This is a genomic window from Streptomyces sp. S.PB5, assembly GCF_030403745.1.
GTDB lineage: Bacteria > Actinomycetota > Actinomycetes > Streptomycetales > Streptomycetaceae > Streptomyces.
Window position 1 is genome coordinate 1 of record NZ_JAQMWP010000001.1, and the last position, 113,067, is coordinate 113,067.

The 113,067-nt window shown below is 71.0% G+C and carries 109 protein-coding genes and 1 pseudogene (1 of these 110 only partly in view); 64 read left to right on the forward strand and 46 right to left on the reverse strand.

Annotation, left to right across the window (positions count from 1 at the left end; translation table 11 throughout):
• Positions 1-1,581 (forward strand): SdrD B-like domain-containing protein (locus tag PH203_RS00005; protein WP_289914591.1); only part of this gene is annotated, 1,581 nt, incomplete at its 5' end.
• A gap of 90 nt (positions 1,582-1,671) precedes the next feature.
• Positions 1,672-2,547 carry a hypothetical protein gene (locus PH203_RS00010; protein ID WP_289914592.1) on the forward strand — a complete coding sequence of 292 codons (876 nt, stop codon included), beginning with the start codon at positions 1,672-1,674 and terminating at the stop codon, positions 2,545-2,547.
• Positions 2,548-2,627: 80 nt separating this feature from the next.
• Here the strand turns inward: PH203_RS00010 and PH203_RS00015 are convergent, their stop codons facing one another.
• A complete protein-coding gene (locus tag PH203_RS00015) occupies positions 2,628-3,983 on the reverse strand; it encodes a right-handed parallel beta-helix repeat-containing protein (protein ID WP_289914594.1) in 1,356 nt (451 codons plus the stop codon).
• Positions 3,984-4,006: 23 nt separating this feature from the next.
• On the opposite strand from PH203_RS00015, the gene PH203_RS00020 reads away from it, so the two are divergent.
• The 4 genes from PH203_RS00020 (at position 4,007) to PH203_RS00035 (ending at position 7,670) form a co-directional block, all read left to right on the forward strand.
• Entirely contained in the window at positions 4,007-5,047 is a 1,041-nt protein-coding gene (locus PH203_RS00020; protein ID WP_289914597.1) for a Dyp-type peroxidase, read from the forward strand.
• 175 nt (positions 5,048-5,222) lie between these two features.
• The gene (locus PH203_RS00025; RefSeq protein WP_289914599.1) at positions 5,223-5,543 is read left to right on the forward strand and encodes a hypothetical protein; all 321 of its coding nucleotides are present in this window, start codon (positions 5,223-5,225) and stop codon (positions 5,541-5,543) included.
• A 216-nt stretch (positions 5,544-5,759) separates the two neighbouring features.
• Positions 5,760-6,992: a radical SAM family heme chaperone HemW gene (hemW, locus tag PH203_RS00030; RefSeq protein ID WP_289914601.1), complete on the forward strand. Its 1,233-nt coding sequence runs from the start codon at positions 5,760-5,762 to the stop codon at positions 6,990-6,992.
• Between the two features lie 99 nt (positions 6,993-7,091).
• On the forward strand, positions 7,092-7,670 hold the full coding sequence (locus tag PH203_RS00035; protein WP_289914604.1) for a Uma2 family endonuclease: 579 nt from the start codon (positions 7,092-7,094) through the stop codon (positions 7,668-7,670).
• Here PH203_RS00035 and PH203_RS00040 read toward each other — a convergent pair.
• Together PH203_RS00040 and PH203_RS00045 are read right to left on the reverse strand one after the other, a co-directional pair.
• Positions 7,648-8,460, reverse strand: coding sequence for a DUF3097 domain-containing protein (locus tag PH203_RS00040; RefSeq protein ID WP_289914606.1), 813 nt, complete (start codon positions 8,458-8,460; stop codon positions 7,648-7,650). The genes PH203_RS00035 and PH203_RS00040 overlap by 23 nt on opposite strands.
• A 31-nt stretch (positions 8,461-8,491) precedes the next feature.
• A complete protein-coding gene (locus tag PH203_RS00045) occupies positions 8,492-9,223 on the reverse strand; it encodes an MBL fold metallo-hydrolase (RefSeq protein ID WP_289914608.1) in 732 nt (243 codons plus the stop codon).
• A 151-nt stretch (positions 9,224-9,374) separates the two neighbouring features.
• Between PH203_RS00045 and hrcA the strand changes: the two genes are divergently transcribed.
• The 10 genes from hrcA (at position 9,375) to PH203_RS00095 (ending at position 20,308) form a co-directional block, all read left to right on the forward strand.
• Positions 9,375-10,391 (forward strand): heat-inducible transcriptional repressor HrcA, encoded by a 1,017-nt coding sequence (gene hrcA, locus PH203_RS00050; protein WP_289914611.1) that lies wholly within the window; start codon positions 9,375-9,377, stop codon positions 10,389-10,391.
• A complete protein-coding gene (gene dnaJ, locus PH203_RS00055) occupies positions 10,392-11,528 on the forward strand; it encodes a molecular chaperone DnaJ (RefSeq protein ID WP_289914616.1) in 1,137 nt (378 codons plus the stop codon).
• Positions 11,529-11,842: 314 nt separating this feature from the next.
• Positions 11,843-12,928: a nitronate monooxygenase gene (locus tag PH203_RS00060; RefSeq protein ID WP_289914618.1), complete on the forward strand. Its 1,086-nt coding sequence runs from the start codon at positions 11,843-11,845 to the stop codon at positions 12,926-12,928.
• On the forward strand, positions 12,925-13,671 hold the full coding sequence (locus PH203_RS00065; protein WP_289914620.1) for a 16S rRNA (uracil(1498)-N(3))-methyltransferase: 747 nt from the start codon (positions 12,925-12,927) through the stop codon (positions 13,669-13,671). The genes PH203_RS00060 and PH203_RS00065 overlap by 4 nt, the downstream gene beginning before the upstream one ends.
• Positions 13,672-13,687: 16 nt before the next feature.
• Entirely contained in the window at positions 13,688-14,080 is a 393-nt protein-coding gene (locus PH203_RS00070) for a VOC family protein (protein WP_289914623.1), read from the forward strand.
• A 249-nt stretch (positions 14,081-14,329) separates the two neighbouring features.
• The gene (locus PH203_RS00075; protein ID WP_354671228.1) at positions 14,330-14,728 is read left to right on the forward strand and encodes a hypothetical protein; all 399 of its coding nucleotides are present in this window, start codon (positions 14,330-14,332) and stop codon (positions 14,726-14,728) included.
• A 46-nt stretch (positions 14,729-14,774) separates the two neighbouring features.
• A complete protein-coding gene (locus PH203_RS00080) occupies positions 14,775-17,990 on the forward strand; it encodes a S41 family peptidase (RefSeq protein ID WP_289914626.1) in 3,216 nt (1,071 codons plus the stop codon).
• 39 nt (positions 17,991-18,029) lie between these two features.
• Positions 18,030-18,383: a histidine triad nucleotide-binding protein gene (locus PH203_RS00085; RefSeq protein WP_289914627.1), complete on the forward strand. Its 354-nt coding sequence runs from the start codon at positions 18,030-18,032 to the stop codon at positions 18,381-18,383.
• Positions 18,384-18,389: 6 nt separating this feature from the next.
• On the forward strand, positions 18,390-19,295 hold the full coding sequence (locus PH203_RS00090) for a ribonuclease Z (RefSeq protein ID WP_289914630.1): 906 nt from the start codon (positions 18,390-18,392) through the stop codon (positions 19,293-19,295).
• Positions 19,296-19,315: 20 nt separating this feature from the next.
• The gene (locus PH203_RS00095; RefSeq protein WP_289914632.1) at positions 19,316-20,308 is read left to right on the forward strand and encodes an adenosine deaminase; all 993 of its coding nucleotides are present in this window, start codon (positions 19,316-19,318) and stop codon (positions 20,306-20,308) included.
• A 55-nt stretch (positions 20,309-20,363) separates the two neighbouring features.
• Here PH203_RS00095 and PH203_RS00100 read toward each other — a convergent pair whose 3' ends face one another.
• Entirely contained in the window at positions 20,364-21,575 is a 1,212-nt protein-coding gene (locus PH203_RS00100; protein WP_289914634.1) for an MFS transporter, read from the reverse strand.
• 177 nt (positions 21,576-21,752) lie between these two features.
• Positions 21,753-22,538: an IclR family transcriptional regulator gene (locus PH203_RS00105; RefSeq protein WP_289914636.1), complete on the reverse strand. Its 786-nt coding sequence runs from the start codon at positions 22,536-22,538 to the stop codon at positions 21,753-21,755.
• 150 nt (positions 22,539-22,688) lie between these two features.
• Between PH203_RS00105 and PH203_RS00110 the strand changes: the two genes are divergently transcribed.
• The 3 genes from PH203_RS00110 to PH203_RS00120 all read left to right on the forward strand — a co-directional run bounded on the left by PH203_RS00110 (position 22,689) and on the right by PH203_RS00120 (position 26,379).
• The gene (locus tag PH203_RS00110) at positions 22,689-23,594 is read left to right on the forward strand and encodes a 5-dehydro-4-deoxyglucarate dehydratase (RefSeq protein ID WP_289916568.1); all 906 of its coding nucleotides are present in this window, start codon (positions 22,689-22,691) and stop codon (positions 23,592-23,594) included.
• Complete coding sequence (locus tag PH203_RS00115) at positions 23,591-24,880, forward strand: glucarate dehydratase family protein (protein ID WP_289914638.1); 1,290 nt, start codon at positions 23,591-23,593, stop codon at positions 24,878-24,880. Before PH203_RS00110 ends, PH203_RS00115 begins: the two co-directional genes overlap by 4 nt.
• Positions 24,881-25,272: 392 nt before the next feature.
• Positions 25,273-26,379, forward strand: coding sequence for a PfkB family carbohydrate kinase (locus PH203_RS00120; RefSeq protein ID WP_289916571.1), 1,107 nt, complete (start codon positions 25,273-25,275; stop codon positions 26,377-26,379).
• A 441-nt stretch (positions 26,380-26,820) separates the two neighbouring features.
• Here PH203_RS00120 and PH203_RS00125 read toward each other — a convergent pair whose 3' ends face one another.
• Positions 26,821-27,534, reverse strand: a complete 714-nt coding sequence (locus PH203_RS00125) for an FAD binding domain-containing protein (protein ID WP_289914639.1) — start codon at positions 27,532-27,534, stop codon at positions 26,821-26,823.
• A 302-nt stretch (positions 27,535-27,836) separates the two neighbouring features.
• On the opposite strand from PH203_RS00125, the gene PH203_RS00130 reads away from it, so the two are divergent.
• The 6 genes from PH203_RS00130 to PH203_RS00155 all read left to right on the forward strand — a co-directional run bounded on the left by PH203_RS00130 (position 27,837) and on the right by PH203_RS00155 (position 32,190).
• Positions 27,837-28,913 (forward strand): PhoH family protein, encoded by a 1,077-nt coding sequence (locus tag PH203_RS00130; RefSeq protein WP_289914642.1) that lies wholly within the window; start codon positions 27,837-27,839, stop codon positions 28,911-28,913.
• 13 nt (positions 28,914-28,926) lie between these two features.
• Positions 28,927-29,424: an rRNA maturation RNase YbeY gene (gene ybeY, locus PH203_RS00135; protein WP_289914643.1), complete on the forward strand. Its 498-nt coding sequence runs from the start codon at positions 28,927-28,929 to the stop codon at positions 29,422-29,424.
• A complete protein-coding gene (locus PH203_RS00140) occupies positions 29,421-30,728 on the forward strand; it encodes a hemolysin family protein (RefSeq protein WP_289914646.1) in 1,308 nt (435 codons plus the stop codon). Before ybeY ends, PH203_RS00140 begins: the two co-directional genes overlap by 4 nt.
• A complete protein-coding gene (locus PH203_RS00145; RefSeq protein WP_289914648.1) occupies positions 30,725-31,084 on the forward strand; it encodes an MmcQ/YjbR family DNA-binding protein in 360 nt (119 codons plus the stop codon). Before PH203_RS00140 ends, PH203_RS00145 begins: the two co-directional genes overlap by 4 nt.
• A 23-nt stretch (positions 31,085-31,107) precedes the next feature.
• A complete protein-coding gene (locus tag PH203_RS00150; RefSeq protein ID WP_289914653.1) occupies positions 31,108-31,458 on the forward strand; it encodes a cytidine deaminase in 351 nt (116 codons plus the stop codon).
• A 258-nt stretch (positions 31,459-31,716) separates the two neighbouring features.
• The gene (locus tag PH203_RS00155; protein ID WP_289914655.1) at positions 31,717-32,190 is read left to right on the forward strand and encodes a hypothetical protein; all 474 of its coding nucleotides are present in this window, start codon (positions 31,717-31,719) and stop codon (positions 32,188-32,190) included.
• A 90-nt stretch (positions 32,191-32,280) separates the two neighbouring features.
• On the opposite strand, the gene PH203_RS00160 is transcribed toward PH203_RS00155, so the two are convergent.
• Positions 32,281-32,619 (reverse strand): P-II family nitrogen regulator, encoded by a 339-nt coding sequence (locus PH203_RS00160; RefSeq protein ID WP_289914657.1) that lies wholly within the window; start codon positions 32,617-32,619, stop codon positions 32,281-32,283.
• A gap of 319 nt (positions 32,620-32,938) precedes the next feature.
• Between PH203_RS00160 and era the strand changes: the two genes are divergently transcribed.
• Positions 32,939-33,901 carry a GTPase Era gene (gene era / locus PH203_RS00165; protein ID WP_289914658.1) on the forward strand — a complete coding sequence of 321 codons (963 nt, stop codon included), beginning with the start codon at positions 32,939-32,941 and terminating at the stop codon, positions 33,899-33,901.
• Positions 33,902-33,940: 39 nt separating this feature from the next.
• On the opposite strand, the gene PH203_RS00170 is transcribed toward era, so the two are convergent.
• Positions 33,941-34,876: a helix-turn-helix transcriptional regulator gene (locus tag PH203_RS00170; RefSeq protein WP_289914659.1), complete on the reverse strand. Its 936-nt coding sequence runs from the start codon at positions 34,874-34,876 to the stop codon at positions 33,941-33,943.
• Between the two features lie 120 nt (positions 34,877-34,996).
• Here PH203_RS00170 and PH203_RS00175 point away from each other — a divergent pair, with 120 nt between their 5' ends.
• Positions 34,997-35,851 carry an NAD(P)-dependent oxidoreductase gene (locus PH203_RS00175; RefSeq protein WP_289914661.1) on the forward strand — a complete coding sequence of 285 codons (855 nt, stop codon included), beginning with the start codon at positions 34,997-34,999 and terminating at the stop codon, positions 35,849-35,851.
• Positions 35,852-35,922: 71 nt separating this feature from the next.
• Here PH203_RS00175 and PH203_RS00180 read toward each other — a convergent pair whose 3' ends face one another.
• Genes PH203_RS00180 through PH203_RS00195 form a run of 4 tightly spaced genes read right to left on the reverse strand, consistent with a single transcriptional unit; the run spans position 35,923 to position 39,933 of the window.
• The gene (locus PH203_RS00180; protein ID WP_289914662.1) at positions 35,923-37,164 is read right to left on the reverse strand and encodes an MFS transporter; all 1,242 of its coding nucleotides are present in this window, start codon (positions 37,162-37,164) and stop codon (positions 35,923-35,925) included.
• Complete coding sequence (locus PH203_RS00185; protein ID WP_289914664.1) at positions 37,161-38,516, reverse strand: GH1 family beta-glucosidase; 1,356 nt, start codon at positions 38,514-38,516, stop codon at positions 37,161-37,163. Before PH203_RS00185 ends, PH203_RS00180 begins: the two co-directional genes overlap by 4 nt.
• 58 nt (positions 38,517-38,574) lie before the next feature.
• A complete protein-coding gene (locus PH203_RS00190) occupies positions 38,575-38,841 on the reverse strand; it encodes a protealysin inhibitor emfourin (RefSeq protein WP_289914666.1) in 267 nt (88 codons plus the stop codon).
• Between the two features lie 21 nt (positions 38,842-38,862).
• Entirely contained in the window at positions 38,863-39,933 is a 1,071-nt protein-coding gene (locus tag PH203_RS00195) for a M4 family metallopeptidase (protein WP_289914668.1), read from the reverse strand.
• Positions 39,934-40,252: 319 nt separating this feature from the next.
• Between PH203_RS00195 and leuA the strand changes: the two genes are divergently transcribed.
• The 5 genes from leuA (at position 40,253) to PH203_RS00220 (ending at position 47,235) form a co-directional block, all read left to right on the forward strand.
• Positions 40,253-41,974, forward strand: a complete 1,722-nt coding sequence (gene leuA, locus PH203_RS00200) for a 2-isopropylmalate synthase (protein ID WP_289914671.1) — start codon at positions 40,253-40,255, stop codon at positions 41,972-41,974.
• A 263-nt stretch (positions 41,975-42,237) separates the two neighbouring features.
• On the forward strand, positions 42,238-42,933 hold the full coding sequence (locus PH203_RS00205; RefSeq protein WP_289914673.1) for a TerB family tellurite resistance protein: 696 nt from the start codon (positions 42,238-42,240) through the stop codon (positions 42,931-42,933).
• A gap of 215 nt (positions 42,934-43,148) precedes the next feature.
• On the forward strand, positions 43,149-45,239 hold the full coding sequence (locus PH203_RS00210; protein WP_289914675.1) for an MMPL family transporter: 2,091 nt from the start codon (positions 43,149-43,151) through the stop codon (positions 45,237-45,239).
• 110 nt (positions 45,240-45,349) lie between these two features.
• A complete protein-coding gene (locus tag PH203_RS00215) occupies positions 45,350-46,558 on the forward strand; it encodes a histidine kinase (RefSeq protein ID WP_289914677.1) in 1,209 nt (402 codons plus the stop codon).
• A complete protein-coding gene (locus tag PH203_RS00220; RefSeq protein WP_289914679.1) occupies positions 46,555-47,235 on the forward strand; it encodes a response regulator transcription factor in 681 nt (226 codons plus the stop codon). Before PH203_RS00215 ends, PH203_RS00220 begins: the two co-directional genes overlap by 4 nt.
• Before the next feature lie 89 nt (positions 47,236-47,324).
• Here the strand turns inward: PH203_RS00220 and PH203_RS00225 are convergent, their stop codons facing one another.
• The 3 genes and pseudogenes from PH203_RS00225 to PH203_RS00235 all read right to left on the reverse strand — a co-directional run bounded on the left by PH203_RS00225 (position 47,325) and on the right by PH203_RS00235 (position 49,197).
• A complete protein-coding gene (locus PH203_RS00225; protein WP_289914681.1) occupies positions 47,325-48,260 on the reverse strand; it encodes a dihydrodipicolinate synthase family protein in 936 nt (311 codons plus the stop codon).
• Positions 48,257-48,602 (reverse strand): annotated as a pseudogene (locus PH203_RS00230) (peptide ABC transporter ATP-binding protein); the annotation flags it as partial. The pseudogene PH203_RS00230 and the gene PH203_RS00225, both read right to left, overlap by 4 nt.
• Before the next feature lie 178 nt (positions 48,603-48,780).
• The gene (locus tag PH203_RS00235) at positions 48,781-49,197 is read right to left on the reverse strand and encodes an ester cyclase (protein ID WP_289914683.1); all 417 of its coding nucleotides are present in this window, start codon (positions 49,195-49,197) and stop codon (positions 48,781-48,783) included.
• Positions 49,198-49,315: 118 nt separating this feature from the next.
• Between PH203_RS00235 and PH203_RS00240 the strand changes: the two genes are divergently transcribed.
• Positions 49,316-49,984, forward strand: coding sequence for a TetR/AcrR family transcriptional regulator (locus PH203_RS00240; protein ID WP_289914684.1), 669 nt, complete (start codon positions 49,316-49,318; stop codon positions 49,982-49,984).
• A 33-nt stretch (positions 49,985-50,017) separates the two neighbouring features.
• Positions 50,018-50,512: a protein-tyrosine phosphatase family protein gene (locus PH203_RS00245; protein WP_289914686.1), complete on the forward strand. Its 495-nt coding sequence runs from the start codon at positions 50,018-50,020 to the stop codon at positions 50,510-50,512.
• Here the strand turns inward: PH203_RS00245 and PH203_RS00250 are convergent.
• Positions 50,486-51,058: a class I SAM-dependent methyltransferase gene (locus PH203_RS00250; RefSeq protein ID WP_289914688.1), complete on the reverse strand. Its 573-nt coding sequence runs from the start codon at positions 51,056-51,058 to the stop codon at positions 50,486-50,488. The genes PH203_RS00245 and PH203_RS00250 overlap by 27 nt on opposite strands.
• A gap of 55 nt (positions 51,059-51,113) precedes the next feature.
• Between PH203_RS00250 and PH203_RS00255 the strand changes: the two genes are divergently transcribed.
• Positions 51,114-51,881 carry a helix-turn-helix transcriptional regulator gene (locus PH203_RS00255; protein ID WP_289914689.1) on the forward strand — a complete coding sequence of 256 codons (768 nt, stop codon included), beginning with the start codon at positions 51,114-51,116 and terminating at the stop codon, positions 51,879-51,881.
• 6 nt (positions 51,882-51,887) lie between these two features.
• Here PH203_RS00255 and bla read toward each other — a convergent pair whose 3' ends face one another.
• Positions 51,888-52,763 carry a class A beta-lactamase gene (bla, locus tag PH203_RS00260; RefSeq protein WP_289916572.1) on the reverse strand — a complete coding sequence of 292 codons (876 nt, stop codon included), beginning with the start codon at positions 52,761-52,763 and terminating at the stop codon, positions 51,888-51,890.
• Between the two features lie 154 nt (positions 52,764-52,917).
• On the opposite strand from bla, the gene PH203_RS00265 reads away from it, so the two are divergent.
• Positions 52,918-54,093, forward strand: a complete 1,176-nt coding sequence (locus PH203_RS00265) for an abortive phage infection protein (protein ID WP_289914690.1) — start codon at positions 52,918-52,920, stop codon at positions 54,091-54,093.
• A 37-nt stretch (positions 54,094-54,130) separates the two neighbouring features.
• Here PH203_RS00265 and PH203_RS00270 read toward each other — a convergent pair whose 3' ends face one another.
• The 3 genes from PH203_RS00270 to PH203_RS00280 all read right to left on the reverse strand — a co-directional run bounded on the left by PH203_RS00270 (position 54,131) and on the right by PH203_RS00280 (position 56,932).
• A complete protein-coding gene (locus tag PH203_RS00270) occupies positions 54,131-55,606 on the reverse strand; it encodes an alpha/beta hydrolase (protein WP_289914692.1) in 1,476 nt (491 codons plus the stop codon).
• A gap of 235 nt (positions 55,607-55,841) precedes the next feature.
• Complete coding sequence (locus PH203_RS00275; RefSeq protein WP_289914693.1) at positions 55,842-56,117, reverse strand: DUF397 domain-containing protein; 276 nt, start codon at positions 56,115-56,117, stop codon at positions 55,842-55,844.
• On the reverse strand, positions 56,099-56,932 hold the full coding sequence (locus PH203_RS00280; protein WP_289914696.1) for a helix-turn-helix transcriptional regulator: 834 nt from the start codon (positions 56,930-56,932) through the stop codon (positions 56,099-56,101). The genes PH203_RS00275 and PH203_RS00280 overlap by 19 nt, the downstream gene beginning before the upstream one ends.
• Before the next feature lie 114 nt (positions 56,933-57,046).
• On the opposite strand from PH203_RS00280, the gene PH203_RS00285 reads away from it, so the two are divergent.
• The 8 genes from PH203_RS00285 to PH203_RS00320 all read left to right on the forward strand — a co-directional run bounded on the left by PH203_RS00285 (position 57,047) and on the right by PH203_RS00320 (position 61,056).
• Positions 57,047-57,253: a hypothetical protein gene (locus PH203_RS00285; protein WP_289914698.1), complete on the forward strand. Its 207-nt coding sequence runs from the start codon at positions 57,047-57,049 to the stop codon at positions 57,251-57,253.
• Complete coding sequence (locus PH203_RS00290; protein ID WP_289914700.1) at positions 57,250-57,465, forward strand: hypothetical protein; 216 nt, start codon at positions 57,250-57,252, stop codon at positions 57,463-57,465. Before PH203_RS00285 ends, PH203_RS00290 begins: the two co-directional genes overlap by 4 nt.
• A 130-nt stretch (positions 57,466-57,595) precedes the next feature.
• On the forward strand, positions 57,596-58,129 hold the full coding sequence (locus PH203_RS00295) for a DUF1266 domain-containing protein (protein WP_289914702.1): 534 nt from the start codon (positions 57,596-57,598) through the stop codon (positions 58,127-58,129).
• 27 nt (positions 58,130-58,156) lie between these two features.
• Positions 58,157-58,306 carry a hypothetical protein gene (locus PH203_RS00300; protein ID WP_289914704.1) on the forward strand — a complete coding sequence of 50 codons (150 nt, stop codon included), beginning with the start codon at positions 58,157-58,159 and terminating at the stop codon, positions 58,304-58,306.
• The gene (recO, locus tag PH203_RS00305; protein WP_289914705.1) at positions 58,303-59,052 is read left to right on the forward strand and encodes a DNA repair protein RecO; all 750 of its coding nucleotides are present in this window, start codon (positions 58,303-58,305) and stop codon (positions 59,050-59,052) included. Before PH203_RS00300 ends, recO begins: the two co-directional genes overlap by 4 nt.
• A 30-nt stretch (positions 59,053-59,082) precedes the next feature.
• Complete coding sequence (locus tag PH203_RS00310; protein ID WP_289914707.1) at positions 59,083-59,934, forward strand: isoprenyl transferase; 852 nt, start codon at positions 59,083-59,085, stop codon at positions 59,932-59,934.
• 74 nt (positions 59,935-60,008) lie between these two features.
• A complete protein-coding gene (locus PH203_RS00315) occupies positions 60,009-60,218 on the forward strand; it encodes a hypothetical protein (RefSeq protein WP_289914709.1) in 210 nt (69 codons plus the stop codon).
• Positions 60,219-60,237: 19 nt separating this feature from the next.
• Positions 60,238-61,056, forward strand: a complete 819-nt coding sequence (locus PH203_RS00320) for a glycosyltransferase (RefSeq protein ID WP_289914711.1) — start codon at positions 60,238-60,240, stop codon at positions 61,054-61,056.
• A 95-nt stretch (positions 61,057-61,151) separates the two neighbouring features.
• Here PH203_RS00320 and PH203_RS00325 read toward each other — a convergent pair whose 3' ends face one another.
• From PH203_RS00325 to PH203_RS00340, 4 genes are all read right to left on the reverse strand, one after another.
• Positions 61,152-61,595, reverse strand: coding sequence for a transcriptional repressor (locus tag PH203_RS00325; protein ID WP_289914713.1), 444 nt, complete (start codon positions 61,593-61,595; stop codon positions 61,152-61,154).
• 61 nt (positions 61,596-61,656) lie between these two features.
• A complete protein-coding gene (locus tag PH203_RS00330) occupies positions 61,657-62,559 on the reverse strand; it encodes a metal ABC transporter permease (RefSeq protein WP_289914715.1) in 903 nt (300 codons plus the stop codon).
• Entirely contained in the window at positions 62,559-63,305 is a 747-nt protein-coding gene (locus tag PH203_RS00335) for a metal ABC transporter ATP-binding protein (RefSeq protein ID WP_289916574.1), read from the reverse strand. Before PH203_RS00335 ends, PH203_RS00330 begins: the two co-directional genes overlap by 1 nt.
• Before the next feature lie 38 nt (positions 63,306-63,343).
• A complete protein-coding gene (locus PH203_RS00340; RefSeq protein WP_289914716.1) occupies positions 63,344-64,324 on the reverse strand; it encodes a zinc ABC transporter substrate-binding protein in 981 nt (326 codons plus the stop codon).
• 154 nt (positions 64,325-64,478) lie between these two features.
• Between PH203_RS00340 and PH203_RS00345 the strand changes: the two genes are divergently transcribed.
• From PH203_RS00345 to PH203_RS00365, 5 genes are all read left to right on the forward strand, one after another.
• Positions 64,479-65,861 carry a glycine--tRNA ligase gene (locus tag PH203_RS00345; protein WP_289914718.1) on the forward strand — a complete coding sequence of 461 codons (1,383 nt, stop codon included), beginning with the start codon at positions 64,479-64,481 and terminating at the stop codon, positions 65,859-65,861.
• Positions 65,862-66,030: 169 nt separating this feature from the next.
• A complete protein-coding gene (locus PH203_RS00350) occupies positions 66,031-66,942 on the forward strand; it encodes a DUF4394 domain-containing protein (RefSeq protein WP_289914721.1) in 912 nt (303 codons plus the stop codon).
• A gap of 139 nt (positions 66,943-67,081) precedes the next feature.
• A complete protein-coding gene (locus PH203_RS00355) occupies positions 67,082-67,693 on the forward strand; it encodes a LysE family translocator (RefSeq protein ID WP_289914723.1) in 612 nt (203 codons plus the stop codon).
• A gap of 62 nt (positions 67,694-67,755) precedes the next feature.
• The gene (locus PH203_RS00360) at positions 67,756-68,769 is read left to right on the forward strand and encodes an aldo/keto reductase (protein ID WP_289914726.1); all 1,014 of its coding nucleotides are present in this window, start codon (positions 67,756-67,758) and stop codon (positions 68,767-68,769) included.
• 25 nt (positions 68,770-68,794) lie between these two features.
• A complete protein-coding gene (locus PH203_RS00365; protein ID WP_289914728.1) occupies positions 68,795-69,382 on the forward strand; it encodes a TetR family transcriptional regulator in 588 nt (195 codons plus the stop codon).
• Between the two features lie 30 nt (positions 69,383-69,412).
• Here the strand turns inward: PH203_RS00365 and PH203_RS00370 are convergent, their stop codons facing one another.
• The 3 genes from PH203_RS00370 to PH203_RS00380 all read right to left on the reverse strand — a co-directional run bounded on the left by PH203_RS00370 (position 69,413) and on the right by PH203_RS00380 (position 71,457).
• Positions 69,413-69,718: a barstar family protein gene (locus PH203_RS00370; protein ID WP_289914730.1), complete on the reverse strand. Its 306-nt coding sequence runs from the start codon at positions 69,716-69,718 to the stop codon at positions 69,413-69,415.
• Between the two features lie 10 nt (positions 69,719-69,728).
• Positions 69,729-69,935: a hypothetical protein gene (locus tag PH203_RS00375; RefSeq protein WP_289916576.1), complete on the reverse strand. Its 207-nt coding sequence runs from the start codon at positions 69,933-69,935 to the stop codon at positions 69,729-69,731.
• A gap of 91 nt (positions 69,936-70,026) precedes the next feature.
• Positions 70,027-71,457, reverse strand: coding sequence for an MFS transporter (locus PH203_RS00380; RefSeq protein WP_289914733.1), 1,431 nt, complete (start codon positions 71,455-71,457; stop codon positions 70,027-70,029).
• A gap of 101 nt (positions 71,458-71,558) precedes the next feature.
• Between PH203_RS00380 and PH203_RS00385 the strand changes: the two genes are divergently transcribed.
• The gene (locus tag PH203_RS00385; RefSeq protein WP_289914735.1) at positions 71,559-72,440 is read left to right on the forward strand and encodes a helix-turn-helix transcriptional regulator; all 882 of its coding nucleotides are present in this window, start codon (positions 71,559-71,561) and stop codon (positions 72,438-72,440) included.
• Positions 72,441-72,485: 45 nt separating this feature from the next.
• Here PH203_RS00385 and PH203_RS00390 read toward each other — a convergent pair whose 3' ends face one another.
• Entirely contained in the window at positions 72,486-73,931 is a 1,446-nt protein-coding gene (locus PH203_RS00390; protein ID WP_289914737.1) for an MFS transporter, read from the reverse strand.
• Between the two features lie 97 nt (positions 73,932-74,028).
• On the opposite strand from PH203_RS00390, the gene dusB reads away from it, so the two are divergent.
• Positions 74,029-75,171 carry a tRNA dihydrouridine synthase DusB gene (dusB, locus tag PH203_RS00395; RefSeq protein WP_289914739.1) on the forward strand — a complete coding sequence of 381 codons (1,143 nt, stop codon included), beginning with the start codon at positions 74,029-74,031 and terminating at the stop codon, positions 75,169-75,171.
• A gap of 58 nt (positions 75,172-75,229) precedes the next feature.
• Here the strand turns inward: dusB and PH203_RS00400 are convergent, their stop codons facing one another.
• From PH203_RS00400 to PH203_RS00420, 5 genes are all read right to left on the reverse strand, one after another.
• Positions 75,230-76,321: a serine hydrolase domain-containing protein gene (locus PH203_RS00400; protein WP_289914740.1), complete on the reverse strand. Its 1,092-nt coding sequence runs from the start codon at positions 76,319-76,321 to the stop codon at positions 75,230-75,232.
• Positions 76,322-76,355: 34 nt separating this feature from the next.
• Positions 76,356-77,030 (reverse strand): DUF4097 family beta strand repeat-containing protein, encoded by a 675-nt coding sequence (locus PH203_RS00405; RefSeq protein ID WP_289914742.1) that lies wholly within the window; start codon positions 77,028-77,030, stop codon positions 76,356-76,358.
• Positions 77,031-77,244: 214 nt separating this feature from the next.
• The gene (locus tag PH203_RS00410; RefSeq protein WP_289914746.1) at positions 77,245-78,861 is read right to left on the reverse strand and encodes a CDP-alcohol phosphatidyltransferase; all 1,617 of its coding nucleotides are present in this window, start codon (positions 78,859-78,861) and stop codon (positions 77,245-77,247) included.
• 239 nt (positions 78,862-79,100) lie between these two features.
• Complete coding sequence (locus PH203_RS00415) at positions 79,101-81,044, reverse strand: glycogen debranching N-terminal domain-containing protein (RefSeq protein WP_289914747.1); 1,944 nt, start codon at positions 81,042-81,044, stop codon at positions 79,101-79,103.
• A complete protein-coding gene (locus PH203_RS00420) occupies positions 81,041-82,426 on the reverse strand; it encodes a trehalase family glycosidase (RefSeq protein WP_289914748.1) in 1,386 nt (461 codons plus the stop codon). The genes PH203_RS00415 and PH203_RS00420 overlap by 4 nt, the downstream gene beginning before the upstream one ends.
• 121 nt (positions 82,427-82,547) lie before the next feature.
• On the opposite strand from PH203_RS00420, the gene PH203_RS00425 reads away from it, so the two are divergent.
• Complete coding sequence (locus tag PH203_RS00425; protein WP_289914749.1) at positions 82,548-83,744, forward strand: ROK family protein; 1,197 nt, start codon at positions 82,548-82,550, stop codon at positions 83,742-83,744.
• Between the two features lie 407 nt (positions 83,745-84,151).
• Positions 84,152-86,872 carry a pyruvate, phosphate dikinase gene (ppdK, locus tag PH203_RS00430; RefSeq protein WP_289914751.1) on the forward strand — a complete coding sequence of 907 codons (2,721 nt, stop codon included), beginning with the start codon at positions 84,152-84,154 and terminating at the stop codon, positions 86,870-86,872.
• A gap of 124 nt (positions 86,873-86,996) precedes the next feature.
• On the opposite strand, the gene PH203_RS00435 is transcribed toward ppdK, so the two are convergent.
• Both PH203_RS00435 and PH203_RS00440 read right to left on the reverse strand, forming a co-directional pair.
• A complete protein-coding gene (locus tag PH203_RS00435) occupies positions 86,997-87,386 on the reverse strand; it encodes an excalibur calcium-binding domain-containing protein (protein ID WP_289914752.1) in 390 nt (129 codons plus the stop codon).
• A 232-nt stretch (positions 87,387-87,618) separates the two neighbouring features.
• On the reverse strand, positions 87,619-88,785 hold the full coding sequence (locus PH203_RS00440) for an alkaline phosphatase PhoX (RefSeq protein ID WP_289914754.1): 1,167 nt from the start codon (positions 88,783-88,785) through the stop codon (positions 87,619-87,621).
• Between the two features lie 253 nt (positions 88,786-89,038).
• Between PH203_RS00440 and PH203_RS00445 the strand changes: the two genes are divergently transcribed.
• Complete coding sequence (locus PH203_RS00445) at positions 89,039-89,968, forward strand: oxidoreductase (RefSeq protein WP_289914756.1); 930 nt, start codon at positions 89,039-89,041, stop codon at positions 89,966-89,968.
• A 44-nt stretch (positions 89,969-90,012) separates the two neighbouring features.
• Here PH203_RS00445 and PH203_RS00450 read toward each other — a convergent pair whose 3' ends face one another.
• The 5 genes from PH203_RS00450 to PH203_RS00470 form a co-directional block, all read right to left on the reverse strand.
• Complete coding sequence (locus tag PH203_RS00450) at positions 90,013-90,780, reverse strand: glucose 1-dehydrogenase (RefSeq protein ID WP_289914758.1); 768 nt, start codon at positions 90,778-90,780, stop codon at positions 90,013-90,015.
• Positions 90,781-90,847: 67 nt separating this feature from the next.
• Positions 90,848-91,429 carry a TetR/AcrR family transcriptional regulator gene (locus tag PH203_RS00455; protein WP_289914759.1) on the reverse strand — a complete coding sequence of 194 codons (582 nt, stop codon included), beginning with the start codon at positions 91,427-91,429 and terminating at the stop codon, positions 90,848-90,850.
• A gap of 100 nt (positions 91,430-91,529) precedes the next feature.
• The gene (gene nirD / locus PH203_RS00460) at positions 91,530-91,880 is read right to left on the reverse strand and encodes a nitrite reductase small subunit NirD (RefSeq protein WP_289914761.1); all 351 of its coding nucleotides are present in this window, start codon (positions 91,878-91,880) and stop codon (positions 91,530-91,532) included.
• On the reverse strand, positions 91,877-94,501 hold the full coding sequence (gene nirB, locus PH203_RS00465; protein WP_289914763.1) for a nitrite reductase large subunit NirB: 2,625 nt from the start codon (positions 94,499-94,501) through the stop codon (positions 91,877-91,879). Before nirB ends, nirD begins: the two co-directional genes overlap by 4 nt.
• Positions 94,501-95,712, reverse strand: a complete 1,212-nt coding sequence (locus PH203_RS00470) for an FAD-dependent oxidoreductase (protein ID WP_289914764.1) — start codon at positions 95,710-95,712, stop codon at positions 94,501-94,503. The genes nirB and PH203_RS00470 overlap by 1 nt, the downstream gene beginning before the upstream one ends.
• A 184-nt stretch (positions 95,713-95,896) precedes the next feature.
• Between PH203_RS00470 and PH203_RS00475 the strand changes: the two genes are divergently transcribed.
• Entirely contained in the window at positions 95,897-96,679 is a 783-nt protein-coding gene (locus PH203_RS00475) for a TSUP family transporter (RefSeq protein ID WP_289914766.1), read from the forward strand.
• A 14-nt stretch (positions 96,680-96,693) separates the two neighbouring features.
• Positions 96,694-97,227, forward strand: coding sequence for a chloramphenicol phosphotransferase CPT (cpt, locus tag PH203_RS00480; protein WP_289914769.1), 534 nt, complete (start codon positions 96,694-96,696; stop codon positions 97,225-97,227).
• On the opposite strand, the gene PH203_RS00485 is transcribed toward cpt, so the two are convergent.
• Together PH203_RS00485 and PH203_RS00490 are read right to left on the reverse strand one after the other, a co-directional pair.
• Positions 97,211-97,909: a class F sortase gene (locus tag PH203_RS00485; protein WP_289914770.1), complete on the reverse strand. Its 699-nt coding sequence runs from the start codon at positions 97,907-97,909 to the stop codon at positions 97,211-97,213. The genes cpt and PH203_RS00485 overlap by 17 nt on opposite strands.
• A 108-nt stretch (positions 97,910-98,017) precedes the next feature.
• Positions 98,018-98,539, reverse strand: a complete 522-nt coding sequence (locus tag PH203_RS00490; RefSeq protein WP_289914772.1) for a hypothetical protein — start codon at positions 98,537-98,539, stop codon at positions 98,018-98,020.
• Positions 98,540-98,818: 279 nt separating this feature from the next.
• On the opposite strand from PH203_RS00490, the gene PH203_RS00495 reads away from it, so the two are divergent.
• Together PH203_RS00495 and PH203_RS00500 are read left to right on the forward strand one after the other, a co-directional pair.
• Positions 98,819-99,403, forward strand: a complete 585-nt coding sequence (locus tag PH203_RS00495; protein WP_289914775.1) for an NAD(P)H-dependent oxidoreductase — start codon at positions 98,819-98,821, stop codon at positions 99,401-99,403.
• Between the two features lie 88 nt (positions 99,404-99,491).
• Positions 99,492-100,208 carry a hypothetical protein gene (locus PH203_RS00500; protein WP_289914777.1) on the forward strand — a complete coding sequence of 239 codons (717 nt, stop codon included), beginning with the start codon at positions 99,492-99,494 and terminating at the stop codon, positions 100,206-100,208.
• A gap of 24 nt (positions 100,209-100,232) precedes the next feature.
• Here the strand turns inward: PH203_RS00500 and PH203_RS00505 are convergent, their stop codons facing one another.
• A complete protein-coding gene (locus PH203_RS00505; RefSeq protein ID WP_289914780.1) occupies positions 100,233-101,894 on the reverse strand; it encodes a M4 family metallopeptidase in 1,662 nt (553 codons plus the stop codon).
• 188 nt (positions 101,895-102,082) lie between these two features.
• Here PH203_RS00505 and PH203_RS00510 point away from each other — a divergent pair, with 188 nt between their 5' ends.
• On the forward strand, positions 102,083-102,517 hold the full coding sequence (locus PH203_RS00510) for a gamma-glutamylcyclotransferase family protein (RefSeq protein ID WP_289914781.1): 435 nt from the start codon (positions 102,083-102,085) through the stop codon (positions 102,515-102,517).
• On the opposite strand, the gene PH203_RS00515 is transcribed toward PH203_RS00510, so the two are convergent.
• Complete coding sequence (locus tag PH203_RS00515; protein ID WP_289914783.1) at positions 102,510-104,567, reverse strand: glycoside hydrolase family 36 protein; 2,058 nt, start codon at positions 104,565-104,567, stop codon at positions 102,510-102,512. The two genes, PH203_RS00510 and PH203_RS00515, sit on opposite strands and share 8 nt — an antisense overlap.
• Before the next feature lie 49 nt (positions 104,568-104,616).
• Entirely contained in the window at positions 104,617-106,707 is a 2,091-nt protein-coding gene (locus tag PH203_RS00520) for a molybdopterin oxidoreductase family protein (RefSeq protein WP_289914785.1), read from the reverse strand.
• A 303-nt stretch (positions 106,708-107,010) separates the two neighbouring features.
• On the opposite strand from PH203_RS00520, the gene PH203_RS00525 reads away from it, so the two are divergent.
• Genes PH203_RS00525 through PH203_RS00535 form a run of 3 tightly spaced genes read left to right on the forward strand, consistent with a single transcriptional unit; the run spans position 107,011 to position 110,588 of the window.
• Positions 107,011-108,555, forward strand: coding sequence for an amino acid adenylation domain-containing protein (locus tag PH203_RS00525; protein WP_289914787.1), 1,545 nt, complete (start codon positions 107,011-107,013; stop codon positions 108,553-108,555).
• Complete coding sequence (locus PH203_RS00530) at positions 108,552-109,799, forward strand: hypothetical protein (protein WP_289914788.1); 1,248 nt, start codon at positions 108,552-108,554, stop codon at positions 109,797-109,799. Before PH203_RS00525 ends, PH203_RS00530 begins: the two co-directional genes overlap by 4 nt.
• A gap of 21 nt (positions 109,800-109,820) precedes the next feature.
• A complete protein-coding gene (locus PH203_RS00535; protein ID WP_289914791.1) occupies positions 109,821-110,588 on the forward strand; it encodes an enoyl-CoA hydratase-related protein in 768 nt (255 codons plus the stop codon).
• Here PH203_RS00535 and PH203_RS00540 read toward each other — a convergent pair.
• The gene (locus PH203_RS00540; protein WP_289916578.1) at positions 110,575-111,255 is read right to left on the reverse strand and encodes an ElyC/SanA/YdcF family protein; all 681 of its coding nucleotides are present in this window, start codon (positions 111,253-111,255) and stop codon (positions 110,575-110,577) included. The two genes, PH203_RS00535 and PH203_RS00540, sit on opposite strands and share 14 nt — an antisense overlap.
• 217 nt (positions 111,256-111,472) lie before the next feature.
• Here PH203_RS00540 and PH203_RS00545 point away from each other — a divergent pair, with 217 nt between their 5' ends.
• Positions 111,473-112,345, forward strand: a complete 873-nt coding sequence (locus PH203_RS00545; RefSeq protein ID WP_289914793.1) for a sirohydrochlorin chelatase — start codon at positions 111,473-111,475, stop codon at positions 112,343-112,345.
• A 42-nt stretch (positions 112,346-112,387) separates the two neighbouring features.
• Positions 112,388-113,067, forward strand: the 5' portion of a protein-coding gene (locus PH203_RS00550) for a deoxyguanosinetriphosphate triphosphohydrolase (protein ID WP_289914798.1). It continues 574 nt past the right edge of the window; the window shows 680 of its 1,254 coding nt (coding positions 1-680); its start codon is at positions 112,388-112,390; the stop codon falls past the right edge of the window.

The following is a 113,067-nucleotide window of genomic DNA, read 5'->3' on the forward strand; positions in this document are numbered from 1 at the left end:
CCTGATGGTTCGTACAAGGTCTGTTTCGTGAAGCCTGAGGGCTATGACTGGACGAAGCAGAACGCTGGTGCCGAGGGCGATGACTCTGTTGTCGACCCGGCGACTGGTTGCACGGACCCGGTGACGCTGGGCCCGGACAAGCGTGAGGATCTCACGCTGGATGCGGGTCTGGTTCCGGTGACGAACCGGCTGGGCGACTTCGTCTGGTACGACACGAACGGCAACGGCATTCAGGACGCGGACGAGAAGCCCGTGTCTGGTGTGACGGTGAACCTGGTCGACCCGGCCACCGGTGATGTCATCAAGTCGACGACCACCGATGACCAGGGCAAGTACCTGTTCGATCAGCTGCCTGATGGTTCGTACAAGGTCTGTTTCGTGAAGCCTGAGGGCTATGACTGGACGAAGCAGAACGCTGGTGCCGAGGGCGATGACTCCGTCGTCGACCCGACGACCGGTTGCACGGACCCGGTGACCCTGGGCCCGGACAAGCGCGAGGACCTCACCTTGGACGCCGGTCTGGTTCCGGTGAACAAGTTGGGTGACTTCGTCTGGTACGACACCAATGGCAATGGCATCCAGGATGCGGACGAGAAGCCCGCTCCCGGCGTCAAGGCCGACCTCGTCGACCCGGCCACCGGTGATGTCATCAAGTCGACGACCACCGATGACCAGGGCAAGTACCTGTTCGACCAGCTGCCTGACGGTTCGTACAAGGTGTGCTTCACGGCGCCCGACGGTTACGGCTGGACGAAGCAGAACGCCGGTGCCGAGGGTGACGACTCCGTCGTCGACCCGACGACCGGTTGCACGGACCCGGTGACCCTGGGCCCGGACAAGCGCGAGGACCTCACCTTGGACGCCGGTCTCGTGCCGGCCAACAAGCTGGGTGACTTCGTCTGGTACGACACCAATGGCAATGGCATCCAGGACCCGGGCGAGAAGGGTGCGGAGGGCGTCAAGGTCAAGCTGATCGACCCGGAGACGGGCGAGGTCATCAAGACCGTGAAGACCGACGCGGACGGCAAGTACCTGTTCACGGACCTGCCGGACGGCAAGTACCGGGTCTGCTTCACCGCGCCGGCCGACTACCAGTGGACCAAGCAGAACGCGGGCGGGAACGGCGACGACTCCGTCGTGAAGCCCTCCTCCGGCTGCTCCCCGGTGGTCACGCTCGGCCCGGGCAAGCGTGAGAACCTCACGCTGGACGCCGGCCTGATCAAGAACCTCGGGCTGACGGTCGTCAAGACCGACAAGAAGACCGGGAAGCCGCTCGCCGGCGCTGTCTTCCAGCTCTGGCACGACAGCAACGGCACGCCCGGGCTGCAGCGCAAGGGTGTGAAGAAGGACGCCCTGGTGGGTGACTGCGTCACCGCGGCCAAGACCGGCCGCTGCTCCTTCGACCGACTGCCGATCGGCACGTACTACCTGGTCGAGACGGACGTTCCCGAAGGGTACGTACTGCCTGCGAAGCCCGTCTTCGGGCCGTACGCGGTCACCCTGCGGAACGCCTCGTCGGACGACGGTCTCATCGTGAAGATCGCCAACAAGCGAGGGGAGCCGTGCAAGGGCAAGTGCTGACCGTGGCCACTCGGCCACGGGGGTGAACCTCGGGCGGGCCGCTCACCGGTGCAGACCGGTGGGCGGCCCGCCCGCCTGTAGAGACGTGGCATGCACAGCAAGACGAAACGACTCCTCACCGCGGGAGCGGTGGTGGCGGCGGGCGGCCTCACCGCCGTGGCCGCGATGTCCGTGACCGGTGGCGGCTCCGCCGACGGCCCGCGCCCCGTCTCCGCCGACGAGGCCCAGCGCATGGCGCAGGCCCGCTTCCGCGTCTACCGGGCCAGCCCGTCGGCGGTCACGCTGCGGGTGACGACGACAGCGGGGGACACCACGATCCGGGCGGTGGTCGACCACCGACGGCACCGCGCGGTGGGGATGTACGACGCCGAGGCCGACGGCGGACGAGGGCTGCTGGCGTGGGACTCCTCGGGGGTGGCGGTCGCGCGCGGCACGGAGAAGGGTGCCGCGGGGAAGAAGCCCGGAGCCGCCGGGGACGGCGCCGCGAAGCCCGAGGAGAGCGGCCGCAAGGGGGCGGAGGCCGCCCGGCCCGGGGCGTCGGGGACGGCGGTGGCCGAGACGCCCGCGCGGGAGGTGCTGCGGGCGGCCCGCGGTGTGGAGAAGAAGAAGTGGGCGCGGCGGGGGTTCGTCGGAGGGCCGCTCGACGTCGGGCTGCGGCTGGTGCTGGGCATGGCCTCCGACCGGCCGGAGAACGCCCAGCTGCTGGCCCAGTCGGGACCGCTGTGGTTGCGGGACGACCGGATCGAGGGGCGTTCCCTGGACGTCTTCTCCGGCCCCCGGCCCCGCCCGCAGGGCTCGGCCGCGCCGTCCGGCAGCTCCCCGCTGGCGTACTGGATCGACGACGACGGCGACCTCCGGCGGCTCACCGCAACGCTGGGGCAGAGCCGCACGGTCACCGTCGACGTGACCGAGCACCAGGTGGCGGGGAAGCTGCCGGCCGGGCCCTGGAAGAAGCCGGACGACTGAGACGACTGAGGCGACCGAGCGGCCCGCGCCGGAGCAGGGGTGGCGCCTCGACCCAGGTCGAGGGGCCACCCCTGGCTTGTTCAGTCCCGTGCCGGGACCGCCTCGGCCGACTTCGGCAGCGGGAAGTCCGAGGGCTGCACGCGGCCCGGCAGGGCGACCGCCGGGCGGGGGGCCGCCGTGGGGGAGCCGGGGAGGTTCGGCTGGGCCGGGGGCGCCGGGACGTCCTGGAAGGAGATGCCCGGCGGCGCCTGGACGGGGTGCGCGCGGCCCAGCGGGGGGTGGCCGGTGCCGGGCTCGGCCGAGACCGGGGTCTCAGTACCGGTGGCGCGGCTGCAGCGGGCCAGTCCGGACAGGTCCGCCGGGCTCGTGACCGACTCCCCGTTGTCCGTGAAGCAGTTGCCCGCCGGGGCTCCCGTGGCCAGGACCAGGTCGGTGCCGTTGCCGGTGACCCGGTTGCCGCGGACCCGGTTGCCGTGGGCGGGGTAGCCCTGGACGTCGGTCAGCAGGACGCCGGCCGCGCGGTTGCCCGAGACGAGGTTGCGCTCGATCAGGTTGCCGTGTCCGCCGCCTGCCCCGATCCCGATGCCGAAGCCGCCGTCGGCCTGCTCCGGGCTCTGGTCGTCGTTGTTGTCGGTGAGGGCGTTGCCCGCGACGACCGCGCCGTGCTGCGGGCCGAGCGCCTCCAGGTCGTTGGAGTTGAGGGTGAGGCCCACCCGGTTGTGGGCGGCGCGGTTGCCCAGCAGGTACAGCTGCTCGGAGGCGTTGGTGACCTCCAGGCCCACCGCGTTGTGCTCGACGGTGTTGTGCCGGACCACGGTGGCGCAGGGCCGGCACTGGCCGACGTAGATCCCGGAGTCGGCGTGCCCGGAGGCGTAGGAGTGCTCGATGACGCCGGAGCGGGCGTCGAAGGCGTAGATGCCGTACAGGGCGTTGTCGTAGGCCGTCACATAGGAGGCCCGGAAACCCTTCAGCGGGGGGAACTTGACCGTGTCCAGCGGGTCGTAGCCCGCGCCGCCCGCGCCGCCCGCCTGGAGCCGCTCGTCCGTCACGCCGGTGAACAGCACCCCGTTGGCGAGGTGGTTGCGCACGGTGAGGTTCTCCACGACCGCGCCCGCGCCGGTGACCGTGATTCCGTTGGACCGCTCGAACTCGCCGTCCACCACGACCGTCGACCGCTCGGTGCCCCGCAGCACCACGCGCGGCTTGGACACGGTGACGCTCTCCCGGTAGACCCCGGGCGACACCAGCACCAGCCCGCCGGGCCGCACCCGGTCCAGGGCCTCCTGGAGGGAGCCGGTGTCCTGCGGGACGCGGACGACGGCCGCGCCCGCCGTGCCGCCCGAACGGCCCGACGAGCCGCCGGGCGAGCACGCGACGAGGATGACGAGAAGGGTGGCGGCCCACAGGACAGGGCGCGGGAAACGGTTCGATCGCACGCCGCAGATGTATCGTCCCGTTCGTGCTCAAGGCAACGAATGCCGGATTCGACACGCTTGATACCTCATCAGGGCCCGGAATCGACCGCCGCACCGTGCTCGCCGCCGGCGCCGGACTCACGGTGGCCGGCTGCGCGAAGGACCCCGGCGACGGCCACCGGGGCCCGGCCCACGGCGGCGTACGACAGCCCGGCGTGACCACTCCCCAGCAGCGCGCCGCACTCGTCCTGGCGTACGACCTCGACGCGGGAACCCGGCAGCTGCGCGCCGTACTGCGCACCTGGGGCCGCGCCCTCAAGGAGGACCGCACCCCCACTCTCACCGCCACCGTCGGGCTCGGACCCCGGCTCGCCGCCCCCGCCCTGCGTGAACTGCCCCCCTTCCCCGGCGACCGGCTCGACCCCGCCCGCTGCGGCGGCGACCTGCTGCTCCAGCTCCGCGCCGACGACCCGCGCGCCCTCACCCGCGCCGCACCCCGGTTCGCCCACCCCGCGCTGCGCCCGCGCTGGCGGCAGCGGGGCTTCCTGCCGCCCGCGCCGCCCGGCTCGGCGCCCCGCAACCTGCTCGGCTTCAAGGACGGCTCCGCGAACCCGACCCCCGAGGAGTGCGAGCGCTGGGTGTGGACGCCGGACGGGGGGACCTTTCTCGTCGTACGCCGGGTCCACCTGCGCGTCACGGAGTTCACCCGGCTCACCACCCGCCGCCAGGAGGAGATCGTCGGCCGCCGGCGCGCCGACGGCGCCCCGCTGGACGGCGGCCGCGAGACCGACGACGTGGACGTCTTCGCCAAGACCCCGCAGGGCCGCTACATCACCCCGCTCGGCGCCCACGTCCGCGCCGCCAGCCCCCGCCTCGACGCCGGCGCCCGCATGCTGCGCCGCGGCTACTCCTACGACGACGGCCCCGACGACCGCGGCCTGCTCTTCCTCGCCTACATGCGCGACCCGGGGCTCTTCGTACGGGTCCAGCGGCGGATGGCGGCGCAGGACGAGCTGAGCCGGTTCAGCGAGCACCGGGGGTCGGCGGTGGCGTACGTACCGCCGATGGCGGAGCTGTGGGACTGAGGGAGCGTTCCGTGCCCGGCTTGCTGCCCACACGTACACCGAGTCGTCCTCGGCCAGGGCGTTCCACAGCCGCCGCGCGTCGTCGAGCCGCAGGTTGACGCAGCCGTGCGAGCGGGGGGCGTCGTACAGGTCGGAGTAGTGGTCGCGTTCCCGCCAGTGGACCGAGTGCCATCCGGTGCGGGTCTCGTACCCGTCCCGGCCCGACCGGACCGGCACCGGCGCGAAGGTCACCCGCCGCCCGTGCTGCACCCACATCAGCCGCCGGTCCAGGTCCATGCAGGCCACCCGGTACGCGCCCACGGGACAGCGGCCGGCCGCGTTCGGGTTCCGGCGGGCCTCGACGACCAGCATGATCCGGTACGTCACGAGGCCCGCGCAGCCGTCGGCGGGCCGGATCCCGTTGCGGGACTGGAACGCGCGGATCGCCTCGCCGTCGGCCACGAACTGCCGCCCGTCCGCCCGCAGCCGCAGATGCCTCTCCAGCTCCCGCTGGTAGGGCCCGGTGCCGGTGTGTGCGGGGTGACCGTATTCGAGCTGACTGAATTCGAGCTGACTGAATTCGGGCAGACCGGATTCGGGGCGGCCCGGACGCGCCCATGAAGGCCCCCTGCCCAGGTGTGCCAGGGGTTCCAGCAATACGGCAGGCCGCCGTGGGCCGCGGTCTGGGCTGGGCCGTCCGGGGCCGCCGCGGACGTACGGGACAATGGAGGGCATGCCTTCCGCACTCCCCGACGGCGAGCCCGTCCCCGACGACGGCACGCTCCCCGCGTCCGCGCTCGCCGGGGCCGCCGACCGCCCCCTCGGGTTCTATCTGCACGTTCCGTACTGCGCGACCCGCTGCGGGTACTGCGACTTCAACACCTACACGGCGACCGAGCTGCGCGGCACGGGCGGCGTGCTGGCGTCCCGTGACAACTACGCGGACACCCTCATCGACGAGATCCGCCTGGCGCGGAAGGTCCTGGGCGACGACCCGCGTCCCGTCCGCACGGTGTTCGTCGGCGGCGGCACGCCCACGCTGCTGGCCGCGGGCGATCTCGTACGGATGCTCGCGGCGATCCGCGACGAGTTCGGGCTCGCGCCGGACGCGGAGGTGACGACGGAGGCGAACCCCGAGTCGGTGGACCCCGCGTATCTGGCGACCCTGCGGCAGGGCGGCTTCAACCGGATCTCCTTCGGCATGCAGAGCGCGAAGCAGCATGTGCTGAAGATCCTGGACCGCACCCACACGCCCGGGCGTCCGGAGGCGTGCGTGGCGGAGGCGCGGGCGGCGGGCTTCGAGCACGTCAACCTGGATCTGATCTACGGCACCCCGGGCGAGTCGGACGACGACTGGCGGGCCTCGCTGGAGGCGGCGATCGGGGCGGGTCCGGATCACGTCAGCGCGTACGCGCTGATCGTCGAGGAGGGGACGCAACTGGCTCGCCGTATCCGCCGGGGCGAGGTCCCGATGACCGACGACGACGTCCACGCGGACCGGTACCTCATCGCGGAGGACACGTTCTCGGCCGCGGGCTTCGAGTGGTACGAGGTGTCGAACTGGGCGACGTCCGAAGCGGGCCGGTGCCTGCACAACGAGCTGTACTGGCGGGGCGCCGACTGGTGGGGCGCGGGGCCGGGAGCGCACTCGCATCTGGGCGGGGTGCGGTGGTGGAACGTGAAGCATCCCGGGGCGTATGCGGCGGCGCTGGCGGCGGGGAAGTCGCCGGGGGCGGGGCGTGAGCTGCTGTCGGAGGAGGACCGGCGGGTCGAGCGGATTCTGCTGGAGCTGCGGTTGCGGGAGGGGGTGCCGTTGTCGCTGCTGCGGGAGGAGGGGCTGGCGGCTTCTCGGCGGGCGCTGGGGGAGGGGCTGCTGGAGAGCGGACCGTACGAGGAAGGGCGGGCGGTGCTGACGCTGCGGGGGCGGTTGCTGGCGGACGCGGTAGTGCGGGATCTGGTGGACTGATCACTCCCACGAGTGAATCCCCCCGGAACGCCGGTTCGGTGCCTAACCTGGTTCGTAGGCTGCCGCCGACAGGACGCGGCGGATGTGGAGGCCACGGAGATGACCGCTGTGGACGAGCGTGGGATTGCCAAGTTCTTCGAGGAGTTCGAGCCTCCCGAGGGCATCAAGGCCGAGCTTCTCCGGGGGGAAATCGTGATGATGGCCACTCCCGATCTGGTGCACAACCGGATCGTGGCGGACGTGGTGGACCAGATCCCGCGTAAGCGCTGGGAACGGCTTCAGGTGACGGACGTGGACATCATCGATGAGACCAGCGAGCCCATTCCGGACTTGGTGGTGGTGGAACGCGGTGTCGCCCCGGACTCAGGCCGTCTGCTGCCGTCCCAGTTGGTCACGATGGTGGTCGAGGTTGTTTCCAAGACCAGCGTCCAGCGGGACTACGAAATCAAGCGGTCGATCTACGCCGCCGGCGAGGTGTCTGCCTACCTCATCGTGGATCCGATCATGGCGCAGTGCGTCTTGCTGACGAGGCCCGTCGGGAAGGGGGAGAACGCCGATTACCAGAGGCAGCAGGTCACCAAGTTCGGGGCGCCACTGCCGCTGGAGGATCTGGAGCTCGAATTGGACACCAGCGAGTTCGGCACGTATCCCAACGTCAGGCCCCACCGCTACCCGTGACGAAGTCGATCAACTCCTCCACCCTGCCCAGCAGCTCCGGTTCAAGGTCCTTGTAAGACTCCACCCGCTTCAGAATCGCCTGCCACACCGCCCCCGTGTTCTCCGACGGCCACCCCAGCGCCCGGCACACCCCCGTCTTCCAGTCCTGCCCGTGCGGCACCCGCGGCCAGCCGGCGATCCCCAGGGACGACGGCTTCACCGCCTCCCAGATGTCGATGTACGGGTGGCCCACCACCAACGCGTGTTCGCTCGTCACCGCCTGCGCGATGCGCCACTCCTTCGTGCCCGGGACCAAGTGGTCCACCAGGATGCCCAGGCGGGCGTCCGGTCCCGGTGCGAACTCCTCGACGATCCTCGGGAGGTCGTCCACGCCCTCCAGGTACTCCACGACCACGCCCTCGATGCGCAGGTCGTCGCCCCAGACCTTCTCCACCAGTTCCGCGTCGTGGCGGCCCTCGACGTAGATGCGGCCGGCGCGGGCCACACGGGCGCGGGCGCCCGGAACGGCCACCGAGCCGGACGCGGTGCGGGACGGTCGTACGGGAACGCCTGAGGGCTTCACCAACGTCACCACGCGGCCCTCCAGCAGGAAGCCGCGCGGCTCCAGCGGGAACACGCGGTGCTTGCCGAAGCGGTCCTCCAGGGTCACCGTGCCCGCCTCGCAGCGGATCACCGCGCCGCAGAAGCCGGTCGCGGGCTCCTCGACCACCAGGCCGGGCTCCGCCGGGACCTCGGGGACGGGCTTCGGCTTCTTCCAGGGCGGGGTCAGGTCGGCGGAGTACTGGCGCATTCGGATGACGATAGGAGAACCGGCCGCAGGGTCACTGCGACACGCCGAAACGGCGGGCCAGAGCGTCGCGCTGACCTCGTACGAACCCCGCGTCCACCACCGCTCCGTGACCGGGTATGTACAGCGCGTCCTCGCCGCCCAGCTCCAGCAGGCGGTCCAGGGCCGCCGGCCAGTGCGACGGTACGGCGTCGGGGCCCGCCTGCGGTTCGCCGGACTCCTCGACCAGGTCGCCGCAGAAGACCACCTCGGGGTCGCCGGGGACGAGGATCGCCAGGTCGTGGGCCGTGTGGCCGGGGCCGACGTTCGCCAGCAGGACCTGGCGGCCGGTGCCGAGGTCGAGGGTCCACTCGCCGGAGACGTGGTGGCGGGGGTGGGCCAGGGACTCCAGCGCCTCGTCGGCGAGCGCCGCCTCCAGGCCGTTGCGGATCGCGTCCGTGCGGAGTTCCTCGCGGGCCTGGTGCTGCTCGAAGAGCGCGGCCATGCCCACCGGGCCGTACACCTCCGCGTCCGCGAACGCCCCCGCCCCGAGGACATGGTCGAAGTGGGGGTGGGTCAGCGCGAGATGGGTCACACGCCGGCCCGTGAGGGTCTCCGCCTGCCTGCGCAGGAGCGTGCCTTCGGCCAGGCTCGACCCGGCGTCGATCAGCAGGGCGGTACCCTCGCCGACGACCAGCCCCACCGTGCAGTCCCAGCCAGGGAGCCGGCACCGGCCGACCCCGGCCGCCACCCGTTCCCACCCCAGCTCTTCCCAAGTCACCGTCATACGGCGACGCTAGCCGTATGGGCGGTCGCGGCAGGACCGACCTTGCCGGGGCGGTACCCCACCGCCGTACACTGGGCCGGGGAACGCTGGCACTCGGATGTGAAGAGTGCCAGGAGGGGCGCCGCGGGAACGACTTCTGGAGGTGTGCGCGATGCTGAGTGAACGCAGGCTTCAGGTGCTGCGCGCCATCGTCCAGGACTACGTGGGCACCGAGGAGCCGGTCGGCTCCAAGGCCCTCACCGAGCGGCACAGCCTCGGTGTCTCGCCGGCGACGATCCGCAACGACATGGCGGCCCTGGAGGACGAGGGGTTCATCGCCCAGCCGCACACCAGCGCCGGGCGGATCCCCACCGACAAGGGCTACCGGCTGTTCGTCGACAAGCTCGCCGGCGTCAAGCCGATGACCGCGCCCGAGCGGCGGGCCATCCAGAACTTCCTCGACGGCGCCGTCGATCTCGACGACGTGGTCGCGCGGACGGTACGGCTGCTCGCCCAGCTCACACGGCAGGTCGCCGTCGTGCAGTATCCGTCGCTGACCCGGTCCACCGTCCGGCATGTGGAGCTGCTCTCGCTCGCCCCCGCGCGCGTGATGCTCGTACTGATCACCGACACGGGCCGGGTCGAGCAGCGGATGATCGACTGCCCCGCCCCCTTCGGGGAGGCGTCCCTCGCCGACCTGCGGGCCCGGCTCAACAGCAGGGTCGCGGGGCGGCGCTTCACCGATGTGCCCAGGCTCGTCGAGGACCTCCCCGAGGGCTTCGACCACGAGGACCGCGGCACCGTCTCGACCGTGCTCTCCACCCTTCTGGAGACACTCGTCGAGGAGAACGAGGAGCGGTTGATGATCGGCGGAACCGCCAATCTGACCCGCTTCGGACATGACTTCCCCCTCACTATCCGACCGGTCCTGGAGGCCCTTGAGGAGCAGGTCGTGCTCCTCAAGTTGCTTGGCGAGGCCGGGGATTCGGGCATGACCGTACGCATCGGTCATGAGAACGCCTATGAGGGACTCAACTCCACGTCCGTCGTGTCGGTCGGCTACGGTTCGGGCGGCGAGGCAGTCGCCAAGCTCGGCGTGGTCGGACCGACCCGCATGGATTACCCGGGAACGATGGGAGCGGTACGCGCAGTGGCACGGTACGTCGGACAGATCCTGGCGGAGTCGTAAGTGGCCACGGACTACTACGCCGTTCTCGGCGTGCGCCGCGACGCGTCGCAGGAAGAGATCAAGAAGGCCTTCCGTCGGCTCGCCCGCGAGCTGCACCCGGACGTCAACCCGGATCCGAAGACCCAGGAGCGGTTCAAGGAGATCAACGCCGCTTACGAGGTGCTGTCGGACCCGCAGAAGAAGCAGGTCTACGACCTCGGCGGCGACCCCCTGTCCCAGGCGGGCGGCGGTGGCGCGGGCGGCTTCGGGGCCGGCGGGTTCGGGAACTTCTCGGACATCATGGACGCGTTCTTCGGTACGGCGTCGCAGCGGGGACCGCGGTCGCGGACCCGCCGGGGCCAGGACGCGATGATCCGGCTGGAGATCGAGCTCGACGAGGCGGCCTTCGGCACCACGAAGGACATCCAGGTCGACACCGCGATCGTCTGTTCCACCTGCAGTGGTGAGGGCGCCGCTCCCGGTACCTCCGCCCAGACGTGTGACATGTGCCGTGGTCGCGGTGAGGTGTCGCAGGTGACGCGGTCGTTCCTGGGCCAGGTCATGACCTCGCGGCCGTGTCCGCAGTGCCAGGGGTTCGGGACGGTCGTTCCGACGCCGTGCCCCGAGTGCGCGGGCGACGGCCGGGTGCGGTCGCGCCGGACGCTGACCGTGAAGATTCCCGCCGGCGTCGACAACGGCACGCGGATCCAGCTGGCCGGCGAGGGTGAGGTAGGGCCCGGTGGCGGTCCCGCCGGTGACCTCTACGTCGAGATCCACGAGCTGCCGCATTCGACGTTCCAGCGGCGGGGCGACGATCTGCACTGCACGGTGACGATCCCGATGACCGCGGCGTCGCTCGGTACGAAGGTGCCGCTGGAGACGCTGGACGGTCTCGAGGAGGTCGACATCCGGCCCGGTACCCAGTCCGGGCAGTCGATTCCGCTGCACGGTCGTGGAGTCACGCATCTGCGTGGCGGCGGCCGCGGTGACCTCGTCGTCCACGTCGAGGTGCAGACGCCGAACAAGCTGGATCCGGAGCAGGAGCGGCTGCTGCGCGAACTGGCGAAGCTGCGTGGCGAGGAGCGGCCTCAGGGGCAGTTCCAGCCGGGGCAGCAAGGGCTGTTCTCGCGGTTGAAGGATGCGTTCAACGGTCGCTGACGGGAGCTGAGCGAAACTGCTGGGGGTCCGGGGGTCGGCCCCCGGGGGACGCAGTCAGCCGGGGCAGCAGGGGCTGTTCTCGCGGTTGAAGGATGCGTTCAACGGTCGCTGAGCGGGAGGCGCGCGGGGCCCGCGGCGGAGCCGCTGATGGATGCTGCTTCGCCCCCGCCGCCCCTGCCCGTCCCCTCCTTCTGGGGCTCCGCCCCAGACCTCGCTCCTCAAACGCGGGAGGGGCTGGATTCAGCTCAGGCACTGTCCTGTGCCAGTGGAAGGCCGGATTCGGACTTGTTCGGGGGACGTGACAACATGCGGGCATGTCCACCGCGCTGACCGATCTTTTTCCGCATCCGATCGTGCAGGCCCCCATGGCGGGGGGCGTTTCCGTGCCGCAGCTCGCCGCCGCCGTGGCCGAGGCCGGAGGGCTCGGATTCCTCGCCGCCGGGTACAAGACGGCCGACGGGATGTACCAGGAGATCAAGCAGCTGCGGGGGCTGACCGGGCGCCCTTTCGGGGTGAATCTGTTCATGCCGCAGCCCGAGTACGCCGACCCCTCAGCCGTCGAGGTGTACGCGCATCAGCTGGCCGGTGAGGCCGTCTGGTACGAGACCGAGCTGGGCGATCCCGACAGCGGACGGGACGACGGGTACGACGCCAAGCTGGCCGTGCTGCTCGACAATCCCGTGCCGGTGGTCTCGTTCCACTTCGGCATCCCGAGCCGTGACGTGCTCGACTCCCTCCGGCGTGCGGGCACCTTCACCCTCGTCACCGCGACCACCGTCGAGGAGGCCCTCGCCGTGCAGCGGGCCGGGGCCGACGCGGTCATCGCGCAGGGTGTGGAGGCGGGCGGGCACCAGGGGACCCACCGGGACAGTCCCGAGAACGACGGCGCCGGGATCGGGCTGCTGTCGCTCATCGCCCAGGTGCGGGAGACCGTCGGCATCCCGATCGTCGCCGCCGGCGGCATCATGCGCGGCGGCCAGATCGCCGCCGCCCTCGCCGCGGGCGCCAGCGCCGCCCAGCTCGGCACCGCCTTCCTCGCCACCCCCGAGTCCGGCGCCGCCGCCGTCCACAAGCAGGCGCTGACCAACCCCCTGTTCGCCCGGACCGAACTGACCCGCGCCTTCTCCGGCCGCCCCGCCCGCGGTCTCGTCAACCGCTTCCTGCGCGAGCACGGCCGGTACGCCCCCGCCGCGTACCCCGAGGTCCACCACCTCACCTCCCCCCTGCGCAAGGCCGCCGCCAAGGCCGGGGACGCGCAGGGCATGGCGCTGTGGGCCGGACAGGGGCACCGCATGGCACGTGAACTGCCCGCGGGGCAGCTGGTGGAAGTGCTGGCCGGTGAACTCGCCGCCGCGAAGACAGCGTTGTCGGTCTACCCGGAGGGCGGTGACGTCCGATGACGGCTCCCGTGTTCGTCGTCGGCCAACTGGACGGCATCGGCGGGCAGTTCGTGCTCGACGGCCCCGAGGGACGGCACGCGGTCTCCGTGAAGCGGCTCGCGCCCGGCGAGGACGTCATCCTCACCGACGGGGCCGGGCACTGGGCCGACTGCGTGGTGCTCGCCGCCGAGGGCAAGGACCGGCTGATCGTCCGGGTGGACTCGGTCGCCGAGGAGCCGCAGGAACAGCCGCGCATCACCGTCGTACAGGCGCTGCCCAAGGGCGACCGCGGTGAGCTCGCCGTGGAGACCATGACCGAGACCGGCGTCGATGCCGTCGTGCCCTGGCAGGCGGCCCGTTGCATCACCCAGTGGAAGGGCGACCGGGGGCTCAAGGCGCTAGCCAAGTGGCGGGCCACCGCCCGCGAGGCGGGCAAGCAGTCCCGGCGGGTGCGCTTCCCGGAGGTCGCGGACCTCGCCACGACCAAGCAGGTCGCCGCACTGCTCGCCGAGGCCGACTTCGCCGCCGTCCTCCACTCCGACTTCGAGCACGGCAGCGAACCGCTCGCCACCGCCGAACTCCCCGACCGGGGCGAGATCGTGCTCGTCGTCGGGCCCGAAGGCGGCGTGTCCAAGGACGAGTTGGCGCTCTTCCAGGAAGCGGGGGCGAAGGCGTACGTCCTCGGGCGTAGCGTGCTGCGTACGTCGACCGCCGGGACCGCGGCGGCCGCCGTGCTCCTCGCCCGCACCGGCCGCTGGTCCTGACACCCCGGGGAATCTCTTGGAACTCGCTCAAGTCCGGCTGCTCGTCACCGACTTCCCCCTCTGCTACCGCTTCTACGCCGATGTCCTCGGCCTCAAGGCGCAGTCGGGGGCGGCGCAGGGCCCGTACGAGAAGTTCGGGTTCGCCGTCGGCTCGGCCGGTATCGCGCTTCAGGACCGGGCCATGATGGCCGGGGTCCTGGGGGAGTTGGCCGAGGCGGCGAGCGGGCACCGGTCGCTGGTCGTGCTGCGCGTCGACGACCTCGACGGGTACTGCGCGCAGATCAGCGAGCGGGGAGCCGCCCTGCTGCACGGACCCGCCCCCATGACCGACCGGATGCGGGTCGCCCACCTCAAGGACCCCGAGGGGAACCTGGTGGAGCTGCAGGAGTGGCTGCTTCTGCGCGGCTGAGGTCCCACCCGGCCCCACCCGGCCGACGGCCCTTCGGACGAGTGATCGAGCGTCACTCGATTGTGGGGTGAGTGTCCGTATGCGCTCTACCGCGTCGTCCGTGACAGTGGGAAGCTGCCCTCCATGGGGGCAATGCGGAGGATTTGGGACCGGCCACGTGGACAGCGAGCGGCCGCCGTGGCCGCGCTCGCCGTGGTTACCGTAGGCGGGGCCGTCGCCTGTGATCCCGCGGGGCTGAGCTCCGCGTCCGTGGCGTACACGACCGACCAGACGGTGACGCGGGAGCTGAATCGGCAGAAGGCCGGTGTGCAGTGGCTGACCTGCAACGCCACCTACGGGAACCGGCCCACCCCCACGGCCACCGAGAACGCCGTCGCCGAGGTGACGTGCACGGGCGAGACCAACGACGGCAAGGACATCGACGTCAACGGGAAGATCACCCGGGTCGTCAACGGGCAGTGTGTGCGCGGTGAGTTGACCGCCAAGATCGACGGCAAGCAGTGGTTCCAGGTCAACGGGCTGGGCAACTGCAACGCCTCGCCCGAGCCCGGCGGCAACGGGCGGCCGGGGGCCACCGTCACCGTGACCGTCACGGAGACCGTCTGGTGTGACAAGTACCCGGATTGCCGCCCGGTCCAGGGCAAGTGATCCAAAGCCCTGTCGGCGGAGCGCCAGCCCTGCATAGGGTGACCGGGTGACACAGCCCGCGACGTCCTCGTATCTCCGATTCCCGCACCTCCACGGCGACTTGGCGGCTTTCACCGCCGAGGACGACGTCTGGATCGCCCCCCTCGACGGCGGCCGGGCCTGGCGGGTCAGCGCCGACAATGTGCCGGTCTCCGTGCCGCGCATCTCGCCCGACGGTACGACGGTCGCCTGGACCTCCACCCGGGACGGCGCCCCCGAGGTGCACATCGCCCCGGTCGACGGCGGGTCGGCCAAGCGGCTGACCCACTGGGGGAGTTGGCGCACCCAGGTCCGCGGCTGGACCCCGGACGGCAAGGTCCTCGCCATCAGCACCTACGGGCAGGCCAGCCTGCGCCGCTCCTGGGCGCACGCGATCCCGCTCGACGGCGGCCCCTCGACCGTCCTGCCGTACGGGCCGGTCGGCGCCGTCGCCCTCGGGCCGAGCACCGTGCTGCTGTCCGCGCCGATGGGCCGGGAAGCGGCTTGGTGGAAGCGGTATCGCGGGGGCACCGCGGGCAAGTTGTGGATCGACCGCGAGGGGGACGGGGAGTTCGTACGGCTGCACGAGGACCTGGACGGGAACATCGAGTTCCCCGTGTGGGCGGGGGAGCGGATCGCCTTTCTCTCCGACCACGAGGGGGTCGGTGCCGTCTACTCCTCCCTCGGTGACGGGTCCGATCTGCGTCGCCACACACCTCTCGACTGCTTCTACGCCCGGCACGCCTCCGGTGACGGCACCCGGATCATCTACTCCTCCGCCGGTGAGCTCTGGGTTCTCGACGACCTGGACGGGGCCGAGCCGCGCCGGCTCGACGTACGGCTGGGCGGGCAGCGCACCGACCGGCAGCCCTTCCCGGTGAACGCCTCCCGCTGGTTCGGCTCGGCCGCTCCCGACCACACCGCGCGCGGCAGCGCCGTCGGGGTCCGGGGCGCCGTGCACTGGGTCACCCACCGGTCGGGACCGGCCCGGGTGCTCGCCGCCGAACCCGGCGTACGGGCCCGGCTGCCCCGCACCTTCCGCACGGAGGGCGAGGAGTGGGTGGTGTGGGTGACGGACGCGGAGGGCGACGACGCCCTGGAGTTCGCGCCCGCCACCGGACTCGCCCCCGGCGCCACCCCGCGCCGGCTCGCCGCCGGACAGCTCGGCCGGGTCCTCGGCCTCGCGATGGCCCCCGACGGGAGCCGGGCCGCGGTCGCCGCGCACGACGGACGCGTGCTGCTCGTCGAGCGGGAGACCGGCGAGGTGCGGGAGGTGGACCGCAGCGAGGAGGGGGACGTCTCCGGGCTGGTCTTCTCGCCGGACTCGGCGTGGCTCGCCTGGTCGCACCCCGGCCCGCGGCCCCTGCGGCAGCTGCGGCTCGCCAACACCACCGACCTGTCGGTCACCGAGGCGACGCCCCTGCGCTTCCAGGACTACGCGCCCGCCTTCACCCTCGACGGCAAGCACCTCGCGTTCCTCTCCAACCGCTCCTTCGACCCGGTCTACGACGAGCACGTCTTCGACCTCGCCTTCGTCGTCGGCGACCGGCCGCACCTGATCACGCTGGCCGCGACCACGCCCTCGCCGTTCGGGCCGCAGCGGCACGGGCGTTCCTTCGAGGCGCCCGACAAGGACGAGACGCCCGAGAGCGAGGGCACCCCCGCCACCCGGATCGACCTCGACGGACTCGCCGACCGGATCGTGCCGTTCCCCGTCGAGGCCGCCCGCTACTCCAACCTGCGCGCGGCCAAGGACGGTGTGCTCTGGCTGCGCCACCCCGTCCAGGGCGTCCTCGGCTCCTCCCGGGCCACCCCGGACGACCCCGACCCCAAGACCGAGCTGGAGCGCTACGACCTCGCCCAGCAGCGACTTGAGCATCTCGCCGACGACGCCGACCACTTCGCCGTCAGCGGGGACGGCAAGCGGGTCCTGCTGTGGACCGACGGGCGGCTGAAGGTCGTACCCAGCGACCGGCGCGCCGCGAAGGACGACGACAACGACACCAACATCACCGTCGACCTCGGACGGATCCGGCAGACCGTCGACCCGTCGGCCGAGTGGCGGCAGATGTACGAGGAGACCGGCCGCATCATGCGGGACCACTTCTGGCGCCCCGACATGAGCGGCGTCGACTGGTCCGGGGTCCTCGACCGCTACCGCCCGGTCGTCGACCGCGTCGCCACCCACGACGACCTCGTCGACCTCCTCTGGGAGGTGCACGGCGAGCTCGGCACCTCGCACGCCTACGTCACGCCCCGCGGAGGCTTCGGCGGCGGCGCCCGCCAGGGCCTGCTCGGCGCCGACATCTCCCGCCACGAGGACGGCCCGCACGGTGCGGCGCAGTGGCGCATCGACCGCATCCTGCCGACCGAGACCTCCGACCCCGAGGCCCGCTCCCCGCTGGCCGCACCCGGCGTCGCGGTGCGCGCGGGCGACGCGATCGTCGCCGTCGGCGGACACCCGGTCGACCAGGTCACCGGTCCCGGCCCGCTGCTGGTCGGCACGGCGGGCAAGGCGGTCGAGCTGACGATCTCCCCGTCCGGCGGCGGCGATCTGCGGCACGCCGTCGTCGTACCCGTCGCGGACGAGGAACCCCTGCGCTACCACGCCTGGGTCGCCGACCGCCGGGCCTACGTCCACGAGAAGTCCGGCGGCCGGCTCGGCTACCTCCACGTCCCCGACATGCAGGCCCCCGGCTGGGCCCAGATCCACCGCGACCTGCGCGTCGAGGTGGCCCGCGAGGGACTCGTCGTGGACGTCCGGGAGAACCGCGGCGGCCACACCTCCCAGCTGGTCGTCGAGAAGCTCGCCCGGCGGATCGTGGGCTGGGCGCTGCCGCGCGGGATGCGGCCGTACAGCTATCCGCAGGACGCGCCCCGGGGGCCGGTGGTCGCCGTGGCGAACGAGTTCTCCGGCTCCGACGGGGACATCGTCAACGCGGCCATCAAGGCGCTCGGCATCGGCCCGGTGGTCGGAACGCGCACATGGGGCGGGGTCATCGGCATCGACAGCCGGTACCGGCTCGTCGACGGGACGCTGATCACCCAGCCCAAGTACGCCTTCTGGCTGGAGGGTTACGAGTGGGGCGTGGAGAACCACGGCGTCGACCCGGACGTCGAGGTGGTCCAACGGCCGCAGGACCACGGCGCCGGGCGGGACGTACAGCTCGACGAGGCGATCAGGATCGCCCTGGAGGCGCTGGAGAACAGTCCGGCCAAAACGCCGCCGTCTCTGCCCTCCTAGTTACGATGCCCCCACACCCATCAGCCGAAGGGACACCACATGCCAGGGGAACCGCAGGACGACTGCCTGTTCTGCAAGATCGTCGAAGGGCACATCCCTGCGACGATCGTCCGCGAGACCGACACCACCGTCGCCTTCCGGGACATCAACCCCCAGGCACCCACGCACGTCCTGGTGATCCCCAAGGTCCACTACGAGAACGCCGCCGCCCTGGCCACCGCCGAACCGGCGATCGCCGGTGACGTGCTCCGTGAGGCGCAGTCCGTCGCCGACGAGGACAAGCTGGAGAGCTACCGCATCGTCTTCAACACCGGTGCCGGCGCCGGCCAGACCGTCTTCCACGCCCACGCGCACGTCCTCGGCGGCCGCGGCCTGGAATGGCCTCCCGGGTAACCCACCGTGTCCGTACGTGAATTGGTGGTCCTCGGCACGGCCAGCCAGGTCCCCACCCGCCATCGCAACCACAACGGCTACCTCCTGCGCTGGGACGGCGAGGGCATCCTCTTCGATCCCGGCGAGGGCACCCAGCGCCAGATGCTGCGCGCCGGGGTCGCCGCGCACGACCTCAACCGGATCTGCGTCACGCACTTCCACGGCGACCATTCGCTGGGGCTCGCCGGTGTCATCCAGCGGATCAACCTCGACCGGGTGCCGCACGAGATCACGGCCCACTACCCGAAGTCGGGGCAGCGGTTCTTCGACCGCCTGCGGTACGCGACGGCGTACCGGGAGACGGTGGAGATCACGCAGGCGCCGGTGAGCGCGGACGGCGTGCAGGGCACGGCCGCTTCCTACGCGCTGGAGGCCCGCAAGCTGTCCCACCCCGTCGAGTCGTACGGCTATCTCGTCGTCGAGCCCGACGGGCGCCGCATGCTGCCCGACCGGCTCGCCGCGCACGGCATCAAGGGGCCGGACGTCGGACGGATCCAGCGGGAAGGCGCCGTCGGCGGGGTCTCGCTGGAGGACGTCAGCGAGGTGCGGCGCGGGCAGCGGTTCGCGTTCGTCATGGACACCCGGCTGTGCGACGGCGTGTACGCGCTGGCGCAGGGGTGCGACATGCTTGTCATCGAGTCGACGTTCCTGGACGAGGACACGGCGCTGGCGGTGGAGCACGGTCACCTGACCGCCGGGCAGGCCGCGGCGGTCGCGCGCGAGGCGGGTGTGAGACACCTCGTGCTCACCCACTTCAGCCAGCGGTACAACGACCCCGACGAATTCGAACGGCAGGCGCGCGCCGCCGGGTTCGAGGGGGAGCTGACGGTGGCGCACGATCTTCTGCGGGTGCCGGTTCCGAAACGTCGGTAAAGCGGCCGTACGATGCTGCGATGCCCCTCCCCAAAGCAGAACTGCACCTCCACATCGAAGGCACGCTGGAGCCGGAGCTGGCGTTCGAGCTGGCCGCCCGGAACGGCGTCGAGCTGCCGTACGCCGACACGGACGAACTCCGCAAGGCGTACCGGTTCGAGGACCTGCAGTCCTTCCTGAACCTGTACTACGAGCTCATGGCGGTCCTGCGCACCGAGCGGGACTTCGAGGACCTGGCCGACGCGTACCTCGCCCGCGCCGCCGCGCAGGGGGTGCGGCACGCGGAGATCTTCTTCGACCCGCAGGCGCACATCGCGCGCGGTGTGGAGATGGGCACGGTCGTGGAAGGGCTGTGGCGGGCGCTGGGCAGCAGCGAGGCGAACCACGGTGTCTCGACCCAGCTCATCCTGTGCTTCCTGCGGGACGAGTCCGCGGAGTCGGCCCTTGAGACGCTGGAGGCCGCCAAGCCGTACCTCGACCGGATCGTCGGCGTCGGGCTCGACTCCGCCGAGGTCGGGCATCCGCCGGTGAAGTTCCGCGAGGTGTACGAGGCCGCTGCGCGGCTCGGGCTGCGGCGGGTTGCTCATGCGGGGGAGGAGGGGCCGCCCTCCTACATCGTCGAGGCGCTGGACGTGCTCGGGGTGGAGCGGATCGACCATGGGCTGCGGTGCATGGAGGATCCCGAGCTGGTCTCGCGGCTGGTGCGGGAGCGGGTGCCGCTGACGTTGTGCCCGCTGTCCAATGTGCGGCTGCGGACGGTGGACGTGCTGGCCGATCATCCGCTGCCGGCGATGCTGGACGCGGGGTTGCTGTGCACGGTGAACTCCGACGACCCCGCCTATTTCGGTGGGTACGCCGGGGACAACTTCGACGCGGTGCGCTCGGCGCTGGGCCTGGGCGAGGAGCGGTTGCGGGAGCTGGCCCGGAACTCGTTCGTCGCGTCCTTTCTGGAGCACGACGAGGAGCGGCGGGAGCGGTATCTCGCCGAGGTTGAGGCTTACGAGTTTTCGTAGTCGTGTGCGGGCGCGTGGGGGCTGGTCGCGCAGTTCCCCGCGCCCCTGAGCGCCCCTAAAGGGGCGCTACGGCCGCTGTTTCGTAGGCGTGTTGGGCCGGGACAGCCGAGGCCTCCACGGTGATCTCTACCACCGGCATCGTCCGGTTGCCCGCCCGTCGCGCTGTCGCCGTCATCGGTACGGCGATCAGCAGCAGCCCCGCTGCCAGGATCAGGCCCATCGTCGGGAAGCCGGCCTGGGCCGCCAGCACGCTGCCGGTCAAGGGGCCCGCTGCGGTGCCGAGTGACGACGCCGAGCCCACCAGGACCGCCCAACGGCCCCGTGGGTCCAAGGAGGCGGCCAGGCCGATGACGTACGACAGGACGATCGGGTAGAGCAGGTTCCAGGCGATCTCGCCCGTCGCGAAGGTCGTCAGGTCGGTCGCGGAAGCGCTCAGGATGACGCAGGCCGCGATCAGGGCCGTACCGCCGCCGATGGGCAGGGCGTAGCCGAGCCGTGGGCCGAGGGCGCCCGCTCCCACCACTCCCAGCAGGCCCGCGCCGAGGGCTGTCGCGAAGACCGCGCCGACCGTGGCCTCGGTCAGGTGGGCCTGGGTGAGGCCGATGCGGCCGCTGACGCCCCAGAGGGCGTTCTGGGCGAGGGACCAGCACGGGAGGGTGGCGGCGAGGAGCAGGCCCGCGCGGAGATGGGGGAGCGGGGTCTTGGCTGTTCGGCGGGTCTGCGGGACGGGGGTGTGCCGGGGGAGACGGGTCGTCAGGGGCCAGACCGCCAGGGCGGTGAGGGCGATCGCGGCAAGCGGCTGGCCGTGGCCCTGGCCCAGGTGGGGCACGGTCAGATAGACGGCGCCCGCCAGGGCGGAGACGCTGAGCAGGCCGAGGGTGGTCGTGCGGTGCGGGTTGTGCTGGGCGGCGATGCCGGTGGCGGCGACCGCCGTCGCCGTACCCGATCCGAAGCCGCCGAGGATCGCGCCGGCGACCACTAGGGCGACGGTGCCGGTGAGGGCGGCGCAGCCGTAGCCGGCGAACGCCAGGGCAAGGCCGGTACGGGCCAGCCGGCGGGCACCGAGGCGTTCGACTCGGGACGCAAGCACGAAACCTGCGGTGGCCGAACCCAGCAGCAGCGCGCTGCCGATGGCACCGGCCTGCGAGGCGGAGAGCGGGAGGCCCGCGTCCAGACGGCCGACGGTGGTCGGCATCAGATACGGGGCGAGGTAGCCGGCCGTGAAAAGGGCGACGAGGGGCCAGGCGGTGGTGCGGGGGGCGGACACGGGCGTTCCCAGGGCGTGCGGAATGAGCGGCTCAAGAAAGGGGGTTGGGGCGACGACCGTCGACGGACAGGAACGCGCGGAGAATTTGTATCAAGCACGCGGTTCCAGAAGAAGAGCGGGAGGTGTGATCTGAGGCACCTTGTGTTTCGGGTGGGAAAGAGCGGGTAAACGGGCGCCTCAGCGCCAGTGAACCGCCGCCCCGCCCGCGGCCGGAACCGTCGCCTCGATCTTCGCCCTGATCTCCCGCATCACCGCCACGATCTGCTCCTCGTGCCCGGGCGTCAGCCGCGCCACCGGGACCGAGCAGCTGATGGCGTCCTGGGCCGGGGAGTCGTACCGCAGGGCGAAGCCGAAGCCGATGATGCCGAGGACGCCCTCCTCGCGGTCGACGGAGTGGCCGCGCGCACGGATCCCGGCGAGGTCGGCGGCGAGGGCGGCGCGGGTGGTGTGCGAGTTGGGGGTCAGGGCCTCGTAGGGGCCGGGCGGCAGTTCCCCGTCGGGGCGTTCGGCCAGCAGGACCTTGCCGAGGGCGCCGACGTGGGCGGGGAGGCGGCGGCCCACCCGGCTGATCGTGCGCAGGTACTCGTGGGACTCGCGGGTGGCCAGATACGCCACGTCGTGGCCGTCCAGGCGGCCCATGTGGATCGTCTCGCCCAGCGCTTCGGACGCCTCGTCGAGATAGGGGCGTACGACCCGGACGCGTGGGTCGGAGTCGAGGTAGCCGGTGCCGGTCAGCAGGGCATGGATGCCGATGCCGTAGAGCGAGCCGGTGACGTCGGTGCGGACCCAGCCGCGCGAGATCAGGGTCTGGAGCAGCGCGTACATCGAGCTGCGCGGCACTTCGAGCTCATCTGCCAGCTCCTGCAGGCGTGCCGGGCGGTCTCCGCGGGCGGCCAGCACTTCCAGCAGTTCGACCGTCCGCGCGGCCGACTTCACTTCGCGCACGCCTCCTGTCTCTGACATGTGCCGATCGTAATCCGGGGGAATCGGGGCATTGACGGTCCGTGTTCGCGTATCTAATCTCCATTTCCATACGTGGATGACATCTACATGGGGAGATGAGTGAGGGTGAGTCTCGACACCGGCGCCGTGGTGCGGCGGCTGCGGGAGGGTATGGCGGATGGTGTGCTGTCGTTCCCGCTGACCAGCTTCCGCGCCGACGGCTCGCTCGACCCGGACGGCTTCCGTGCCCATGTCGCCGCCCAGATCGCCACCGCCCCCGGGGCCGTCTTCCCCGCCTGCGGCACGGGGGAGTTCTTCTCGCTGGACGAGGAGGAGTACCGGACCGTCGTCTCGATCGCCGTGGCGGAAGCGGGCGGACGTGTGCCCGTCGTCGCCGGCATCGGATACGGCTGGGCGCAGGCCGCGCGCTTCGCCCGTGTCGCCGAGGACGCGGGGGCGGACGCGCTGCTGGTCCTGCCGCACTATCTGGTCGCCGCCCCGCAGGAGGGGCTGGTGGCGCAGCTGGAGGAGATCGCCGCCCGGACCCGGCTGCCGCTCATCGCGTACCAGCGGGGGCAAGTCGCCTTCACCGCCGACTCGTTGCGGCGCATCGCCGCCATCCCGACCGTCATCGGCCTCAAGGACGGGCACAGCGACCTCGACCGGCTCCAGCGGCTCACCCTCGCCGCCCCCGAGGGCTTCCTCTTCTTCAACGGCGCCGCCACCGCGGAGATCCAGGCCCGCGCCTACGCCACCGTCGGCGTCCCCGCGTACTCCTCCGCCGTGCACGCCTTCGCCCCGGAGATCGCGAACGCCTTCTTCGCCGCCCTGAAGAGGGGCGACGAGGGAGACGTGGGAACGGTGGAGAAGCTGCTCCGCGACTTCTACGTCCCGCTCGTCGAACTCCGCGACCGGGTCCCCGGATACGCCGTGTCGCTGGTGAAGGCGGCCGCTCGGCTGCGGGGGCGGCCGGTGGGGTCCGTGCGGGCGCCTCTCACCGACCCTTCGGCCGGTGATCTGGCCGATCTGCGGAACCTCCTCATCGCCGGCCTCGACCTCGTAGGAGCCTCCCTGTGAACCTCACGATCACGGACGTACGGCTGACGCCGATCCTCGTCGCCGACCCGCCGCTGCTCAACACCCAGGGTGTGCACCAGCCGTACACCCCGCGGCTGATCGTGGAGGTCGAGACCGCGGACGGGGTGACCGGGGTCGGGGAGACCTACGGCGACACCAAGTACCTGGAGCTGGCGCGGCCCTTCGCCGCGAAGTTGCCAGGACGCCAAGTGTCCGATCTGAACGGGCTGTTCACCGTCGCCGAACAGGTCGCCGTCGACTCCTCCCGGGTCTCCGGGAAGGTCGATGTCGGCGGGCTGCGGGGAGTGCAGACCGCCGACAAGCTGCGGCTGTCCGTCGTCTCCGCGTTCGAGGTCGCCTGCCTCGACGCCCTCGGCAAGGCGCTCGGGCTGCCCGTGCACGCGCTGCTCGGGGGGAAGGTGCGGGACTCCGTCGAGTACAGCGCCTATCTGTTCTACAAGTGGGCCGATCATCCCGCGGGGGTCGCCGGTGAGAAGGACGACTGGGGGGCGGCTCTCGATCCGGCCGGGGTGGTGGCGCAGGCGCGGTTGTTCAAGGAGCGGTACGGGTTCACCTCGTTCAAGCTCAAGGGCGGGGTGTTTCCGCCGGACGAGGAGATCGCGGCCGTACGGGCGCTGGCGGAGGCCTTTCCCGGGCATCCGCTGCGGCTCGACCCCAACGGTGCCTGGAGCGTGGCTACTTCGCTGAAGGTGGCCGAGGAGGTGGGTGACGTCCTCGAATATCTTGAGGACCCCGCACTTGGTACGGCCGCCATGGCTGAAGTGTCCGCCGGGACCGGTGTGCCGCTCGCCACCAACATGTGCGTGACGACCTTCGCGGAGATCCAGGAGGCGTTCGCGAAGGACGCCGTGCAGGTGGTGCTGTCGGATCACCACTACTGGGGCGGGCTACGGAACACCCAGCAACTCGCCGCCATCTGCCGGACGTTCGGGGTGGGGGTGTCCATGCACTCCAACACGCATCTGGGGATCTCGCTGGCCGCGATGACCCATGTGGCGTCGACGGTGCCGAATCTTCACCATGCCTGTGACTCGCACTATCCGTGGCAGTCGGAGGATGTGCTGACGTCGCGGCTGACGTTCGAGGGGGGTGAGGTGGCGGTGTCGGACGCGCCCGGTCTCGGGGTCGAACTCGACCGCGAGAAGGTGGAGTTCCTGCATCGGCGGTGGCTCGATGACGACGGGGCGCTGCGGGAGCGGGACGATGCGGCGGCCATGCGGGTTGCGGAGCCGGGGTGGGTCACGCCGAGTGTGCCTCGCTGGTAGGGCGGGCTTTTTCTCGCCCCCGCCGCCCCTTCCCTCCCCCAGAGGGGGGGACCCCCACCGTCCCCTGGGGGCCGCCGCCCCCAGACCCCCGCTTCGGCCCTGAACGGGCCTCGTCCTCAATCGCCGGACGGGCTGGGATTGCCTGGACCGGCGTTGCGAGCGGATCCGGACGCGGGTGACGACGGTACCGGGGGCCGCTTCCGCCCCTGAGTCCCCGCCGGGTGCGCGCGTATCGCATGTCCGGAGCCCTCCTCCGCCTGACGGGACGGGCGGGTCGGAGGTGAGCGGCGGCCCGTTGTCAGTGGTGTGGTGCAGACTGGCCTGATCGGCACCACGTCAGGGAGCGCACCGTGATCGCGTCCGGGAAGGGACCGTCGTACGACACCGCAGGCATCGGTGAGACCGGGCAGCGTCAGGCCGCCGCCCAGGTCGATCCGCTGGCCGGGCTGCGCGGACCGGGCGATCCGCCCTGGGACGTGTATCTGACCGGCACGGTCTTCCTCGACATCATCTTCACCGGGCTCGCTTCCGCCCCCGTGCGTGGGACCGAGTCCTGGGCGCGGGGGATGGGGTCGAGCCCCGGCGGGGTCGCGAACATGGCCACCGCGCTGGCCCGGCTGGGGCTGAAGACGTCCCTCGCGGCGGCCTTCGGGTCCGATCACTACGGCGAGTACTGCTGGGACGCGCTGGCGCAGGGCGAGGGCATCGACCTCTCACTGTCGCGCACGGTCAGCGGCTGGCACTCTCCGGTGACCGTTTCCATGGCCTACGAGGGGGAGCGGACGATGGTCTCCCACGGCCATGAGCCGCCACCCGAGGAGCCCGCCCCTGACTGCCCGCCGCGCGCGCGTGCGGCCGTGGCATCGCTGGTGCCGGGCAGGCGGGCGCCGTGGATCGCCCAGGCCGCGAGCAAGGGCACCCGGATCTTCGGTGACGTCGGCTGGGACGAGACCGGGGAGTGGGACCTGGCGGGCCTGGCCGATCTGGAGCACTGCGAGGCGTTCCTGCCGAACGCGGAGGAGGCCATGCGGTACACCGGCACCTCCTGCCCGCGTGAGGCCGCCCACGCGCTCACCGCACATGTGCCGGTCGCGGTGGTCACCCTCGGGGCGGAGGGCGCGTACGCGGTCGACCGGCGCACCGGGGAGGCCGCGGAGGTCCCCGCCATCGCCGTCGAGGCCCTCGACCCCACCGGCGCCGGTGACGTCTTCGTGGCCGGCTTCGTCACCGGCACGCTCGCCGGCTGGCCCCTGGCGGACCGCCTCGCCTTCGCCGGCCTGACCGCCGCCCTCTCGGTCCAGGAATTCGGCGGCTCCCTCTCGGCACCGGGCTGGTCCGAGATCGGCGCCTGGTGGCGCAAGGTCCAGTCCGTGGCGGGCCAGGACCCGACGGCCCTGCACCGGTACGGCTTCCTGGCGGACCTGGTGCCCGCGGAACAGGCCCGGCCCTGGCCACTGCGACGAGCTGTACCGACGATCGGCTTCCGCCGGTCGGCTTGAGAGCGGCTTGAGATCGGCCTGCGATTCAGGGCTGGGGAGGGGGAAGGGGGAGGGGGCTGGTGGCCGGGGGCCATCCGGGCGGGCGTGGTGTGTGGGGCGGTGGTGTTGGCCGGGGGCTTTCGCCGGTTGGTCCGGCTGGTGTGCGTGGTGCCGGTGATCGTGTTCCTGGGGCTGGGGCTGGGGCTGGGGCCGGGGCCGGGGCTGGAGTCCAGGGTCCGCGTGAGGGTCGGCGGACGGGTTTCTGAGGCTGGTGGGGCGGCCCGCTCCCCGCGTTCCGTGCGTCCGGGGGACGGTCGGCGGAGGGGTTTCTCTTGGTGGGCGGCTACCCCTCGCGTTCCGTGCGTCCGCGTGACGGTCGGTGGACGGGCTTCTCAGGCCGGTGGGGCGGCCGGCCCCCGCGTTCCATGCGTCCGTGTCTCCGCGTGACCGTCTGTCGTCGGTTCAGGTGGTCCGGGTGGTGAGCGTGGTCACCTCGGTGTGGATCACCTGGCGGGCCTTTTCCGGCAGGGCGCCGATCGAGGTGTGGTCCAGGGCGTCGAGGGGCGGACCGGCCTGCGGGGCGTACTCCACGCTCTCGCTCAGCACGTCGTAGCCGTCCCGTACGGCGACTCGCAGCAGGCGTCCCTCCGCCGTGGCCGTCACCGCGGCGGCGACCACCAGCGGGGGCTCGCCGCCCGGGCCGTCGGGGAGCTTGCGGTGGCTGCTGGCCAGAGGGGTGCGCCAGCGGAGGTTCAGGAGGACCGGGCGCTTGGCCGTGAGCTCGGTGAGGTCGGTCTCGTACGGGCCCTCCGCGTCCAGGACCGTGGCGCGGGCGTCCAGGACCAGGGCCGCCGGGAGCAGACAGCGCAGGCTGCTGCCGACTATGTTGCCGCCGACCGTCGCCGTCCGGCGCACCGCGCCCGTGCCGACCCGGGAGGCCGCCCGGCGCAGTACCTCCGGGACCCGGTCGTCGACCTTGGACAGGAGCACCGCCGCGCCCAGTTCCTCGGCGCCGAGGACATTGGCCTCCGGTACCTCGCGCAGCGACATGGCCTGCTCCGGGAAGCCGTCCCGTTGCCAGACGGCCCACTGCAGGGTGGCGCCGCCGACGGGTATCGCTCCCTCGGACAGGCACTGCTGTGCCTCGGACACGGACGTGGGCAGACGCAACAGCACGACCGACCTGCTTTCCCCGGACTTTCGGCGACGGACTTTCGGCGACGGTCTACGCCGCCCGAACACGTGTGGCACGGACGGGGCGGATTCTGCCCATCCCCGCGGGGGTCGCATGCAGGGCTCACCGTTTCACTGAGGGCGCCCTCACCGGTCCCGCCCTGGGAGACGGTCCGGGAGGCGGTCCGCTCCCGAAAAGGCCTACGGGGTTGTCAGTCCCCCGGCGTACCCTTGAAATCGCCAGGCCGCCCATGTGGCGGGCGAGTCGTTTCGAGGAGGACGAGCAAGGCCTACAGAGCCGGCCCATGACTCAGACACCCACAGCTCACACACCCGCGCAGGGGCAGGCGAGAGCACAGTTCACCGTCCCCGCCCAGCACCCCATGGTGACCGTGCTGGGGTCCGGCGACTCCCTTCTGCGCGTGATCGAGAGGGCCTTCCCGGCGGCCGACATCCATGTCCGGGGCAATGAGGTCAGCGCGGTCGGCAATCCGGCCGAAGTCGCCCTCATCCAGCGCCTGTTCGACGAGATGATGCTGGTGCTCCGCACCGGACAGCCGATGACGGAGGACGCAGTGGAACGCTCCATCGCCATGCTCAGAGCGAGTGAGAACGGCGAGGGGGACGGCCCGGAGACCCCGGCCGAGGTCCTCACCCAGAACATTCTCTCCTCGCGCGGCCGCACGATCCGCCCCAAGACCCTCAACCAGAAGCGGTACGTCGACGCGATCGACAAGCACACGATCGTCTTCGGCATCGGCCCCGCCGGTACCGGCAAGACCTATCTCGCCATGGCCAAGGCGGTGCAGGCCCTGCAGTCCAAGCAGGTCAACCGCATCATCCTGACCCGGCCGGCCGTGGAGGCCGGAGAGCGGCTGGGCTTCCTGCCCGGCACGCTCTACGAGAAGATCGACCCCTATCTGCGCCCGCTGTACGACGCGCTGCACGACATGCTCGACCCCGACTCCATCCCCCGGCTCATGGCCGCGGGCACGATCGAGGTCGCGCCGCTGGCGTACATGCGCGGCCGTACGCTCAACGACGCCTTCATCATCCTCGACGAGGCCCAGAACACCTCGCCCGAGCAGATGAAGATGTTCCTCACCCGGCTCGGCTTCGACTCGAAGATCGTGATCACGGGTGACGTGACCCAGGTCGACCTGCCCAACGGCACCAAGTCGGGTCTGCGTCAGGTCCAGGACATCCTCGAAGGCCTCGACGACGTCCACTTCTCCCGCCTGTCGTCGCAGGACGTCGTACGGCACAAGCTGGTCGGCCGTATCGTCGACGCGTACGAGAAGTACGACAGCAAGCACGGCACCGAGAACGGCACGCACAAGGACAAGGGCGGCCGGGGGCGGTCCGGGCACAAGGGGAAGTAGACACCTCAGCACCATGTCGATCGACGTCAACAACGAGTCCGGAACCGAGGTCGACGAGCAGGCGATCCTCGACATCGCCCGCTACGCACTCGCGCGGATGCGCATCCACCCGCTCTCCGAGCTCTCGGTGATCGTCGTGGACGCCGACGCCATGGAGCAGCTGCACATCCAGTGGATGGACCTGCCGGGGCCCACGGACGTCATGTCCTTCCCGATGGACGAGCTCAGGCCGCCCAGCAAGGACGACGACGAGCCCCCGCAGGGCCTCCTCGGCGACATCGTGCTCTGTCCCGAGGTCGCCAAGAAGCAGGGCGAGGAAGCCGAGACGCAGCACACCATGGACGAGGAGCTTCAGCTGCTCACCGTCCACGGTGTGCTGCACCTGCTCGGATACGACCATGAGGAGCCGGACGAGAAGGCCGAGATGTTCGGCCTCCAGGCGGCCATCGTGGACGGATGGCGGGCCGAGAAGGGGCTGACGGGTCCGTCTCCCGCCCCGACCGTGTCATGAGCCTTCCCCTCGTCTCCGGCGCCATCGCGCTGGTGGTCGTCGCCTGGCTCGCCGCCTGTGCGGAGGCGGGCCTGGCCCGCATGTCGAGCTTCCGCGCCGAGGAGGCCGTCCGCTCCGGGCGGCGCGGCAGTGCCAAGCTCGCCCAGGTCGCCGCCGACCCGACCCGTTATCTCAACGTCGCGCTGCTGGTCCGCGTGGCCTGCGAGATGGCCGCGGCCGCCCTGGTCACCTACGCCTGCCTGCAGGAGTTCAACGGCACCACCGAGGCGCTGCTCGTCGCCATCGGGGTGATGGTGCTGGTGTCGTACGTCGCCGTCGGGGTCTCCCCGCGGACCATCGGCCGCCAGCATCCGCTCAACACGTCCACCGCGGCGGCGTACGTGCTGCTGCCGCTCGCGCGGGTCATGGGGCCGATCCCGAATCTGCTGATCCTCATCGGCAACGCGCTCACGCCGGGCAAGGGGTTCCGGCGTGGGCCCTTCGCCTCCGAGGCGGAGCTGCGGGCGCTGGTCGATCTCGCGGAGGCGGAGTCGCTCATCGAGGACGACGAGCGGCGGATGGTGCACTCGGTCTTCGAGCTGGGGGACACGCTGGTGCGGGAAGTCATGGTGCCCCGGACCGATCTGGTGGTCATCGAGCGGTACAAGACGATCCGTCAGGCGTTGACGCTGGCGCTCAGGTCCGGGTTCTCGCGGATACCGGTGACCGGGGAGAGCGAGGACGACGTCGTCGGGATCGTGTATCTCAAGGATCTGGCCCGTAAGACGCACATCAGCCGCGATGCCGAGAGCGAGCTGGTGTCGACGGCGATGCGGCCCGCCGCGTTCGTGCCGGACACCAAGAACGCCGGGGATCTGCTGCGGGAGATGCAGCGGGACCGCAACCACGTCGCCGTCGTCATCGACGAGTACGGCGGCACGGCCGGCATCGTCACCATCGAGGACATCCTCGAGGAGATCGTCGGGGAGATCACCGACGAGTACGACCGTGAGCTGCCGCCGGTGGAGGAGCTGGGCGAGGAGCGGTACCGGGTCACCGCCCGGCTCGACATCACCGACCTGGGAGACCTGTACGGGCTCGACGAGTACGACGACGAGGACGTGGAGACCGTCGGAGGCCTGCTCGCCAAGGCGCTCGGGAGGGTGCCGATCGCGGGGGCGTCCTCGGTGGTCGAGCTTCCGGACGGGCGCGGACTGCGGCTCACCGCGGAGGCCGCCGCGGGGCGGCGGAACAAGATCGTCACGGTGCTGGTGGAGCCGGTGGAGCCGGTGGAGCCGGTGGAGGACCCCAAGGAGGAAGAGTGACCCCGAAGGAACTGCGGGACTTCTGCCTGTCCTTCAACGCCGCGGTCGAGGACTTCCCCTTCGCTCCGGAGATCCCGGTCTTCAAGGTGCTCGGCAAGATGTTCGCGCTGAGCTGGATGGACAGCGAACCGCTGAAGGTCAACCTCAAGTGCGACCCGGAGGACGCGATCCGGCTCCGCGGCGAGCACGAGGGGCTGATCATTCCCGGGTACCACATGAACAAGCGGCACTGGAACACGGTGACGGTGGACGGTGCGTTGCCGGACCGGCTGGTGCGGGAGCTCATCGAGGACTCCTACGACCTTGTGGTGGCGGGGCTGCCGCGGGCGGAGCGGCTCCGGCTGGACCGGGGCTGAGGCGTGGTGTTTATGCTCGGCTCATGACCGACAGCGCGCTTGATCCCGAGGACCGCAAGATCGTCACCCTGGCTCGTTCCGCGCGGGCTCGCAACGGGGTGCCCGAGGGGGCGGCCGTGCGGGACGAGACGGGGCGGACCTATGCGGCGGGGACGGTCGCTCTCGACTCGCTGCGGTTGAGCGCGCTGCGGACGGCTGTGGCCATGGCCGTGGCTTCCGGGGCGAAGTCGCTGGAGGCGGCGGCGGTGGTCACCGAGGCGGAGTCGGTGCCCGCGGAGGATCTCTCGGCGGTACGGGATCTGGGCGGGGCGGCTACGCCGGTGCTGGTGGCCGGGCCGGACGGGGCCGTGCGACGGACGGTGTCCGCGGGCTGAGCCCCGGCGTTCCTCGCCCTCAGCCGGCGTCACGAGGCGGCGTAGCCGCGGTCGGCCGAAATTGAACCTTGTCGTCGTCAGTCTCTCGCGCATCAATGGAACCGGTGGTTCCGACGGTCCGTCAGATTTTTCCCGCCACCCCCCACACGGAGCGTTCCGCACCACGCCCGTCGGAGGGTCGTCGGCGGGTCGTCGGGTATCTCCCGCATCCATCCCCACATGGCGAATTCCCTGTATGGGAAGGGAGTCGGAAACCCTATGAGAGGCAAACGAACCGGTACCGGTGCGGCGCTGGTGGTCGGGGCCCTCGCGGTCTCGGGCCTGGCGTTCGCGCCGTCCGCGGTCGCCGTGACACCTGACACCGCGACCATCACCGCCGACTGCGGAAGCTTCGGCAGCGGTCAGGCCACGCTCACCGCCACCCAGGACGGCACGGCCGCGACGATCACCGTCACCTCGGCGATCACCGCGCCGATCGCGCTGTCCGAGGACTCCATCACCTCCACCCTCACCCTGGCGAAGGCCGGTGGCGGCACCGCCACCTTCAGCGGCACCGAGAATCCGGCCCTTGCCGCCGGTGACCCGGTCACCGTCGGGCCGCTCAGCGGCACCGTGGCCTCCGGTGACAGCCTTGAGGCCTACGGCGGGTCGCTGCAGATCGTCGTCTTCGGGATCACCGTCACCTGCACGGCGACCGGGCCGCAGTCGCCCGGACCGTTCGTGTTCGACTGAGAATCCGCGATCGAACCGGGCCAATGGGCCCGTGTGGAGCGTCAGTTCAAGCCGCCACGAGCTGAACTGACGCTCCATCAGTTCGCAGTCTCAGAGCGCGTCGGGACCGCGCTCGCCCGTGCGCACCCGGACGACCGTGTCGACCGGCAGGACCCAGACCTTGCCGTCGCCGATCTTGCCGGTCTGGGCGGCCTTGACGATCGCGTCGATGACGGCGTCGGAGTCGGCGTCGTCCACGACGACCTCGATACGGACCTTGGGGACCAGGTCCACCTGGTACTCGGCGCCGCGGTACACCTCGGTGTGGCCGCGCTGCCGGCCGTAGCCGCTGGCCTCGGTCACGGTCAGACCGTGCACACCGAGCTCCTGGAGGGCGGTCTTCACCTCGTCGAGGCGGTACGGCTTGACGATGGCGGTGATGAGCTTCATGCCTGGCTCTCGACCTTCTGGCTGGAGGGGACGGAGGACGCGCTGACCGGGGCGCCGTGGCCCAGGACGCCGTGATCGTATGCCGTCTCGGCGTGCACCGTAAGGTCCAGTCCGGTGTGCTCCTGGCGAGGCGGTACGTCACCAGGGATGTGTCGGAACGGCCCAGACCGCGGTACTGGCGCTCGCGTTTCCGGCCGAGCTTGCCATGCTTGTCGAGCTGCTCACGGCGAGGTGAGCGGCGGGGTGAGCGCCGAGGCGGTTCCGGTCCGGGGCCCGGGGTGATGTCCGCTGTGCGGCGGGGGTCCGGGGATCAGGGAGAATGGGGGGCATGAGCGTTCGTACCCAGTCATCCGAGCAGTCGGGCCAGCCCGTCCACCGTGCGGGCTTCGCCTGCTTCGTGGGGCGGCCCAACGCGGGCAAGTCCACCCTCACGAACGCTCTGGTCGGGCAGAAGGTGGCGATCACCGCCAACCAGCCGCAGACGACCCGGCACACGGTACGGGGGATCGTGCACCGGCCCGACGCCCAGCTGATCCTGGTCGACACGCCTGGGCTGCACAAGCCGCGGACGCTGCTCGGCGAGCGGCTCAACGACGTCGTCCGTACGACGTGGGCCGAAGTCGACGTCATCGGGTTCTGCCTCCCCGCGAACGAGAAGCTCGGTCCCGGTGACCGCTTCATCGCGAAGGAACTGGCCGGGATCAAGAAGTCCCCGAAGGTCGCCATCGTCACGAAGACGGACCTCGTCGACTCCAAGACCCTCGCCGAGCAGCTCATCGCGATCGACCAGCTCGGCAAGGAGCTGGGGATCGAGTGGGCGGAGATCGTGCCGGTGTCGGCGACGGCGAACAAGCAGGTCGACCTGCTCGCCGACCTCCTGGTCCCGATGCTCCCCGAGGGGCCCGCGCTCTACCCGGACGGTGAGCTCACCGACGAGCCCGAGCAGGTCATGATCGCGGAACTGATCCGCGAGGCCGCGCTGGAAGGTGTCCGCGACGAGCTCCCCCACTCCATCGCGGTCGTGGTGGAGGAGATGCTCCCCCGCGAGGACCGCCCCGCCGACAAGCCCCTCCTCGACATTCACGCCTTCGTCTACATCGAGCGCCCCAGCCAGAAGGGCATCATCATCGGCCCCAAGGGCAAGCGCCTGAAGGAGGTCGGTATCAAGTCGCGGAAGCAGATCGAGGCGCTGCTGGGGACACCGGTCTTCCTCGATCTGCATGTGAAGGTGGCGAAGGACTGGCAGCGGGATCCTCGGCAGTTGCGGAAGCTGGGGTTCTGAGGGGTTCTCCTCGCCCCGCCGCCCCTACCCGTCCCTCCCTCAGAGGGGGGACCCCCACCGGGGGCTGCCGCCGCCAGACCCCCGCTTCGGCGGACGGGCTGAGTGATGCGGACCGGCGTCAGTGAATTCGGCCCCACTCGGGGCCATGTCCTGCAGACCCACCACCCGCAGCAGCCGCAAGCGCTCGTACGACTCCGTGCCCGGGCGGGCCGTGTGGATGATCAGCAGGTGGTGGTCGTCCTGGTTCAGGAGGATCTCGCAGTCGAGTTCCAGGAGGCCTACCGCCGGGTGGCGGAAGCGCTTGGTGGACTGGCGGCGTACGGCCACCTCGTGTTCGTTCCAGAGGGTTGCGAACTCCTCGCTCGATGAGCGGAGTTCAGCCACCAGCGCGGCCGGTGTCGGGTCGTCGGGGCGGGCTGCCGATACCGCTCGGAGGTTGGCCACGTGGGCGCGGGCGTGGTCGGGGATGTCCTCCGGGGGGAAGAGGTCGCGTGACGCCGGGTCCAGGAAGAAGCGGCGGAGGAAGTTGCGGTCGCGGGGCGGGCGGGCGAAGGCGTCTCCGGTCAGGGCCCTCGACATCGCGTTCTGGGCCAGGATCTCGCCGCAGTCCGTCACCACGTGCGCCGGGGTGTCGTGCAGACGGTCGAGGACCAGGAGCAGACCTGGGCGTACGTGTGCCGAGGTCGGCTCTCTGCGGGGCGGCTCCTCGCCGGTCAGGTGGAACAGGTGGTCGCGTTCGTCCGCGGTGAGGCGGAGGGCACGGGCCAGTGCCGTCAGCATCTGGCGGGACGGGCGTGGGCCCCGGGACTGTTCCAGGCGGGTGTAGTAGTCCACCGACATGCCCGCCAGCGCCGCCACCTCCTCCCTCCGCAGGCCCGGTGTACGGCGGCGGGCGCCCGCCGTCAGGCCCACGTCCGACGGCTCCAGTCGGGCGCGCCCGCGGCGCAGGAAGTCGGCTAGCTCGGCTCGGTTCACCTCTCCAGGCTGCGGCAACCCGCCCGGCTTATCCAGGGACTGTCGGTCCCCCGATCCACAGGTCTCTCCCGTCGCCCCCGACTCCGTCCCAGGCTGGTCGGTGACGAGAGGAGCATCCACATGCTGACATTGGTGACAGGGACCACCGGGCAGGTCGGGCGGCGGTTCACGCCCAGGCTGATCGCCCAGGCACGGCCCGGCGAGCGGGTTCGGGTCCTCGTGCGGGACGCCGCCCGCGGGGAACCGTTCGCCGAGCTCGGCGCCGAGGTCGTCGTCGGGGACCTACGGGACGACGCGGCCCTCGGGAAGGCCGTCGCAGGGGTGGACGCCGTCGTCAACGTCGCCGCCGCCTTCCGCGGGGTGCCGGACGACGAGGCCCGGGCCGTCAACCGGGACGCCGCCATCGCCCTCGGCCGCGCCGCCCTCGCCGCCGGCGTACAGCGCTTCGTGCAGGTCAGTACGGGACTGGTGTACGGCATGGGGCGGGGGCGTCCGGTGACCGAGGAGGACGAGAGCCGGCCCGGCGGTTCGATGTGGGGCGCGTATCCCGAGTCGAAGGCGCGGGCGGAGCGGGAGTTGCTGGCCCTGGAGGGGCTGGACGTGCGGGTCGCCCGGCTGCCGTTCGTGTACGGGGAGGGCGATCCGCATCTCGCGCAGTCCCTGATGTGGGCCGGGAACTGGGCGGCGACACAGCGGCTGCACATGGGGCACCACGCGGACGTCGCCCAGGGGCTGCTGCGGATCCTGCACGCACCGGGTGTCGCCGGCCGGATCTACAACATCGCCGACGACGCGCCCGTCACGGCGGTGGAGCTGCACCAGTTGAACGGGGCCGAGGTCCCGGCCGGGCTCCGGGACCGCACCGACCCCGACCCGTGGCAGATGATCATGTCCACGGAGCGGATCCGGAGGGAGCTGGGGTATCGGCCGGTCTTTCCGTCGGTCTACACGGCCAGGGATGCCGGAGCCCTTTGACCCGCGCCCTCCGTATCCGCCGCGCCCTTTGACCGGCGCCCTCCGCATCCGCCACGCCCTTCGGTCCACGCCTACTCCACACCCTTGATCCGCCCCACCAACACCGCCCCCGCCAGCCCCAGCACCGCCGCCACCAGGTACAGCACCCGGTAGCCGCCCAGGTGTGTGACGACCGGTGCCGCGAGGGCGGGGGCGGCCACCTGGGGGAGGGCGTTGGCGATGTTGATGACGCCGAGGTCCTTGCCGCGGTCCAGGGCCTTGGGGAGGACGTCCGTCATCAGGGCGAAGTCGACCGACATGAAGACCCCGAGGGCCACGCCCAGCAGCGCGGCCACGACGATCGCGCCGGCCCAGGTCTGCCAGCCGGCCAGCAGGGCCGTGGCCGCCGCCATCAGCACGCCGGACCATTTCACGAACGGCTTGCGGCGGCCCACCCGGTCCGACCACACCCCGCCCACCACGACCGTGGCCAGCAGCGTCACGCTGTTCACCGCGGTGAGGATCAGGACGCCCTGCTCGGGATCGTCGTGGTGCAGACGGTCCCGCAGGTAGTAGAGCAGGTAGAGGATCACCAGCGCGTTGCTGAGGTTGATCAGGAAGCGGGTCAGCCAGGCCCAGCCGAAGTCCGGGTGGCGCCGCGGGCTCAGCCAGAAGCCCCGTAGGAAGGAACGCCAGGTCCATGCCGGACGGTCCGCCGGCGGCAGCCGTACGTCCTCGTACCGCAGCACGTACGGCAGCACCCCCGCCACCACGAATCCCGCGCACGCCGCATACCCGGCCGCGATCCCGCCCGCCGCCGTCGCCAGCCCCGTCCCGGTGACCGCGCCCAGGATCTGCGCCGCGCCCAACCAGCCGCCCACCGAACCCCGTTGGAGCCGCGGCACCCGGTCCGGCACCGCCGCCGTCACCGCCGCGAAGGAGGCGTTCAGGGTCAGCTGGACCAGACACCAGCCGAGCATCATCAGCCACAGCCCGCCCGCGCCCGCGAGCACCAGCAGCGACAGGGCCCCGCCCGCCGCCCCGGCCACGATCCACGGCGTACGGCGGCCCCGGCGGGCCGTGGTCCGGTCCGACAGCGCCCCGAAGAACGGGTTCGCGAACAGGGACACGACCGCCCCGACCCCCGTCACCCACGCCAGCAGCGTCTCCTTCGACATGCCGGTGCCGGGCGCGAAGTCCTCCGCCTGGCGGGCCAGGAGGATCTGCAGCGGGCCGTACCAGCCCACCCAGATCGCCACGTTGGAGAGGGAGAGGGCCGCCGTCCAGCCGCCGCCGACCCGCTCGAGGGGTTCGTCCAGGGCCGTCGTCGTCATCTCTGGGCCCGGAGCAGCTCCTGGTACCAGCCGTACGAGGACTTCGGCGTCCGCGTCAGGGTCACGGGATCCTCGAAGTCCACGTGCACCAGCCCGAAGCGCTGCGCGTACCCCTCTGCCCACTCGAAGTTGTCGAGCAGCGACCACACGAAGTACCCGCGTACGTCCACCCCGGCCGCCACCGCCTTGTGCAGCGCCCGCACATGGCCGTCGAGGTAGGCGATCCGGTCCTGGTCGTCGATCCCCTCGTACGAGCAGCCGTTCTCCGTGATCACGACGGGCGGGAGCCGGTCGCCGTAGCGCTCCCGGAAGCCGGTGAGGAGTTCCGTCAGGCCCTCCGGGACCACCGGCCAGCCGAAGTGCGTCACCGGTACGCCCTCGATCTCCTGGACGGAGAAGGGGAGTTCGGCGGGGATCGTCAGTCCGCCGAACTCGATGTCCGTGCCCTGCGGGGCGCCCACCCGGGTCGGCGCGTAGTAGTTGATGCCGTAGAAGTCCAAGGGCTCCGAGATGACCTTCAGATCCGCTGCCACATCGCCCGGCATCAAGTCGCCCAGCCCGTCCGGGTATTCACCCAGCAGCACCGGCTCCGCGAACAGCCGGTTCAGCAGCAGGTCGTAGAAGGCCGCGGCCTCCAGGTCGGGTTGCTCCTGCGAGGCGGGCCATGTCGGCCCGTGCGAGTTGGCGATCCCGATGTCCGTCGCACCCGCCGCGCGCAGTGCCTGTACGCCCAGACCGTGGGCCAGCAGGAGGTGGTGGGCCACGGGCAGCGCGTCGAACATCAGCTGTTTGCCCGGCGCGTGGGCGCCCAATGCATGGCCGAACAGGGTGTGTTCGGCGGGTTCGTTGATGGTGATCCACTTCGCGACGCGGTCACCGAGGCGGTCGGCGACGACCGACACGTACTCGGCGTACCGCGCCGCGGTGTCCCGCTCCAGCCAGCCGCCCCCCGCGGCGGAGCCGCTATTGGGTACAGCTTGCAGGGCGGTTGGCAGGTCCCAGTGGAAGAGGGTCGGTACCGGTCGTACGCCCGCCGCGCACAGGGCGTCGACCAGACGGTCGTAGAAGTCCAGGCCGCCCTCGGAACGCACCCGCGGCCAGGAGATCGAGAAGCGGTACGCGTCCACGCCCAGGTCGGACAGGAGCGCCACGTCCTCGGGGTAGCGGTGGTAGTGGTCGACGGCCACCGCCGCCGTCGAGCCGTCCTTCACCCGTCCCGGCTCGGCCGTGAAGGCGTCCCACACGGAGGGCTCGCGCAACTCCACCGCGCCCTCGATCTGATGGGCCGAGGTCGAGACGCCCCAGAGGAAGCCGGGCGGGAACGTGGGTATCGCGTGGTCATCAGTCGCCATGCGCCGGATCATCCGTACCGCTGGTAACGGAAGTCAACGGGCGGGTGTGAAGAAGCGGTTACGCACCTTCCTTCAGGACCCGTGAGATCAACTGCCGCTGCTCCTCCGTGAGTCGGGGGTCGGCGGCGTACACCGTCTTTCCGTCCACGGTGATCTCGTAGGCGAAACCGTCGGGCACCCCGATGGGCGGAGTGCCCCGGCCGGCGGCCAGCGCCTGTTCGGCCAGGGCGTGCCACTCATGGGCGTCGGGCCGTCCCGAGGTGTCGACCTCGGCGTGACGCTCGATGCCCGCGAAACCACCGGTACGGCTCACTCGAATACGCATGGGACCGTGTCTAGTACGTAACTACGCCGTGCGCACCCCGACCTGCTCCCACGCCTTCAGTACGGCCTGGAGTTCCTCGCCGTCCTGGTAGCGGGACTTGGCGGCCTCGACCGTGAGCGTGGCGAAGTCCACGAACAGGGCGTCCTTCTTCAGCTTGCCGCCGGTCAGGACGTCGTACCAGATCTGTCCGGCCCGTTCCCAGGCGTGGCCGCCGAGGGTGGTGGCGACGATGTAGAACGCGTGGTTGGGGATGCCGGAGTTGATGTGGACGCCGCCGTTGTCGCGGCCGGTGCGGACGAAGTCGTCCATGGTCGCGGGCTGCGGGTCCTTGCCGAGGACGTCGTCGTCGTAGGCGGTGCCCGGGGCCTTCATGGAGCGCAGGGCCGAGCCGGTGACCCGCGGGGCGAGGAGGCCGGCGCCGATGAGCCAGTCGGCCTCGGCGGCGGTCTGGCCGAGGGTGTGCTGCTTGATGAGGGAGCCGAAGACATCGGACATCGACTCGTTGAGCGCGCCGGGCTGGCCGAAGTAGGTGAGGTTGGCCGTGTACTGGGTGACGCCGTGGGTGAGTTCGTGGCCGATGACGTCGATGGGGATGGTGAAGTCGAGGAAGATCTCGCCGTCGCCGTCGCCGAACACCATCTGCTCGCCGTTCCAGAAGGCGTTGTTGTAGTTCTCCTCGTAGTGGACGGTGGCGTCCAGGGGGAGGCCGTTCGCGTCGATCGAGTCGCGCTCGTAGGCCTTCAGGAACAGCTCGAAGGTGGCGCCGAGGCCCGCGTAGGCGCGGTTGACGGTGGCGTCCTTGCCGGGTTCCGAGCCCTCGGTGCGGACCTTCTTGCCGGGCAGGTCGGTGCGGTGCCTGGCGTCGTAGATGGTGCGGTGCGGTTTGCCGGCCTCCGCGCCGAGCGGCGGGGCGATGGACGGGGCGCCGACGACCGTGGTCAGACGGCGGTGGGTGCGTTCGTAGGCGTCGCGTTCCAGCGTCTTGCGAGCGGCGTCGGCGAGCGTGGAGTCCTCGGCCTGGCTGAGCTTGTCGAGGACATGGGGTGGTACGACGGTGCAGAAGACGGGCTCGTAGCCCCCGTGAGTCGTCATGCCCGGCACCATCGCATCGAGTTATGCCGCTGTCACTACCCGCAACCATGATTGGTGAAATGTATGGATAAGGAGGTCGGCTAGCCGCCCCGGAGTGGTATGGCGCACTTTTTGTCCCATTCCTCACCCGGGTCCCGCATACTGATACGGCGCCCCGCATCCGAACCGGCTCGGCTAGCATGCTTCGCATCATGCGTTTCGGGCTGCTTCTTCTTAGCTGCCGCGGCGAGGGCCTGTAGTCCAGGTCGACTCCCTCCCCGCGGAGCTTGGCGTTGCGTCGTCGGCCGTCCTTCCGGACACCCTGAGGAGCCCCCGCATCATGGCGAACCGCCAGCAGCCCAGTTCCATGCCGATCCACAAGTACGGCCGGTACGACCAGGTCGACATCCCGGACCGCACCTGGCCGGACAACCGGATCACCGTCGCCCCCCGCTGGCTCTCCACGGACCTGCGCGACGGCAACCAGGCCCTGATCGACCCCATGTCGCCCGAGCGCAAGCGCCGGATGTTCGACCAGCTGGTCAAGATGGGCTACAAGGAGATCGAGGTCGGCTTCCCGGCCTCCGGCCAGACCGACTTCGACTTCGTACGCTCCATCGTCGAAGAGCCCGGGGCCATCCCCGACGACGTCACCATCTCCGTACTGACCCAGGCCCGCGAGGACCTGATCGAGCGCACGGTGGAGTCCCTGAAGGGCGCCAAGCGCGCCACCGTCCACCTGTACAACGCCACCGCCCCCGTCTTCCGCCGCGTGGTCTTCCGCGGCTCCAAGGACGACATCAAGCAGATCGCCGTCGACGGCACGCGGCTGGTCATGGAGTACGCCGAGAAGCTGCTGGGCCCCGAGACCGAGTTCGGCTACCAGTACAGCCCGGAGATCTTCACCGACACCGAGCTGGACTTCGCGCTGGAGGTCTGCGAGGCGGTGATGGACGTCTACCAGCCCGGTCCGGGCCGCGAGATCATCCTCAACCTGCCCGCCACGGTGGAGCGTTCGACCCCGTCGACGCACGCGGACCGCTTCGAGTGGATGAGCCGCAACCTGTCGCGCCGCGAGTACGTCTGCGTCTCCGTCCACCCGCACAACGACCGCGGTACGGCCGTGGCGGCCGCCGAGCTGGCGCTGATGGCCGGCGCCGACCGCGTCGAGGGCTGTCTGTTCGGACAGGGCGAGCGCACCGGCAACGTCGACCTGGTCACCCTGGGCATGAACCTGTTCTCCCAGGGCGTCGACCCGCAGATCGACTTCTCCGACATCGACGAGATCCGTCGCGTGTGGGAGTACTGCAACCAGATGGAGGTCCACCCGCGCCACCCGTACGTGGGCGACCTGGTCTACACGTCCTTCTCCGGCTCCCACCAGGACGCCATCAAGAAGGGCTTCGACGCGATGGAGGCCGACGCGGCGGCCAAGGGTGTGACGGTCGATGACATCGAGTGGGCCGTTCCCTACCTGCCGATCGACCCGAAGGACGTCGGGCGGTCGTACGAGGCCGTCATCCGCGTCAACTCGCAGTCCGGCAAGGGCGGTATCGCCTACGTCCTGAAGAACGACCACAAGCTGGACCTGCCGCGCCGGATGCAGATCGAGTTCTCCAAGCTCATCCAGGCCAAGACGGACGCCGAGGGCGGCGAGGTCACCGGGTCCGACATCTGGGCCGTCTTCCAGGACGAGTACCTGCCGAACCCCCAGAACCCGTGGGGTCGTATCCAGGTCAAGAACGGGCAGTCGACCACCGACACGGACGGCGTGGACACGCTGAAGGTGGAGGCCACGGTGGATGGTGTCGACACCGTGCTGACCGGTACCGGCAACGGTCCGATCTCCGCGTTCTTCGACGCGCTGGCCAAGATCGGGATCGACGCGCGGCTGCTGGACTACCAGGAGCACACGATGAGCGAGGGTGCGTCGGCGCAGGCTGCGTCGTACATCGAGTGCGCGATCGACGGCAAGGTTCTGTGGGGGATCGGGATCGATGCGAATACGACACGTGCGTCGCTGAAGGCGGTCGTCTCCGCCGTCAATCGGGCGGCTCGCTAAGAGGGTGCCTCACGGGGTTGAGTGCCGGGTGCTGCGCCGTCGTGGCTGGTCGCGCAGTTCCCCGCGCCCCTAGGTACGTCTCCCGCACCGGCGTTTTCAGGTCCCGTCCGCCATATCCAGGCGGGCGGGACCCGTCTGTTTCCGGCCAGCGGTCTGTGCAGGTCACGGAAAGGTCTCGTCCGGGGTACTGACTACGCCTCTCCGATGTGGCTAACATCACGCCAGCACGGCGATGTTGCCGTGCCGTTACGCGGAGGTGCGACGTGCTGCCAGGACGGGGACGAAACGGCCAGGCCGCCAGGCATGCGCGCCTTCTGGGGACCCGCACCGCGTGGACGCCCGTGGGCGACGGGGAGTTCTTCTGCCCCGGCTGCGGCGGCGACCGCAACTACCAGCGGCTGACCGGCAGGCGCCGCTTCACCCTCCTCGGCATGCCCGTCCTGCCGCGCGGCGAGACCGGACCGGTCGTGGAGTGCGCGGCCTGCCACCGCCACTACGGCACCGACGTCCTCGACCACCCCACCACCACCCGCTTCTCCGCGATGCTCCGCGACGCCGTCCACACCGTCGCCCTCGCGGTCCTCGCCGCGGGCGGCACCTGTTCGCGTACGGCGCTGGAGGCGGCGGCCGGTACGGTCCGCTCCGCCGGCTTCGACGACTGCACCGAGGACCAGCTCGGCGCGCTCGTCGAGGCGCTGGCCCAGGACACCGGGCGGGTCTTCGGCCAGCCCTGCGGGGCCGGGCTCGCCATAGAGCTCCACGAGGCGCTGGACCCGCTGGCCCCGCACCTCGCCCCGGCCGGACGTGAATCGATCCTGCTGCAGGGGGCGCGGATCGCGCTGGCGGACGGGCCGTACACGCCCGCCGAGCGGGACGCGCTGGCGACGGTGGGGGCGGCGCTCACCATCTGCGCGGACGATGTGACGCGGCTGCTGGTGGCGGCGCGGACGCCGTCCTGACGGGCAGGGGTGCGGTGGGAGGCGGGCGGCGGCGTCGTTGTCGTACTCGCAGCCGTCGTCGTCGTACTCCTTCCGGTACTCCCTGGGGAGTAACCGCACCTGAAGGCCGCCCTCCGCAGTAAGCCCCAACTCGCTCTGCCGTCCGACGAATCGGCCCCCGTGCGACGGGAGTCTGGAGACCGACCCAGACACCCGACCGAGGGGAGGCCCGACTCATGGGGGCCGCAAGGACATCTATCCGGCGACGGCGGGCGGTGCCGTGGCTCGTGCTCGGGCTGTGGATCGCCGTGCTGGCGCTGACCTCGCCGTTCGCCTCGAAGCTGGCGGACGTCCAGCGGGACCGGGCGGTCGACTATCTGCCGGCGAGCGCCGACTCCACGCAGGTCGCGAAGATCCAGGACCGGCTGCCGGGCGGCGAGGCCACCGAGATGGTCGTCGTCTATCACCGGGACGGCGGGCTGACCGCCGCGGACAAGGAGACCGCCGCCGCGCAGATCGACCGGATCGCCGGGGCGCACCGGCTCACCGCCGAACCGCAGGGCGTTCCGTCCAAGGACGGCGCCACCCTGATGTACCCGGTGGCGAGCAACGAGCCGGGGACTGATGAGAAGGCGCGTGACGCGCTCGTCAACGACGTACGGGACATCGCGCACAGCGAGGGCGGGCTGAGCGTCGACGTGGGCGGCACCGGAGCCCTGCAGACGGACGCGGCCGAGGTCTACAACTCGCTCGGCGGGCCGCTGCTCTACACCACCGCCGCGGTCGTCGCGCTCCTGCTGATCCTCATCTACCGCAGCCCGTTCCTGTGGCTGGTGCCCCTCGCCGTCGCGGGCATGGCCGACTACCTGTCGATGGGCGTGGCGTACGGGCTGAACCAGTGGTTCGGGACGTCCGTGACCGGGGCGAGCTCGGGCATCATGACGATCCTCGTGTTCGGCGCGGGGACGGATTACGCGCTGCTGCTGGTGTCCCGGTACCGCGAGGAGCTGCGGCGCATCGAGCGGCCGTACGACGCGATGGTCGCCGCCCTCAAGGGCTGCGGTCCGGCGGTGCTGGCGTCCTCCGGGACGGTCGCCGCGGGGTTGCTGTGTCTGCTCGCCGCCGACCTCAACTCCAGCCGGGGCATGGGCCCGCTCGGCACGGTCGGCGTCCTGTGCGCGCTGTTCGCCATGCTGACCCTGCTGCCCGCGGTCCTCGTGCTGCTCGGCCGCCGCGTCTTCTGGCCGCTCGTCCCGCGCTACGGCAGCACGCCGAAGGTCCGCCGCTCGCTGTTCGCGGCGATGGGCAGCTCGGCCGGGCGCCGGCCGCTGACGGTCCTCGCAAGCGGCGCGGTCCTGCTGGGCGCGCTGGCCCTGGGCGTGCTGAACCTCCCCGGCGCCCTCAAGCAGGAGGACTCCTTCACCACCAAGCCCGACGCGGTCGCCGCCATGGAGACCCTCGCCAAGGCCTACCCCGAGCGCGGTACCCAGCCGATCACCGTCCTCGCCCCCACCGACCGGGCCGACGCGGCGCTCGCCGAGGTGCGCGACACCCAGGGCGTGGCCGCTGCCGAGCGGGGACGCAGCGGTGACGGCTGGACGGAGATCTCGGTCATCGCCACCTCGGCCCCCCAGTCGGCGGGCGAGACGAAGACGATCGAGGCCCTGCGCGACCGCCTCGACGACTCGCTGGTCGGCGGAGCCAGCGCCCAGCAGCTCGACCTGGCGGACACCAACGCCCGTGACCGGCTGATCGTGATCCCGATCGTCCTGGTCTCGGTGCTGCTGATCCTGATCGTCCTGCTGCGGTCGGTGGTGGCGCCGCTGATCCTGGTGGCGGCCGTGGTCGCGGTGTGGGGCGCGGCGCTCGGCATCGGCGGACTGGTCTTCGGCCCGGTGTTCGGCTTCGAGGGGATGGATCCGGGGCTCGGCCTGCTGTCCTTCGTCTTCCTGGTGGCTCTCGGCGTCGACTACGGCATCTTCCTGATGCACCGCATGCGGGAGGAGTCCCTCAAGGGCATCGACCCGGTGACGGCGGCGCTCACCGCGCTGCGCACGACGGGCGGGGTCATCGCCTCGGCGGGGCTGGTCCTCGCGGCGACCTTCGCGGTGCTGACGAACATGCCGCTGGTCAGCCTGGTGGAGATGGGCTTCGTGGTCGCGGTCGGGGTGCTCCTCGACACCTTCCTGGTCCGCACCTACCTCGTCACCAGCGCGAGTGTGGCCCTGCGGCGGAAGGTGTGGTGGCCTGGGGCACTGTCGAAGGAACCGGCCGGCGCGGGCGGGGAGCGGCCGGAGCCGGTGGCGGAGCCGGCGGGCGTGCGCTGAACGGGGTGAGGGAGAACCGGCCGGACTTCCGGGCTCGCGCCCGGGGGTCCGGCCTTCGGGGCCCGACTTCGAAGGTCCGGTCCTCCGTCGGATCGGTGAGGATGGAGCGCATGTCGACCATCAGTGAGCAACTCGGCCGCCGCGGGCCCTCGCGGTTCGTCCGGCCCGTCCGGCGTGACTGGCTGTTCGCCGTGGCGGTCGGTCTGGCGTCGATCCCGCTGGCGTTCGTGGCGCAGGGCGACAACGCGCACACACCGGACGTCACCGGCTGGATCCTGTTCGGCCTCTCGGCGCTGACGCTCGCCTGGCGGCGGCACTACCCGATGGGTGTGCTGCTCGCGCTCATCGTCGTGGAGGGCACCTACCACTCCCTCGGCAACGCCCACTCCGCGCTGATCGTGGTGACGATGGTCTCCATCTACTCGCTCGCGGTCGCGGGACCGAGGCGCCGGACACTGATCGTGGTGCCGTCCCTGCTCGGCCTGAGCGTGATCATGCTCCTGTCGATCAATCCGGAGCGCGGTGTGGAGCTGCTGCGCATCGCCGGCTGGATCCTCGCCTGCGCGCTCACGGGCGAAGCGGTACGGGCGCACCGCACCTATGTCGGCGCGATCGTCGAACGCGCCGAACGCGCCGAACGCACCCGCGAGGAGGAGGCGCGCCGACGGGTGGCGGAGGAACGCTTGCGGATCGCCCGGGATCTGCACGACCTGCTGGCGCACAGCATCACGCTGATCGGCGTGCAGACGTCGGTGGCCGCGCATGTCCTGGCCACGGACCCCGAGCGCCTCGACCGGGAGACCGTCGCGAAAGCGCTGGAGGACATCGCCGACACCTGCCGCACGGCCCGGGGCGAGCTGCGTACGACGCTGGAGGTACTGCGCGAGCAGGACGGCGCCGGGGACGTCCGCGGCCCGCTGCCGGGCCTCGACGGCCTGTCCGACCTGTTCTCGGCGGCCCGGCTCGCGGGGGCGAAGGTGGAACAGACGGTACGGGTCCACCAGGCGCCGCCCGCGGTCGGTGCGGCGGCCTACCGGATCGTGCAGGAGGCCCTGACGAACGCGGTGCGCCATGCCGGGCCGGAGACCTCCGTGTCCGTCGAGCTGTACGAGGAGCAGGGCGCCCTCAGGGTCGCGGTCACCGACGACGGCGCGGGGCCGGGGGGCGGCTCAGGGACCCCCGGGTTCGGGCTGGTCGGCATGCGGGAACGGGCCCGCAGCGTGGGTGGCACACTCGACGCGGGGCCACGGGCGGAGGGTGGTTTCGCGGTGACGGCCGTACTGCCGCTGACAACTGCTGTGGGGGATGCGACCAGATGACGATCCGTGTGCTGCTCGCCGACGACCAGACTCTTGTCCGGGCCGCGTTCGCGATGCTGGTGGGTTCGGCGCGCGACATGGAGGTCGTGGGGGAGGCCGCTACCGGCCGGGAGGCGGTGGAGCTGGCGCGCGCTTCGCGGGCCGACCTCGTCGTGATGGACATCCGGATGCCCGACCTGGACGGCATCGAGGCGACCCGGCTGATCGCGGCGGACGAGGAACTGGCCGAGGTGAAGGTCCTGGTCCTGACGACCTACGACACCGACGAGAACATCGTGGAGGCGTTGCGGGCGGGGGCGTCGGGGTTCCTGGTCAAGGACACGAAGCCGGCGGAGATGCTGGACGCGATCCGTACGGTGGCGGCGGGGGAGTCGCTGCTGTCGCCCGGCCCCACGGCCCGGCTGATCGCTCGGCTGCTGCGCAGCCCGTCGGCTGCGGTACCGGTGCCCTCGGGTGGCCCGGAGTGCCTGTCGGAGCGGGAGCGCGAGGTGCTGACGCTGGTCGGGCGAGGGCTCAACAACGCCGAGATCGGCGAGGCGTTGGGGCTGAGCCCGCTGACCGCCAAGACCCATGTCAGCCGGATCATGGGGAAGCTGGGGGCGCGGGACCGGGCGCAGCTGGTGATCGTGGCCTATGAGTCGGGGCTCGTGACGCCCGGGGGTGTGGGGGAGGGCTGATCTCCTGTGGGGGAGGGCCGGCCGCCGACCCCGAGAACTCCACGCGGGCCGGCCGTCCCCTCACCGCCGGCTTCACCGTGCGGACCCTGCTACAACAGCCCCGCCCCCGCCAGATACTTCCCCACCCGCTCGACCTCCCCCTCCGACAACGGCACTTGGGGCTCCGCCGTCAACGGGCACGCGATGACCCCCCGCAAGTAGAGCGCCGCCTTGAACGCCCCCAGCGCGGACGAACTCCCGCCCATCCGCGCCGGATCACCGACCCGCACCATCCCGAACAGCGCGCACAACCGCTCCTGCTCCACCCGGGCCCGTTCCCAGTCACCCACCCTGCACAGCCGGTCGAGCCGGACGTACCCGTGCGGGTCCACATTGGCCAGCCCCGGCACCGCGCCGTCCGCCCCCGCCGCCAACGCCGAGTCCACGATCAGCTCGGAACCCGTCAGCACACTGAAGCCGGTGATGTCGGCCCGGTCCCGCGCCCCGGCGATCACCTCACGGAACGCCGCCAGGTCCCCGCTGGAGTCCTTCAGCCCGGCCAGCACCCCCTCCGCCGCCAGCTCCAGCACCACATCCGCCGGCAGCTTGGTGTGGACGGCGACGGGAAGGTCGTACGCCACGACCGGCACCGGGCTCGCCGCCGCCACCAGGCGGTAGTGGCGGGCGATCTCCGCCGGATGCGTCCGTGTGTAGAACGGCGAGATCACCACCACCGCGTCCGCCCCTGCCGCTGTCACCGAGGCCACCTGCTCCAGCACCCTCGGCGTCGTCATGTCGATCGCGCCCGCCAGGACCGGGACCTGGCCGGAGACGTGGGCCGTCACCGTCTCCACCACCAACCGCCGCTGCGCGTCCGTCAGATACGCCGCCTCCGACGTCGTACCGAGGACGAACAGCCCGTGCACCCCGCCCTCCAGCAGATGGTCGACCAGCCGCAGCAGCGACACGACGTCCACCTCGCCTTCAGGTGTCAGCGGGGTGCACACGGGCGGGACGACACCGGTCAGCGGGGTGGGGATCGTCATCGAGGCTCCCTGTCGGCATGGCTCTGGGGCACGAGGTCGCGGGTCTGCTCACCCTCCTCCACCGGATGGTGACAGCGGAAGCGGTGTCCGGGGGCCGACGCGGCCGAGAAGTCCGGCATGCCGGCGGTGCACTCCTCGTCCGCCTTCCAGCAGCGGGTGCGGAAGCGGCAGCCGCTACGGGTGGCGGGCCGCGTCGGTGCCCCCGGCCGCCGGGGACTCCTCCACGATCCGGCCCGGGTACATCGTGATCACGCGGTCGCTCATCCGCCGTACCGTCTGGATGTCGTGCGAGACGAACACCAGGGCCAGGCCGAGGCGTTCCTTGAGGTCGAGCAGGAGGTTGGGGCTCGGCAGTGGTACGACCTCGCCGGCGCCGGGCTCGGGGGCTTCGAGCTGATGTTCAGGCACAGCACGGTCAGCAGGGTCAGCAGGCCCGGGAAGACCGTCGCCCACCAACCCCCGGTCAGGGTGTTCCGCGCCCCCTTGTCGAGGGCGCGGCACCCGGTCGGCCTGTGTCGGCTCAGGCCGCGGCGGTCAGCTGGGCCGCGATCGCCGCGCCGTCCAGCCACACGTTCTCGCGGGAGATCCTTCCGTCCTTGAACTCGAAGACGTGCAGCATGCGGAAGGTGATCCGGCGGTTGTTGCCCGGGATGCCGAGGAAGGCGCCGGTGACGACGGCGGTGATCAGGTCCTCGACGGTCGCGGCGCCTTCGGAGTAGTAGGTGTGGGTGCGCTCCGCCTTCTCCACGCGGAGGTCCTTCACCAGCTGGTGGTAGCGCTCCAGCGCCGCCTGGACGCCGTGGATCGGGTCGCCCGGGAAGCCGACGACGTCATGCTCGACGTCCTCGGTGTAGACGGAGACCGCGCACTCCGGGTCCCCGTGCTCCTCGGCCAGCATGTGCGTCCCGATGAGCAGTTCCATTTCGGCGGGTGTCATGGTGCCCAAGGGGGCACCCCCTCTCGTCATGCCGCGCACCGGGTCAGGGGCGCGGCCCCCGTTTGTGAGACGGTGATACCGTAATGAGAATAGTTTCTCACGACAAGAGGGAATTCTCATGAGCGAAGGGCGTGCCGGGAGCACGACCGGCGCGCGGGGCGGGGGCGCGCGCGACCGGGGTGAGGGGGGCGGCGAGGGGCGGCGCAATCAGAAGCTGCGTACGCGCCGCGCGCTCGTCGACGCCGCCGTCGCCCTCGTCCGTGAGGGCAGACCGGTCACCATCGCCGATGCCGCCGAGGCGGCCCAGGTGTCGGTGGCCACCGCCTACCGCTACTTCTCCCACCCCGGGGAGCTGCTCCTGGAGACGCAGAGCGTCGCCCGTGGCTTCGAGGCCGTCGCCGATCTGCCCGAGGACCCGGCCGAGCGGATCGACCTCACCGTGTCCCGCACCGCCGACCTCCAGCTCGGCGACGAGGCGGTGTGGCGAGCGGTACTGCGCGCCTCGCTGGAGCGCTGGCAGGAGCCGTCCGACGAGGACGCGCGGGACGTCCCCACCCGCAACCGCCTCCGCCTCGACCTCACCCGCACCGCCCTCGAACCCCTCGCCGGCACCCTCCCGCCCGACCTCCACCGCCGGCTGACCATGGCCGTCACCCTGGTCTACGGCGCCGAGGCCCTCATCACCACCCGTGACGTCTGCGAACTCGACCGCGACGAGGCGAAGGCCGTCATGCGCTGGGCGGCGGGCGCCCTGCTGGAGGCGGCGCTTCGGGAGGCGGAACTCTGAGCGGGGCCGGACGGTGCATGGTCGAATGGGCCGATGGAAGCGATGGAGCCCAAGGAACCGTTGGAACCGCTGAAGTCGACGGAACTGTGGGACGAGGATGACGTCGGCGTGCTCCGGCTGCCCTCCGGCCGGCTCCTGCGGGGCCGCGGCCTCCGGTACCCGCTCCCGGCCGGGGCGCCGACCCCGTCGTACGCCCTCTACCTCCTGGGCCATCAACCCCCTGACGTTCCCTGGGAGTTCCGCTGGCTCCGCTGGCCGGACTTCCGGCTTCCCGCGGACCGGGCGGACGCGCGCGCCGCGTTCAGCGAGGTGTGGGAGCGGGCGGCCGGGGAGCGCGTCGAGGTCGCCTGCGGTGGCGGACGCGGGCGCACGGGGACGGCGCTGGCGTGTCTCGCGGTGCTGGACGGCGTACCGGCGGACGAGGCCGTGGCGTATGTGCGGGCGCACTACGACCGGCGGGCGGTGGAGACGCCGTGGCAGCGGCGCTATGTGCGGCGGTTCTCAGGGACGGCGGGCGCGGAAGCGTAGACCGCCCGACTTCGGGTGGACGTCCACGGCGACGTCGGCGAAACCGGCCCGCTCCAGACGGGCCGGAAGGCTCCTCGGGTCCAGGGTGTTCATCGTGTCGAAGAGATGCAGTACACGGAAACCGAAGCCGAGTTGACTGTCGCTGCCGGCGAACGTGCCGCCGGGACGCAGCACACGGAACGCCTCGGCGAAGATACGGTCCTGGTGGGCGGCCGTGGGCACATGGTGGAGCATGGTGAAGCAGACGACGGAGTCGAACTCCTTCTCCTCAACGGGGAGTTGAGCACCGTCCGCGTGCAGGATACGGGCGCGGCCGCCCCACCGCTCCTCCAGCATGCGGGCCGTCTCCGCGTCGATCTCGGCCGCCGTCAGCCTCGGCACCCGCTCGACGAGCACGCGGAGGTTCGCGCCGTAGCCCGGCCCGATCTCCAGTACGTCCTCGCCCAGGTCCACGTGTTCCAGGGCCCAGGGCAGGATGTGGTCCTTCGTGGTCTGCGCCCACTTCTCGGAGCTGCACAGCCTCCGGTGGGCCCGGTTCATCGGCATGCGTTCGACGCTAGACCGGGCCGGGGCTGTCCACTACGGGCTAGGCTGCCGTCCCATGTCGCGGAACGGACAGTACGGCCCCCACCCTTCGGCCGGCACCGCGGTCTTCGTCGGTCACTTCGCGATGCCGCGCGGCAGTGTCTTCCGCTGGCACTGGCACGCGTTCCATCAACTCGCCTGGTCCGCGCAGGGGTTGCTGAGAGTCCGCAGCGCGCAGGGGGTGTGGCTGCTGCCGCCCTCCCTCGCCCTGTGGATCCCGGCCGGCGTCCGGCACGCCACCGAGTCGGAGGGCGACGCCGTCATGCGCAGTCCCTACGTCGACCCGGAGTGCTGCCCGCACATCCGCTGGAGCGAGCCGACGGTCGTCGCGGTGACCGCGCTGCTGCGCGCGCTCATCGACCACCTGGTACGAACCGACCTGGCGCCGCAGGTCCGTTCGCGCGCCGAGGGGGTGCTGCTCGACGAACTGCGCCCGGTGCCGGTGACCAGCATCTCGGTGCCCGCGCCCCGCGATCCGCGCGCCCTTGCCGTGGCCGAGGCGCTGACGGCAGACCCGGCCGACGGGCGCCCGCTGGCCGACTGGGGCCGCCAAGTCGGCGCGAGCGCACGGACGTTGGCCCGTCTCTTCGTCGCCGAGACGGGCCTCGCCTTCGGGCAGTGGCGGGAACGGCTGCGCATGCAGGCCGCGATGCCGCACCTCGCGGCGGGCCTCCCGGTCGAACCGGTGGCCCACCGCGTCGGCTACGCCTCCGCCAGCTCCTTCACCGCCGCGTTCCATCGCGTGGTGGGCGTGACGCCCAGGCAGTACTTTCCGGTCAACTGAGCTCGGTCAGCTGAGCACTTCGGCCAGCGCCTTGGCCGCCTCGGCGACCAACACGTCGTCGCGGGCTGCGTCCTGCTCGGGCTTCGTCGTGAGGAGGGACAGCACCAGTGGGGTGCCGTCCGGGGTCCAGGCGATACCCACGTTGTTGTTGGTGCCGTAGGAACCGCCGCCCGTCTTGTCGGCGACCGTCCAGGTCTTCGGCAGACCGGCGCGCAGACGGGTGCCGCTCGTGGTGTTGTTCAGCAGCCAGTGGGTGAGAAGCCCGCGGTCGGGGCGGTTCAGGGCGTCGCCGAGTACCAGCCGGCCGTACGTCCTGCCGATCGCGTACGGGCTCGTCGTGTCCGTGATCCGCCACGGTTCCGCCGAGTTGAGCTCGGTCTCCCAGCGGTCCAGGCGGGTCACCGGGTCGCCGAGAGAGCGGGCGAAGCGGGTGATCGCGGTGGGGCCGCCGAGTTCGCGGAGCAGGAGGTTGCCGGCGCCGTTGTCGCTGAAGGTGATGGCCACCTCGGCGAGTTCGGCGACGGTCATGCCGTCGGCGACATGCTCCAGGGTCTTGTCGGAGCCGGTCTTCGGCAGGTCGTCCGCCGTGTAGTGGATCCGGCGGGACAGGAACTCGCCGTTGTCGTCCAGGTCGCGCAGTACGGCCGCGGAGGCGAGGGTCTTGAACAGCGAGCACATCGGGAACAGTTCGTCGGCGCGGTGCCGGACGGTGCGGCCGGTGGCGAGGTTACGGGCGAACACGCCGAGGCGGGCGCCGTGTTGCTGCTCCAGTTCACGGAGGCGGGGGGTGACGCCGTCCTCATGGGCCGAGGCGGCGTGGGCGGGGGCGGCCGCCACGAGGGTGGCAGCCGAGGCGGCGAGGAATGTGCGTCGGGCTAAGATCGCGCTCTCCTTCGGTAGGTCGACCTCTTCGGTAGGCCGACTTCTTCGGTAGATCGACTTCTCAGTAGATCGACGCCGGATCGCATTCCTTGGTTGCGCGGCCGTAGACCATCGGCGGACGGTGGTGCGGGACAGCGCTCGGCAGAGTGGCCGTATGGAGAAGACCAAAGGGATCAACCGGGCGCAGTTCCTGGCCGGGGCGGCGGCGGTCGGGGCGGCGGGGGCGCTGCTGCCGGCGTGCGGGGCGGCCGCGAAGGCGCGGGACGAGGGGGCCGGCCAGGGGCGGGACCGGCAGAGCCCCGGCCGGGGACTGACCCGGCGCGGGATCGTCTACACCGTCGGAGCCGGGGAGACACCGGCCACCGCGTGGCGCGCCGACCGGATGCGGGCGGACCTCCGTGCCCTCCGCGACGACCTGCACGCCGACACCGTCGACGTCACCGGCGAGGGCGTCGAACGCCTCACCGCCACCGCCGCCGAGGCGGCCGAACTCGGGCTGCACGTCTGGCTCCAGCCCACCCTCGGGGACGTCCCGGAGCGGGAGATCCTCGACCACCTCGCGGAGACCGGCCGGTTCGCGGAACGGCTGCGCCGGCAGGGAGCGAGTGTCGAGCTCAGCGTGGGCTGCGAGTTCTGGCTGTTCGTGCCGGGGATCATCCCGGGGGAGACCGTCCTCGAGCGCATCGCCAACCTCCAGAGCGGGAACGTCGACTGGGCGAGGACGCAGCGCCGCCTGTCCCGCTTCACGGCGAAGGCGGCGGCACTCGGACGGAAGGTCTTCCACGGCCGGCTGAGTTACGCCTCCGCCCCCGAGATCGACAACGTCGACTGGAGCCTCTTCGACGTCGTCGGCATCGACTACTACTCCTACTTCCCCCGACGCGCCGACTACGTACGGGAGTTGAGACAGCACCTCCGCTGGGGCAAGCCCGTCACCATCACCGAGTTCGGCACCTGCACCTTCCGAGGCGCCCCCGAGGCGGGCGGCATGGGCTGGGACATCGTCGACTACGACAAGACCCCGCCGGAGATCAAGGGGAACCCGCTCCCGGTCCGCAGCGAACGCACCCAAGCCGCCTATCTCACCGATCTGTTGGACGTCTTCGAGTCGATGAACCTCTACGCGGCCATGGTCTTCGAGTTCCTCACCGCCGACGCCCCGCACCGCCCCGGCGACCCCCGCCACGACCTCGACATGGCGAGCTACGGCATCGCCAAGGCGATCCAGGACCGCCCCGGCGACCCGGACACGGGGTGGCACTGGGAGCCGAAGGAGGCCTTCCACGCGGTGGCGCGGGCCTACGGCAGGGCGGCGGACCGGCGCCGGTAGGCGGATGAGCGCCGGTAGGTGTCAGCGGCAGTAGGCGTCAGCGGCAGTAGGTGTCGACGGCGGGGCGCTCACCCGTGGCGAGAAACCTCGACACGGTCTCGTCCCCGCATGCGTTGCCGTTGCGGAGATAGGACCCATGGCCTGTGGCGTCCACAGTGACCATGACAGCACGCCGACCGAGGGCCGCGCGGAGCTTCAGGGCGCCGCTCACGGGGGTGGCGACGTCCCGTTCGTTCTGCACGAGCAGGATGTTCGACGGCCCTCGGTCGGTGACCCGTACCGGCGGCTCCTGCGGAGCGTAGGGCCAGGCGGCGCAGAGCATCGCGTTGCGCGGCATGCCGGCGGTGAGCGGGTACTTGGCCCGGCTCTCGGCGACGCCCTTCTCGTACACGGCGGCGTCCTTCGGCCACGCGGCGTCGTTGCAGATGGTGGCGGCGCCGACCGCGGCCCCGTTCTGGAGGACGGCCTCCGGCGGCGCGGCGGGTGCGGTCGGCACCGTGCCCTGCTGCGCCGACAGCATCAACTTGGCCAGGGTCGGGTAGTTGTCGGTGTCGTAGAGGCTGTCCAGCATGGTCTGGCGCAGCACATTCCCGTTCAGTTCCGCCGGGTTGGCGCCGGGCCAGGGGATCGGTTCGCGGTCGAGGCGGGCGGCGAGACGGAGGAAGAGCCCGCGCACCTCGGCGGGCGTGGCGGCCACGCGGTCCGGATTGCCGGACGCGGAGGCCCACTTGGCGAACTCGGGGAAGTTGTCCTCGACGCCGACCTCGTACACCTGGAGCCATGCGCGCTCCGCACGGACCGGGTCCGGGTTGTCGTTGCTGTCCAGCACGAAGCGGTCGGTGCGCCGCGGGAACATCTCGGCGTAGGCGGCGCCGACATACGTGCCGTACGAGACGCCCCACGCCGACACCCTGCGCTCGCCGAGCGCGACCCGCAGCCGGTCGAGGTCACGGGCGTTGTTCTTGGTGCTGATGTGCCGGATCAGTTCACCGCCGTTGCGCGCGCAGGCGTCCGACATGCGCTGGGCGGTCGCCATGTTCTCGGCGACGGAGCCGTCCGGGGTGGGCCAGGGGCGCGATCTGGTGGGAGCGAGGTCGGCGTGCTCCAGGCCGCAGCTGACCGAGGTGGACGGGGCGAGCCCGCGCGGTGCGAACCCGATCAGGTCGTAGGCGTCCCGTACCTCCTGCGGCAGCTTCTGCCCTTTCCCCGACGGGTCGTTGAGGCTGGTCCCGCCGGGCCCGCCGGGGATGAGGAACAGCGCCCCACGCCGAGCGCCCGGGTTCTCGCTCGGAATCCGGGAGACGGCGATCTCGATCTTCCGGCCGCCGGGGTCGGCGTAATCCATGGGGACTTCGAGGGTGGCGCACTGCTGACGGGGGTCGAGAGCGGAGCCGGCGCACTGCTTCCAGTCCAGGGCCGGCTCGGCGGCCGTCGCGGTGAGGGGCGTGAGGGCGCCGAGGACGATGCCGGAGGCGGCGGCGATCAGGGCGAGGCGTTTCGTGGTCGGCTTCATGGGAACGAGCCTCGCGGATCTTCGACGCGGACCCCATCCGGTCAACTGCCCTGTAGAACCGGGGGTTTACCCCCGCCCCACGGGGGTGCGGGCCGTGTTGATCAACTGGGCGAGGGCGGGGAAGCCGTCGAGGGCATCGACTACGCCGCGCAGACCTGTCAATTACCGGCCTGCTTCAGCCGTTCTGCCACCAGGTCGCCCTCGGCGCGCTGTGGCGTGTCGTGCCGGGCCGCCCCTAACCGAGCGTCTGCCCCCGCACGAACGCGCCCCAGGCCGCCGCACCGACCACGAGGACGGGCCCGTCCACAACCTTGCTGTCCCGGACGGGCACGACACCGGGGAAGCCGTCGGCGACCTCGACGCAGCTGCCGCCTTCGCCATTGCTGTAACTGCTCTTGCGCCAGCGGGCGGCGCCGGGGAAGTCGTACGCGGCCTCGACGCAGTCGCCGCCCTCGCCGTTGCTGTAACTGCTCTTGCGCCAGCTGGCGTTGCTCAGGTCGTACTCGCGCATCGTCTGAAGTCCTCCGCCGCCGACTCGACCAGGGTCAGGGACGCCTCCGGCGACAGTGCGGCGACCCTGAGCAGATCGTATGCGCGCTGCGCTCGCTTCACCACAGCCGGATCGTCGACCAACGTCCCCGAAAACGACGTCTCTGTATAGGCGACCGGCGGGGCATCGTCGAACTCCATTAGCTGCAACATCCCCGCCATTGACGCGAATGCCCCGGCCGCGTACGGGATCACCGTCACGCACGCCGTGCGTTCCCGCATCAGCCTCGCGACGCACTCCAGTTGCTCGGCCATCGCGGCCGGGCCGCCGACCGGGATGCGGAGGACGTTCTCGTGCAGCACTACCCAATACTCGGGCCTTGTAGCGTCCTTGAGGATGTGCGCCCGTTCCAGGCGACCCGTAACCTTCTCCTCGACGTACTCGTCCGTGACAAACGGGTTGGCCGCGATGGTGACTGCCCTTGCGTACGCCGCCGTCTGCAACAGACCCGGCGCCACAGAGGGCGCGAACTCACAGATCCTGGTTGCCAGCCGCTCCAGCTCGACGACCTCCGCGAAGTAATCCGCGTACCGCCTGTCATCGATCAGCTTCCTGCACAACCGCTCGAAAATACCGTCGGTTTGCAGTGCCTCATCAATCCGCTGGGCGATATCCAGCTGAGGTTTTCGAATCGCCTGCTCGAACTGCCCGATATAAGCGCCCGACACAAAGACGAGTGCCCCCAGTTCCACCTGGGTGATTCCGGCATCCTCGCGGCGCCTCTTCAGCTCCGCTCCGAAGAACTCCCAGACCGCCTGCCGCGAACCGTTGGCCATGGCCAACCCCCTTGTGCTGCCCGGTATTTGTAGAGCACAGACTCCTGCCGAGTGTAGAGGCCGAGCGACACACTGGAGAGGAAAAGCGTGAAACCCGCATAGGAGGGGAGTCAGGTGACGGCACACCATTCGGCGCTCTGTGTCGAAGAAGCGGAGGCAGCAGTGAAGGAATTGCGGGAAGTGTTGGAGAGGGCAGGAATTACCCTCCCGACACTCCGGATCGATCCGGCGAGTCTTGCGAGGGAAGCCCCGTGCCCGCTCATCGAATTGGGCCGCTGTTCCGTCGAAGCCGCGCAGCGACTCGCGGCGGTGCTGCGATGAAGTTGCCCGTCGGGTCCTACGTCGTGGACACCCGCACCGGAAGGATCGGCATCGTCATGGGACATGAAGGACCGTACGTACAACTCAGACCGTACGGAGGGGGAAAGGAGTGGGACGCGGCCCCGGACACCGTCCGCCGGGCCACCCCCGCCGAGCGGCTCAGCGCGGCGACGGCGTATGCGAACGCCCGCAGCCGGGGCGAGGTGCCTTGACGCCGGTGTCGTAGGGTGCGGGCGCATGGGCCTGTGGAACATACGGAGATGGACACAGCGGAAGCCGTGGCAGAGGGCGGAGAAGGCCACGAACCGCTGTCCCGTCGCGCTCACCACCCACCAACTCTGGATGGTGTCCCTCAGCGCCCCCGTCAGCCGGGACCGCGACGCCTTGCGGACCACCCTCTACCCGTTCACGCGGATCGACGACGACCGCGCCCGCCGCTGGCTGGCCGAGCAGTGGGAGATCACCTCGCGGGACGGGCTGGCCGCCCGGCTCGACGAACTGGCCGGCAGCGGGTACCGGGCGCGGGCCCAGCAGGTCCTCGGGGTCTCGCCGCTCGCCTGGGACGCGGCGCTGTACGTCGACATCTCGCGGCGCGGGTTCGCCTGCGGGCTGATCAGCGAGGGCGAGGCGTGGACCGCGCTGAAGAACATCGTGCCGGCGGTGGTGTCGGCGTACGCCTCCTGGGAGGAGTACGCCGATCACTATCTGCTGGGGCGGAAGGTGTGGCGGGACCGGCTCACCGGTACATCGGACGAACCCGCCCCGCAGGCCACCGCCGACGCCCATCTCCGCGCCCTCCTCGACCCCGCCAACCGGGCCAGTCCGTGGAACCTCGCCCCCTGGAGCACCATCAGCCACCCGGACCGCGCACGCTGACCCCCGCGCGTACGGGAGAATGAAGCCATGACTCTGTTCCGCGACCACGGCATCGTGCTGCGCACCCGGAAGCCGGGTGCGGCGGACCGGATCATGCTGTGCCCGGCAGGGGGACACCGCCTTGAGCCCAGGCCGGAGAGCCCGGAGCGTCCGGAGAGCCCGGGGGGTGCGCGATGAGTCTCTTCCGGGACGACGGCGTCGTCCTGCGCACCCAGAAGCTGGGTGAGGCGGACCGGATCATCACCATGCTCACCCGCGGCCACGGCCGGGTACGGGCCGTGGCCCGTGGGGTCCGGCGGACCAAGTCCAAGTTCGGGGCGCGGCTCGAACCCTTCTCCCATGTCGACGTGCAGTTCTTCGCGCGCGGCAGCGAGCTGATCGGGCGCGGGCTGCCGCTGTGCACCCAGAGCGAGACCATCGCGGCGTACGGCAGCGGGATCGTCAGCGACTATGCGCGGTACACCGCCGGGACGGCCATGCTGGAGACGGCCGAGCGGTTCACCGATCATGAAGGGGAGCCCGCCGTGCAGCAGTATCTGCTGCTCGTCGGCGCACTGCGGACGCTCTCCCGGGGTGAGCACGCCCCGCACCTCGTGCTGGACGCCTTCCTGCTGCGCTCCCTCGCCGTCAACGGCTACGCCCCGAGCTTCAGCGACTGCGCGAAGTGCGGACTGCCCGGGCCGAACCGGTTCTTCTCGGTCGGCTCCGGAGGCTCCGTCTGCGTGGACTGCCGGGTGCCGGGGAGCGTCGTACCCTCGCCGCAGACCCTGGAACTCCTCGGCGCGCTGCTTACGGGAGACTGGGAGACGGCGGACGCGAGCGAGCCGCGGTACGTCCGGGAGGGCAGCGGGCTGGTGTCCGCCTACCTGCACTGGCATCTGGAGCGCGGGCTCCGCTCGCTGCGGTACGTAGAGAAGACGTAGAGAAGCAAGCCTCAAGGAGACGAGAAGCACATGGTCGTACGCGGGATCCTGGGTCGGCAGCGCCGGGAGTACAAGGCGCCGGAGCCGCACCCGTCCGGCGCCCGCGCGCCGAAGCTGCCCGGTGAGCTCGTCCCCAAGCATGTGGCGATCGTCATGGACGGCAACGGGCGGTGGGCGAAGGAGCGCGGGCTGCCGCGCACCGAGGGTCACAAGGTCGGCGCCGAGCGGGTGCTCGATGTGCTGCAGGGCGCGGTCGAGATCGGTGTGGGCGCGATCTCGCTGTACGCCTTCTCCACCGAGAACTGGAAGCGCTCGCCCGACGAGGTCCGCTTCCTGATGAACTTCAACCGCGACTTCATCCGCAAGACCCGCGACCAGCTCGACGAGCTCGGCATCCGGGTCCGCTGGGTGGGCCGCATGCCCAAGCTGTGGAAGTCGGTCGCCAAGGAGCTCCAGGTCGCCCAGGAGCAGACCAAGGACAACGACAAGCTCACCCTGTACTTCTGCATGAACTACGGCGGCCGCGCCGAGATCGCCGACGCGGCGAAGGCGCTCGCGGAGGATGTGGCGGCGGGGCGCCTCGACCCGTCGAAGGTGACGGAGAAGACCCTCGCCAAGTACCTGTACTACCCGGACATGCCGGACGTGGACCTCTTCCTGCGGCCCAGCGGCGAGCAGCGCACCTCCAACTACCTGATCTGGCAGAGCGCGTACGCCGAGATGGTCTTCCAGGACGTGCTGTGGCCGGACTTCGACCGCCGTGACCTGTGGCGGGCCTGTGTCGAGTTCGCCTCCCGGGACCGCCGTTTCGGCGGGGCCATCCCGAACGAGGAACTTTTGGCCATGGAAGGAAGCATCGGCGGCTCGCAGGCCACCTCGTAGCCTTCGCCCGTTCACCCGGGCCGCCGACGCTGCGGGAGATCACCACCTGGTCTCCCGCTCTGAAACGGCCCTCCATGAGACGCCTCTCCGCCGCCCTCGCCCTCAGCGCCCTCGCCCTGGTCCTCACCGTGCCGCCCGCCCACGCCCACGCTGACGCCGGCTCGGGCACGGGTTACGGCACCCACCTGGCGCACCGCGACAGCTACGGAACAAAGCGTACGCACATGCGATTTATGATCACGGACGACCGAATGATCTCAGTGCCGAGATCGTGGACCGCATGAGCTCAACGGGGGTTCCCGCTTGTTCACGTTCGTGATTCCCGCACACGACGAAGAGGCCACGGTGGCCACGATCGTCGGGCAGGCCATGGCGGCCGCACAGCCCGGCGATCGCGTGCTCGTCGTGGACAGCGGCTCGACCGACGCCACCGCGCGGCGGGCCCGCGAGGCCGGTGCGGAGGTGCTCCACGGTCCGCTCGGCAAGGGCGCGGCGATGCAGCTGGCGGTGTCTGAGGTGGACACCGAGTGGGTCTGCTTCCTCGACGCCGACCTGGTGAAGTCCGAGGACAACGTTGCCGCGCTGCTCCGCGCGGCCGCGGCCGGGGGTACGGCGGACCATGTGGTCGGCGACTACGAGTACGACCACCCGGGCACCGTCCTGGCCTCCACGTTCACCATCTACGAGCCGCTGACCGCGCGGTTCTTCCCGGAGGTCGGCTTCCACGGCGCGAACGCCCTCACGGGCTACCGTGCCCTGCGCACCCGGCGGTTGCGCGCGGCGCCGCTGCCGTCGGACTTCGGGGTCGAGACCTTCCTCAACATCTCCGTCGCCCTGGCCGGCGGACGGGTGGACGTCTGCCACCTCGGCGTCATCGGCAGCCGCTACCGCTTCCACGGCGGCTCGATGGCCGCCGAGATAGGCACCATGATCCTGAACCTGGCCGAGGCCCGCGGCCGCCTCGATGCGTCCGACCGCCCGGAGTGGGACGAGTGGCTGCGCACCGGCGTCGCCGCCATCGCCTCGAACACGGCCGACCAGGGCCGCTCGGCGATGCTGCACCGCCTGTTCAGCACGGTCCGCCGACCGATGCCGGCAACCTCCAGCCCGTCCCGCGTCTGAGGGCGAGACCCTCGGGCCGAAGAGGGTCGGGCCGAAGAGGGTCGGGGGCACCGCCCCAGGGCCGCCCGCCCGCACCGGCCCGCACGGCGAACGGCTCAGCCCGCGGAGTGCCCCGCGGAGTGCCCCGCGGAGTGCCCCGCGCAGTCCGCGCACGTGCCGAAGATCTCCACCGTGTGCGCCACATTGACGTACCCGTGCTCCGCCGCGATCGCCTCGGCCCACTTCTCCACCGCGGGCCCCTCCACCTCGACCGCCTTGCCGCAGACGCGGCACACCAGATGGTGGTGGTGGTCGCCGGTGGAGCAGCGGCGGTAGACGGACTCGCCGTCGGAGGTGCGCAGCACGTCGACCTCGCCGGCGTCGGCGAGGGACTGCAGGGTGCGGTAGACCGTGGTGAGGCCGACGGAGTCGCCCTTGTGCTTGAGCATGTCGTGAAGTTCCTGCGCGCTGCGGAACTCGTCGACCTCGTCGAGCGCCGCCGCCACGGCGGCCCGCTGCCGGGTCGCGCGGCCCTTCACGGGCGGTCCAGCGGTCGTCACCGTTGCCTCCTACTGACGTCTGCGGCTGCCGGGCCATTGTGCCAGCCCGGCCTGGGCGCAGTCAGACGCCGACCTTTCCGGTTCCCTCCCGGCTGGCCGGAATCGTGCACTCCGCGGGGTCCCCGCCGGGCTGCGCGGCGGCCGCCTGACGTGCCCTGCGCCGGGCCAGCGGGGCCGCCAGCACGGTCAGCGTGATGAACGCGCCGATGGTCAGCAGCACGATCGTCGCGCCGGGCGGAACGTCCTGGTAGTACGAGGTCACCGTGCCGCCGATCGTCACCGCCACGCCGATGGCCACGGCGATCGCGAAGGTCGCCGCGAAACTCCGGCTGAGCTGCTGCGCCGCCGCAACGGGCACCACCATCAGCGCCGACACCAGCAGCAGGCCCACGACCCGCATGGCCACCGTCACCGTCACCGCCGCCGTGATCGCCGTCAGCAGGTTCAGCGCGCGCACCGGCAGGCCCGTGACCCGCGCGAACTCCTCGTCCTGGCTGACCGCGAAGAGCTGCCGGCGCAGACCGATGGTGACCAGCACCACGAACGCCGCGAGCAGACAGATCGCGGTCACGTCCTCCTGAGACACCGTCGACAGCGACCCGAACAGGTACGAGGTCAGGTTCGCGTTGGAGCCCGTCGGCGCGAGGTTGATGAACATCACGCCGCCGGCCATGCCGCCGTAGAAGAGCATGGCGAGGGCGATGTCGCCGCGGGTCTTGCCGTACCAGCGGATCAGCTCCATGAGGACCGCGCCGAGGATGGAGACGAAGGTCGCCATCCACACCGGGGACCAGGAGAGCAGGAAGCCGAGGCCGACGCCGGTCATCGCGACGTGGCCGATGCCGTCGCCCATGAGGGCCTGGCGGCGCTGGACCAGGTAGATGCCGATCGCGGGGGCCGTGATGCCGACGAGGACGGCGGCGAGCAGGGCCCGCTGCATGAAGGCGTAGTTCAGGAATTCCATCAGCTCAGCAGTCCCGTCCGGATCGGTTCGGCGTCGTGAGCCGCGTGCGGGTGGACATGGTCGTGGCCGGGCAGCGCGTGCTGGCCGACGGCCTTCGGGGGCGGGCCGTCGTGCAGGACGCAGCCGTCGCGGAGCACGACCGCCCGGTCGATCAGGGGCTCCAGCGGGCCGAGTTCATGGAGGACCAGCAGCACGGTCGTACCCTGCGCCACCTGCTCGCGCAGCGTCCGGGCCAGCACCTCCTGGCTCGCCAGGTCGACGCCCGCCATCGGCTCGTCCATGATCAGCAGTTCGGGGGCGGAGGCCAGGGCGCGGGCTATGAGGACGCGCTGGTGCTGGCCGCCGGAGAGGGCGTTGACGGAGTCCTTGGCGCGGTCCGCCATGCCGACCAGCTCCAGGGCGTGGTGTACGGCCTCGTGGTCGGCCTTGCGCAGCATGCCGAAGCGGGCCCGGGACAGGCGGCCCGAGGAGACGACCTCGGTGACGGTGGCGGGCACGCCGCCCGCGGCGGTCGTGCGCTGCGGGACGTATCCCACGCGCCGCCAGTCACGGAAGCGGCGGCGCGGGGTGCCGAACAGCTCGATCTCGCCGGCCGCGACGGGCACCTGGCCGATGACGCTGCGCACGGCCGTCGACTTGCCGGAGCCGTTGGCGCCGAGCAGCGCGACGACCTCACCGCGGTGCACGGTGAGGTCGATGCCACGGAGGACGGGCCGTGAGCCCAGGTCGGCGCGGACCCCGCGCATCGATATGACGGGCTCGCTCACGAGGGCCTCCACAGTGCTCACTTGGCGCCTAGAGCCTTCTGCAGCGCCGCGAGGTTGGACTCCATGACCTGGAAGTAGTCGTCGCCCTTGGACTTGTCGGTGATGCCTTCGAGCGGGTCGAGGACGTCCGTCTTCAGTCCCGCGTCCGAGGCGAGGGTCTTCGCGGTCTTGTCGGACACCAGTGTCTCGTAGAACACGGTGGTCACACCGTCGGCCTTGGCCTCGGTCTGGAGCTCCTTGATGCGGGCCGGGCTGGGCTCGCTCTCCGGGTCGAGGCCGGAGATGGCCTCCTGGGTGAGGCCGTAGCGCTCGGCGAGGTAGCCGAAGGCGGCGTGGTTGGTGAAGAAGACCTTGGTGTCGGTGTTCTTCAGCCCGTCCTCGAACGACGTGTTGAGGCCGTCGAGCTTCTTCGTCAGCGCGGCGGCGTTCTTCCTGTAGTCGGCCGCGTGGTCCGGGTCGGCCTTCTCGAAGGCCTTGGCGACGCCCTCGGCGACCTCGCGGTACTTGACCGGGTCGAGCCAGATGTGGGGGTCGAGGGCGTGCTCCTCCTCCTCGGACTCCTCGGCGGCCGCTTCGCCCTCGTGCTCGTGCTCGGCGGAGCCGTGGTCCTCCAGCTTGGTCAGCGAGGCCGCGTCGATCTTGTTCTCGACCCCGGACTGGGAGACGGCCTCGTCGACGGCCGGCTGGAGCGACTTCAGATAGAGCACCGCGTCCGCCTCGCCCAGCTCGGCGGTCTGCTTGGTGCTGAGCTCCAGGTCGTGCGGCTCCTGACCGGGCTCGGTGAGGGTGGTGACGTTCACATGCTCCCCGCCGATCTGCTCGGCGAGGTACTGCATCGGGTAGAAGGACGCGACGACATCGAACTTGTCCGTGTTGCCGGCCGCGGCGCTGTCGGTCGAGCAGGCGGACAGGGTCCCGAGACCGAGAGCGGTGGCAGCGGCGATCGCGATCCGGGTCATCCGGGAGGCCCGGGGTATGTGGTGTCGTCGTACGTTCATGACACTCATTTTCAACAAATATGGAAACCGTTGTCAACAAACCGTGGTAGAAGGCCCGCGGGAGGTCCGCAGACCGAACCGATTTGATTGAGGGGCAGGCCCCGCCGGTAACCTGAAGCATTCGCTCGCCCACCGTCGTAATGAAGAGAGCACCGTGGCCGCCGACAAGATCGACACCATCGTCAGCCTGAGCAAGCGCCGTGGCTTCGTTTTCCCCTGTAGCGAGATCTACGGCGGCCAGAAGGCCGCCTGGGACTACGGACCGCTGGGTGTCGAGCTCAAGGAGAACCTCAAGCGCCAGTGGTGGCGCTACATGGTGACGTCGCGCGAGGACGTGGTCGGTCTCGACTCGTCCGTCATCCTGGCCCCCGAGGTCTGGGTGGCCTCCGGTCACGTCGCCACCTTCTCGGACCCGCTGACCGAGTGCACCTCCTGCCACAAGCGCTACCGCGCCGACCACCTGGAGGAGGCGTACGAGGAGAAGAAGGGCCGCCTCCCCGAGAACGGCCTCGCCGACATCAACTGCCCCAACTGCGGCACCAAGGGCCAGTTCACCGAGCCCAAGCAGTTCTCGGGTCTGCTCTCCACGCACCTCGGCCCCACCCAGGACTCCGGCTCCGTCGCCTACCTGCGCCCCGAGACCGCCCAGGGCATCTTCACCAACTTCGCCCTGGTGCAGACCGCTTCGCGCAAGAAGCCGCCGTTCGGCATCGCGCAGATGGGCAAGTCCTTCCGCAACGAGATCACGCCCGGCAACTTCATCTTCCGCACCCGCGAGTTCGAGCAGATGGAGATGGAGTTCTTCGTCAAGCCGGGCGAGGACGAGAAGTGGCAGGAGTACTGGATGCAGGAGCGGTGGAACTGGTACACCGGCCTGGGTATGCGTGAAGAGAACATGCGCTGGTACGAGCACCCGCAGGAGAAGCTCTCCCACTACTCCAAGCGCACCGCCGACATCGAGTACCGCTTCCAGTTCGGCGGCAGCGAGTGGGGCGAGCTGGAGGGTGTCGCCAACCGCACCGACTACGACCTCAGCGCGCACTCCAAGGCCTCCGGCCAGGACCTCCAGTACTTCGACCAGGAGGCCGGCGAGCGCTACACCCCGTACGTCATCGAGCCCGCCGCCGGTGTCGGCCGCTCCCTGCTGGCGTTCCTGCTCGACGCCTACACCGAGGACGAGGCGCCCAACGCCAAGGGCAAGATGGAGAAGCGCACGGTGCTCCGCCTGGACCACCGTCTCGCCCCGGTGAAGGTCGCGGTGCTCCCGCTCTCCCGCAACGCCGACCTCTCCCCGAAGGCCAAGGGCCTCGCCCAGGCGCTGCGCCAGCACTGGAACATCGAGTTCGACGACGCGGGCGCCATCGGCCGCCGCTACCGCCGCCAGGACGAGATCGGTACGCCGTTCTGCGTCACGGTCGACTTCGACACGCTGGAGGACAACGCGGTCACCGTCCGCGAGCGTGACTCGATGAAGCAGGAGCGCGTCTCCCTCGACCAGATCGAGGGCTACCTCGCCAGCCGCCTGATCGGCGCCTGAGCCCGCCGGGGCGACCCGCTCCGGAACCCAGGCTCAAAGACCCCGGTTTCGTTACGGACGTAACAGACGTAACGGAACCGGGGTTTCGCCCATCCAGGACGCAAACGGCTCCGAAGGGGAGGACATGCGCGGCCCACAGGGGGCCACGCGGTCTCTCACGGGGGCATCCATGCGCAAGCAAGCAGTCATCGGTGCGGCCACACTGGCCCTGGCCATCGGCGCGGTCGGCTATGTGGCGGCGGACGACCGGGACGGCTCGGCGTCCGGCATCTCCGCCCAGTCCGGCACCTCGGCCGGGCTCCCCGGCGCCGCGAACGGCAGCCTCAAGGCGATCGGCCTCACCGACGGACAGCGTCTCGTCAGCTTCCGCGTCGACCGGCCCGACCGCCCCCTCCCGCTCGGCAAGGTGCGGGGCCTCACCGGCGACAGCAGTCTGATCGGCATCGACTACCGCGTCCAGAACGGCAAGTTGTACGGCGTCGGCGACAAGGGCGGCATCTACACGATCCGCGAGATCGGCGCCAAGGCCACCAAGGTCTCCCAGCTCACCGTCGCCCTCCAGGGCAAGAACTTCGGCGTCGACTTCAACCCGGCCGCCAACCGGCTCCGGGTCATCAGCGACACCGGCCAGAACCTCCGCCACAACATCGACGACCCGGCCGGCGCCCCCGCCGCGGGCACGACCGCGACCGACGGCACCCTGACCAACCCGCCGGTCCCGCCCGCGACGACCGGTGCGACGGCGACGGGCGTCACGGGGGCGGCGTACACGAACAACGACCTCGACGCCGCCACCGCGACCACCCTGTTCGACCTCGACACCGCGCAGGACCGGGTCTCGGTGCAGTCCCCGGCCAACGCGGGGAACCTCGCGCCGACCGGGCAGCTGGGGGCCGACGTGCCGGGCAACTCCGGGTTCGACATCTACAGTTCGCCGAACACCGGGACCAACTCCGCCTACGCGGTGACCGGTTCGCGGGCCTTCCGGGTCGATCTGCTGAGCGGCCGGGCCACCGCCACCGGGTCCTTCCCGAACGGGTGGCAGGTGGTCGACCTGGCGATCCCGCTGAAGCAGGGCTGAGCGCAGGGCTGAGGGTCGGGCTGAGGATCGGGCTGAGCGCAGGACCGCGCGCGGGGGCGAGTGCGGGGGCCGAGTGGTCCTCGTAGCGGCTGCTCGATTGGTCCTGTGACCGGGGCGGCGGCCGCGGCAGGGTGACGGCATGAGTCTCGCGTTTCTGCTGACCACCCTGGTCGTGGTCGCCACTCCCGGTACCGGTGTCGTCTACACCCTCGCGGCGGGGCTGTCGCGGGGGCGGCGGGCGAGTGTCGTCGCGGCCTTCGGCTGCACCCTCGGGATCGTGCCGCACATGGTGGCGGCGATCACCGGGGTGGCGGCGCTGCTGCACACGAGCGCGACGGCGTTCCAGGTGCTGAAGTACGCCGGCGTCGCCTATCTGCTGTGGATGGCGTGGGCGACGATCCGGGACCGGGAGGCCGTCGCGGTCGAGGGGAACGCCGCTCCGGTCTCCGCGGGGCGGGTCGTCGTCCGGGCGGTGCTGATCAATGTCCTCAACCCGAAGCTGACGATCTTCTTCTTCGCGTTCCTGCCGCAGTTCGTGCCGGCGGAGGAGCCGGGCGCGCTGGTCCGGATGCTCGTGCTGAGCGGGGTGTTCATGCTGGCCACCTTTGTGGTGTTCGCCGCGTACGGGGTGCTCGCGGCGTCGGTCCGCCGTCATGTGATCGGGCGGCCGAAGGTGATGGCCTGGCTCCGGCGGAGTTTCGCGGGGTCGTTCGTCCTGCTCGGGGTGAAGCTCGCGACCACGAACGGGTGACCGTCATGGATGACAGCTGACAGATATTGAAATCTGTCAGCTGTTATGTCAAGGTGAAAGGCATGACGACACAGACACCTCGCTCCCTCGGAACCACCGGCCCCCGCGTCTTCCCCCTCGGTCTCGGCTGCATGGGGATGTCCGGGGCGTACGGCGAGTCGGACCGCGCCGAGTCCGTCGCCACCATCCACGCCGCCCTGGAGGCCGGCGTGACCCTGCTGGACACGGGCGACTTCTACGGCATGGGTCACAACGAACTGCTGATCCAGGAGGCCCTGCGCACCGCCCCGCCGGCCCTCCGGGAGAACGCGCTGACCAGCGTGAAGTTCGGCGCCCTGCGCGGCCCGGACGGCGATTGGTTCGGCTTCGACGGCCGCCCGGCCGCCGTGAAGAACTTCGCCGCGTACTCGTTGCAGCGCCTGGGCGTCGACCACATCGACGTCTTCCGCCCCGCCCGCCTCGACCCGCATGTGCCGATCGAGGAGACCGTCGGCGCGATGGCGGAGCTCGTCGAGAAGGGCTACGTCCGGCACATCGGGCTCAGCGAGGTCGGCGCGGAGACCATCCGCCGGGCCGCCGCCACCGCCCCCATCGCCGACCTCCAGATCGAGTACGCACTCATCTCCCGCGGCCCCGAGCAGGAGATCCTGCCCACCCTGCGCGAACTGGGCATCGCCGTCACCGCGTACGGGGTGCTCTCCCGCGGACTGATATCCGGCCATGTCACGCCCGGCCGGGACTACCCGGCGAACGACTTCCGCGCCCACTCACCCCGCTTCCAGGGCGACAACCTCCAGCACAACCTCACGCTGGTCGAGTCCCTGCGCAAGATCGCCGAGCAGAAGGGCGGCTCCGTCGCGCAGATCGCCATCGCCTGGGTGCTGTCGCGCGGTGAGGACATCGTGCCGCTGATCGGCGCCCGCACCCGCGAGCGTCTCGGCGAGGCCCTGGGCGCGCTCGACGTGACGCTGGACGCGGCCGACCTCGACGCCATCGAGGCCGCCGTACCGGCGGACGCGGCGGCCGGGGAGCGCTACGCCCCCGCACAGATGGCCATGCTCGACAGCGAACGCTGATCGCCGTGCCAGGTACCGTCTAGGCATGCCTGCCACCAGCGAGACCCTGACCGCCGAGCGCATCCTCGAGGCCACCGAGGAGGTGCTGCGTCGCTACGGCCCGGCGAAGGCCACCGTGGTGGACGTGGCCCGCGCGCTCGGCGTCAGCCATGGCAGCGTCTACCGGCACTTCCGCACCAAGGCGGTGCTCCGGGAGGCGGTGACCAAGCGGTGGCTGGACCGGACCACCGAGGAGCTGGCGGAGATCGCCGCGGCGGCCGACCGTGACCCGGAGGCCCGGCTGCGCGACTGGCTCACGGCCCTCTTCGAGGCCAAGCGCCGCAAGGCGGGCGAGGATCCGGAGCTCTTCGCCACGTACTCGGTCCTGGCCGCCGAGTCCGGCGAAACGGTCCAATGGCACCTCGCCGACCTGACCGGCCAGCTGACCGACATCCTCCGCGCGGGCGCCGACGCGGGCACCTTCACCGCCGAGGCGCCGCTCACGGCCAACGCCGTCTTCCAGGCGACGGCCCACTTCCACGACCCCGGCTACGCCCACGAGTGGAACCTCCCCGGCGCACAGACCGACTTGGAGGCGGTGGTGGAGCTTCTGGTGCGGGGGCTGCGGGCCTGAGCCGTCAGGCTGGGCCGTTGAGCCGGACCGTCAGGTCATCGGGTGCACGATCAGCCGGGACTGCTTGCCGGCGAAGGCCCTGCGCAACTCCCTCGCCTCGATGTTGTTCTGGGCGAAGATGCCGCGCTTGTCGACGTGGAAGACGATGAGGTCGTAGGAGTCGATCGTCTCCACGATCCCACCGTTCTGGAGGGTGTCCGCCAACGCGTAGGTGTTGCGGACGAACCAGTCGGGCAGGCCGCAGGGTTCGGTGATGGCGTCGAAGAAGTCGTCCAGGGTGTCGATCGGGCGGCCCCGCAGATCGACGACCAGTTCCCTGAGCTCCCTCTTCGGCATGGACGGCAGGTTAGCCCTCCCTGGGGTCCACCGTCGCCTGGTGCTCCTCCGCCAGATGCTCCTCCGCCTTGAGCCACGGCAGGAACTGCGCGGGCTTGCGCCAGCCGCAGGTCTCGCATCTGATCGTGCGCTGCGGGCCCTTGCGCTGCACTTGGACGACATGCTCGCGCCCGTGCTGGTCCCAGCGGCTCACCTTGCTCGTGCCGGTCTGCTGCACCATGTGCCTCGCCTCCGGCTAGGAGTGTGCAGCAAGACCAACATCAACAGCAGGATCTTCACGGCAAGTTCGCCGAGGATCCCGAACCGCCTCAGCCGATCGTCCGGGGCAGGCGCAGGCTCAGCAGTCCCGTCAGGGCCACGCCCGCCAGCTGGACGAGGAGGGTCGTCACCAGGGCGTCGCGCATGCCCAACTCCGGGGTCAAGGACAGGAAAAGGGTGCCGAGAGTGGCCACGCCCAGGGCGAGGGCGGACTGTTGGGTGGTGACCATGACTCCGCTGCCCACGCCCGCCCGCGCGGTCGGTATCTCGGAGAGCACGATCCGGAAGACGACCGGGAGTTGGAGAGCCTGACCCGCGCCCGCGATCGCCGCTCCGGGCAACAGCTCCACCAGACCGAGGTCCGGCCAGGAGCGCCAGGCCGCCAGCGTCATCAGGCCCACGCCCACCGCCTGGATCACGGCACCGGCGGTCACCACACGCGTGCCGTACTTCGCGACCAGCCGCGGACCGGCGAGCGAGACGAAGAAGAACACCACGGCCATCGGCGCGAGGGTGAGCCCCGCCTGGACCGGGCCGAGCCCGGCACCGCGCTGGAGCGCCACCGCGATCACGAACATGAAGCCGCTGAACCCGATGGAGAACGGCACGATCATCACCAGCCCGCGCCGCAGCGACACCAGCCGGAACAGACTCGGCGGCACCAGCGGCGTACGGCCCTGCCGGTCCGCCCTGCGCTCCACCGCGTAGAACGCGGCCGCCGCGAAGGGGGACGCCGCCAGCGACAGCCACGTCCAGAGCGGCCAGCCCGCCGACCGGCCCTCGGTGAGCGGCGCGAGCAGGGTGAGGAGGGACACGGCCAGCAGGACCGTGCCGGGGCCGTCCACCGGCTCCGGGTTCTGCGAGCGGGTCTCCGGCACGGCACGGGAGGCGAGGACCAGGCCGAGGACGACCACCGGGACGTTCACGAGGAACACCGAGCGCCAGCCGGTGCCCGCGATGTCCGCGGCCACCAGGACCCCGCCGAGGATCTGGCCCGCGACCATGGAGAGTCCGGCGGTGGCGCCGTACAGGCCCATCGCCCTGGCCCGTCGCCGGCCCGAGGTCGCCGCCTGGATCGTGGCGAGGACCTGCGGCAGCATCGCCGCGGAGGCCGCGCCCTGGGCGACCCGGGCCGCGACCAGCGTCCATGCGGTGGGCGCGAGTCCGCAGGCCAGCGAGGTCAGGCCGAAGGCCGCCATACCGCCGAGGAAGAGCCGGCGGCGGCCGAAGAGATCGCCGAGCCGGCCACCGAGGACGAGCAGCACGGCGTACGCCAGCCCGTAGCCGGAGACGACGAGTTCGAGGACCGACTCGCTCGCCGCGAGGTCCCGGCCGATGGTGGGCAGGGCGACGTTCACGATGAAGAAGTCGATCAGGGGGAGGGCCGCGCCGAGCAGCACGGTGAAGAGTCCGAGGCCGCCGAGCACGGGTGGCGCGCTCGCGGTGCGGACCTGGCGTGGGGTGGTGGTTTCGGTGGTCACGGAGACCAGCCTCCGCTTTCCCTGAGACTGGTACCAGAGTCTTCTTATCCTGGTAGAAGCAGTACCTGGAAACAGGGTCCGTACGGCGGCACGCTGGAGGCATGACGACCATGGCCCAGGAGACCATCACCGCGGCACCCGGGGCCGGCGAGGCCGATATCCGTCGGCATGAACTCGCCGCCTTCCTGCGCCACCGCCGCGAGCACATCACCCCCGAGCAGGTCGGCCTGCCCCGCGGCCGTCGGCGCCGTACGCCCGGACTGCGGCGCGAGGAGGTCGCGCATCTCTCCGCGGTCGGCGTCACCTGGTACACCTGGCTGGAGCAGGCCCGCGACATCCAGGTCTCCGTGCAGGTCCTGGACGCCCTCGCCCGCACCCTGCTCCTCGATCCGAGCGAGCGGGCCTTCCTCTTCCAGCTCGCCGGGGCGGCGGACCCGACACCGGCCACCGTCTGCCCGTCGATCACACCGGCCATGCGCCAGGTGCTCGACCAGATGGAACCGATCCCGGCCTGTGTGCAGAACAGCCGCTACGACATCCTCGCCTACAACCGCACCTACGGCCTGCTGCTCTGCGACCTGGAGGCGGTGCCGCCCGAGGACCGCAACTGCATGGTCCTCTGCTTCACCAACGAGGAGTGGGCCCGCTCGATCGTCCACCTGGAGGAGACCCGCCGCCTCATGGCCGCCCGCCTGCGCGCCTCCATGCCGGGCCATCTCGCCGAGCCCGCCTGGAAGATGCTGCTGAAGCGGCTGAGCACGGAGTCCCCGGAGTTCCGCGAGACCTGGGAGCGGCACGAGGTGGTCGCCGCCCGCAGCAAGCGCAAGGAGTTCGACAACAAGTACGTGGGCCGACTGAGTCTCGACCACACGGACCTGTGGCTCGGCCCGGACCTGGGGCCGCGCATGGTCACGTACGCCCCTGCGGACGAGGAGTCCAGGAGGCGTCTGGAGCGGCTGCAGGAGATCGCGCGGGCACGCTGACCCACCCAGGGCGCGACCGGCCACAACGCCCCCGCACCCGCCGAACTACGCGCTGACCCCCGCCGCTTCGCGCACCTCAACCGTCTCCAGCCGCTCGGCGGTCCGCTGAGCGGTCCGACGAGCCCAGGCCCCGCTCGTCACCGCCCCCAGCACCAGCACCGCAAGCCCGCACCCGGCGATGATCCACCACGCGGGCATCGCGGCGGACACGAACTCCGTCCTGTACGACGCCGCCCCCACCCCGGCGACCAGCACCGCACCGACCACGGCGACTCCGAGCGTCTGCCCGAGCTGCCGGCTGGTGGAGGCGACCGCCGCCGCGACTCCCGCCTGGGCCCGCGGCATCCCGGACACCGCCGTGTTGGTGATCGGCGCGTTCACGAACCCGAAGCCGATGCCGAACAGCACATAGCCGATCAGCAGCGTGACATCGGACGTCTCCGCGTCGAACGCCGCGAACAGCACCCCGCTCGCCGTCATCGCCACCCCGGCGATCACCAGCGGCAGCCGCGGGCCGTGGCTGCCGACCAGCCGCCCGGACAGTGGCGCGCACAGGAACGTGGGGGCGGCCATCGGCAGCATCCACAGCCCCGCGTGCAGTGCGTCCAGCCCCCGTACGTTCTGCAGATACAGCGTCGACAGGAACAGGAACCCGCCCAGCGCGGCGAACGCGCTGACCGCTATCACGGTCGCCCCGCTGAACGGCGCCGACCGGAAGAACCGCAGATCGATCAGTGGTTCGGCCCGCCGGGGCTCGTACCCGAGCAGCCCCGCCAGCGCGGCCACGGCGATCACCGCGAAGGGCAGAACTGCGGTGAAGCCGGAGTTGGGCGCCTCGATGATCGCGTACGTCAGGGAGCCGAACAGCGCGATCACCAGCACCTGTCCGACGGGGTCGACCCGGCGGGGCTTGGGCGCCCGGGACTCGGGGACGTACCGCAGGGTGAGCAGGAGGGCGGCGAGGCCGACCGGCAGGTTGATCCAGAAGATCGAGCGCCAGCCGACGGAGTCCACGAGCAGTCCGCCCACCAGTGGCCCGGCGGCCATGGATATGCCCACGACGGCACCCCACACCCCGATCGCCCGGGCCCGCTCGCGCGGGTCCGTGAAGGTGTTGGTGATGATCGACATGGCGACCGGGTTGAGCATCGAGCCGCCCACCGCCTGCACCATGCGGAACGCGACCAGCGCGTCCAGGTTCGGGGCGAGGGAGCACAGCACCGAGCCGATCGTGAAGATCACCAGCCCCGCGGCGAAGACCCGCTTGCGGCCGATCCGGTCGGCGGTGGAGCCGGCCAGCATCAGCAGGGACGCCAGTACGAGCGTGTAGGCGTCGATGGTCCACTGCAGCCCCGACGTGGTGGCGTCGAGGTCGCGCTGCATGGACGGCAGGGCGACGTTGAGGACGGTGTTGTCGAGGCTCACGATCAGCAGGCTCATGCAGCAGATCGCGAGGACGAGGAGCCGTCGACGGTGGCTGAGCTCAGGCATGCGTTCCAGCGTACGCCGATGTTGATAGTGCGTCTAACTAATGACCGATACATGATCTTCGGGCCGGGCACTGGTCGCCGTACGCGACAATGGGGGAATGTCCACGACCGCCACGCCCTTGCAGATCGGCCCGCACACCGTCCTGCCCCCCGTCGTCCTGGCCCCCATGGCCGGGATCACCAACGCGCCCTTCCGCACCCTGTGCAGGGAGTTCAGCGGCGGCAAGGGGCTGTTCGTCAGCGAGATGATCACGACGCGGGCGCTGGTCGAGCGCAACGAGAAGACCATGCAGCTGATCCACTTCGACGCGACCGAGAAGCCGCGCTCGATCCAGCTGTACGGCGTGGACCCGGCGACCGTCGGCAAGGCCGTCCGCATGATCGCGGAGGAGGGCCTCGCCGACCACATCGACCTGAACTTCGGCTGCCCGGTCCCGAAGGTGACCCGCAAGGGCGGCGGCTCGGCGCTGCCGTACAAGCGGAACCTGCTGCGGGCGATCCTGCGCGAGGCGGTCAGCGGGGCCGGGGACCTCCCGGTCACGATGAAGATGCGCAAGGGCATCGACGACGACCACATCACCTACCTCGACGCCGGCCGTATCGCCGTCGAGGAAGGGGTGACGGCGATCGCGCTGCACGGCCGCACCGCCGCCCAGCACTACGGCGGCACCGCCGACTGGGAGGCGATCGCCCGGCTGAAGGAGCACGTCCCGGAGATCCCCGTCCTCGGCAACGGCGACATCTGGTCGGCCGAGGACGCGGTGCGGATGGTCGAGGAGACGGGCTGCGACGGAGTGGTCGTGGGGCGCGGCTGCCTGGGCCGCCCGTGGCTGTTCTCGGACCTGGTCGCGGTCTTCGAGGGGCGCAAGGAGGACATCGTGCGGCCCTCCCTCCGCGAGGTCGCCGACGTCATGGTCCGGCACGCCACGCTCCTCGGTGAGTGGATCGGCGACGAGGCGCGCGGTGTCATCGACTTCCGCAAGCACGTGGCCTGGTACCTCAAGGGCTTCGCGGTCGGCTCCGAGATGCGCAAGCGCCTGGCCATCACGTCCTCGCTGGAGGAACTCCGGTCCGGCCTCGACGAGTTGGACCTCGACCAGCCCTGGCCGGAGGGCGCCGACGGCCCCCGCGGCCGTACGTCGGGCAACAACCGGGTGGTGCTGCCCGACGGTTGGCTCAAGGATCCGTACGACTGCGCGGGGATCAGTGAGGACGCGGAGCTGGACACGTCCGGCGGCTGAGCCGTCCGGGGTCGTGCGGTCGTTCTCCTTTTCCCCCTTTCCTCCCTGTCCTCTCCGTTCACCCGTTGCAGAACACCGCGTTGACCAGGTTCTTCGTCGCGTTCTGGAAGGGCACCGCCAGGGACGAGGCGGCGTCGTCCACGTAGTTCAGCGTGGCGGTCAGGGTGGTTTCGCCGTCGGGCGTGCTGTACATCAGCGCCGCGTGGCCCGCGAAGCCGCCGTTGTGGGTGATGACGATGCCGCCGCACTCGGTGTCCTGGACGAACAGCCCCAGTCCGTAACCCGCCTTGGGGTGCGGCTTGCCCATCTCGGCCAGGAGCGGGGCGGGCAGGAGCTTGCCGCGCAGGAGTGCGGAGAGGAAGGTGTGCAGGTCCCGGGTGGTCGAGATCATGTCGCCCGCGCTGGAGACCCACGACGGGTTCAGCTGGGTGACGTCGACCGTCTTCTCCACCCCGGCGTCCTCGTACCGGTAGTAGCCGTGGGCGTGCGGTTCGGGGATGTTCGGCTGCGTGGTCGGTGACAGGGTGCCCTTGAGTCCCAGCGGCCGCAGGATCCGCCGGTGCAACTCCTCCGGGACCCGGCGGCCGGTGACCTTCTCGATCAGCAGCCTGAGGATCACGTAGTTGGTGTTGGAGTAGCTCCAGTCCGTTCCCGGTTCGAACCGTGCCGGTCTGGCCAGCGCGAACTGCACGAGTTCCTCCGGGCGGTAGGTCTTGAACCGGAGGTCCACCCACTCCTTGCCCTTGACGGGGATCCCCGGCGCGGACGTCCCGTCGTCGTAGTACTCGCCGGTGAAGTTGAAGACCCCGCTGGTGTGCTGGAGCAGCATCCGTAGCGTGATCCGCCGGTCGAACCCGAACTCGGGCAGTAGGCCGGCCACGGGGTCGTCCAGCTTGAATCTGCCCTCGGAGACCAGCTGCAGCACCATGGTCGAGATGAAGGGCTTGGTGTTGCTGACGATCCGGACATGACCATTGACCGGCGGCTTGGCGCTCTTGCCCAGCTCACCCACCCCGGCGCTGCCGACCCAGTGGCCCCGTTCGTCGTGCACCCGCAACGTCACCCCGGTGAAACCGGAAGCGACGATCTCCTCGATGACCTTCTGCAGCTCCGGGCGACCTTCGTCGTGGTTGTTGTGGGTCAAGGACATGGCTGCGCGCTCCTTCCGGGTTGCGTGTGCGGGCTCAGAGGCTGCGGGCGGTGATGTCGCCGTAGGCGGTGGTGGCGTGGATGTCGAGCCGGGCGGCGGAACCCTCGCTGTTCTTGAGCGAGTTGTGGGTGCGGCCGTGGCTGGTGCCGGCGTCGAGGGTGGCGGCGGTGCCGGGGGCGGCGTCGACGGTGATGTTGCCCTGTTCGGTGCGGAGGGTGAGGGTGCCGCGCACGCCCTCGGTGACGGTCAGGTCGCCTTTGTGGGTGGTGAGTTCGGCGTCGCCGTCGAGGCGGCCGAGGGTGATGTCTCCGGCCTGCAGGGTGAGGCGGGCGCCGGCGGTCTCGTCGAGGTGGACGGTGCCTTGGGCGCCTTCGAAGACGACGTCGCCGAGGCGGCCCTTGCTCTGGAGGGTGCCGCTGGCGGTCTTGGCCTGGATGCGGGAGCCGGCGGGCAGTTGCACGGTGACCGCGACGGTGCCGGAGTCGCCCAGCAGGCGGTTCTTGGCGGCCGGGGCGGAGATGCGCAGGACGCCGTCGGCGTGGTGGGTGACCTCGATCTGCTCGGCGGCCTTGACGTCGCGGCTCTTGGCGGCGTCGGCGGGGAGGACCTCGACGGTGGTGTCGGTGCGGTCGGAGGCGATGAGGCGGATGTCCGCGGCGGCGAGGTCGAGGTGGGCGGAGATGGCGGCGGGGGTGTCGAACTTCTGCATGTCGGTTTCCTTCGAATCGTTGTTTCTGATGAAGGAAACGCTACGTTGCATTTATGGATCCAGCAACAGTGTTGCCGTCAATTACTCTTGTTTCCGCAGGTAGATGGCGAGAAATCGTTGCAATGGCCCCGAATCTAATGCAACAACCCTCGACTGTTCGTTGCAATGAATTGAAGGTGAACGTCTTTCGGTCGAGGCATTCGGTGCGCTGCCTTCAATCCTTCGACGGATGTGGTGTCGAACCGTACGCCGTCAGGAAGCGGTCGCGGAAGGAGTCCATCTTCCAGACCGGGGCGTCAGGGGCCGGCTTCAGGCCGTCGGTCCAGTTCCAGCCGGCGATCCTGTCCAGCACCTTCGGATCCTTGGCCACGAGGGAGACCGGGACGTCACGGCTGGCCTTGTCACCGCTCACGCGGGCGATGGGCTGATGGTCGCCGAGGAAGACGAGCACGGTGTCGTCGGTGCCGTACCGCTCCAGCCACTGGGTCAGGGCGGTCACCGAGTACTGGATCGACTTGCCGTACTCCTCGCGGGACTTGGCGGAGTCGGTGACGACGTCGGCGGGCTTCTTGCCGGCCTTCTGGATCGCGTCGAAGACCGACCCGTCGCCCAGCTGGTCCCAGCCCACCAGCTTCGGGATCGGCGCCCAGGGCTGGTGGCTGGAGGTCAGGATGACCTCCGACATCAGCGGCTTGTCCCGCTTCTTGCCGTGCACGAGCCGCTGGAAGGCCTCCAGCGCGTACTGGTCGGGCATGGTGGACCAGCTGAACTTCGGCCCCTGGTAGCCGAGTTGGAAGGCGTTGTAGACCTTGTCGAGCCCGTAGTACTTCGCCTCCGGCCAGCCCTTCTGGATACCCGGCATCACCCCGACGGTGTCCCACGCCCCGGTCTTCTGGAACGCCTTGGTGAGCGTCAGATGGTCCCCGGAGGTCACCGTGCGATACCGCTGCTGGTTGTCGATCCACAGCCCGGACAGAAACGTCGAGTGCCCGAGCCAGCTGCTGCCCCCGTACGTGGCCGAGGTCAGCCACCCGCTCTTGGCACGGAACCCGGCCTTCTCCAGCGCCTCGGTCCGCGCGTCCAGCGTCGCGTCCACCCCCGGCGCCATGATCGGGTCCTCCACCGCACTGCGGCCGTAGCTCTCGATGAACGTGAAGATCACGTCCTTGCCCCGCAGATCCGGCACCAGCTGACTGCCCGGAGTCGCCCCGAACGTGTCGGACTTGGCCTCCTTCGCGAACGCCGCCTCGTCCCGCACGGTGTCCGCCACCCGCCGCGCCTGCATCTTGAGCGCGTCGGCGGCCCGGTCGGAGGCGATCGGCATCCCCGCGATCTCCAGCGAGAGCGCGTAACAGACGATCCACGCCATGGCCGCGATCAGCGTGCCCCGCGCGGCGACCGCCCGGTGCGACGCGAGCAGGTTGCTCAGCCGGACCATGGCCAGCGCCATGACCCCGATCAGCAGCAGCACGAGCACCACGGCCCCGACGGCCGCCAGCACCGCGAACGTCCCGCCCATCGAGTCCGCGACATACGCCTGGGCGTCGTCCAGCAACTCCCAGTCGAGTACGAGATTGAACCCCCGCCCCAGATACTCCCGGAACCCCATGTCGAGCACGTTCAGCATGGTCAGTACCCCGAGCCCCACCCCGGCCACGACGGCCGCGACCAGCCGGGGCCGCCGAGGCAGCCACAACGCCACGGCCGCCCCGAGGACGGCCTCCACGGGGATACGCGTGAACCTGTTCGGCTTCAGCGCCCAGAGGGCGTTGGGCAGCAACAGGGCGCCGACGACGAGGAGCGCGGCGAGCCCGGTGACGGTCCAGCGCACAAAGGGCCGACGGCGGGCAGGCGGTGCCTCCGGAGCCGCATCATCGGTGCTTTCCGGCAACTGAGGCGTGCGTGTGGAGGCAGACACCCGAAGGCCCTTCCGTACGAGACCCGCTGAGGCGGCGGATCCGACATGAGCTCTCGGATCCGCCGCATTCCCGTACGGCACCCCGCGCGCGCTTGTTCACACCTCCGGGCAAACACCAAGCAAACGGTTGGCTTCCAGGCCCCTCCTGCCGCCTAGGCGCCGCCGACCGCCGTGAGCAGTGCCAGGGGAGCCGCCGCCGACCGGGACTCCCGCACACACGCATGCGGATACGGCACCGGCTCCGGATGCGTGTCCCGCCCGTACCCCGCGATGACCTCCGGCAGCCGATGCCCCGTGGCCGTCGCCGCGTCCACCAGCGCGTGCGCGACCTCGCGAGCCTCGTCGTGCAGCCCGTACCGGGCCAGCCCCAGGGTGATCAGGGCGTTGTCATGCGGCCAGACGGAACCCCGGTGGTACGACAGCGGGTGGTACGCCCCCTGCCCGGCCGCCACGGTCCGGACCCCCCACCCCGAGAAGAAGTCCGCCCCCAACAGCCGCCGCCCCACGGCCTCCCCGTACTCCTTGTCGAGCAGCCCCGACCACAGCAGATGCCCGGCGTCCGACGCGAGCGCGTCCACCTGGCGCCCGTCCCCGTCCAGGGCCAGCGCGGGGAACGACAGGTCCCGCATCCAGAAGTCCCGCTGGAACCGGTCCCGAAGATCCCCCGCGGCCTGTTCGAGGAGCGCGGCGTACTTCTCGTCGCCCCACACCGACCGCGCCACCCCGGCGGTCCGCCGCAGCGCGTCGTACGCGTACCCCTGCGCCCCTGCCGCCATCACCGCCCCGCTGGCCCGGGTCCCGTCGGCCCAGCAGATCGCGCCGGGGGAGTCCTTCCAGTTCTGGTTGGCGAGCCCGCCCTGGTCGGCCCGGTACACGAGGTAGCCGCGCGAGGTCAGCCCGCCGTGGTCCAGCATCCAGCCGATCGCGGCCCGGGCGTTGGGCTCCAGCCGCCGGGCCAGCTCGACGTCCCCGGTCTGCTCGACATACGCCCCGAGCAGCACCAGGAACAGCGGCGTCGCGTCCACCGAACCGTAGTAGCGGCGGTAGGGCACCTGCCCGAAGTGGGCCAGCTCTCCGTGCCGCACCTCGTGCACGATCTTGCCGGGCTGGGCCACCGAGTCCGGCCCGGTCTCGGTCGCCTGGGCCGCGGCGAGCGCGGGGAGCGTGGCGGCGGCGAGCTGAGGGCGGTAGGGGAGGGCGAACAGCGAGGTCAGCAGCGCGTCGCGGCCCAGCAGCGTCAGGAACCAGGGTGCCCCCGCCGCCGGCACCCGCAGCTCCTCGCCGTCCGGCCCGGTCGCCGGGACCTGGAGCGAGGCGAGGTCGGCGAGCCCCCGGGCACAGGCCGCGGCCAGTTCGGGCCACCCGGTGGGGAAGGCGACGCCCTCGACGAACTCGCCCTCCATACGGACCAGTTGATCGTTCAGCGCGGCCGGGGACTGCGGTACCCGCAGCGCCCGCTTGTCGCCGTGCGGGCGGGCCATCACCCGCAGCATCAGCTCCGCCGTGCCGTGCGGCTCCAACTGCAGTGTCCAGACCAGCCGTCGGGCCCCGGTGCCCGTCTCCTCGACGCCGTCCGGAGCGGGCTCGGCCGTCACCGTCGTACAGGAACGCCATTCGCCGCGCTGGTAGGTGAACTCGACGCCCGCATCGAGGACTTCGCGGGAGCGGGTGGCTCCGATCTTCGTGTAGGTGCGGTAGTCGGAGCGGAGTTCGAACTGGTCGGTGAAGTCGGCGTCGGCGGTGACCGCGAGGCGGACCGTGGTCGGGACCGGGCGGTTGCTGGTGACGCGCAGGGACTCGATGAACGAGCCGTCGCCGACGGCCTGTTCACGGAAGATCGTGCAGGCGGGCGGCTCCTGGCGGCCGCCGCGCGGGACGAGGACACAGCGGGCGACGTCGCCGTCGGCGACGGGGGTGAGGGCCTCGGGCACGGCGCCGTCGACCGTCAGCTGCCAGCGGCTGAGGTGGCGGGCGTCCCGTACGAATAAGCCCTCGGGGGAAGGTGAGCTGCCGCCCCGCACCCCGCTGATGTCCCCGCCGTCGCCCACGGCCGCGAACGTCCCGCCGTGCACGAGCAGATGATGCCGGTCCGTCATTCCTGGTCCCCTCCCTTGAAGGTGTTGCTGTGCAGCAGGTCGAGAGCGAGCGCGGCGGTCCAGCCGAAGCCGGTCGCCCCGCAGGCCTCGCCCGTGTACGGGTCGACGTACTCGGCGAACCCGGACTTGTCCGCGAGGTCGAGGACGGCCCGGCGCAGTGCGTCGGCGCGGCCCCGCTCGCCGTGAGTGCGCAGACCCCGCTCCAGCAGCCAGCTCGTGTTGAACCAGGCCGGCCCCCGCCAGTAGCGGTGCGGGTCGAAGGCCTCGCCGAGCAGGTCGTAGCTGGGGACGAGCCGGGTCGAGCCGCCGAGCCCGAAGTGCTTGGAGGCGGTCGTACGGACGAGGGCCTCGACGATGTCCCGGGGGAGCGTCGGCAGCAGCAGCGGGACGAGGCCGGACACGGACCGCTCCGGGATCAGGCCCCCGCCCCGCAGGTCCCGGCAGAAGAACATGCCCTGCGCCGGGTCCCACAGCCGGTCCACCAGCGCCGCCGTCAGCCGCTCCGCGCGGGCGTGCCGGGCCGTGCCGGTCGCGCCGAGCTCCTGCGCGATCCGGGCGAGGGCGTGCTCGGAGGCGATGAGCAGGGCGTTGAAGGAGGGGTCCTCCACGGCGAAGTCCCCCCAGCCGTCCTCGTACCCCTTGTCCCGGTAGTCCGTCGCCAGCCGCACATACCGCCCGTAGTCCAGATCCGTCGGCCGGTCCTCCGCCGCCCCGTGGTCGAGGTCGGCGCGCCGGAAGGAGCGCGCCGGGGCGGGCGTGACCCGGCTGAGGGGGGTGTCCCAGCAGGGGCTGTTGTCCATCCCCTGCTCCCACGGGTGCACGACCGACGCGAGGCCGCCCCCGCCCAGGTCCCGCCGGTGCAGCAGATAGCGGTGCCAGGCCGCGAGGCGGGGATACATCCGGGTGAGGAAGCCGCGCGCCCGTGACAGACCCGGGTCCGCGCAGTGCACCAGCCACACGGCGAGCGCGTGGACCGGTGGCTGCACGATGCCCGAGGTCTGTACGGTGCGCGGGGCGCCCGCAGCGCGCCCCGCGGTCGAGGAGCGCCAGAAGTCGGGGCTCGGGAAGTACGCGTCGAGGGGTACGGAGGGGTTGAAGACGATGTGCGGGATCCGCCCGTCGTCCCACTGGGCGGCGAGCAGTGTCTCCAGTTCCGTCTGTGCCCGCAGCGGCGAGAGGTGCCGCTGTCCGATCGCGATGAACGCCGAGTCCCAGGACCACTGGTGCGGGTACAGGCTGCGCGAGGGCACCGTGGAGGTGCCGGTCCAGTTGGCCTCCAGTACCTCGGCCGCTCTGACGTGCAGAGAATGTGTCGTGACGTCCGGTTCGTATACGACCGGGTACCTCGTGACACGGGAGGTCAGCTGGGCAGTGCGATCCACTCGGGGCTCCCCGAAGACGTATCGGCCCGACCGGTTCGGTCGAGGCCACCGTAGAGTTACGTCTATTTAACACGCAAAACTCAATATGTAATGCAAGCTTGAGAAACACAAGGGGGTGCGCATGAGTGGTCGTGCTCAGGCCAGCGCCGGCGAACTGCTCGAACTGGTGCGAAGTGGACGCGCCACGACTCGGGGCGCCCTCCAGCAGGCCACCGGTCTCTCCCGCGCCACCGTCGGCCAGCGCCTGGACCGGCTCTTCCGTGCGGGCTGGCTGCGCGAGGGCGCCGGCGGTCCGGTCGACTCCCCGCTCGGCGGCCGCCCCTCGATCACCCTGGAGTTCGACGACGCCCACGCCGTCGTCCTCGCCGCCGACCTCGACACCCGGCACGCCCGCGCGGCCGTCCTCTCCCTCACCGGCGAACTCCTCGCCGAGCACGGCGGCACCCTCCTCGTCGAGGACGGGCCGGACGCGGTCCTCGGAGAGCTGGGCCGCTGGTTCGCCGAACTGCTGGAGAAGGCCGGGCACGCGGCGGGCGAGGTCTGCGGGATCGGGCTCGCGGTGCCGGGCCCGGTCGACAGCGAGACCGGCCGGGTCGTCCAGCCGCCGATGATGCCCGGCTGGGACGGCTACGACATAAGAGGCCGCCTCGCCCGGTCCTTCACCGAGCACACGGGCGCGCCCGCGGTCCCGGTGCTCGTCGACAACGACGCCAACCTCATGGCGTACGGCGAACAGCGCACCGGCCATGCCGACTGCTCGGCGTTCGTGCTGGTCAAGGTCTCCACCGGCATCGGGGCGGGGGTCGTCGTCGACGGCATGATCTACCGGGGCATCGACGGGGGCGCCGGGGACATCGGCCATATCCGGGTGGGCGCGGACGCGCTGTGCCGGTGCGGTTCGTACGGCTGTCTGGCCGCCGTCGCGAGTGGCGGGGCCGTCGCCCGGAAGCTGGCCGAGACCGGGGTGCCCGCCGCCTCCGGCTCGGATGTGCGGGATCTGCTGACGTCCGGTCATCCCGCGGCCGCCGCGCTCGCCCGGGAGGCCGGGCGGCAGGTCGGGGACGTCCTCGCGACCGTCGTGACGCTGCTGAACCCCGGGGTTCTGATGATCGCGGGCGATTTGGCCGGAACCCCCTTCCTCACCGGTGTGCGGGAGCTGCTCTACCAGCGGGCGCTGCCGCGCTCCACCGCTCATCTGGACGTCGTGACCTCGCGGCTGGGGGAGCGGGCCGGGCTGGTGGGGGCGGGTGCGCTGGTCGTGGAGTACTTGTACGCCCCTGAGCGGGCGGAAGAACGCCTGGTCGCACTTGGTGTGTGACGGGCATGTTTCGGTCCGGATACCCGTCCGCATGGTGAAATCCGGGCCTCTGTGGCAGCGTGATTCTCGCCACCCTTGATAAGGGTTGCGCTCAGATGAGCGGATCTTGGGCGACTGCACTTCTGGAAGGGGTGGCACTCGGTGCCACCCCTTGATCGTTCATCGATCGAAATCAGGCGTGCGAAAAGCTGCTCAGATGAGCGAGATGGCCGCGCTTTGAAGATTCCTGCGTTCAGGACTTGAACACATAAGCGCTTGGTTTCTTGCCAAGCTTTGACTTTCGATCCGCTGGCGGACGGCGGGTTACGGGCGCATGACGCCCGAGTGGACCTCCCCAGACGCCTTCGATCTGGGTATGTTCCCCGTCGTCAGGGCAGCCACCGGAGTCCTCGAGGGAGTCGAGAACCGTGTCGGAAAACGTAGAACCCCACGGAACGAAGTTCGTTTACGACTTCACCGAGGGAAACAAGGACCTCAAGGACCTCCTGGGCGGCAAGGGCGCGAACCTCGCCGAGATGACCAACCTGGGACTTCCCGTTCCCCCCGGCTTCACCATCACGACGGAAGCCTGCAAGGTCTACCTGGAGAGCGGCGCGGAGCCGGCGGCACTGCGTGACGAGGTGAGTGCGCACCTCGACGCCCTGGAGACCCGGATGGGCAAGAAGCTCGGCCAGGCCGACAACCCGCTCCTCGTCTCGGTCCGCTCCGGCGCCAAGTTCTCCATGCCGGGAATGATGGACACGGTCCTCAACATCGGGCTCTCCGACAAGTCCGTGAAGGGCCTCGCCGACCAGGCGGGCGACGAGCGGTTCGCGTGGGACTCCTACCGCCGGCTCATCCAGATGTTCGGCAAGACGGTCCTCGGCGTCGACGGCGAGCTCTTCGAGGACGCCCTCGACAGGGCCAAGGAGGCCAAGAAGGTCTCGGTCGACACCGACCTGGAGGCCGCCGACCTCAAGAAGCTGGTCACCGCCTTCAAGAAGATCGTCAAGAAGGAGGCCGGCCGGGACTTCCCGCAGGACCCGCGCGAGCAGATGGACCTCGCCATCGAGGCGGTCTTCAACTCGTGGAACACGGACCGCGCGAAGCTGTACCGCCGCCAGGAGCGCATCCCGGGTGACCTGGGCACGGCCGTCAACGTCTGTTCCATGGTCTTCGGCAACCTGGGTCCGGACTCGGGCACGGGCGTCGCCTTCACACGTGACCCCGCCTCCGGCCACCAGGGCGTCTACGGCGACTACCTCCAGAACGCCCAGGGCGAGGACGTCGTCGCCGGTATCCGCAACACGGTCCCGCTCGCGGAGCTGGAGTCGATCGACAAGAAGTCGTACGACCAGCTGATGCAGATCATGGAGACCCTGGAGAACCACTACAAGGACCTCTGCGACATCGAGTTCACGATCGAGCGCGGTCAGCTGTGGATGCTCCAGACGCGCGTGGGCAAGCGGACGGCGGGTGCCGCCTTCCGTATCGCCACCCAGCTGGTCGACCAGGGGCTGATCGACGAGGCCGAGGCGCTGCAGCGCGTCACCGGTGCCCAGCTCGCCCAGCTGATGTTCCCCAAGTTCGACGAGGACGCCAAGGTCGAGCAGGTCGGCCGGGGCATCGCGGCCTCGCCGGGTGCGGCGGTCGGCAAGGCGGTCTTCGATTCGTACACCGCGGTGAAGTGGTCGCGCTCCGGCGAGAAGGTGATCCTGGTCCGCCGGGAGACGAACCCGGACGACCTCGACGGCATGATCGCCGCGGAGGGCATCCTGACCAGCCGGGGCGGCAAGACCTCCCACGCGGCGGTCGTGGCGCGCGGCATGGGCAAGACCTGTGTCTGCGGTGCCGAGGAGCTGGAGGTCGACACCAAGCGCCGGCGGATGACGGTCCCCGGTGGCCACGTGGTCGAGGAAGGCGACGTCATCTCCATCGACGGTTCGTCCGGCAAGGTCTACCTGGGTGAGGTCCCGGTGGTCCCGTCCCCGGTCGTGGAGTACTTCGAGGGCCGGATGCACGCCGGCGCCCAGGACGCCGACGAGCTGGTCGAGGCGGTCCACCGGATCATGGCCTTCGCCGACCGCAAGCGCCGACTCCGCGTCCGCGCCAACGCGGACAACGCCGAGGACGCGCTGCGGGCCCGTCGCTTCGGCGCGCAGGGCATCGGTCTGTGCCGTACGGAGCACATGTTTCTGGGCGACCGCCGCGAGCTGGTGGAACGCCTGATCCTGGCCGACACGGAGGCCGAGCGCGAGGAGTCCCTGAAGGAGCTGCTCCCGCTCCAGAAGCAGGACTTCGTCGAGCTGTTCGCCGCGATGGACGGCCTCCCGGTCACGATCCGCCTCCTCGACCCGCCGCTGCACGAGTTCCTGCCGGACATCACCGAGCTGTCGGTCCGTGTGGCGCTGGCCGAGTCCCGCCAGGAGCCGCACGAGAACGAACTGCGGCTGCTGCAGGCGGTGCACCGGCTGCACGAGCAGAACCCGATGCTGGGTCTGCGAGGTGTGCGTCTGGGCCTGGTCATCCCCGGCCTGTTCACGATGCAGGTGCGGGCGATCGCGGAGGCGGCCGCCGAGCGCAAGGCGGCGAAGGGCGACCCGCGCGCGGAGATCATGATCCCGCTCGTCGGCACCGTCCAGGAGCTGGAGATCGTCCGCGAGGAGGCCGACCAGGTCATCGCGGAGGTCGAGGCGGCGACGGGTGCGCAGCTCAAGCTGACGATCGGCACGATGATCGAGCTGCCGCGCGCCGCGCTGACGGCGGGCCAGATCGCGGAGGCCGCGGAGTTCTTCTCCTTCGGCACGAACGACCTCACCCAGACGGTGTGGGGCTTCAGCCGGGACGACGTGGAGGCCTCGTTCTTCACGGCGTACCTGGAGAAGGGCATCTTCGGGGTGTCGCCCTTCGAGACGATCGACAAGGACGGCGTCGGCTCGCTGGTCAAGCTCGCCGCCGAGGCGGGTCGCAGGACCCGCCCCGACCTGAAGCTCGGCGTCTGCGGCGAACACGGCGGCGACCCGGAGTCCGTCCACTTCTTCCACGAGGTCGGCCTCGACTACGTCTCCTGCTCGCCGTTCCGCATCCCGGTCGCCCGCCTGGAAGCGGGCCGCGCGGCCTCGGAGTCGACGGGCAGCGACCACCGCTGACCCATCCACAGACGCCGGAGCCGCCGCCTGTCCCCGACCCTCAAGACCGATGGGCGGCGGTTCCGGATCACGAAAGAGGGCGGCACCTTGTGCGGAGGTGCCGCCCTCTCGCGTGTGCCCCGCCTCAACGCGCGGCGCGTCGACGGTTCATGAAGACCGTCAGGGCCGTTCCGGCGAGGAGGACGGACATGCCGCCGGCCGCGATGTACGGGGTGATGTCCTCGCCGCCGGTTTCGGCGAGGTCGGTGCCGTTCTCGTCGGTGGTGGCGGCCTCCTCGTCCGCGGCCGGTTCGAAGCCGGCGGGCGGGCTGTCGCAGCCGATGCCGTCGCCGTCGCGGTCCAGGTGGGTGCCGTAGTGCTCGTTGCCCTTGGGGATGTTGGCATAGCCGTTCTCGTAGGCGTCCGTGCAGTTGACGAACGGGTGGCTGCCGTCGTGGGCCTCGGCGGCCGAGGGGAGTACGGCGAGGGCCAGCGCGGCGACGGCGATGGCGCCGGGCTTGCGGAGCAGGTTCACGGCGGGTCCTTCCACGTTCGTGGTGCTATGAGGTGCCGAACGTAGTGGGGGGCCACGGTGATGGCGGCAGTGTGAAGGAGCCGTGATGCGAACGTGACGTGACCGGGCGTTTGCGTGCAGTGAGCGCTCAACTCCGGTCGCGCGTGGTGGGGTTGTGGTCCCAGTGGCAGCAGTGGGTGACCCCTTCACGCCGACCTGAACCGTCAACTGCCGCAGCCGACACCGCCGTCGCCTATGCCGACGCCCGGAACGGCCCCCTCACCTCATAGGTGATCCCGCCCGATGAACTCCCCGTCGTCCCCCGCTGGCTGGAGAAGTACAGCCGGGAACCGTCCGGGGAGAACGCCGGGCCCGTGATCTCCGAGGAGGACTGGCCGTCGATGCGGAGGAAGGGGGCGACCACGTCGTCCGGGGTGATCAGGCAGATGTCCATGCTGCCGCCGTCCTCGGCCACGTACAGGTCGCCGGAAGCCGTACCCGTGATGTTGTCGACGCCCGTCAGCGGGGCCGATCCCGAGGTCACCAGGGAGTCGTCGTACGCCAACTCGTACGTGTTCGACGTCAGGTTGAGCTGCCAGACCCGGTTGTCGCCCTTCGTCGTGAACCAGACCTTGTCGTCGGCGTAGTAGCAACCCTCGCCGCCGTTGAAGGACTTGGAGCCGGAGACCTGGGTGCGGGTCGAGGTGGGGGAGCCGTCCGGGTCGGGGACCGTCGTCCAGGTGTAGGAGCCGGAGGTGGCCGTGCCCGCGACCATCACCTGGAGGGTGCCGGAGGACAGGTCGCCCCAAGTCGTGGGAATGAAGCGGTAGAAGCGGCCGTTGGACTCGTCCTCGGTCAGATAGATGACCTGGCGGACCGGGTCGGCCGCCGCGGCCTCGTGCTTGAAGCGGCCCATCGCCGGCCGCTGCACCGCCGCGTTCACACCCCACGGGTCCGTCTCGTAGACGTAGCCCAGCGACACCTCCTCGCAGGACAGCCAGGTGTTCCAAGGAGTCCTGCCGCCCGCGCAGTTCTGCCGGGTGCCCGACAGGATGCGGTACGCCGAGGTGACCGTGCCGCTCGACGAGAACCGCACCGCGCTCGCGCCGCCCGAGGGGTTGATCTCCGAGTTCGACACATAGATCCAGCCCGTGCCGTCCGCGTAGCAGGCGCCGCCGTCCGGGGCGTTGTGCCAGGTGTACGACGTCCCCGCGACCGTCTGGCCCGAGCGGGCGATGACCCGGCTGGTGAAGCCCGACGGGAGTCTGATGCCGTTGGCGTCCGCTGCGCCGAGCGCCCCGTAGGGGCCGGTGCCGGGCTGGGCCGGTGCGGCGTACGCGGCGCCGCGCCACAGGGTGCCGCCGAGGACGGCGGAGGTGCCGCCGATGGCGGTCGCGCGGAGGAAGGTACGACGTTCCACTGTCGCTCCAAGAGGGCCGTGACCGTCCCGCCACCGGTCGGGGGCGGGAGCGTGCGGGTGGCAACCTAGGGGAGCTTGGTGGACATGTCATGGCCAGGTCATGAACGGGTACCGGACCGGCTCTTCCCCCAGCGTGACGCCGGTCCGACCGGCATGCCGGAGCTGGAAACGGAGGCGGCGCGTCCGGTCGACGGCACGGCACAGAGCGAGCACGCTTGCGAAAAGCGCCGCAGCGGCGGGAAGGAGCCCGGCCATGTCCTCCGGCTGGAACGAGAAGAACATCCCCGACCAGCACGGCCGCACCGCCGTGGTCACCGGAGCCAACAGCGGCATCGGCTACGTCACCGCACGCGAGCTGGCCCGCAAGGGCGCCCGCGTGGTGCTCGCCTGCCGCAGCGAGACGCGCGGTACGGAGGCGGGGGACCGGCTGGTCACCGAAGTGCCGGGCGCGGACGTGGAGTTCGCCCGGCTGGACCTGGGGGACCTGGCCTCCGTGCGGGAGTTCGCGCAGGCCTTCCCGTACGGCCATCTCGATCTCCTGATCAACAACGCGGGCGTGATGGCGCTGCCGTACGGCACCACGGCGGACGGCTTCGAGACGCAGTTCGGCGTCAACCACCTCGGTCATTTCGCCCTCACCGGACTGCTGATGCCGGTGCTGCTCGGCACCCCGGGCGCTCGGGTGGTGTCCGTCTCCAGCACGGCGCACGCGATGGCCAACCTCGACATCGACGACCTCAACAGCGAGCGCCGGTACCGGCGTTGGGTCGCCTACGCCCGCTCCAAGACCGCCAACCTCCTCTTCGTCCACGAACTGGCCCGCAGGCTCGCGGCGAACGGCTCCGACACGATCGCGGCGGCGGCCCACCCCGGATATGCCGCCACCAACCTCCAGTCGGCCGGACCCCGTATGGCGGGCCGCCGCTTCACCGAGCGCTTCATGGCGGTAGGCAACCGCTTCTTCGCCCAGTCCGCGGAGGCGGGCGCGCTGCCCACCCTCTACGCCGCCACCGCCCCCGACGTGTCCCCCGATTCCTTCACAGGCCCCTCCTTCGGCGGCTGGCGCGGTTCACCGGGCCCGTCCTGGCGAGCCCCCTGGACCCGCAACGACCGCGCGGCGGAACGCCTTTGGGCCGCCTCCGAGCAGCTCACCGGGGTGTCGTACGACATGCTGAAGGTGTGACACCCCGGTCCCTGCGGCCGGTTTCCGTCGGCCGTCCCGGGCGGTCAGGCCGTCTTGCCGCTGTCCACCACCAGGTCGGTGCCCACCACGGAGGAGGCGTCGTCCGAGGCCAGATAGAGGACGGCGGCGGCGATCTCGGCCGTGGAGGAGGCGCGGCCGAGCGGCACGGAGCCTTCCATGCGTTCGGCGCGCTGGGCCTCCGTCTCGCCGGGGAGCAGGGACATCTCGGTCTCGACGGGGCCGGGGCTGACCGCGTTGACACGGACGCCGTCGCCGATGTGGTCGCGGGCGGCGCCCTGGGTGAGGACGGAGACGGCGGCCTTGGTGGCGGCGTAGGCGGTGGCGCCGGGGTGGCGCATATGGGTCCCGAAGACGGAGGCGATGTTGACGATCGCGCCGCCGGAGGGCTGGGTCCGCATCTGACGGATCTCGGCCTGGAGGGCGAGGAAGACGCCCGTGACGTTGATGGCGAGCTGCTCGTGCCAGTCGGCCTCCGGGAGGTCGGCCAGCGGCTGTCCGCCGAGGAAGACGCCCGCGTTGTTGACCGCCACGTCGAGCGAGCCGAACCGGTCCACGGCGGCTTCGACCACGCCCCGCACCTCGGCGGCACGGGTGACGTCCGCGGTCACCGCCAGCGCCTTGCCGCCCGCCTCCTCGATCAGCCGGACGGTCTCGTCCAGTGGCTCCCGGCGGCGTCCGGCCACGACCACCTGCGCCCCCTCGGCGGCGAACGCCAGGGCGACGGTACGGCCGATCCCGGATCCGGCGCCGGTCACGAGGACGGTCCTGTCGGTGAAACGGGTCCTGGTCATGATCTCCCCTTGTTCTTGACCGATCGGTTCAGTATGGCGGCAAATGAAAAGCGCCACCCGGAAAAGCTCAGTCCAGCAGTGCCAGCGCCTGTTCCGCCGCGTCCCGCACCCGCGCCGGGTCCGGTGACGCCTTGCCCACCACCTTGAGGCCCTGCAGCAGCACCAGGAGCATGCGCGCGAGGGTGAGCGGATCACGCTCGGCCGGCAGCTCGCCCTGTGCCCGGGCCCGGACCAGTGCCGAGTGCAGCACCGTCTCGACGTGGTCCCAGTTCCGCTCGACCTGCCGCGCGGCGGCCGGGTCGTGCGGGGCGAGCTCGGCCGCCGTGTTGGTGATGAAACAGCCGTTCAGACGCAGGTGTTCGGCCGCGGCCTCGTCCGCGTACCGTCGTACGAGCGCCCGTACGGCGGGCAGTACCGGGCCCGGCTGGGACAGCTCTCCGAGCAGGTCCGGGAGCCGTTCCTGATACCGCTGCAGCGCCTTCAGATACAGCTCGTGCTTGTTGCCGAAGGTCGCGTAGATGCTGGCTCTGCCGATGCCGAGGTGCTCGACGAGGTCGGACATCGACGTCGCCTCGTAGCCGCGCCGCCAGAACAGCTCCAGGGCTGCCTGCAGCGCGGCCTCCGGATCGAACTCCTTGGTCCTGGCCACGTACCGCAGCCTAGGTTTTTCTGGAACGATCAGTCAAGCAATATGGCCCTGCCGGCCCTCACGACCCGCAGTCCGTGGCCACCCGACGTATGCCGTGGCGTCAGGCCGTGCGGACCTCGTACGCCGTGATGCGCACCGTCTCGTCGTCCAGGCACTGGCCCGTCTCCAGGTCGAAGCGCTGCTTCAGGAGTGGCGAGGCGACGAAGGGGCGGCCCTGGTGGGAGCCGGTGAGGCCGCGCGAGAGGACGGCCGCGCCGCCGAACGGGTCGCGGTTGTCGACGGCGTACAGCCTGCCGCCGCGGTCGCGGAAGACGGCCGCCTGCCGGCCGTCGGGCAGCAGGGCCGCCACCCCGCGGCCCGGCAGCAGGACGTTCAGGTCGCAGACCGTGAACCAGTCGTCGCCGAGCCGCAGCTGGATCTTCAGGTCGGTGGTCTCGGGTGCGAGAGTCATCGCTGGGCGGATCCTTCCAGGACGTCGGCAGGGTTGTCGGGGGTGCGCATTCCGATGGAAAGCAGCGGCAGGTCGGGCTTGATCTGGCCGCGCTCGGGGACGAAGCCGACGACCGGGTCGGGGGTGTCCGGCGCGTTCACGAAGGAGACGAACCGGGCGAGCTTCTCAGGGTCGTTGATGGTGGTCGCCCACTCGTCGGCGTAGTGCGCGACATGGGCCGCCATCAGCGACTCCAACTCCTCGCAGATACCGAGGGAGTCGTCGACCACGACATCCCGTACGTGGTCCAGGCCGCCCGGGATCCGCTCCAGCCAGGTCGAGGTGCGCTCCAGACGGTCGGCGGTGCGGATGTAGAACATCAGGAACCGGTCGATCAGCTTGATCAGTTCGGCGTCGGAGAGGTCCTGCGCGAGCAGGTCCGCGTGGCGCGGGGTGGCGCCGCCGTTGCCGCCGACGTACAGGTTCCAGCCGTTGGAGGTCGCGATGACGCCGAAGTCCTTCGACTGGGCCTCCGCGCACTCGCGGGCGCAGCCCGACACCGCCGACTTGAGCTTGTGCGGCGAGCGCAGGCCCCGGTAGCGCAGCTCCAGGTCGATCGCCATCCGGACCGAGTCCTGGACGCCGTAACGGCACCAGGTCTGGCCGACGCACGACTTCACCGTGCGCAGCGCCTTGCCGTACGCGTGGCCGGACTCGAAGCCGGCGTCCACCAACCGGGTCCAGATCAGCGGGAGTTGTTCGACGCGGGCGCCGAACATGTCGATCCGCTGACCGCCGGTGATCTTCGTGTAGAGCCCGAAGTCACGGGCGATCTCACCGATCACGATCAGGCCCTCGGGGGTGATCTCACCGCCGGGGATGCGCGGGACGACCGAGTACGAGCCGTTCTTCTGGAGGTTGGCCAGGAAGTGGTCGTTGGAGTCCTGGAGCGAGGCCTGCTCGCCCTCCAGGACATAGCCGCTCACGCCGATCGTCGGGGCGAGGGAGGCGATGATCGAGCCGACCGCCGGCTTGCAGACCTCGCAGCCGTCGCCGCCCTTGGCGCCGTCGCGGCCGTAGCGGTCCAGGAGGTCCTGGTAGGTGTTGATGCGCAGGGCGAGGACGATCTCGTAGAGCTCCTCGCGGGTCTGTGAGAAGCAGCCGCACAGGCCCTTGTCGACCTCGACGCCGGACGCCTCCAGCTCGGCGGTGACCAGCTGGCCGAGGACCTTGACGCAACTGCCGCACGTCGTACCGGCCTTGGTGCACTTCTTCACCTCGGGCACGGTGGTGCACTGGTGCTCGGTGACCGCCCCGCGGATCGTGCCCTTGCGGACGTTGTTGCAGGAGCAGATGATCGCGTCGTCCGGCAGTGCGGTCGGGCCGAGCTGGGCGGACTCACCGGCACCGGCGGGCAGCACCAGCGACTCGGGGGAGACCGGCGGGACCGAGCCGGTGAACGCCTTCAGCGTGCCGTACGCCTCCGCGTCGCCGACCAGGATGCCGCCGAGCAGCGTGCCGTCGTGTCCGATGACCAGCTTCTTGTACAGGCCCGCACGGGAGTCGGAGTAGACGACGTCCAGGCACCCCTCGGTCGCGCCGTGCGCGTCACCGAAGGAGGCCACGTCCACGCCGAGCAGCTTGAGCTTGGTCGACAGGTCGGCGCCCAGGAAGGCCGCCTCGTCGGAGGCGATGGTCGCGGCGGCCGTCTCGGCCTGCTCGTAACCCGGCGCCACCAGGCCGTACACCCGGCCGTCGGCGGCCAGCGCGCACTCGCCGATGGCGAAGACGGCGGGGTCGCTCACCGTGCGGCACTGCTCGTCGACCGTGATGCCGCCGCGCTCGCCGACCGTGAGGCCGCAGGCGCGGGCCAGCTGGTCGCGGGGGCGGACACCGGCGCTGAACACGACCAGGTCGGTGGCGAGTTCGGAGCCGTCGGACAGCTTCATGCCGGTCACGGCGCCGTCCTCGTCGACCACGATCTCCTGCGTGCCCACACCTGTGTGGACGCTCAGACCCATGTCCTGGATGGTCCGCAGCAGCGCCGCGCCACCGCCCTCGTCGACCTGCACCGGCATCAGCCGTGGCGCGAACTCCACGATGTGGGAGGTGAGTCCGAGACCCTTCAGCGCACCGGCCGCCTCAAGTCCGAGCAGACCGCCGCCGACCACGGCACCGGTCGTGCGCGTCTTCGCGTACTCCTCGATGGCGAGGAGGTCCTCGATCGTGCGGTACACGAAGCAGCCCTTGGCGTCCTTGTTGGGGACGGGCGGCACGAACGGGAACGAGCCCGTGGCGAGCACGAGGATGTCGTAGTCGAAGACCTGACCGGACCTGGCGGTGACCTTCTTCGCCGCGCGGTCGACGGCCTCGGCCGGGTCACCGACGTACAGCTCGATGCCGTGCTTCTCGATGAACTCCATGTCCGTCATCGACAGGTCCTCGGGCGTCTTGCCCGAGAAGTACGAGGTGAGCGCGACACGGTCGTACGCGGGACGCGGCTCCTCGCACAGCACGACCACGCGGTGCGTGGCGGTCAGGCCGCGCTCGGCGAGCGCCTCGAGAAAACGCTGGCCGACCATGCCGTGGCCGACGAGCACGATCGTGGGGGTGGCCTCCGTGGCCTCCGGGGTGGCGGTCATCAGGAGCCTCCATCGTTGGTGAGCAGGTGGAGCAGGGGGCCGTCGTCGGGGAGCGGCTCTGCTCCCTCCCAGGCGCGCGCCAGCGCGCCGACGGTGCCGAGTTCGCCGACGAGGACCCCGCCGACCAGGCGGTCGTCGCGGACGACGACCTTGCGGTAGGTGCCTCGGGTGGCATCGGCGAGCTGGACGACGTCGTCGCCGGGAAGCGCCTCCGTCTCCCCGAACGCGGCGAGGTCGAAGGCGGTCTGACCGGCCAGCGTGAGCCGGGTCAGCGAACGGGTACCGGTGTAACGGGCATTGGCCCGACCGGCGAGCAACTCGGCCAGCACCTCGGCCTGTTCGAGGGCCGGGGTGGCGAGTCCGTAGACGGTGCCGTGGTGCTGGGCGCAGTCGCCGATGGCGTGGATGTGCGGGTCGGACGTGCGCAGCTCGTCGTCGACGACGATGCCCTTGCGGACCTCAAGGCCCGCGACCTGGGCGAGACCGACCTTGGGGTGGACCCCGCAGGCCAGGACCACCAGGTCGGCGTCGAGGGCGTAGCCGTCGGCCATCTCGACCGAGCGGACGGCGCCGCCGACGCAGTGCACGTCCCGCACCCGGCACTCGGTGTGGACCTCGACACCGAGCCCGGTCAGGTGCCGCCGGACGAGCTTCGAGGCGTTCGGGTCGAGCTGGCGTTCCATGAGCCGCTCGGACTGCTGGGCGAGGATCACCTGGGCGCCGCGCTGGGCGAGCGCGCGGGCGGCGGAGACACCGAGGAGCCCGCCACCGATGACGACCGCCTTGGCCCCCGGCCGCACGGCCTTCGACAGCCCGAGGCAGTCGTCCATGGTCCGGAAGGCGTGGACGCCGTCGGGCAGCTCGTGATCAGGAGTGAACAGTCCGCGCAGGGGCGGCAGCACCGGGTTCGACCCGGTGGCCAGAACCAGTCGGTCGTATGCGATCTTCGAGCCGTCCGCGAGGTGTACGGCTCGCACCTCGCGGTCGATGCCCGTGACCCGGCCGCGCGTGAGCTCCGCGGGAGCGGGCAGCGCGATCACGTCGGGGCTGTACCGCCCGGCCAGCACCTCGGCGAGCAGGACCCGGTTGTACGGGCGGTGCTCCTCCTCGCCGATCAGCGTCACGGACGTACCGAGCTCGCCGAGCCGCCGGGCGAGACGGACGCCCGCGAGCCCGGCGCCGATCACCACCACACGCGTATTCGAGGTCATGCCTAGGAGCGTGCGATGCCGGTGTTACCCGACGGCATCACCCCTGTTTCCCGCGAGGAACGCTGCCCTCAACAGGGGCGGGGGGTGGGTGTGAGGGTTCCGGGGGCGGACCGGGGGCCGGCTGTGAGGTGCGGAAACTCATCTCGATGGACTGGGCACCTATCCGCTGTCTAGGGTCGCGATCATGCCCGACATATCGCTGACCACCCTCGTCGTCCTCTGCCTCGCGGCCCTGGCGGCCGGCTGGATCGACGCCGTGGTCGGCGGCGGGGGGCTGTTCCTGCTGCCGGCCATGCTGCTCGGCCTGCCGTCGGACACGCCCGCCGCGTACGCGCTCGGCACCAACAAGGCGGTGGCGATCGTCGGTACGTCGGGGGCGGCGGTGACGTACGCCCGCAAGGCGCCCGTGGATGTGCGGCTCGCCGTACGGATCGGTCTGGCCGCACTCGCCGGGTCCTGTGCCGGCGCCTTCTTCGCGGCCGGCATGAGCACGGACGTACTGAAGCCCGTGATCATGGTCGTCCTCCTCGGCGTCGCCGCCTTCGTGATCCTCCGCCCCGCCTTCGGTACCGCCCCCGCGACCGGACCCGCCACCCGCCGCCGCATCCTCGCCGCGATCGGTCTCGCGGGCCTCGGCATCGGCTTCTACGACGGTCTGATCGGCCCCGGCACCGGAACCTTCCTGGTCCTCGCCCTCACCGCCGTGCTCCACCTCGACCTGGTGACCGCCTCCGCCACCGCCAAGATCGTCAACTGCTGCACCAACGCCGGCGCGCTCGCCACCTTCGCCTGGCAGGGCACGGTCCTGTGGCAGCTGGCCGCGCTCATGGCCGTGTTCAACCTGGCGGGCGGCACCCTCGGCGCGCACACCGCACTGAAGAAGGGCAGCGGCTTCGTCCGGGTCGTCCTGCTGACCGTGGTGTTCTCGCTGGTCGCGAAAATGGCGTACGAGCAGTGGATCGCCTGACCTACGGTGATCCCGTGGCGACCCAGGTGATCGTGCTCAACGGCGGCTCAAGCTCCGGCAAGTCGGGGATCGTGCGGTGTCTGCAGGCGGTGCTGCCGGACCCGTGGCTGACCTTCGGGGTCGACTCGCTGATCGAGGCGATGCCGAAGGAGGGCGCGGGAATCGAGTTCGGGGCGGACGGCGCGGTGCACGTCGGCCCGGAGTTCATGGCTCTGGAGGCGGCCTGGGCGAGCGGGATCGCGGCCATGGCCCACGCCGGCGTCCGCGTGATCATCGACGACGTCTTCCTCGGCGGGGCCGCGACCCAGGAACGCTGGCGCCGGGTCCTCGACGGCCTCGACGTCCTCTGGGTCGGCGTCCGCTGCGCCCCCGAGGTGGCCGCGGGCCGGGAGATCGCGCGGGGCGACCGGGTGCGGGGGATGGCGGAGAAGCAGGCGCAGATCGTGCACCAGGGGGTGGTGTACGACGTGGAGGTGGACACCGCGGGGGCGGAATCGCTGGAGTGCGCGCGGACGATCGCCCGGAGCGTCGTCAGCGACTCGCGCTGAGATGCGCGAACACGACCACGTTCCCCTGGTAGCCGGTCGAGCGTGAGTAGCCCCCGCCACAGGTGATGACCCGCAGCTCGGGCCGGTGCGCGGCGCCGTACACCTTCTCGTCGGGGAAGTCCTTCGCGTCGTACACCTCGACGGAGTCGACCGAGAAGACGGCCGTGCCGCCGTCGCGCCGGTCCACCTCGATGGTGCTGCCCTTCGTCAGGGCGCCGAGGTCGTAGAAGACGGCGGGGCCGTCCGCGTTGTCGACATGGCCGGCGACGATCGCGGTGCCGGTCTCACCGGGGACGGTGCCGGCCTCGTACCAGCCGGCGAGGTTCTCCTGCGCGGCGGGCGGGACGTCGAGGCTGCCGGTGGGGGTGAGGCCGAGGCCCGTCAGCGGCGCGTCCACGCGGATCGACGGGATGCGGATGCGGTCGGGCGGGGACGGCGGCAGCGCGGGCGCCGAGCGCGGGTCGGCGTGCCCGCCGCGGGCCTCGGCGGCGGTGGGCTGCGGCGGGGCGTGGCTCTCCGCACCGCTGCGGAGCAGCCACGCGCCGGTGCACAGCGCGACGACGGTGACGGCCGCTATGACCACGTTGCTGACCCGGGTGAGCCGGCCGAGCCCGGACCGGAACCTGCTGAACGTGCCGACCCTGCCGACCCTGCCGAATCTGCCGAAGCCGAACATGGGCACGCGAACCTCCTCTCGCTGGACCCCCGTCCCCCTCCGGGCCGCGAGGGGCATCGGACCCGGAGGGGGAGGGACATGCGGTACCGGCGGACGGACAGCGGAGGGTGTCCGTCAGATCCCGTCGCCTCTCGCCCGGCGATGCAGGAGCCAGGTACCGCCCGCGGCGGCGACGGCGAGAGCCGCCACGCCGGCCGCGGTCTGCACGGGATCGGGGCCCAGAGCGCCACCGACCCCCGTCTTCACACTTCCCCGGGGATACACCTGCTGACGGGCCGAGGTCAGCGTGACCACGAGGTCGCCCGTGACCCGCCGCCCGCCCTCCGCGCACGTCGCGACGATCTCGTACGTCCCCGGCTGCGCGCTCTCGGGCACCTCGAACTGCCCGATCGCGTCCTGCTCATGGGTGCTGGGCGCGAGCGTGAAGGTCCCGGCGCCCACCGCACTCGCGTCACCCGCCGCCGTACCGCCGTCCCCGCACGCCGCCGTGTTCACGGTGACCTGCCCGCCGGGCACGACCGAGGACGGGTACACCTCCAGGGATCCCGCGTCCGCGCCGGCCGCGGGCGCGGCGACCAGACCGGCGGTGGCCACGGCGAGCGCGGTGCCGGTCAGCATGCGGGCGGTGCGGCGCATCGGTGCTCCCTGGAGCTCTTGGGTGTCCCCTGCCCTTCCGAGGTAAGTGGCAGCGAGTCGAGCGCGCTTCCTGAGGGTGTGTCAGAAATGCGGTGAATGGGTGTCAGGCCGGTGTGCGCCGGGACTCCCCGGCCGGTGTTTGGGCAGGTCACCGGCGTGGGGCGGGGGTGTCACGGAAGGGAACCCGACGGGTGCGGGGCGGGGGTGCGACCGGGTGACTCCAGCCGCGCTCGAGCGGGAGTTGACCTCAAGTTCGGTTCAGGTATCACGCTGTTCCGTATGCAGATCACCGACACCCCCCTGCGGGTCACCCTCGTCGTCGGCAGCAACCGCCACGGCCGCTTCGGCCCCGTCGTCGCCGACTGGCTCCTCGACCGTATGCGCGACCGGGACGACCTGGTCACCGAGGTCGTGGACGTCGCGGACACGGACCTCCCCACGTCCCTCGCCCGGACGCCGGAAACGACGGCGGCCCTCGCGGACATCTCCCCGAAGCTCGCCGGCGCGGACGCCTTCGTCGTCCTCACCCCCGAGTACAACCACTCCTACCCGGCCGGTCTGAAGAACCTCATCGACTGGCACTACACCGAATGGCAGGCCAAACCCGTGGCCCTCGCCTCCTACGGCGGCATCTCCGGCGGCCTGCGCGCGGTGGAGCACCTGCGGCACGTCTTCGCGGAGCTCCACGCGGTGACCATGCGGGACACCGTGTCCTTCGACCACGCCAGGGGAGCCTTCGACGACAACGGCAAGCTGCTCGACCCGTCGGGCCCGGACGCGGCGGCGAAGACGATGCTCGACCAGCTGGTGTGGTGGGGCACGGGACTGCGGGAGGCGAGGCAGAAGCGCCCGTACGGGGCGTAGGGCGCACGTGCTGCAGGGGCGCCCCTGGTGCGGGGCCGCGCCGGAAACCGGGTTTCGCGGGTGTGCCGCCTCGGCCGATCATGGGGCCATGACCCGACGGCCGGCGCTCAGCACCCTGACCCTCCAGCACCGGATCCCGCAGCAGTGGGACCGGGATCCCTGGGCCGAGGTGCGGCCTCTGATCGACGGTGCGGACGTCCTGAAGGAGGTCCACCCGGACGGCGTCGCACCCAGCTGCCGCCTCTGGACGGGACCGGCCGAGAGCTGGCCGCTGACGGCCACGGAGGAACCCCGCCGGATCATGATCACCGAGCCGTCCTGCACGGCCGGCTGCTGCGGCGCCCTGTACGTCACCGTGCGCCGCGAGGGCGACCAGGTGATCTGGGACGCGTGGGAGAACACCAGCGACATCACCGCCCTGCCGGAGGAGTTCCGCTTCGACCTCGCCCAGTACGAGGCGGAACTCGCGCGGGCCGCCGCGGACCGCAGCTGGGAGGAACCGGTGGACACCGCCGCGCGGCTCCTGCACGAGACCCTCGTGGACAGCGGCTGGTTCGCACGCTGGGGCTGCGTCCTCACATGCGTCTCACCGCGCCGCGAGGAGCCCGGCCTTCCCGAGGCGTTCACCGGCCCCGAGGGAGTGGACGTCATGTTCCACCAGGCCCCGGGGCCGGACACCGAACGCATGGCCTTCTACGGGTACGAGTTGTTCATCACCCGAGACGAGCCCGTGGAGGAGCAGGTACGGCGGCTCGCGGACCGCATCCTGGCGGACGACCCGCGGAAGACCGCCGAGAGGCGATAGGCCCGGCAGCACCCCTCCCCACCCTCAGTTCACGTTCACCGCGCTCCACGCCGCCGCCACCGCGTTGTACTCCGTGCTCCCGGAACCGTAAAGATCCTTCGCCGCGTTCAGCGTCGCCGTCCGCGCCCCCGCGTAGTTCGTGGAGGACGTCATGTAGACGGTCAGCGCCCGGTACCAGATCGCGCCGAGCTTGGCCCGGCCGATGCCCGTCACCGTGGAGCCGTTGGAGGTGGGGGAGTTGTAGGAGACACCGTTGATGGTCCTGGCCCCGCTGCCCTCCGCCAGGAGGTACGCGAAGTGGTTCGCCACGCCCGAGGAGTAGTGGACGTCCAGGTTGCCGACCGAACTGCTCCAGTAGTCAGCCGAGTTGCCGTCCTTCGACGGCTTGTCCATGTAGCGGAGGGCGTCCCGGCCGAAGCCCGGCCGGACGATCTTCTCGCCGATCAGGTAGTCCCCGGTGTCCGAGGCGTTGCCCGCGTAGAACTCCACCAGGGTGCCGAAGATGTCGGACGTCGCCTCGTTCAGGCCGCCCGACTCACCCGAGTACGTCAGGGCCGCCGTCTTCGAGGTCACGCCGTGCGACATCTCGTGCCCCGTCACGTCCAGCGACACCAGCGGGCCGAGCTGCGTCCCGTCACCGTCGCCGTACGTCATGCAGCCGCAAGTGTCGTCCCAGAAGGCGTTGTTGTAGGCGTTGCCGTAGTGGACGCGGTTGAAGGAGCCCTTGCCGTCGCCGGCGATACCGCTGCGGCCGTGGACGTTCTTGTAGTAGTCCCAGGTGACGTCGGTGCCGTACTGCGCGTCCACCGCCGCCGTCGCACGGTCCGAAGCCGCGCCTGTGCCCCAGTGGTTGTCGGCGTCCGTGAAGACCGTCGACGGCGCGCGGCTGATGCAGATGCCCAGGATGCAGAGGTCGGTCTTGTTCGCCGCGTCGCCCGTGTATGTGTTCCCGCGCGTCGCGTCCTTCAGCTGGTACGCCGATCCCGACAGGGTCGTCTCCAGCGGCACCGTCCCGCCGTACAGCGACTTTCCGTCGCCGGTCGCCGTCTCGATCGAGTCCCACGCGTCGATCTGCGCACCGCTGCCCGCGTCGGTCAGTACCGTCCGGGCCACCGGGTTGCCCTGGGAGTCCTGGGCGACGACGTTCGTCCGCCAGGCCAGCTTCGGAGTGCCGTGCAGGGCGTCGACGACCAGCTCGGGCTTGGCGGTCAGCTTCCTCAGGGTCTCGCCGAGGTTGGCCGCGCGCAGGGCGTCGGTCGCGAGGCCGGCGGCCTTCGGGGCGGTGAGGAGCGGGGTGATGGAGGGGAGCGAAATCGCCTGGCGGGTGGCCCTGTTCGCGCTGCGGTACGTGCCGTCCGCGGCCAGGTGGACCACGAAGTCGCCGCCCAGCACGGGCAGTCCGCGATACGTGCGGTCGTAACGGACGTGCTGCGCGCCGTCCTTGTCGACCACCACGTCCCGGACCTCGGTGTCCTGTGCCGACGTGAGGCCGAGCGCCGAGGCCTGGTCCACGAGCGCGTCGGCCGCGTTGTCGATCGCCGTGGCCCGGGTGGGCCGGTCGGCCGCACCCGCGGTGGGGACGAGCGCGGCGGCGAGGAGGGTCGCGGCGGTGGCGGCGACACCGGCCGTGGCCAGGCGGGACCCGACGAGGGACCGGGCATGGCGGACGGGACGTATCCGGCTCATCTGTCTCCTTGGAAAGGCGCCTTGAGGCGCGTGGGGGGAGCGGAGGGAGGAGAAGTGGGGGGAAGGAGAGTGGGGGAAACGGGAGGCGGCGCGCGTGCTGCCTGAGATTTAAGGGGGCATGACATGTCATGTCCATAGAGCGTCTGTGCACGTCCGGCACCCGTGTGTGTGGGGAGAGAATCGTTTCCGTGAGACTCCCGTTCTTCGTCTACGGCACCCTCCGCCCCGGAGAGGTCAACCACGACGCCTTCCTGCGCGGCCGCACGAGCTCCGAGGTGCCCGGCCGGCTCGACAACGCCGTGCTCTACGACGGCCCCGGCTACCCCTACGCCGTGGAGGACCCCGGCACCGTCCACGGCGAACTCGTCACCGCCCTCCCCGACGCGTACGACGACCTCCTCGTCGCCCTCGACCGCCTTGAGGACTACGCCCCCGGCGACCCCCGCAACCTCTACGAGCGGGTCGAGCGCGACGTCGTCCGGACCGCCGACGGGACCTCCGTGCGCGCGTGGGTGTACCTCGCCGCTCCCGCCGTGGCGACGGGGCTGCGGGTCTGCGGCAAGCTCATCGAGAGCGGGGACTGGCTCGGCCGCCACGTCGTCCGCTCCGACCCGGCTACATGAGCCGCACCAGCACCATCGAGGGCGCCGACGGCAGCGTCACGTGCAGCCCGCTCGTCGCGTCCCACTCCGCCGCCGCATCCCCGGCCGCGTGCAGCACCTCCGCCCGTACGCCCTCGGCGCCCGCCAAGTGGTCTACGGGCAAGGCCAGTTCACCGCCACCGCCCCTCCGCCACACCGACACGTACGTGGCCCCCGCCACCGGCGTCCGCAGTCCCGCCGCGACCCACTCGTCCGCCCATCCCGGCAGCCCCAGCGGCCAGAACGGCACCGCCGTCGACAGATCCCCGCGGATCGCCTTGTAGGTCGCCACCGCGTCCCGCACGAGCCCGAGCTGACGCTCCGTCATGCGGTCCAGATGCCCGGAGAGATGGATCCGGCCGAGCAGCGCGGTGCCCAAGGTGAACGCGATCTCCTCGTCCCCGAACTCCGGTTGCGGGTACGCCCACACCGCCCCCTGCTCCGGCGGCACCACGGCCGGCGCGGCCGCCGCGATCGGCGGACAGCGGACGGGATCCTGCTGATCGGAGGTCGACTGGAGCTGGGTGACGGACAGCGAGGCCCCGTCCATCCGCATCCCGCCCGACGCGCAGTTCTCGATCACCAGCGCCGGATACCGCTCCAGGACGGCCGAGACCCACCCCCGCCAGGCCCGTGTGTGCTCCAGCAGCCCCGGCGCCGACGTGGTGATGTTGTAGTCCAGCTTGAGATAGCCGACGCCCCACTCGCCCACGATCCGGTCGACCGTCCTGTCCAGGTGCGCCCGAGCCGCCGGATGGGTCAGGTCCAGCTGGTGCCGCCCCTGTTCGGTGACCCGGCTGCCGTCGTCGTGCCGCAGGAACGCCGCGTCCGGCAGCTCCGCCGCGACCGGGCTCCGCACCCCGACCACCTCGGGCTCCAGCCACAGCCCCGGCACCATCCCGCGCTCCCGGATCCGCTCCAGGACCACCCCGATGCCGCCCTCGCCGGGAAACCGCCGCCCGGACGGCTGCCAGGCCCCCACACTGTCCCACCAGCCCCCGTCCGCCGTGTCGTCGTACCACCCGGCGTCCACGCAGAAGTACTCCGCCCCGGCCTGCGCCGCCGCGTCGACCAGCGGCAGCAGCTTCTCGGTGGTCGGGTCGCCCATCAGCGTGTTCATGTAGTCGTTGAAGACGACGGGCAGCCGTTCATGGTCCGGGTGCGGGCGGCGTATCCGCCGGCGGTACGACGTCAGCGCGGCCAGCGCCCCGTCGAAGCCGTCGCCGAGCGCCACGGCCGCATACTCGGACGCGAACTCCGCGCCCGGCGCCAGCACTTGGCGCCACCCGTGCTCGTCATGGGCCGGCCCGCCAAGACCCACGTACGTCTGCCGCGCCGGAGCCTCACCCGCGTCCCACACCCACCCGGCCGCCGACTCGATCTGCCACAGCCAGCAGCGGCCGTCGGTGCGGTCGGTGAGCGCCCCCATCGCCAGGTGCCCGTCGGTCGGCCAGCTCCCGCGCCCCACCAGCCGCAGCGCCGCCCGCGAGTCGTGCTCGTGGACGTCCCGCCCGATGTCCGGCACGGAGTCCCGGAGCGGCTCGGTGTACCAACGGCCCTCGGCCAGCCAGTCGTTGCGCGCCCGGTGCACGTCCAGGATGTCGGGGGAGGGCAGCCCGGCGAGGAGCAGGCTGCCGGCGGAGCGAACGGTCAACTCCCGGGCCCCGTCGTTGCGCAGCCGCACCCGGGACCGCAGTACCGCCACCCCGTCCGGCGACGAGTACTCGGCGTGGACGGTCAACCCGCTTGCCGGGTCCTGGAGTTCAACGCTCAGACGATGCCAGCCGTCGCCGTACGTGGCGTGGTGCGCCCGGTGTCTCAGGCGCGGTCCGAGCGCCGTGCCCCGGAATCGCGGGCCCGACCATCCCGTACCCTCCCCGAGGAGTGTGACGTCGGCCAACGGCAGGGTGCCCGGGTGCGGTTCGGGGTCGTCCGGGCGGGCCATCCCCAGCATCCGGGGCGAGTCACCGCCGAAGTCGAAGTCGACGGTCAGCGCGGAGTGGCCCCAGCGGTAGCCAAAGTCATGGGTCATCGCGGATCAGCGTACGGTTCCGTGACCAGGACCTCACCGCCCGCGCCGGCTACCGCTCCACCGCCTCCACCCGCACCGCGCACGTCTTGAACTCCGGCATCCGCGAGGTCGGGTCGAGGGCGGGGTTGGTGAGCGTGTTCGCGCGGCCCTCGCCCGGCCAGTGGAAGGGCATGAAGACGGTGTCGGGGCGGATGCCGGTGGTGATCCGGGCCGGTGCCACGGCCCGGCCCCGCCGGGAGACGACCGCCACCGGGTCGCCCTCGGCCGCGCCGAGCCGGGCCGCCAGCCTCGGGTGCAGTTCGACGAACGGGCCGGGGGCGGCGGCGTTCAGCTCGTCGACGCGGCGGGTCTGGGCGCCGGACTGGTACTGGGCGACGACCCGGCCGGTGGTCAGCAGCACCGGGTACTCGTCGTCCGGCTCCTCCGCCGAGGCCCGGTGCGAGACGGGCACGAAGCGGGCACGGCCGTCGGGGGTGGCGAAGCGGTCGAGGAAGAGACGGGGGGTGCCGGGGTGCCCCGCTTCCGCATCGGCGTCGGCCGCGGGGCACGGCCAGAACACCCCGTTCTCCTCCGCCAGCCTGCGGTAGGTGATCCCGGAGTAGTCCGCCGGCCCGCCCGCGCTGGCCCGCCGCAGCTCCTCGAAGACCTCCTCGGGGTCGGTCGGGAAGCCCTTCTCCACACCGAGCCGGTCGGCGAGGGCGTGCATGACCTCCAGGTCGCTGCGCACCCCCTCGGGCGGGGTGATCGCCTGTCGGCGCAGCAGCACCCGGCCCTCAAGGTTGGTGGTGGTGCCCGTCTCCTCCGCCCACTGGGTGACCGGCAGGACGACGTCCGCGAGTTCGGCCGTCTCCGACAGCACGACGTCGCAGACGGCGAGGAAGTTGAGCGACTTGATGCGCTCCTCGATGTGCGCAGCACGCGGCGCCGAGACCACCGGGTTGGACGCCATCAGCAGCAGCGACCTGATGTCCGTGCCCAGTGCGTCCAGCAATTCGTACGCGCTGCGGCCGGGTCCGGGCAGGCTGTCCGGGTCCACCCCCCACACCTCGGCCACATGGCGTCGCGCCGCCGGGTCGTCCAGCTTGCGGTAGCCGGGCAGCTGGTCGGCCTTCTGGCCGTGTTCGCGCCCGCCCTGTCCGTTGCCCTGCCCGGTGAGGCAGCCGTATCCGCTCAGCGGACGGCCCGCCCGCCCGGTCGCCAGGCACAGGTTGATCCACGCGCCCACCGTGTCCGTGCCCTTGGACTGCTGCTCGGGCCCGCGCGCGGTCAGCACCATCGCGGACTCGGGCTCGCAGAACATCCGCACGGTCTCCCGGAGTTGGGGCACCGGCACGCCGGTGATCCGCTCCACGTACTCCGGCCAGTGCGCCATGGCGGCGGCCCGGGCGTCCTCCCAGCCGACCGTGCGCTCACGGACGTACTCCTCGTCCACCCGGCCCTCGGCGACGACGAGGTGCAGCAGACCGAGTGCCAGTGCGAGGTCCGTGCCGGGCCTGGGCGCCAGGTGCAGGTCGGCCTGTTCGGCGGTCTTCGTGCGCCGCGGGTCGATGACGACGAGGGTGCCGCCGTTCTCGCGCAGCTCGTTGAAGAAGCGCAGCGACGGGGGCATGGTCTCGGCGAGGTTGGAGCCGACGAGGATCACACAGCCCGTCCTGGGGATGTCCTCCAGCGGGAACGGCAGTCCGCGGTCGAGCCCGAACGCCTTGATCCCGCCGGCCGCCGCGGAGGACATGCAGAAGCGGCCGTTGTAGTCGATCTGCGAGGTGCCGAGGACGACCCGGGCGAACTTGCCCAGCGTGTACGCCTTCTCGTTCGTCAGGCCGCCCCCGCCGAACACCCCGCACGCGTCCGGACCATGCTCCGCACGCGTACGCCGCAGTTCCCCGGCGATCCGGTCCAGCGCCTCGTCCCAGGTGGCGGGCACAAGCTTGCCCTCGTGCCGCACCAACGGGGAGGTCAGGCGCACCCGGGAGGAGAGCACCTGGGGAGCCGTCCGGCCCTTGCCGCACAGCGCCCCCCGGTTCACCGGGAAGTCCGCGCGCTCGGTCACCTCCACGCCCCCGTCCGGGACCGGCGTGAGATTCATCCCGCACTGCAGGGCGCAGTAGGGGCAGTGGGTGGGCGTCGCGGAGTTCTGCATGCTCCTCAGCGTGCTTCGGCCGTGTTACGTGCGCGGCGGCCCCCTGTTACGCGGGCGGCACGGTGACCTCCCCGCCGGGCACCGGGCGCGGTGAGGCACACAGCTGTCCACCCATGAGTCGCCGCGGGCGGGGGCGTGAGTTGCCGTTGTTGTGAAAGACGCCACATGTGGCGCGTTCCCTTCCTTCGATGGCCGACGACGCATTGTTGAGTGTTGAAAAACCGGGGCTACAGTCGAGCGCGGATCCAGCTTGGCGCCAGGCGACTCCCTCATGCGAAACGTCAGCCAGGAGGTTTCCCCAGCATGCCCCTGCGCCATTTGACCCCCCGCGACCAGCACCTTTTCCGGCAGTACGGCGTCGGTCCGGCCGTCCCCGTCCCGGACCCGCTGATCCACCGAGCCGTCGAGCGCCGGGCGGACGCCGACCCGCACGCCGTCGCCGCCGAACACCTCGGCGCGCGGATCACGTACGGCGAACTCGACCGCCACGCCGACGCCCTCGCCGCCCGCCTCGTCCGCGAGGGCGTCCGGCCCGGCGACCATGTCGGCCTCTTCGTCCGCCGTTCGATCCCGATGCTCATCGGCCTGCTCGGCATCCTGAAGGCGGGTGCCGCCTACGTCCCCCAGGACATCGGTCTCGCCCCCGCGCCCCAGCTCGCCCACGTCATCCGCACCGCCCGCACCCGGGTGGTGATCACGGTCGCCGAGCACGCCCACCGCGTCCCGCTCCCGCCGGGCCACCGTCTGATCGCCCTCGACGAGCCGCTGCCGTACATCCCGGCCCCGCGCGCGGACCGGGCGGCCAGGCCGGACATCCCGGTCCACCCCGACGACGGCTGCTACGTCCTCTTCACCTCCGGCACCACCGGCCGGCCCAACGGTGTGAAGGTCACCCACCGCAATGTCGCGAACATCCTTCTCACCGCCCCCGGCGACCTCGGCATCCGCCCCGGCGACCGGGTCGCCCAGCTCCTCAACATCGCCTTCGACATGGCCGCCTGGGAGATCCTCGGCTGCCTGGCCCACGGCGGCACCCTCGTCATCCGCGGCAGGGACATCGCGGCGGCGGCCCGTACGGCGGACGTCGTCATCGCGACCCCGACGGTCCTGTCCGGCATCGACCCGGCACGCTGCCCGCGTGTCCGCACGGTCGCGGTGGCGGGGGAGCCCTGCCCACGTCCGCTGGCCGACCGCTGGGCCCGCCAGGCGACGTTCTACAACTGCTGCGGCCCGACGGAGACGACCATCGTCAACACGATGCACCGCCACGACCCGTCGTCGCCGGTCCTGTCCATCGGCCGCCCCACCCCCAACAACACGGTCTACGTCCTCGACGCCGACCTGCGCCCGCTGCCGATCGGCGAGGTGGGGGAGATGTGGGCGGGCGGCACCTGCGTCTCGGCGGGCTATCTCGACAACGACCGCCTCAACGCGGAGCGCTACGCCCCCGACCCCTTCCTGGGCGCAGGCCACCGGATGTTCCGCACCCGGGACCTCGGCCGCTGGACCCCCGACGGCGAGCTCGAACACCTCGGCCGCACCGACGACCAGGTCAAGGTCCGCGGCTTCCGCGTCGAACTGGACTCCGTCTCCTCGGTCCTGGAGTCGGTCGAGGGCTGCCGCCGCGCGGTCACCCTGAAACAGGACGCCCGCACCCTGGTCGCCTTCGTCACCCCGGCCGACGTCGACCCCGACACGGCCCGGCGCGCGGTGGCGGACGCGCTGCCGTACTACTGCGTCCCCGAGAGTGTCATGCCCCTGACAGAACTACCCGAGACCGACCGCGGAAAGATCGACAAGGCGGCCCTGCTGCGGCTGGCGGAGGAGCGGACGGTGGTGTCCCGATGACGACCTCACTGGAACGCCAGGACATCGACCTGCCCCCGCTGACCTCGCCCCTGCGCCGCGTGCTGAAGCACCCGCGGCTGATGCACCACAACCGGCTGGCGGCCCTGGTCCTGCTGGTCAACGCCGGGTTTCTGTACGCGAGCTGGACCCCGTCGGACCGCACGATGGGGCACGCGGCCCTCGCCAACCTCGCCCTCGCCGTGATCGTCCGCCAGCAGTACGTCATCAACCTCTTCTTCCGGCTGGCCACTCGGGCATCGCCGAACTGGCCCCTGAAGATCCGCTGGACGCTGGGCAAGGTCTACCACTTCGGCGGCCTGCACGTAGGCGGGGCGCTGGCGGGCACGGCCTGGTTCCTGGCGCTGACGATCAGCACCCCCAAGGGGGCGCCGGCGGCCGTGGGCTGGTCCCTGCTGGCCCTCCTCGCGCTGATCATCGCCACGGCCCTGCCTCCCTTCCGCTCCCGCCACCACGACCACTTCGAGAAGATCCACCGCTTCGGCGGCTGGACGGCCCTCGCCCTCTTCTGGACCCACACGCTCCTGGTGTCCCCCGGCCCGGCGGAGGTCTCGGTCCTGTCCGTCGTCACGTTCAGCGTCGCCCTGCCCTGGCTGAGGCTGCGCAAGGTCGACGTACGACTCGAACGCCCCTCCCCGCACGTCGTGCTGGCCCGCTTCGACCACGGCGAGACCCCCTTCGCGGGCTCCTCCACGGCCATCAGCCGCAGCCCCCTGAAGGAATGGCACTCCTTCGCCAACGTCCCGGCCCCCGGCGAACCCGGCTTCCGTCTGACGATCTCCAGGGCCGGCGACTGGACGGGCTCCTTCATCGACGAACTTCCCGACCGCGTATGGGTGAAGGGCATCACCACGGCCGGAGTCGCCAACATCGAGACCCTCTTCAAGAAGGTGATCTACGTGGCGACCGGCAGCGGCATCGGACCCTGCCTCCCGCACCTCCTCGCCGCCGAGGTCCCCTCCCGCCTGGTCTGGGCGACCCGCGACCCCCGCACCACCTACGGCGACGCCCTCGTCGAGGAGATCCTCGCCGTCCAGCCCGACGCCCTGATCTGGGACACCACCCGCGACGGCAAACCCGACATGGTCCGCCTCGCGTACGCCGCCTACCGGGACTTCGGCGCCGAGGCGGTCATCTGCATCAGCAACAAGAAGCTGACGTGGCAGGTCGTGGAGGGCCTGGAACGGCGGGGGATTCCGGCGTACGGCGCGATCTGGGACTCGTAGACCCACAGGAGGAGACGACGGATGGACACGATCAAGACCGAACGCCACGACCGTGTGGTGGTCGTACGACTGCACCGCCCCCATGTCCTCAACGCCCTGAGCGGCGAGCTCCTCACCGAACTCCTCGACACGCTCCGCCCGTTGGACGAGGACCCCGAGGTCGGCTGCTTCGTGGTCACCGGCTCCGAGAAGGTCTTCGCGGCCGGGGCCGACATCAAGGAGATGTCCACGAGGACGGCCGTGGACATGGCGGCGGAGGACTACTTCGCGGCCTGGGAGGAGTTCGCGGACCTCCGCACCCCGAAGGTCGCCGCCGTCAACGGCCATGCGCTGGGCGGCGGTTGCGAGCTCGCGATGATGTGCGACCTGGTGATCGCGGGGGAGTCCGCGGTCTTCGGCCAGCCGGAGATCAGGCTCGGCGTGATCCCCGGCATCGGCGGCACCCAGCGCCTGACCCGGCTCGTGGGGAAGGCCAAGGCGATGGACCTGGTCCTCACGGGCCGCACCATGGACGCGAGGGAGGCGGAGGCGGCGGGCCTGGTCTCCCGGGTCGTCCCCGACGAACAGGCCCTCCCGGAGGCCCTGTCGGCGGCGGAGACGATCGCCTCCTACGGCCGTACGGCGGTCAGGGCGGCCCGCGAGTGCGTCAACCAGTCCCTGGAAACGGGCCTGCGCGACGGCATCCGCTACGAACGCCGGGTGTTCCACGCCCTGTTCGCCACCCACGACCAGAAGGAGGGCATGACCGCCTTCCTGGAGAAACGCGCCCCACGCTTCACCGGCCGCTAGCGAGTGCCTGGCCCACCCCCGGTTCCCTGGGCCCGAGGAACCGGGGGTCCGGCTCGAAGACCGCGTCCACAGCCGCCTTCCCGGCCGCGAGGATCTCCCGCGCCCCGCCGTAGTACCAGGTGACGTCGTGCCTGGCCTCGACCCCGATGCCGTACGACCTCACGCCCGCCTCCTGGCAGAGCGCGACCGCCCGCCGGATGTGGAAGTCCTGGCTGATCAGCACGGCCTCGTCGACGCCGAAGATCTTCTTGGCGCGGACGCACGAGTCCCAGGTGTCGAACCCGGCGTAGTCACTGACGATCCGCCGGTCGGGCACCCCGTGCTCGGTGAGATAGGTCCGCATGGCGTCGGGTTCGTCGTACTCCTCGCGGCTGTTGTCGCCGGTCACGAGGACGACCTCGATCCGGCCCTCGCGGTACAGCTTCGCCGCCGCGTCCAGACGGTGGGCGAGATACGGCGACGGCTCGTCGTTCCACAGACCGGCGCCGAAGACGACGGCGACCTCGGTGCGGGGCACGTCCGCGGTGGTGCGCAGCCGGTCGCCCGTCACCACGTACATCCAGGTCGACGGAAGCAGGGCGAGCACGCACCCGGCCATCACGGCCTGCACGAGCCTCCGCTGCCCGGTACGGGTGCGGGGGAGACGTGGCCTTCGCGGCCTGCGCAGTCTCACGGGTGGTTCCTCCCTGGTCGTCCTTCGACAGTCAGGGACGTGACGTAAGCCCCCGCGGTTCACCGCAGAGCACGTGACCAGCCTCACTCGCGTCAGTGAAACCGCAGGTCAAGCCACCTCACACACCCCTCCCACCCCATGGTGAACCCGTCGAAAACCTCCGTTATCTTCGCGCAACGGGGCGGCAACCTCCCACCGCCACCATCGGTCCATGACGGCGTCGAACCTCCCTCGCGACGAGTCCAGGACAGTCCACTTCGACAGTACGGCGCACCTCATGAACCGGATCAGCAGCCAGCTCGCCAGCCAGCTCAGCCTGGTGTCGCTCAACGGCCGCCGCAGGCCCGAGCCGCCCGCGCTCGTCGTCGTGGCCCACGGCAGCCGCGACCCGCGCGCCCTGAGCACCGTACGCACCCTCCTCGACAAGGTCCGCGCCCTGCGCCCCGGCCTGCCGGTCCACCTCGGCCACATCGAGCTCAACGAGCCCCTGCTGACCGACACGCTCACCGCACTCGGCGACCGCGAGGCGATCCTCGTCCCGCTGCTGCTCAGCCGCGGCTACCACGTCAAGCGGGACATCCCCGAGATGGCCGCCGAGACGGCGGTACGCGCACGCGTGGCCCCCACGCTCGGCCCGCACCCCCTCCTGGTGGAGGCCCTGTACGCCCGCCTGGTCGAGGCGGGCTGGCGCACACGCATGAACGAGGCGACGCGGCGCCAGAGCGCGGTCGTCCTCGCGGCCGCGGGCTCCCGCGACCCGGAGTCCAAGGTCGACACGGGCCGCACCGCGCAGCTCCTCTCCGACCGCCTCGGCGTCCCGGTGGTCCCGGCGTACGCGACGACGGCGGCCCCGAGGGTCCAGGACGCCATCGAGGCACTGACGGCGAACGGCCGTACGAGAGTGGCGATCGCGTCCTACTTCACGGCGCCGGGACGATTCGCGACGGAGTGCGCGGAGGCGGCACCGTGGATGGCGTCGGCACCCCTGGGCACGCACCCGGCGATGGCCGGCCTGATCCTTCACAGGTACGACCAGACCCTGGCGACCCCGCTCCCGACGGAACCGGCACTGGCCTCGGCGTAAAGCCACACCCCGATTGTCGGTCCCTGCCCGTACTGTCGAGACATGTCGTACGACCTGTCGTCAACAGAACGCTGGGCCCCGGAACCGGACAAGCGCCCCGGCCGCACCGCCTTCCAACGCGACCGCGCCCGAATCCTCCACTCAGCCGCCCTACGCCGCCTCGCGGGGAAAACCCAGGTCGTCACCCCAGGCACCCGAAGCCAGGCCTGGGACGCCAGCCCCAGAACCCGCCTGACCCACTCCCTGGAGTGCGCCCAGGTCGGCCGAGAGCTCGGCGCGGCCCTCGGCTGCGACCCCGACCTCGTGGAAGCCGCCTGTCTCTCCCACGACATGGGCCACCCCCCGTTCGGGCACAACGGCGAACAGGCCCTCAACGAATTCGCCGACGACTGCGGCGGCTTCGAGGGCAACGCACAATCGCTGCGCCTCCTCACCCGCATCGAGCCCAAACGCTTCACGGAGGAAGGCTCGGTCGGCCTCAACCTCACCAGAGCGGCCCTCGACGCGGCCACCAAGTACCCCTGGCCGCGCGGCGCGCATCCCACGGACCCCAAGTCCGCCAAGTTCGGCGTCTACGAGGACGACCGCCCCGTCTTCGACTGGGTCCGCAAGGACGCCCCCGGCACCCGCACCTGCTTCGAGGCCCAGGTCATGGACTGGTCCGACGACGTGGCGTACTCGGTCCACGACGTCGAGGACGGACTGCACGCCGGCCACATCGA

Bases quoted from the DNA above. Each gene is read 5' to 3' on its own strand.
- PH203_RS00370 (WP_289914730.1), bottom strand. From the start codon at position 69,718: ATGCCGAAGAGGGAGCTCAGGGAACTGGTCGTCGATCTGCGGGGCCGC.
- PH203_RS00470 (WP_289914764.1), bottom strand. From the start codon at position 95,712: ATGACCTCGAATACGCGTGTGGTGGTGATCGGCGCCGGGCTCGCGGGC.
- PH203_RS00140 (WP_289914646.1), top strand. From the start codon at position 29,421: ATGAGCCTTCCCCTCGTCTCCGGCGCCATCGCGCTGGTGGTCGTCGCC.
- PH203_RS00195 (WP_289914668.1), bottom strand. From the start codon at position 39,933: ATGACGACTCACGGGGGCTACGAGCCCGTCTTCTGCACCGTCGTACCA.
- PH203_RS00160 (WP_289914657.1), bottom strand. From the start codon at position 32,619: ATGAAGCTCATCACCGCCATCGTCAAGCCGTACCGCCTCGACGAGGTG.
- PH203_RS00500 (WP_289914777.1), top strand. From the start codon at position 99,492: ATGACCCGACGGCCGGCGCTCAGCACCCTGACCCTCCAGCACCGGATC.
- PH203_RS00350 (WP_289914721.1), top strand. From the start codon at position 66,031: ATGCGCAAGCAAGCAGTCATCGGTGCGGCCACACTGGCCCTGGCCATC.
- PH203_RS00240 (WP_289914684.1), top strand. From the start codon at position 49,316: ATGAGCGAAGGGCGTGCCGGGAGCACGACCGGCGCGCGGGGCGGGGGC.
- PH203_RS00340 (WP_289914716.1), bottom strand. From the start codon at position 64,324: ATGAACGTACGACGACACCACATACCCCGGGCCTCCCGGATGACCCGG.
- PH203_RS00095 (WP_289914632.1), top strand. From the start codon at position 19,316: ATGCCCCTCCCCAAAGCAGAACTGCACCTCCACATCGAAGGCACGCTG.
- PH203_RS00225 (WP_289914681.1), bottom strand. From the start codon at position 48,260: ATGACGATCCCCACCCCGCTGACCGGTGTCGTCCCGCCCGTGTGCACC.
- PH203_RS00490 (WP_289914772.1), bottom strand. From the start codon at position 98,539: ATGCGCCGCACCGCCCGCATGCTGACCGGCACCGCGCTCGCCGTGGCC.
- PH203_RS00255 (WP_289914689.1), top strand. From the start codon at position 51,114: ATGTCGCGGAACGGACAGTACGGCCCCCACCCTTCGGCCGGCACCGCG.
- PH203_RS00415 (WP_289914747.1), bottom strand. From the start codon at position 81,044: ATGACGGACCGGCATCATCTGCTCGTGCACGGCGGGACGTTCGCGGCC.
- PH203_RS00310 (WP_289914707.1), top strand. From the start codon at position 59,083: ATGGTCGTACGCGGGATCCTGGGTCGGCAGCGCCGGGAGTACAAGGCG.
- PH203_RS00130 (WP_289914642.1), top strand. From the start codon at position 27,837: ATGACTCAGACACCCACAGCTCACACACCCGCGCAGGGGCAGGCGAGA.
- PH203_RS00300 (WP_289914704.1), top strand. From the start codon at position 58,157: ATGACTCTGTTCCGCGACCACGGCATCGTGCTGCGCACCCGGAAGCCG.
- PH203_RS00405 (WP_289914742.1), bottom strand. From the start codon at position 77,030: ATGCAGAAGTTCGACACCCCCGCCGCCATCTCCGCCCACCTCGACCTC.
- PH203_RS00180 (WP_289914662.1), bottom strand. From the start codon at position 37,164: ATGACGACGACGGCCCTGGACGAACCCCTCGAGCGGGTCGGCGGCGGC.
- PH203_RS00110 (WP_289916568.1), top strand. From the start codon at position 22,689: ATGGCGGATGGTGTGCTGTCGTTCCCGCTGACCAGCTTCCGCGCCGAC.
- PH203_RS00150 (WP_289914653.1), top strand. From the start codon at position 31,108: ATGACCGACAGCGCGCTTGATCCCGAGGACCGCAAGATCGTCACCCTG.
- PH203_RS00040 (WP_289914606.1), bottom strand. From the start codon at position 8,460: ATGCGCCAGTACTCCGCCGACCTGACCCCGCCCTGGAAGAAGCCGAAG.
- PH203_RS00330 (WP_289914715.1), bottom strand. From the start codon at position 62,559: ATGGAATTCCTGAACTACGCCTTCATGCAGCGGGCCCTGCTCGCCGCC.
- PH203_RS00385 (WP_289914735.1), top strand. From the start codon at position 71,559: ATGACGACCATGGCCCAGGAGACCATCACCGCGGCACCCGGGGCCGGC.
- PH203_RS00425 (WP_289914749.1), top strand. From the start codon at position 82,548: ATGAGTGGTCGTGCTCAGGCCAGCGCCGGCGAACTGCTCGAACTGGTG.
- hemW (WP_289914601.1), top strand. From the start codon at position 5,760: ATGCCTTCCGCACTCCCCGACGGCGAGCCCGTCCCCGACGACGGCACG.
- recO (WP_289914705.1), top strand. From the start codon at position 58,303: ATGAGTCTCTTCCGGGACGACGGCGTCGTCCTGCGCACCCAGAAGCTG.
- PH203_RS00045 (WP_289914608.1), bottom strand. From the start codon at position 9,223: ATGACGGTGACTTGGGAAGAGCTGGGGTGGGAACGGGTGGCGGCCGGG.
- dusB (WP_289914739.1), top strand. From the start codon at position 74,029: ATGTCCACGACCGCCACGCCCTTGCAGATCGGCCCGCACACCGTCCTG.
- PH203_RS00210 (WP_289914675.1), top strand. From the start codon at position 43,149: ATGGGGGCCGCAAGGACATCTATCCGGCGACGGCGGGCGGTGCCGTGG.
- PH203_RS00060 (WP_289914618.1), top strand. From the start codon at position 11,843: ATGTCCACCGCGCTGACCGATCTTTTTCCGCATCCGATCGTGCAGGCC.
- PH203_RS00525 (WP_289914787.1), top strand. From the start codon at position 107,011: ATGCCCCTGCGCCATTTGACCCCCCGCGACCAGCACCTTTTCCGGCAG.
- PH203_RS00265 (WP_289914690.1), top strand. From the start codon at position 52,918: ATGGAGAAGACCAAAGGGATCAACCGGGCGCAGTTCCTGGCCGGGGCG.
- leuA (WP_289914671.1), top strand. From the start codon at position 40,253: ATGGCGAACCGCCAGCAGCCCAGTTCCATGCCGATCCACAAGTACGGC.
- PH203_RS00215 (WP_289914677.1), top strand. From the start codon at position 45,350: ATGTCGACCATCAGTGAGCAACTCGGCCGCCGCGGGCCCTCGCGGTTC.
- PH203_RS00185 (WP_289914664.1), bottom strand. From the start codon at position 38,516: ATGGCGACTGATGACCACGCGATACCCACGTTCCCGCCCGGCTTCCTC.
- PH203_RS00190 (WP_289914666.1), bottom strand. From the start codon at position 38,841: ATGCGTATTCGAGTGAGCCGTACCGGTGGTTTCGCGGGCATCGAGCGT.
- PH203_RS00175 (WP_289914661.1), top strand. From the start codon at position 34,997: ATGCTGACATTGGTGACAGGGACCACCGGGCAGGTCGGGCGGCGGTTC.
- PH203_RS00475 (WP_289914766.1), top strand. From the start codon at position 95,897: ATGCCCGACATATCGCTGACCACCCTCGTCGTCCTCTGCCTCGCGGCC.
- PH203_RS00220 (WP_289914679.1), top strand. From the start codon at position 46,555: ATGACGATCCGTGTGCTGCTCGCCGACGACCAGACTCTTGTCCGGGCC.
- PH203_RS00155 (WP_289914655.1), top strand. From the start codon at position 31,717: ATGAGAGGCAAACGAACCGGTACCGGTGCGGCGCTGGTGGTCGGGGCC.
- PH203_RS00445 (WP_289914756.1), top strand. From the start codon at position 89,039: ATGTCCTCCGGCTGGAACGAGAAGAACATCCCCGACCAGCACGGCCGC.
- era (WP_289914658.1), top strand. From the start codon at position 32,939: ATGGGGGGCATGAGCGTTCGTACCCAGTCATCCGAGCAGTCGGGCCAG.
- hrcA (WP_289914611.1), top strand. From the start codon at position 9,375: ATGCTGAGTGAACGCAGGCTTCAGGTGCTGCGCGCCATCGTCCAGGAC.
- PH203_RS00295 (WP_289914702.1), top strand. From the start codon at position 57,596: ATGGTGTCCCTCAGCGCCCCCGTCAGCCGGGACCGCGACGCCTTGCGG.
- PH203_RS00545 (WP_289914793.1), top strand. From the start codon at position 111,473: ATGACGGCGTCGAACCTCCCTCGCGACGAGTCCAGGACAGTCCACTTC.
- PH203_RS00010 (WP_289914592.1), top strand. From the start codon at position 1,672: ATGCACAGCAAGACGAAACGACTCCTCACCGCGGGAGCGGTGGTGGCG.
- PH203_RS00250 (WP_289914688.1), bottom strand. From the start codon at position 51,058: ATGCCGATGAACCGGGCCCACCGGAGGCTGTGCAGCTCCGAGAAGTGG.
- PH203_RS00355 (WP_289914723.1), top strand. From the start codon at position 67,082: ATGAGTCTCGCGTTTCTGCTGACCACCCTGGTCGTGGTCGCCACTCCC.
- PH203_RS00270 (WP_289914692.1), bottom strand. From the start codon at position 55,606: ATGAAGCCGACCACGAAACGCCTCGCCCTGATCGCCGCCGCCTCCGGC.
- PH203_RS00365 (WP_289914728.1), top strand. From the start codon at position 68,795: ATGCCTGCCACCAGCGAGACCCTGACCGCCGAGCGCATCCTCGAGGCC.
- nirB (WP_289914763.1), bottom strand. From the start codon at position 94,501: ATGACCGCCACCCCGGAGGCCACGGAGGCCACCCCCACGATCGTGCTC.
- PH203_RS00535 (WP_289914791.1), top strand. From the start codon at position 109,821: ATGGACACGATCAAGACCGAACGCCACGACCGTGTGGTGGTCGTACGA.
- PH203_RS00335 (WP_289916574.1), bottom strand. From the start codon at position 63,305: ATGCGCGGGGTCCGCGCCGACCTGGGCTCACGGCCCGTCCTCCGTGGC.
- PH203_RS00520 (WP_289914785.1), bottom strand. From the start codon at position 106,707: ATGCAGAACTCCGCGACGCCCACCCACTGCCCCTACTGCGCCCTGCAG.
- PH203_RS00390 (WP_289914737.1), bottom strand. From the start codon at position 73,931: ATGCCTGAGCTCAGCCACCGTCGACGGCTCCTCGTCCTCGCGATCTGC.
- ybeY (WP_289914643.1), top strand. From the start codon at position 28,927: ATGTCGATCGACGTCAACAACGAGTCCGGAACCGAGGTCGACGAGCAG.
- PH203_RS00235 (WP_289914683.1), bottom strand. From the start codon at position 49,197: ATGACACCCGCCGAAATGGAACTGCTCATCGGGACGCACATGCTGGCC.
- PH203_RS00035 (WP_289914604.1), top strand. From the start codon at position 7,092: ATGACCGCTGTGGACGAGCGTGGGATTGCCAAGTTCTTCGAGGAGTTC.
- PH203_RS00495 (WP_289914775.1), top strand. From the start codon at position 98,819: ATGCAGATCACCGACACCCCCCTGCGGGTCACCCTCGTCGTCGGCAGC.
- nirD (WP_289914761.1), bottom strand. From the start codon at position 91,880: ATGACTCTCGCACCCGAGACCACCGACCTGAAGATCCAGCTGCGGCTC.
- PH203_RS00530 (WP_289914788.1), top strand. From the start codon at position 108,552: ATGACGACCTCACTGGAACGCCAGGACATCGACCTGCCCCCGCTGACC.
- PH203_RS00315 (WP_289914709.1), top strand. From the start codon at position 60,009: ATGAGACGCCTCTCCGCCGCCCTCGCCCTCAGCGCCCTCGCCCTGGTC.
- PH203_RS00065 (WP_289914620.1), top strand. From the start codon at position 12,925: ATGACGGCTCCCGTGTTCGTCGTCGGCCAACTGGACGGCATCGGCGGG.
- PH203_RS00400 (WP_289914740.1), bottom strand. From the start codon at position 76,321: ATGTCCTTGACCCACAACAACCACGACGAAGGTCGCCCGGAGCTGCAG.
- PH203_RS00085 (WP_289914627.1), top strand. From the start codon at position 18,030: ATGCCAGGGGAACCGCAGGACGACTGCCTGTTCTGCAAGATCGTCGAA.
- PH203_RS00105 (WP_289914636.1), bottom strand. From the start codon at position 22,538: ATGTCAGAGACAGGAGGCGTGCGCGAAGTGAAGTCGGCCGCGCGGACG.
- PH203_RS00505 (WP_289914780.1), bottom strand. From the start codon at position 101,894: ATGAGCCGGATACGTCCCGTCCGCCATGCCCGGTCCCTCGTCGGGTCC.
- PH203_RS00290 (WP_289914700.1), top strand. From the start codon at position 57,250: ATGAAGTTGCCCGTCGGGTCCTACGTCGTGGACACCCGCACCGGAAGG.
- PH203_RS00360 (WP_289914726.1), top strand. From the start codon at position 67,756: ATGACGACACAGACACCTCGCTCCCTCGGAACCACCGGCCCCCGCGTC.
- PH203_RS00245 (WP_289914686.1), top strand. From the start codon at position 50,018: ATGGAAGCGATGGAGCCCAAGGAACCGTTGGAACCGCTGAAGTCGACG.
- PH203_RS00275 (WP_289914693.1), bottom strand. From the start codon at position 56,117: ATGCGCGAGTACGACCTGAGCAACGCCAGCTGGCGCAAGAGCAGTTAC.
- PH203_RS00515 (WP_289914783.1), bottom strand. From the start codon at position 104,567: ATGACCCATGACTTTGGCTACCGCTGGGGCCACTCCGCGCTGACCGTC.
- PH203_RS00280 (WP_289914696.1), bottom strand. From the start codon at position 56,932: ATGGCCAACGGTTCGCGGCAGGCGGTCTGGGAGTTCTTCGGAGCGGAG.
- PH203_RS00450 (WP_289914758.1), bottom strand. From the start codon at position 90,780: ATGACCAGGACCCGTTTCACCGACAGGACCGTCCTCGTGACCGGCGCC.